Below are 115,343 nucleotides of genomic sequence, written 5' to 3'. Positions count from 1 at the left end.
AGCCCCCGCCCGCCCGCCCGGCTCGGGCCCGTCGCCCGGCTTCCGTGCCGCCGTACGGCCTCCCCTCTCCGCCCCCCCTTTTCGTCCCGTGCCCCGTGCCTCGCGCCCCGTGCCGCGCACGGCGGCGCCGGTGCCGTGTGCGGGCACCCGCCGGGGCCGCGTCCGCCGGGAGCCTCAGGGATGGACCAGGCGGGTGGGCCGGGTGCCGGTGATGAGCGTGGTCAGCGCGGTGTCGATGTGGTGGCCGAGGTACCAGTCGCCGCCGTGGTCCAGTCCGTAGACGCGGCCCTCGGTGTCGATCGCCAGCACGGACTGGCTGTCGGCCTCCTCGCCGAGCGGGGCGATCTCGGTGTCGAGCGAGCGGCCCAGGTCGGCGAAGGTGCGCGCGAGGTGGAGCCCGGCGAGCGGGTCGAAGCGGATCATGGCCGGGGCGATCTGGCGGCCGGGGCCCGGTGCGGTGATGTCCAGACCGCCGAATTCCGCCCAGGCCTCGACGGCGGAGGGGAAGACGCTGTGCCGGTGCCCGGCGGGGGAGACGTGGGCGCGCAGGGTGTCGGCCCACAGTTCGGCCTGCTTCATGTCCCAGCGGCCGGGCTGCCAGCCCGCTTCCCGCAGGGCGGCGTCGACGGCGACGGGGAAGCGGGTGGTGTCGAGATCGGGCATCGTCGTGCGGTCAGCCGTTCTGGGCGGTGGGGTCGACGGGGCGTACGCCGAAGTGGGCGAGGAGCGCCGCGCAGGAGCGGCAGGGCGGTGCGTAGCTGCCGTGCAGGGGGTCGCCGTCCTCGCGGATGCGGCGGGCGGTGATCTTGGCGTGTTTGAGGGAGCGGCGGGCCTCGCCCTGGGTGAGCGGTTTGCGCTGGGCCCGTTTGGAGCGGTTGGTCTCCGTCGCGGTGAGGTGGCGGGACAGCAGGATCGCTTCGGGGCAGCGCCCGGTGAAGCGCTCGCGCTGGCCGCTGGTGAGCCGGTCGAGGAAGTCCTGCACGAGAGGGTGCAGGACGGGTGCCTGATTGCCGCGGGCGGCGGTGCAGGTGAGGGTCTCACCGCGTACGGAGAGGGCCGCTCCCACGGTGGGCAGGATGCCGTCGCGGCGGTGTCGCAGTAAAGGGGCGTGGTCGCCGGTGGCGCTGTCGGTGCTCCAGCTGAGACGTGGGTCACCCGTGGCGGGTGCGGTCGTGCCTGGTCGTGCTGTGCGCATGGTGCGTTTCGTCCCCTCTGCAATCCCCCGAGTTGCGAGGAAACAGCCTGCCAAACGGGGGACGCGGGTGGGAAGCGGGGGCACGGAATCGTGGCATCCGTGTGACGGGTGATGGCCGGTGGGTCACCCGGGAGTGACGGCGGGTCACCGCCACGGCGGCCGGGTTCCGCCTGTCGCCCCACCGCTTAGGCTGTGCGGAACCAGCCAGCAGCAGCAGGGGGCATCCAACATGAGCACAGGTCGGTTCGGGCTGGGGGCACCTCCCGGCCCGCTGGGCCGGGCGAACGCCGCGCCACCGAACGCGGCCTACGCCGGGCAGGTCGTGCACTTCCCGGACCCGGTCCGTGCCGCCCGGCATCCCCGAGGGGTACGGGTGGACGGCAACGGCCGTCCGGACTTCTCCCCGTACGCGCGCGCGGCGGCGGAGATCGCCGAGCCGCCGGAGGGTTTCGGCGTCGACGAGCTGCGCCTGACGGACTACGTGTCCGCGAACGCCGCGCTCGCCGCGTCGGGGCACGAGCTGTGGGACACCGTCCCGGCGGTGGCCACGCCGCACGGCTGGACCTGGCACCACGTGGCCGGTACGCGGCGGATGGAGCTGGTGCCGGTCGAGGTGAAGGCGCTGCTGCGGCACCACGGCGGGCTGGCGACGGCCGCCGTGGACCAGGGCAAGCGCGGTACGCGGCCGTTGCAGGAGACCCGGCCGGCGCACTTCGGGCTGCCGAAGGGCTCGGTGTCGGTGTCCGAGGCGCAGGTGCAGGGCGTCGAGGAGGACCTGGGCTACCGGCTGCCGGGTGCCTACCGGTCGTTCCTCAAGGCGGCGGGCGGCTGCGCTCCGGTGGGCACGGCGCTGGACGCGGAGCTGGGGCTGCTGGTGGACCAGCCGTTCCTCACGGTGCGCGACGAGGCGGCGGCCAATGACCTGGTCTATGTGAACAAGTGCCTGCGGGACCACCTGACGAAGGACTACCTGGGCGTCGGCTTCGTCCAGGGCGGCCTGCTGGCGGTCAAGGTGCGGGGCGACGGTGTCGGTTCGGTGTGGTTCTGCCCGTACGACGACGCCCGCGACCAGGACGGATGGACGGTGCAGGAACGGGTCGAGCGGCTGCTGCTGCCGTGCGGCGGTGACTTCGACGAATTCCTCCAGCGGCTGGCGGGCAACCCGCCGGAACTGGAGACGGTGGCGAACCTGATGGTGGACGGCGGCTTCGCGCGAGCCGTCCCGGTCTCGGACGAGGGGTGACGGTCCGATGGTGACCTTCGCGCAGGCGCAGGAGCGCGCGGAAGAGTGGATCAACGGCGATGTGCCCGCCCACCAGCACCGCGAGGTGCGGGTACGGGAGTTCGAGCTGGGTTTCGTGGCGTGGGCGGAGGACCGCGACGGGGTCACCTCCCAGGCCGGAGGCCCAGGGGGAGGCGCGACGTCGGACGGCGGGCGCCAGCGGCTGGTGATCGCCCGGGACAGCGGTGAGGCGACGCTGTGGCCGGGGCTGCCGGTGGGTGAGGTGATCCGCCGGTACGAGGAGGAGTACGGGTCGCCGCCGGGCGCGGCGCCGGGGGAGGGGAGCGCCGGCCAGCCGGAGCGGATCGACCTCAACCAGACATCGTTCCTCCTGACCCCGCCGGAGTGGCTCCAGAACGCGGCGGACAAGCTGGGCGTTCCCGGGCGCGGCGAGCCGGCGGCCGCCGGTGGTGACGCGGGGGCGGAGCCTTCGGGCAGGTCCGGTGGCTCCGGCGATTCCGTTACCTCCGGCGCGTCCGGTGACTCGGGTGCGTCCGGCACGTCCGGTACCCCCGCCCCCTTCGTCACCTCCGGCTCCGGCATCCCGGGCCCCGGCCCGGGCACGGGCGGCTCCGCGCCCGGGGCGGGGGGCGGTGACGTGTGGTCCGCTCCGGCCGTGCCCGCCGACGGCGGGTCGCGGGGCGGTACCGCCTGGCCCAGCGCCGGCAGCGGTGCCGGCGCGCCCGGCGGTGACGGCGACGACGGGTCCGTGCCGCTGCCCGCGACGGTGTTCGCACCTCCGCTGTCCGGGGCCGACGACGAGGACACCCCACTGCCGGCGGTGGGCGCGGACGCGCCGACCGCGCTGATGTCGGGCGGCAGCCAACTGCCGCGCACCACGCTCGCACCCGCGCTGGACCCGGACGGTCCGCCCGGACCGGGTGGTCCGCAGGGGCCGACGGGCCCGGCGACGGGCGAGGCCGGTCCCGCGCCGGATGCCGCCCCCGGCAGGCCGGCGGGCGGTCCGGCGACTCCGCCGCCGCCCGGTGTGCCCGGCGCCCCGGGAGCCCTCCCGCCCGCGTCGGGCCCCGGTGTTCCCGGGACGCCGGCCGGAGGCTACGTGCCGACGCGGCTGGTGCCGCACCTGGGCGGCCCGGAAGGCCCGCAGCCGCCCGGCCCGCCCGGTGCGCCGCAGCCGCCCGGCCCGCCGGGTCCGCCGCCGCCCCCTGGTGCGACGCCGCCGCCGGGTGGGGGTGTGCACCATGCCGCGACGATGCTGGCGCAGCCGGGTCCCGGTGGTCCGGCTGGTCCCGGTGCGCCGCAGCCGCCCGGCCCGCCCGGTGCGCCGCAGCCGCCCGGTGCGCCGGGGATGCCCGGGGCTCCGGGCGCCGGGGCGCACCACGCAGAGACGATGCTGGCGCAGCCCGGCCCTGGCCGTCCCGTGCCCCCGCCGGCCCCCGCGCCGGCTCCGGCCGGTCCGCCGATGCCCGGCCCGCGGCCGCCCGCGTACGGCTATCCGCAGCAGCCGCCCACCGGTGTGCCGACCGTCGGCCCCGGCTACCAGGCCGTGCTGCGCTACCGCGCGCCCGACGGCTCAGAGGCCCAGCTGATCCGCCGCTCGGCGCCCGGCACGCCGCACCCCGAGTGGCAGATCCTGCACGAGCTGCGGGCCATGAACGTGCCGCCGCAGCAGGTGCTGGAGCTGCACACCGAGCTTGCCTCGTGCGAGCTGCCCGGTGGCTACTGCGCCCGGATGATCCGGGAGATCTGGCCGCAGGCGCGGATCACCTCGATCGCCCCGTACGGGCGTGACCACGCCAGCCGCCAGCAGGGCATGGCGCAGCTCCTCGCCCACCAGGGTGAGCTGCACCAGGTCGCGGACGGGCCGGCGCGCCCGGCGCCGGTGCGGGCACCGCTGCCGCCGGTGCAGCCCGCGCCGCCCATTCCGCCGGAGGGCATCGCCCAGGAGCTGGCCGGCGCGTTCGGGCCGCAGGGCATCTGCCGGTTCGATCAGCGGGCGGTGTCCCGGCAGGGCGTGCCGGAGCTGGTGGCGCGCACCCTGGTGTGGGCGGGGCTGCCGGCCGATTTCGGGCCGTTCTTCTGGGCGCAGCCGGCCCAGCCGGTGGTGCCGACGCTCGCCGAGCTGGCCGCTCAGCGGCAGGTCCAGCCGGCCGCCGACGCGGGCTCCTACCTGGTGGTCGGCTCGGACTTCGGGCGGGCGGTGTGCGTGCAGTACGGGACGGCCCACATCGTCGCCGTACCGGTGGAGGCGGGTCCGGGCGGTCAGCCGGTGGCGCCGCAGTTCGTCAACAGCGGGCTGCCGGAGTTCACCCGCTGCCTGGCGCTGCTGGGCCGGATGTGGCGGCTGCGGTTCGGGCTGACGCCCGAGCAGGCCGGCCGCTGGACCGTGGACTTCCAGGCGCAGCTGGCGATGCTGGACCCGGCCGCCCTGTCGTCGCCGGAGAGCTGGTGGTCGGTGTTGCTGGAACAGATGTGGGACGGCCTGCTCTGACTCCTTCGGCACGGAGCTGACCCCGGCTGGTGCATCCTGGAGCGTATGCACGGATTCACCGTCGTATGGGGCCGGGGTTACCGCACGGAGCAGGTCGACCGTTTCGTCGCCGAGGTCACGGCCGACACGGAGCTGGCAGCGGAGCGGGCGGAGCGGCTGGCCGCCCGCGCCGAGGAGCTGGCCGTGGAGGCCGCCCGGCTGCGTGAGGTGGCGGCGGCACTGCCACCGCAGCGGTACGAGTCCCTGGGCGGCCGGGCCCAGCGGATCCTCGCGCTGGCGGAGGAGGAGGCCGAGGCGCTTCGGGCGGAGGCGACGGCCGCCGCCCAGAGCGTGGCCGACGCCGCGCGGGAGGCCGGGCAGCGGGTGCGGGACGCGGCCCGGCAGACGGCGGACGAGGTACGGGCGGAGGCGCGGGACCGGGCGGACCGGACGGTACGGGCGGCGCAGGCCGAGGCCGAGGAGATCCGGTCGGCGGCGCGCGCCGAGGCGGACGGGCTGCGCGGCGAGGGGCTGTCCGCGCTGCGGGACGCCGAGCGCCGGGCCGGTGAACTGCTCGCCGGACTGGAGGCCGACCACGCGGCGCGGTGGGAGGCGGCCGAGCGCGAACTGGACGAGCGGGCGGCGCGGCTGGAGGAGCGGCACGCGGAGCTGCTGGGCGCCGCGCGGGAGCGGCTGGCGGACGCCGAGCGGGTGCACGCCGAGGCGCGGGAGCAGGCCGGGCGCCGTGAGGAGGAGTCGGCGGCGCGCGCGGCCGATCTGCTGGCCAGGGCACGGGTGCGCGAGGAGCGGGTGGAGCGGGAGACGGAACGGGTGCTGCGCGAGCACGAGGAGGCCCGGGAGGCGATCCGGGCCCACATGTCCCACATCCGCGCGAGCCTGGCCACCCTGACCGGCCGCGAGGCCTGAGGCCCGGCCGGCTCCCGCCGCCCGCGGACCGGCCGCGCTACCGGGCGTCCCGGTCCTCGCGGAGGACCGGGAAACGGCGGGGCGCCAGGGTGAGCAGGACCAGCAGGGCCAGGACGCCCGCCGCCGCCGCGCCGAGGAAGACGTACTCCACGGCCGCGTCCACCGCCGCCGGCGTCAGCGAGTCGATGTCGTCCAGCCCGCCCTCGCCCAGCCGGGCGCCCAGGGTGGCGTTGGCGACCGCGCCGAACAGCGCCGCGCCCAGGCTCTGGCCGACCTGCCGGCAGAAGAGGACGGACGCGGTGGTCGTGCCCCGCTCGGACCAGGGCACGGTGGACTGCACCCCCACGATCAGCGGGAGCTGGAAGAGGCCGAGTGCCCCGCCGAGCAGCAGCATCAGCAGCGCCGGCTGCCAGGCTTCGCCGGGGTAGGGCAGCAGGGGGAAGGCCAGCAGGACCAGGACGGCGAGCGCGATGCCGGTGACCGCCGTGAGCCGGAAGCCGACGCGGTTGTAGACCCGGTCGGACAGCGCCGCGCTGACCGGCCAGGACAGCGTCATCGCGGAGAGGACGAAGCCCGCCGCGATGGGCCCCAGGCCGAGGACCGACTGGGCGTAGGTGGGCAAGAACACGGTGGGGGCGACCATGAGCAGGCCGAGCGCGCCGAGGGAGAGGTTGACCGCCGCGATGGTGCGCCGGCGCCAGACCCAGCCCGGGATGACCGGGTTCTCGGCCCGGCGCTCGATCAGCACGGTGAGCGCCGCCAGGACCGCCGCGCCGCCCAGCAGGACGAGCGACGGGGCCGACAGCCAGGGCCAGGCGACGCCGCCCTGGACGAGGGCGGTGAGCAGCAGGGCGCCGGTGGCGAAGACGGCCAGGGCGCCCGGCCAGTCGACGCGTGCCGGGGCACGGGCCGGAGCGCCTTCCGGGGCGCGGGCGGGGGTGGGTTCCACCAGATTGCGGGCGACCAGCCAGAGGGCGACGGCACCGACCGGCAGGTTGACCAGGAAGATCCAGCGCCAGTCGGCGTACCCGGCGAGCAGTCCGCCGATGGCCGGTCCCGCGACGGCCGAGGTGGCCCACACGGTGGAGAGCCGGGCCTGGATCCTGGGGCGTTCCGCGAGCGGGTACAGGTCGGCGGCGATCGTCTGCACCGTGCCCTGGAGCGCGCCGCCGCCCAGCCCCTGGAGGATCCGGAAGGCGATCAGGGACGCCATGTTCCAGGCGGAGGCGCACAGCAGGGAGCCGATGAGGAAGAGCACGATGCCGGTGATCAGGACCGGTTTGCGGCCGAAGGTGTCGGAGAGCTTGCCGTACACCGGGAGGGTGACGGTCACGGTGAGCAGGTAGCCGGAGAACAGCCAGGAGAAGACGGACAGCCCGCCCAGGTCACCGACGATCTGCGGGACGGCAGTGGAGACGACGGTGCTGTCCAGCGCGACGAGGCCCATGCCGAGCATCAGGGCGGCGGCGACCGGGCCGCGTCCGCGCGGCGCGGTGACGGCCGGGGGGCGCCGCGGCTCCCGGGCGGCGCCGGAGTCCGCCGGGCCGCCCGAGTGTCCGGCGGTACCGCTCACGTTCCCCCCTGGCTGCCAGGACGCAGGCTCCGATCCTTGTAACCGGCATCATTTCCCGGCGGGGCGCCGGACCGGCCGGGTGCTCGCCGGAATGAGACGCAGGTCACGGCGGCCCGCGCCGCGGGACGGCGGACGGGTACCGCCCCGCGGCGCGGACGCCGGGCCGACCTCCCGGAGCCATTCCGCCCGGCTCCCCAGCGGGCCGGGCCGACTGGTCCCGGCCGGGGCCCGTACGACTCGTACGCGCCCGGGCCGGCGTGTTTCCCCGCCCGGCCCGCCCGCCCGCCCGCCGCGCCCCGGCCCGCCCGCCGCGCCCCGGCCCGCAGCCTCCCGGCCCCGGCGGCCCCGCGGTCACCCGCCGCCCCGCGCCGTCCTCCGGACGCGGGGGCCGCCGGGGCGGGCGTACGCTGGAATCCCCCGGCCCGTGCGACGTGTCGGGCGGTTCGCGTTGCCCACCCCCCGGATGGAAGCCTTCATGAGCCTGCACGGTCTGCTCGACGCCGTCGCCAAGGATCCCGCCCTCACCGAGGCGGTGAAGGCCGCCGCCGACGGCCACCGCCTCCACGTCGACCTGGTCGGCCCGCCGGCCGCGCGGCCCTTCGCGGTGGCCGCGCTGGCCCGGGACGCCGGGCGGCCGGTACTCGCGGTGACGGCGACCGGGCGAGAGGCGGAGGACCTGGCGGCGGCGCTGCGCACCCTGCTGGACCCGGACTCCGTCGCCGAGTACCCCTCCTGGGAGACCCTGCCGCACGAGCGCCTCTCACCCCGCTCGGACACGGTCGGCCGGCGCCTGGCGGTGCTCCGGCGCCTCGCGCACCCCTCGGCGGACGACCCGGCCACCGGCCCGGTGTCGGTGGTCGTCGCCCCCGTCCGCTCCGTACTGCAGCCGCAGGTCAAGGGCCTCGGGGAGCTGGAGCCGGTCAGTCTGCGGTCCGGGCAGAGCGTCGATCTGAACGACGTCGTGGCGGGCCTCGCCGCCGCCGCTTACGCGCGCGTGGAGCTGGTGGAGAAGCGCGGCGAGTTCGCGGTGCGCGGCGGCATCCTGGATGTCTTCCCGCCGACCGAGGAGCACCCGCTGCGGGTCGAGTTCTGGGGCGACGAGGTTGAGGAGATCCGGTACTTCAAGGTCGCCGACCAGCGGTCCCTGGAGGTCGCCGAGCACGGCCTGTGGGCACCCCCGTGCCGGGAACTGCTGCTGACCGAGGACGTACGGCGGCGGGCGGCGGCCCTCGCCGAGCGTCACCCGGAGCTGGGCGACCTGCTGGGCAGGATCGCGGAGGGCATCGCCGTCGAGGGCATGGAGTCCCTCGCGCCCGTGCTGGTGGACGAGATGGAGCTGCTGCTCGACGTACTGCCGGCCGGCGCCATGGCCGTGGTGTGCGACCCGGAGCGGGTGCGCACCCGCGCCGCCGACCTCGTGGCCACCTCGCAGGAGTTCCTCCAGGCGTCCTGGGCGGCGACGGCCGGCGGCGGCGAGGCGCCGATCGACGTCGGCGCGGCGTCCCTGTGGGGCATCGCTGACGTCCGGGACCGGGCGCGCGAGCTGGGCATGATGTGGTGGTCGGTGTCGCCGTTCGGGGCGGACGCCGCCGACCTGGACGACGACACCCTCACGCTCGGGATGCACGCCCCGGAGTCGTACCGGGGGGACACCGCCCGGGCGCTCGCCGACACCAAGGGCTGGCTGGCCGACGGCTGGCGCGCGGTCTACGTGACCGAGGCGCACGGCCCGGCGGCCCGCACCGCGGAGGTGCTGGGCGGCGAGGGCATCGCGGCCCGGCTGGTCTCCGACCTCACGGACATCGACCCGTCCGTGGTCCACGTGGCGTGCGGTTCGATCGACCACGGCTTCATCGATCCGGGCCTCAAGCTCGCCGTGCTGACCGAGACCGACCTGTCGGGCCAGAAGGCGGCCGGCAAGGACGGCCAGCGGATGCCCACCCGGCGCCGCAAGACGATCGACCCGCTCACCCTGGAGGCGGGCGACTACATCGTCCACGAGCAGCACGGCGTGGGCCGCTACATCGAGATGGTGCAGCGCACCGTACAGGGCGCCACCCGCGAGTACCTGCTGGTCGAGTACGCCCCGGCCAAGCGCGGCCAGCCCGGTGACCGCCTGTACATCCCCACCGACCAACTGGAGCAGGTCACCAAGTACGTCGGCGGCGAGGCGCCGACGCTGCACCGGCTCGGCGGGGCGGACTGGACCAAGACCAAGGCGCGCGCCAAGAAGGCGGTCAAGGAGATCGCCGCCGACCTGATCAAGCTGTACAGCGCCCGGATGGCCGCCCCCGGCCACGCCTTCGGCCCGGACACGCCCTGGCAGCGCGAGCTGGAGGACGCCTTCCCGTACGTGGAGACGCCCGATCAGCTGTCCACCATCGCCGAGGTGAAGGAGGACATGGAGAAGTCGATCCCCATGGACCGCCTCATCTGTGGCGACGTGGGCTACGGCAAGACCGAGATCGCGGTACGGGCGGCCTTCAAGGCGGTACAGGACGGCAAGCAGGTCGCCGTCCTGGTCCCCACCACCCTGCTCGTCCAGCAGCACTTCGGCACGTTCTCCGAGCGGTACTCGCAGTTCCCGGTCGTGGTGCGGGCGCTGTCCCGCTTCCAGTCCGAGACGGAGTCGAAGGCCACCCTGGAGGGGCTGCGGGACGGCTCGGTCGACATCGTGATCGGCACCCACCGCCTGTTCTCCTCCGAGACCAGGTTCAAGGACCTGGGCCTGGTCATCGTCGACGAGGAGCAGCGCTTCGGCGTCGAGCACAAGGAGCAGCTCAAGAAGCTGCGCGCCAACGTCGACGTCCTGACGATGTCGGCCACCCCCATCCCCCGGACACTGGAGATGGCCGTGACCGGCATCCGGGAGATGTCCACCATCACCACGCCCCCCGAGGAGCGCCACCCGGTCCTCACCTTCGTCGGCCCGTACGAGGAGAAGCAGATCGGCGCGGCCATCCGGCGCGAACTGCTGCGCGAGGGCCAGGTCTTCTACATCCACAACCGGGTGGAGTCCATCGACCGGGCCGCGGCCCGGCTGCGGGACATCGTCCCGGAGGCCCGGATCCAGATCGCCCACGGACAGATGGGCGAGGCGGCCCTGGAGCAGGTCGTGGTCGACTTCTGGGAGAAGAAGTTCGACGTGCTGGTCTCCACGACCATCGTGGAGTCGGGCATCGACATCTCCAACGCCAACACCCTGATCGTGGAGCGCGGCGACAACTTCGGCCTGTCCCAGCTCCACCAGTTGCGCGGCCGGGTCGGCCGGGGCCGTGACCGGGGGTACGCGTACTTCCTCTACCCGCCGGAGAAGCCGCTGACCGAGACCGCCCACGAGCGGCTCGCCACCATCGCCCAGCACACCGAGATGGGCGCCGGCATGTACGTCGCCATGAAGGACCTGGAGATCCGCGGCGCGGGCAACCTGCTGGGCGGCGAACAGTCCGGCCACATCGCGGGCGTCGGCTTCGACCTGTACGTCCGCATGGTGGGTGAGGCGGTCGCCGACTACCGGGCCTCCCTGGAGGGCGGGGTGGAGGAGGAGCCGCCGCTGGAGGTCAAGATCGAGCTCCCGGTCGACGCGCACGTCCCGCACGACTACGCCCCGGGTGAGCGGCTGCGCCTCCAGGCGTACCGGGCGATCGCCTCCGCCAACTCGGAGGAGGACATCAGGGCGGTGCGCGAGGAGCTCACCGACCGCTACGGCAAGCTGCCCGAGCCGGTGGAGAACCTGCTCCTGGTGGCCGGCCTGAGGATGCTGGCCCGCGCGTGCGGGGTCGGCGAGATCGTCCTCCAGGGCCCCAACATCCGCTTCGCGCCGGTGGAGCTGCGCGAGTCGCAGGAACTGCGCCTCAAGCGCCTCCACCCGCGCGCGGTCATCAAGGCCCCGGCCCACCAGATCCTGGTCCCCCGTCCGACGAGCGGCACGATCGGCGGCAAGCCGGTGGTGGGCCGGGAACTGCTGGCGTGGACGGGGGAGTTCCTGACCACGATCCTGGGTTCGTAGGGCCCGGCGCGGTGCGGGGCGGCCTCCTGGCGGGGGCCGCCCCCGGGTTCTGCGGGCTCCCTGGTCGCTCCGCCGGGGCCGTTCACCCTCCAGCGGCTGTTCGGCCGGGTCCGCGATGGCACCCGGGTGTGCCTCGTGCCGCGCGCAGCCACCGCGCCGCGGACGCCCGCCCGCCGCTCCCGACCCGAGGCGACCCGTCACCGTCGGGCCACCGGGCCCGGACACGTGAGGGACATCCACCGGGTGGGGACATCCACCGCGTCGTCGACCGCGACGTCGTCCACCGGGCACGGGCGGGCGCCTGGCCGGGCGCGCCGACTGCCTGGACCGGCCGCGCGCGGGGTGGGAGCGCGGGGAGCCGCGAGGCCCTGCTTCAGGTCCGGGCACGGACGGCACCGCCCGGCCGGCCGAACCGCTCGGTGACGTCCGGGGCGCGGTGCTGGGCTCGGGACTGCTGTCCGGCGGAAACACCCTGGGCATCGGCAAGGCGGCGCGGCGGGCCTACGATTCGGGCATGCGTACGCCACGGACCGCCCTGCCCGCCGCGGCACTGCTCGCCGCCGTGTCCCTCGTCGCCGGCTGCGACACCGTCGGCTCCGGTGACCCGGCGTCAGGCTCCGGGCCGGGTACGTCCGACGCCCGGTCCGTCGACCCGCTGGCCAACCCGGACGGCACGAAGCCGGGTCTGGCGCCCCTGGACTCCGGCCAGGACGAATCGGCGGCCCGGAACCTGATCAACAGGCTCGCCACCAAGGGGCGCGGCCCCAGGACCGGTTACGACCGGGACGAGTTCGGACATGCCTGGATGGACACCGCCGACGGCGTACCGCTGGCCCGCAACGGCTGCGACACCCGCAACGACCTGCTGCGCCGCGACGGCCGGGACCTGCGGTTCCGTTCCGGTTCCGACTGCGTGGTCGTGGCGATGACACTGCACGACCCGTACACCGGCAAGACCATCGCCTGGCGCAAGCAGGACGCGTCCGACGTGCAGATCGACCATGTGGTGCCCCTGTCGTACAGCTGGCAGATGGGGTCCTCCCGCTGGCCGGAGCGCAAGCGGCAGCGGCTGGCGAACGACGCGCTCAACCTGCTGCCGGTCGACGGCCGCACCAACTCGGCGAAGGGCGACTCGGGGCCGGCGTCGTGGCTGCCGCCGAACAGCGCCGTCCGGTGCGCCTACGCCGTGCGGTTCGCCCAGGTCGCCCTCAAGTACGAGTTGCCGGTGACCGCCCCGGACAAGCGGATGATGCTGGAGCAGTGCGGCGGCTGAGCGGCGGGACGGGCGGCCGACCGGCCCACTGAGGCGTCCCCCCGGGCGGCCGGGGGACGGTTCCGGCCGGTGCCGCCGCCGGGCGCCCCGGACGCGCCGCGCCGGGCGGAGCGGCGGGCCGCACCCCCGTGGCGGCCCGCCGCTCCGGCGCCCCGTCCTCGAGCGCGCCCCGCGGGCGGGCTACCGCTGCTGCGCCAGCTTGTCGAGGTCGACGATGTCCTTGGCGGCCGGCTTCTTCGCCGGTACCGGCTTGTTGTACGCGCTGAAGGAGATGGTGCCGGGCTCCTTGCCGCCCTTCTGCTCGACCTTCAGCAGGTAGGGCTCGCCCTCCGTGGCGACATAGATCTTGTACGTCGCGGCGCCGTCCTTCTCGGTGAGCGTCAGCGCCTTCCTGCCGCCGACGGTGGTCACCTCGCCGCGCTTGGCGGTGTTGATGCCGGTCCTGAGTTCGCCCAGCACCTGGTCGAGGTCGCACATCTCCATGCCCTCCTTGGCCTCCGGATCGGTCGCGTCCGCCTTGGTCCAGCGGCCCTTGAGGGTCTTCAGGACGGCCGAGGTCTCCTCCGCGGAGCTGCCCTTGCTCTGCTCGCGCAGCAGCGCCTCGTCGAAACGCATGTACGCGTCGCCGCCCGTCCTGATCAGCTCGACCGTGCCGGTGGAGCCGACGGAGAGCGTCCCCGCGCACTGGCCCTTGGTGTCCACGGCCATGAAGGCCTTCACCCGGCCCTCCGGCATCTGGAGATCCGCGTCGAAGGTGAGGGAGGAGGCGCTCTTGGTCGCCTTGACCGCCTTGTTGGCGATCTGCGCGCCCGAAAGGCCGGCGAACGGACCGGTCTCGGTCGCGTCCCCGCCGAAGGGGCCGCACGCCGTCAGGCCGAGCACGGCGGCGGTGCAGAGGGCGGCCAGTGCCGGGCGCTGGAACCGGTGAAGGGCGATGGCAGACATGGGTGTACTCCGAAAAGGCACGGGGACGGGGAAGCGTGGCCCGGGCCCTGCGACAAGCCCGTGTGGCGACGGGTCAATAAGAGCAGAGCTTGTGAACCGAGTCAACATCGGTATCTGGCCTTGGCCTGGATCACACTGTGAAGAGGGCGATCCGGTCGAACGCCGGTAGGATCTGGCCACAGCAGCCACAGCGGTGGCGGACGAGGGGAGCCAGCCACGTGCCGGAGAACGCGAACGAGGTGACCGCGGCGGGAATCGCCCGGCTCGCCGGGGTGGGACGGGCCGCCGTCAGCAACTGGCGGCGCCGGCACGCCGACTTCCCCAAGCCGGTCGGCGGCACCGAGACCAGCCCCTCGTTCGCGCTCGCCGACGTCGAGCGGTGGCTGCGGGCCCAGGGCAAACTCGCCGAGGTCCCGCTGCGTGAGCGCCTCTGGCAGCAGATCGCCGGGCATCCGGCCGGCCCGGTGACCGCCCTGGTCCACGCGGGCTGCGGGCTCCTCCTCGTACGGGACAGACCCGCCGGCTGGGTCACGCTGACGGCCGTGTCCGACGAGCGGATGGCGGAGTTGCTGCCCACCGCCCTGGAAGAGGTGCTGACCCTCCGCTTCGGCCTGCCGCGCGCCGTACCGACCCCGCCCCCGGGCGCCCTGGCCCCCTCCGTCCCGCTGCTGCGGGCCGCGAGCGACCTGGCCGCCGAGACGGGCGCCCGGCAGGCCTTCGAGTTCCTGCTCGGCCGCCACCTGGAGGCGAACCCGCGCCAGTACACCCTCACCCCGCCCGGGCCGGCCGCCCTCATGGCGGAGCTCGCCGGCCCCGCCGGGACCGTGCTCGACCCCGCGTCCGGCACCGGCACCCTGCTGCGCGCCGTCGCGCACCCCACCGCGCTGTACGCCCAGGACACCGACCCCGACCTGGCCGCGCTCACCGCCCTGCGGCTGGCCCTGCACTCCGGCGCCGACGTCCGCGCGCGGGCGGGCGACGCGCTGCGCGCCGACGCCTTCGGGCAGCTCGCCGCCGACGCGGTGCTCTGCCACCCGCCCTTCAACGAACGCAACTGGGGCCACGACGAACTCGCCTACGACCCGCGCTGGGAGTACGGCTTCCCGGCCCGTACCGAGTCCGAACTGGCCTGGGTCCAGCACGCCCTGGCCCGCCTGCGCCCGGGCGGCACCGCCGTCCTGCTGATGCCACCCGCCGCCGCCTCCCGCCGCTCCGGCCGCCGCATCCGGGCCGACCTGCTGCGCCGCGGCGCCCTGCGCGCCGTCGTCGCCCTCCCGGCCGGCGCCGCGCCCCCGTACGGCATCCCCCTCCACCTGTGGGTGCTGCGCAAGCCCGTCCCGGGCGCCGCCGCGTCCCCCGAACTGCTGCTGGTCGACACCGCGCGGTACGCCGTCGCCGGCCGGGACAGGCTCGACTGGCAGGCCGTCCACACCGCCGTACTGGAGGCGTGGCGGCCGTTCGACAAGCACGGCACCATCACCGAACAGCCGGGCGCCGGCCGCTCCGTACCGGTGATCGAGCTCCTCGACGACGACGTGGACCTGGCGCCGGCCCGCCACCTGCCGCTCCCGGCCTGCGGCGGCGGCGCGGCCGAACTGGCCGAGGTGCGCGACCGGCTGACCGCCGTACTGCGCCGCACCGGTGAGCTCACCCCCCCGCCCCCCGCCCCGCCCGCCGCACCGGCCGGGCCCGCCCGCCTGCCCCGCGTCGGCGTCGGCGAACTGGCCAGGACCGGCGCCCTGGAACTGCGCTCCGGCGGCGCGGGCGCGGGGCCCGCCGGCCACGGCGGCGGCGGTGTCCCCGTCCTCACCGAGCAGGACGTCCTCACCGGCCGGGCGCCCTCCGGAAGCCTGCCCGAGACAACCGACGAGGAGCCCGTCCTCGTCGCGGCCGGGGACGTGGTCGTGCCGGTGCTCGGCGGCGGGGCGATCGCCCGCGTGGTGGACGAGGCCACCGCCGGCGCCGCGCTCGGCCGCAACCTCCAGTTGCTGCGCCCCGATCCGGCGGCCCTCGACCCCTGGTTCCTGGCCGGCTTCCTGCGCGGCACCGCCAACAACCGGCAGGCCAGCAGCTACGCCTCGACCGCCGCCCGGCTCGATGTGCGCCGCCTCCAACTGCCCCGCCTCCCGCTCGCCGAGCAGCGGCGGTACGGCGAACGGTTCCGGGCGCTGGCCGAGTTCGAGGAGGCGCTCCGGCACGCCGGCCGACTGGGCGAGCGGCTGGTGCGGGGCATGTACGACGGGCTCACGGACGGCAGTGTGGAGGCCTGACGGACAGCGCCCGATCATTTCGGCAACGGTTGCGTACAACCCGTGAGCCGTTGTCGGAGTCGCTGTATACGCTCGTCCTCTCGTCCGACTCGTCGCGTCACCGCCCTTCCCCCAGGAGCCCCGTCATGCACGGCCACGGCTACGCACCACCCCCGCCGGGGCGCCCCGCGGACAGCACGTTGGTCGCGCTGCGGGTGATCCTCGTGGTGGTGACCGTGCTGAGCTGCGGTTTCCTGGCCTGGGTGCCGATGCTGAGGCTCGCGATCGTCACCCGCCGCGCCCTGCACCTGGCCCTGTTCTGCCTCGTCCTGGTGCTCAACATCGGCCTGCTCGTCTTCTTCGGCGAGACCGTGCCGGACGACCCGAAGCAGGAGATGACCGACGGGAACGCGATCATCGGGATGTCCTGGATGGGCGGCACCATCCTCGGCGTGACCGGGTACTACCTGTTCGCCGAGATGCGGTACTACGAGCGGCTCGCCGCGCTCCCCGCCACCGCCGCCTTCGTCCCCGCGGCGCCCCGGCCGCCCGCGTACGGCTACCCGCCGCTCGCGCCGCACACGCCGCCCCCGGCGCGTCCGCCCGTCCGGATGCCCCCGCCCGTCCGGATGTCCCCGCCGGTACAGCCGGCCCCGCCGGCACAGCCGCCCCTGCCCACCCCGCGGCCCGCCACGCGTCCCCAGGCCCCCGCCGACCAGCCCGCCCGGATCGACCAGCCCGCCCGGATCGACCAGGTGCGCGCCGAGCTGGACGAGCTCAGCGACCTGCTGCGCAACAAGGGCCAGGAGGGCCAGGACCGGTGAACGGACGGGTCATCGCCGACCGTTACGAGCTGTCCACCGTCATCGGCCAGGGCGGCATGGGCCAGGTCTGGACGGGCTACGACGGGCGCCTGGACCGGCGCGTGGCCGTCAAACTGCTGCGCCCCGACCGGATGGCCGCCGCCACCGCGGCCGAGGAGATGCGCCGCCGTTTCGTGCGCGAGTGCCGGGTCACCGCCCAGGTCACCCACCCCGGCCTGGTCACGGTGCACGACGCCGGCAGCGACGGCGACGACCTGTACCTGGTGATGCAGTACGTCGAGGGCGCCGACCTCGCCGACCACCTCGCCGAGCACGACCCGTACCCCTGGCCCTGGGCCGTCGGCGTGGCCGCCCAGCTGTGCGCGGTGCTGGCCGCCGTGCACGCCGTGCCGATCGTCCACCGCGACCTCAAGCCGCGCAACGTGATGGTGAAGCCCGACGGCACGGTCACCGTCCTCGACCTGGGCGTCGCCTCCGTCATCGACACCGACACCACCCGCCTGACCCACACCGGCTCGCCCATCGGCAGCCCCGCCTACATGGCCCCCGAGCAGGCCATGGGCGGCGCCGTCGGCCCGTACACCGACCTGTACGCCCTGGGCGTGCTCCTGCACGAGCTCCTCAGCGGCAACGTCCCCTTCGCCGGGTCCACCGCGCTCGGCGTGCTGCACCGCCACCTGTACGAGCCGCCGCTGCCGGTGCGCCAGTTGCGCCCCGAGATACCCGAGGCCCTGGAGGCCCTGGTGCTGCGGCTGCTCGCCAAGGACCCGCAGCACCGGCCCTCCGGCGCGCAGGAGGTGTACGAGGCGCTCGCCCCGCTGCTGCCCGCGCGCGGTGCCCCGGCCGGGCCGCTGGACCCGACGCGCCCGTTCCTGCGCCCGTACGCGCCCTGGCCCGAGCGGGCCGCCGCGCCCGCCCCCGCCCAGGTCCCCGCCACCACCCCCGACGCGGACCGCCCCGATGTGGCGGCGGCCGTGGACGAGGTCAAGCGACTGCTCGGCGAGGGCAGCATCACCCAGGCCGTGGACATCCTCGGCGGCATCCTCCCGGCAGCCGCGGCCGAGCACGGCGAGCACTCGCCGGTGGTGCGGATCCTGCGCAAGCAGTACGCGACGACGCTGATGGACGACGGCCAGTACCGGCGCGCCCTGCCGGAGCTGCGCCGACTCGCGGACGACCGGGCGGCCGAGGCCGGGCCGGGCGACCCGCAGACGCTCCAGTTCCGCTACGAGGCGGCGCTGTGCCTGGAGCAGTTGGGCGAGGCGGCCGCCGCGCTCGCCGAGTACCGCGCGGTCCTGCCGTACTACGACAGCGCCCGGCCCGCCGGCACCGAACCTGGCCGGGCCTTCGACATCCGGCAGCGCATCGGGCACCTGCTGCTCGCGCTGGGGGACCACACGGCGGCCTACCAGCAGCTCCAGAGCCTGCTGTACGACGCGGAACTGGCCTACGGCCCCTACCACCCGCTCGCCGCCGAGCTGCGCCGGGCGCTCGACCGCCAGCAGCGGATGCGCGGGCTGTGATCAGCCCACCCGGCAGTACACCGACTCGGCGACCCGCCCCAGCCCGGTGAACCCGGTGGTGCGCCGCTGGTCGCCCAGGACCACCACCGCGCCCGGCACCGCCAGCTCCCGTACCGCCGCCAGGTCGTGCTCGCCGTTCACCACGATCACGCCGTAGGCCCGGTCGGCGACCCGCTCGCGCACCCCGGGATCGGCGAACCCGCCCGGTACGACCCGCGCACCGGCCGCCGGACCGCCGCCGCACAGCGCCAGGTTGGACCGCACCGCGTCCGCGCGGGCCGGCGGGCCGTCCAGCGGATCCACGATCGTCAGCCGCGCCTCGACGCCGCCGCGCTGGAGCATCCGCCGCAGCGCCACCGCGAACAGCCCCTGCCCGGCCCCGATCTCCAGCACCTCACCGCCCGGCGGATCGAGCAGCGGTACCGTCGCCAGCCGCCCGCACACATCGGACAGGGAGCCGCCGAGGCCGCCCGTCCCGAGCGCCTCCAGCGCCACCAGGTGGCGGTAGGCGACCGTGATGTCGTGCCGGACCCGCTCGCCGTCCTCGCCGGTGACCGCGCGCACTTCGCGGACGAGCGCGTCGACCTGGGTGGCGGTGGGCATCCGGTGCCCCTCGCGCCCCGCCTGGTCGAGCAGCAGCCCGAGCCCGTAGCTGCGCCGCCGCAGATCGGCCACTTCGTGGTGCAGGGCGTCGAGGTCCGCCTGGAGCGCGCTGGTCGCGCGTTCCAGCCGCTGCTCGACCAGGGCGAAGGCCGGTCGAAGGACCCGCTTCGCCAACCGGTTGCTCAGAAGAGAGGGCATGCGCGGCAAGCTACGCCGCCCGGGCGGGCGGGCGGACGACGGTACGGTGCTGCCCGGATGAAGTCTTGGTGGCGCGCGACCGAACGCGCGGCCCGGCGGGCGAGGCGAGCATGCGGCCGGGGCCGCCCGGGTGGCCCCGGCCGAACGCGCGGACGCCCGTGGCGCGCGCCGGTCGACGCCGCCGGCACAGCGGATATGTCACCCTGCTGTGATGCCGGGCACCGTCGGGGAACATGTGGGCCGCATCCACGACGAGGCGGTCGCCCACCCGCACTCCCCGGCGAGGGCGGTGCCCCGCCCGTCCCGGACCGTCCCCCAGGGAGCTCGTACGCCGATGACCGTCCGCGGCCAGATCGTCAGGTTCGCCCTGGTGGGAGTGGTGAACACCGCCACCTACTACGGGTTCTACCTCTCCTTCCTGGCACTGCGCCTGCCCTACGTGGCCGCCCACGTGGTCGCCTTCCTGCTCGCCATGACGGGCTCCTTCTTCCTGAACTGCCGGTTCACCTACCGCACCCGTCCCACCTGGCGGAAGTTCCTGCTGTTCCCGCTCACCAACGCGGCGAACTTCGTGATCACCACGAGCGGGGTCTGGCTGCTGGTCGACGTGGTGGGCTTCTCCAGCCGGTACGCCCCGCTGCTCGCGGCAGTGGCGGCCATCCCGGTCACCTTCGTCGTCTCGCGGACGATCATGCTCAGACCCGAGACCCCCCGCACCCGTGACTCGTTGGGCGAAACAGTCGCGACCGTGCACCAGTGACGCGGAAGTAGTGGCCCAGGCCACTGAGACTGCCTACCATCGATCACCGCAAGGTCGTTCACACTGACGCACGACCCACGCCGGGAGGCTCCTTTGCACCGCCGCCGTCGCACTGCGCTCTCCGTCTCCGCCGCGCTGCTCGCCGCCGCGCCGCTCCTCACCGCCTGCGGCAGCGACGCCCACCCCGGCGCCGCGGCCGTGGTCGGCGGGGAACGCATCGAGGTGACCGCCCTCCAGGCGCAGGTGCGGGACGTCCGCAGTGCCCAGCAGGCGTCCCCGCAGGGGGCCGAGCTGATCAAGGCGACCGGTGACCTCAACCGCGAGAAGCTCAACGGGATGATCTTCGACCGGGTGGTGGACCGGGTCGCCGCCGACCACGGCGTCACCGTCAGCCGCAAGGAGATCCAGCGGATGCGGCAGACCGCCGCCGGGCAGAGCGGCGGCGAGGACCAGCTTGCCGCGATGCTGCTCCAGCAGCAGGGCGTCGCGCCCGGGGAGATCGACGGCGTCATCCGCCGCAACATCGTGATGAACAAGCTGGCCGCGAAGCTCGGCGCGGGCAACACCCCCGAGGGGCAGCGCAAGCTGACCCAGGTCTTCACCGCCGCCTCCAAGGAGCTGCGGATCGATGTGAACCCCCGGTACGGCACCTGGGACAACGCGCAGATCCAGCTCGGCCGCTACAGCGCGCCGTGGATCCGCCAGGTCACCAAGGAGGCCGCCGGCCCCCAGGCGGGCACCTGATCCGGGGAGGTAGGTTCGAGGGGTGAAGAACGACACCCCCGGCCGTATCGTCCTGCTCACCGCCAGCCACCGCGTCGCGCCCGGGCTGCTGTCCTGGCCCGCGTGGCGGGCGCTGCACGACGCCGACCGGGTGCTGTGCGCCGACGCCGGCAACCCCCAGCTCCCCTACCTGCGTGAGGCGGGCGTCGCCGTGGAGGTCACCGCGCCCAGCGCCGATGAGCTGGTCGACGTCTGCGCCGGAGGCGCCACGGCCGTGGTCCTGACGTCCGGCGAGGGCGACCGCGCCCTGACCGACGGGCTCGCCCGGCTGGCCGGGTCGGGCAGCGTGGCCATGCCCGACCTGGAGCTGCTGCCCGGCTCGTACGACCTGCCGGGCGCCCGGCTCCTGGACCTGGTCGAGGTCATGGACCGCATCCGGCGCGAGTGCCCGTGGTCGTCGCGCCAGACCCACAAGGGCCTGGCCAAGTACGGCATCGAAGAGGCGTACGAGCTGGTCGAGGCGATCGAGGACGGTGACCGGGAGGAACTGCGCGAGGAGCTCGGGGACGTCCTGCTCCAAGTGGTCTTCCACGCCCGGATCGCGCAGGAGCACGAGGAGGAGCCGTTCTCCGTCGACGACGTGGCGGGCACGATCGTCGACAAGCTCATCCACCGCCACCCGCATGTCTTCGGCGACGAGAGCGCCGAGACGCCCGAGGACGTCAAGGCGCACTGGGCGCGGACCAAGGCGATCGAGAAGCAGCGCTCGTCGGTGACGGACGGCGTCCCGCTCGGCCAGCCCGGCCTGGCGCTCGCCGCGAAGCTGGCGAGCCGGGTGCGCGGGGCCGGCCTCGACGTGCCGCTCCCCGCCGGAGAGGGGGTCGGCTACGAACTGCTGGCCCTGGCGGTACGGGCGGAGGCCGCCGGGGTCGACCCGGAAGCCGCGCTGCGGGCGGCCGCCCGCGCCTACCGCGACGCGATCCGCGCGGCCGAGGGGCCGGCTGCCGGGCCGGATACCGTCGAGGCGTGAACGCCCCGGACGACCCGACAGCACCTGACTCCCCGCACGACGTGCCTGCCTTGCACCAGCCGCCCACCCCGCACGACGCGCCCGCCTCTTACGAGCCGCCTGCCCCGCATCACGGGCCCACGCCGCACGACGTGCCCGCCCCGCACGAGCCGCCCGGCCCGCACGACGTGCCTGCCTCTCCCGACGCGCGGGCCCCGCGCCAGCCGCCCGCCCCGCACGACGCGCGGCCCCCGGCGTCCGCGACCGGCGCGGTCGCCGCCCCCGCCGGTTGCCCCGTCGCGCCGGCCGGCCGGCCCGCCGCGCCCGAGCTCTTCACCTGGGAGTTCGCCACCGACCCCTACCCCGCCTACGCCTGGCTGCGCGAGCACGCGCCCGTCCACCGGACCACGTTGCCCAGCGGGGTGGAGGCGTGGCTGGTGACCCGGTACGCCGACGCCAAGCAGGCGCTCGCCGACCAGCGGCTGTCGAAGAATCCGGCGCACCACGACGAGCCCGCGCACGCCAGGGGCCGGACCGGCATTCCGGGGGAGCGCAAGGCCGAGCTGATGACGCATCTGCTCAACATCGACCCGCCGGACCACACCCGGTTGCGCCGGCTCGTCTCCAAGGCGTTCACGCCGCGCCGGGTGGCCGCGTTCGCGCCCCGTGTGCAGGAGCTGACGGACCGGCTCATCGACAACTTCGCAACAAAAGGGGAGGCGGATCTGATCCATGAATTCGCCTTTCCGCTCCCCATTTACGCCATTTGCGACATGCTCGGGGTGCCGCGCGAGGACCAGGACGACTTCCGGGACTGGGCCGGAATGATGATCCGGCACGGGGGCGGTCCGCGCGGCGGGGTCGCCCGGTCGGTGAAGAGAATGCGGGGCTACCTCGCCGAGTTGATTCACCGTAAAAGGGAGGACCCGGGCGACGACCTCATCTCGGGGCTGATCCGGGCAAGTGACCACGGTGAGCACCTCACCGAGAACGAGGCCGCGGCCATGGCCTTCATCCTGTTGTTCGCCGGTTTCGAGACAACCGTGAACCTCATCGGCAACGGCGTCCACACGCTCCTCGGCCACCCCGGTGAGCGGGCCAGGCTCCAGGCGTCCCTGGCCGCCGGGGAGCGGGGGCTGCTGGAGAGCGGGGTGGAGGAACTGCTGCGCCACGACGGGCCGGTCGAGCTCGCGACCTGGCGGTTCGCCACCGAACCGCTCACCATCGGCGGCGAGCGCGTCGCGGCCGGCGACCCGGTCCTGGTCGTCCTGGCGGCGGCGGACCGCGACCCGGAGCGGTTCCCCGACCCGGACACGCTGGACCTGGCGCGGCGCGACAACCAGCACCTGGGGTACGGGCACGGCATCCACTACTGCCTGGGCGCGCCGCTCGCCCGGCTGGAGGGGCAGACCGCGCTCGCGACATTGCTGACCCGGTTGCCCGACCTGCGGCTCGCGGTCGATCCAGCCGATTTGCGGTGGCGCGGCGGGCTCATCATGCGCGGATTGCGCACGCTTCCGGTGGAGTTCACACCCGTCAAAAAATGACGGACCGTCAATTCTGTGATGTTCGCGTAATCTGCTCTGCATCGACTTGTGACTGGCGTTCGAATGCCGCTACGTTCACCGTCGTCTCAGCAGTCACGCGAAAGGCAACCGCATGCGTTCCGGAAACGGCCGACACCGGCGACCTCGTCAAGCACCCGCGATCGTTGTCGCGGCCGGGGTGACCGGTTCCGCCATCGCCCTGCCGCTGCTCGGCGCGGGATCGGCGTCCGCCGCCGACTCCGCCACGTGGGACCGGGTGGCCGAGTGCGAGTCCGGCGGCATGTGGAGCGCGGACCTCGGCAACGGTTTCTACGGCGGGCTGCAGTTCTCGCAGGAGACCTGGGAGGCGTACGGAGGCACGGCGTACGCGCCGCGGGCCGACCTCGCCAGCCGGGCGCAGCAGATAGCCGTGGCCGAGAAGGTCTACGCCGCCAAGGGCTCATCGGCGTGGGAGACGTGCGCCCCCATCGCGGGCCTGGCCGGCGGCGCGTCCGCCGGCAAGCCGGCGGCCCCCGGGAAGGCCGAGCCGTCCGGGACCCCCTCCGCCGACCCGTCCGGCACCGCGGCGCCCGCCGACCCCCTCGGTTCGGCGACGCCCACCGCGCCCGCGTCGCCCAGCGGCACGACCGCGCCCACCGCCCCGGCCTCGCCCTCCGCGCCGTCCGACACGACGGCCCCCTCGGCGCCCGCCGGGACGACCGACCCGGTCAGGCAGCCGGAGCCCGGCAGGGAGGCCGCTCCCGGGGCCGGCGCGGAAGCCGGCCCCCAGCCCGGCGCCGGCAGCGGCACGGGCAGCGAGTCCGGTGCCGGCGGCGGCAAGCACCGGGGTGAGCCCGCCAAGGACGAGACCGGGGCCACCGGCCCGGCCGGGGAGGTCACCATAGGGGGCGATACCGGCAATTCGGTCACCGAGCGCGAAACTGGGGCTCATGCCTCGCGAGGTGACGGAACGGCACGTGACCTCGAGGGCGTCCCGTCCGGCGAGTACACCGTGCGCGCCGGCGACACCCTCTGGGCCATCGCTCACGCGCATCAGCTGGAGGGTGGCTGGGCGGCGCTCTACGACGCCAACCGCGAGGCCCTGGGTGCCGATCCGGACCTCATCCTGCCCGGCCAGAGTCTCGATCTGGATGGCGAGCAGGGGTAGTTCGAAGGTGTATGTCCGCTTCTATGTAAGTGAGACATGAGTCTCTTTGCCCCAACTGATCCTGTGCGGCCATCTGCTCGCACCGGCCCGCCCCTCACCTGCGCAAATGTGCGTCAGTGGGGGGCGCGTCCGGGTGAATTGACCCCGATGTCCTTCTTTGAACTTCGGCAAGGTCTGTGTTTACGGTCGTAACCGCTCGCCACCGCGGGCACCCTCGACCGGAACGCCGAATCCTGCCGCCGGTCGACGGGAACAGTCGTCGCGTCATGCGCCGTAGGCAGGAGCGGGGGACCCAAGGTAAGCGCCGGTCCGGCCATTGAGAGATGGTCAGCCGGCTTGGGGTGAAGCCGCGCGCCAGTCGCGCGGCCGGGCCAACTCACTCGCCCGAACCCGACAGCTCACCTCGTAGGCGTCGGTGAGGAGAAGTTCCATGCTGCTTTCCAGCAAGGGCAAGCACCGTCGCCCGTCCAAGGCTGTCCGATTCGCCGCGTTCGCCGGTATCACCGGTGCCGCCGTCGCCGCCCCGCTGATGGGCGCCACGTCCGCCTCGGCCGCGACCGCCGCCGAGTGGGACCAGGTCGCCCAGTGCGAGTCCGGTGGCAACTGGTCCATCAACACCGGCAACGGCTACTACGGCGGTCTGCAGTTCTCGGCCTCCACCTGGGCCGCGTACGGCGGCAGCGCGTACGCCTCCACCGCCGACCAGGCCTCCAAGTCGCAGCAGATCCAGGTCGCCGAGAAGGTCCTGGCGAGCCAGGGCAAGGGCGCCTGGCCGCACTGCGGCGTGAACCTGTCCGGCGCCTCGTACGACTCCGGCAGCGCCGACTCCGGCACCACCCAGCAGAGCGCCCCGGCGGAGCAGAGCGCCCCGCAGCAGGAGCGCAAGGCCGAGCAGCCCACCACGCGCAGCGAGCAGCGCACGGCGCCGAAGACCGAGGCGCCGAAGGCCGCGTCGAAGCAGACCGTCACCACCCCGACCGGTCAGACGGTCAAGAAGGGCGACGGCGAGTACAAGGTCAAGGCCGGCGACACCCTCAGCACGATCGCCACGGCGAAGAACGTCGAGGGCGGCTGGAAGAAGCTCTTCGAGCTGAACAAGGACATCGTCGACAACGCCGACCTGATCTTCCCCGGCCAGCAGCTCCACCTGAGCTGACCCGCCGGTACCAGGCCGGCCCCGGCCCGGCGCGCTCTTCCCCCGTACGCGCCGGGCCGGGGCCTTCCCGTGCCGGGCCCGCTCCGCGCGCCTGCCGGCCGGCACCCGGGACCTGCCCGTGGCCGCCCGTGGCCCGCCCCACGGCCCGCCTTGTGGCTCGCCCGCTCACCGCGGCCGCCTCCCGGGAGCGCACCGGGCCGCCGCTGTCGGGCCCGACGGTTACCGCCAGGCATTGCGGCTGTTTGCCCCGTATCGCTCGCTCCTGGGTCCTTTTTCGTCCCAGGGGGCGGGCGTCGGCTGGTCACGCTCCCCGCGCCGGTTAGGCTCTTGCCGCAAGGCCAAAGAGACCTGCACTCCCAGCGTCACATCCCAGAAGGAGATGCTCGTGCCGTCCATCGACGTCGTCGTAGCCCGGGAAATCCTGGACTCCCGAGGCAATCCCACGGTCGAGGTCGAGGTCGGCCTCGACGACGGCAGCACCGGCCGTGCTGCCGTCCCGTCCGGTGCGTCCACCGGTGCGTTCGAGGCCCTCGAGCTCCGCGACGGTGACCAGAACCGCTACCTCGGCAAGGGTGTCGAGAAGGCCGTCCTCGCCGTCATCGAGCAGATCGGCCCGGAGCTCGTCGGCTACGACGCCACCGAGCAGCGGCTGATCGACCAGGCGATGTTCGACCTGGACGCCACCCCGGACAAGTCGTCGCTCGGCGCCAACGCCATCCTCGGCGTCTCCCTCGCCGTCGCGCACGCCGCCTCCGAGGCGTCCGACCTGCCGCTCTTCCGCTACCTGGGCGGCCCCAACGCGCACCTGCTCCCGGTGCCGATGATGAACATCCTCAACGGTGGGTCGCACGCCGACTCCAACGTGGACATCCAGGAATTCATGATCGCCCCCATCGGCGCGGAGTCCTTCTCCGAGGCCCTGCGCTGGGGCGCCGAGGTCTACCACACCCTGAAGAAGGTCCTCAAGGACAAGGGCCTGTCCACGGGTCTGGGCGACGAGGGCGGCTTCGCCCCGAACCTGGAGTCCAACCGCGCCGCGCTCGACCTCATCCTGGAGGCCGTCAAGCAGGCCGGCTACGTTCCGGGCAAGGACATCGCGCTGGCGCTCGACGTCGCCGCGTCCGAGTTCTACAAGGACGGCTCGTACGAGTTCGAGGGCAAGTCCCGCTCGGCCGCCGAGATGACCGAGTACTACGAGGAGCTCGTCGCCTCCTACCCGCTGGTCTCCATCGAGGACCCGCTGTTCGAGGACGACTGGGAGGGCTGGAAGATCATCACCGAGAAGCTCGGTGCCAAGGTCCAGCTCGTCGGTGACGACCTGTTCGTCACCAACCCCGAGCGCCTGGCCCGGGGCATCGAGGAGGGCGCCGCCAACGCCCTGCTGGTGAAGGTCAACCAGATCGGTTCGCTGACCGAGACGCTGGACGCCGTCGAGATGGCCCAGCGCAACGGCTTCAAGTGCATGATGTCCCACCGCTCCGGCGAGACCGAGGACGTCACCATCGCCGACCTGGCCGTCGCCACCAACTGCGGCCAGATCAAGACCGGCGCCCCGGCCCGCTCCGAGCGCGTCGCCAAGTACAACCAGCTGCTGCGCATCGAGGAGATCCTCGACGACGCCGCGGTGTACGCCGGCCGCAGCGCCTTCCCGCGCTTCCGGTTCGAAGGCTGACCGGAGCGGACTGACACCCCCTCGGTGACGTACGTCCCCGGCCACGGTCCCGTACCGTGTCCGGGGACGTCGTACGTACGTGACAGGGGAGGGGCAAGCGATGGCCCGGGACCGGTTCTCCACCGCGACCAGGCTGCGGCTGCTCGGTGAGCAGACCGCCGCCCGCGTCTACCGTTCCCAGACCCGCCGCCAGGCCCGCCGCTCCCGGCTCACCGGCCGCGCGGCCTTCCTCGCGCTGGTGGTCTGCTCGCTGGTGGTGGCGCTCGCCTACCCCATGCGCCAGTACGTCTCCCAGCGCGCCGAGATCGCCGAGCAGGAACGGCTGGCCGCCGAGGCGGCCCAGCGGGTGGAGCGGTTGCGCGACGAGAAGGCCAGGCTCCAGGACGACGCGTACGTCAGGCGGCTGGCCCGGGAGCACCTGCACTACGTGCTCCCGGGGGAGACCGGCTACACCGTCATCGACCCCGACGCGGTCGAACGGCGCCGCACCGACCAGGGCGCGGCCGACCGCCCGTGGTACTCCAATCTGTGGGACGGCGTGGACAGCGCCGACCGCCAGGACAAATAGCCCCACCAAGACCGAACCAAGGCAGGCATGGACACGCCCCCTCCGCAGACCGAACGCACCGAGCCGACCGAGGCCGACATCGCGGCCTTCGAGGAACAGCTCGGCCGCCCGCCGCGGGGCCTGCGCGCCATCGCGCACCGCTGCCCGTGCGGCAACCCGGACGTGGTCGAGACCGCGCCCCGGCTCCCGGACGGCACACCGTTCCCGACGACCTACTACCTCACCTGCCCGCGCGCGAACTCCGCGATCGGGACGCTGGAGGCGAACGGCGTCATGAAGGAGATGACCGAGCGGCTCCAGACCGACCCCGAGCTGGCCGCCGCCTACCGGGCCGCCCACGAGGACTACATCGCGCGCCGCGACGCCATCGAGGTGCTGGCGGGCTTCCCCAGCGCCGGCGGCATGCCCGACCGGGTGAAGTGCCTGCACGTCCTGGTCGCGCACTCGCTGGTCGCCGGCCCGGGAGTCAACCCGCTGGGCGACGAGGCGATCGCCATGCTGCCCCAGTGGTGGGCCAAGGGCCCGTGCGTGTCGCCCCGCGCCCCCGGGGAGAACGGACAGTGACCCGGGTCGCCGCCATCGACTGCGGTACGAACTCCATCCGCCTGCTGGTCGCCGACGCCGACCCGGCCGGCGGCGAACTGACCGACCTGGACCGGCGGATGACCATCGTCCGGCTCGGCCAGGACGTGGACCGGACCGGACGGCTGGCGCCCGAGGCGCTGGAGCGGACGTTCGCGGCCTGCCGCGAGTACGCCGCCGTCATCGAGGAGTACGGCGTCGAGAAGGTCCGGTTCGTGGCCACCTCCGCCTCGCGGGACGCCGAGAACCGCGACGACTTCGTCCGGGGCGTGCTGGACATCCTGGGCGTCGAGCCCGAGGTGATCACCGGTGACCAGGAGGCGGAGTTCTCCTTCACCGGGGCCACCCGGGAACTCACCGGCACCGACCGGTACCTGGTGGTGGACATCGGCGGCGGCTCCACGGAGTTCGTGGTCGGCGACACGCGCGTACGGGCCGCCCGGTCCGTCGACATCGGCTGCGTACGGCTGACCGAACGTCATGTGCGCCACGACCCGCCCACGCCGCGGGAGGTCGAGGCGATCCGCGCGGACATCACCGCCGCGCTGGACCTCGCCGAGCGGACTGTTCCGCTGCGCGACGCCCGCACGCTGGTGGGCCTGGCCGGCTCGGTGACCACGGTCGCCGCGATCGCGCTGGGGCTGCCGGAGTACGACTCCGCGGCGATCCACCGCTCCCGCATCCCCTACGACCAGGTCGCCTCCGTCGTCCGCCGGTTGCTCACCGCGGGCCACGACGAGCGGTCCGCGATCCCGGTGATGCACCCCGGCCGGGTCGACGTCATCGGCGCGGGAGCGCTGATCCTGCTGGAGATCATGGACCGGATCGGGGCGCGGGAAGTGGTCGTCAGCGAGCACGACATCCTCGACGGGATCGCCTGGTCCCTGGTGTCCGACCCGCGCTGAGGGCCGGCACCCGCCGCCGCTGGTCGGTGGCGCCCACTCGACACCGGCGGGCGTCCGGATCCGCCCGCCGGTATGGCGGCGGCGGTGCCTGGCGGGGCACCACGGGCCGCGGCAGTGCGCCCGCCGGGCACACGCGACGAGTGGAGCGGCGGCCCCGCGTCGATGGCCGGTCCGGGGCCTCCGGGCCGCCGGGCACCGGGTTCTCCCCGCTGCCGCGCGACCGCGGATCCGGGTGGCCGGAACCGCCTGATCCCTCTCCGGTCCGCGCCCGGCCGGAAAGTTCGTGAAGTTCTTCACAAGGAAAAGGCTTCAGGCGAGGCCCGTAGAGGGGCTTTGGCGCCTTCTCGACCCCTCCCGGCGCCCTTTCGAAGGTCGGAGCGGGAACCTGAGCCATGTTTCATCGGCGCGAACGGGGTGGGTGGTCCATGATGACGAATACCTCGCTCGCCCAGTTCACAAGGGGTGAACAACGTCCCGCACCCTTCCCGGGTTCCCTCGTGGCGCCATGACCTCGATCACGTGGGCGGCGGAGTGTAGCAGAGGTGTCCGGAATGCTTGTGAAGGGGCGCACGAGCAGTCCCCCGGACGGGGGTGGATACTCGATGGCATGAGCACCACGGAGCGTCCCAGGATCCTCGTAGTAGGCGGTGGGTACGTAGGCCTGTACGCAGCTCGTCGCATTCTGAAGAAGATGCGCTACGGCGAGGCGACCGTCACGGTCGTCGACCCGCGCTCGTACATGACGTACCAGCCCTTCCTCCCCGAAGCCGCCGCCGGCAGCATCTCGCCCCGGCACGTCGTCGTCCCGCTGCGACGCGTGCTGCCCAAGGCCGAGGTACTCACCGGCCGGGTCACCACCATCGACCAGGACCGCAAGGTCGCCACGGTCGCGCCGCTGGTCGGCGAGGCCTACGAGCTGCCCTTCGACTATCTGGTCATCGCCATGGGCGCGGTCTCCCGCACCTTCCCGATCCCCGGCCTCGCCGAGCAGGGCATCGGCATGAAGGGCATCGAGGAGGCCATCGGCCTGCGCAACCACGTCCTCGAGCAGCTCGACAAGGCCGACTCGACGACCGACGAGGAGGTCCGCCGCAAGGCGCTGACCTTCGTCTTCGTGGGCGGCGGCTTCGCCGGCGCGGAGACCATCGGCGAGGTCGAGGACCTGGCGCGCGACGCCGCGAAGTACTACAAGAACGTGAAGCGCGAGGACATGCGCTTCATCCTGGTCGACGCCGCCGACAAGATCCTTCCCGAGGTCGGGCCGAAGCTCGGCACGTACGGCAAGGAGCACCTGGAGGGCCGCGGGGTCGAGGTCTACCTCTCGACGTCGATGGACTCCTGCGTCGACGGCCACGTGGTGCTCAAGAACGGCCTGGAGGTCGACTCGAACACCATCGTGTGGACCGCCGGCGTCAAGCCCAACCCGGTGCTGGCCCGCTTCGGCCTCCCGCTCGGCCCGCGCGGCCACGTCGACACCGCCGCCACGCTCCAGGTGCAGGGCACCGACTACATCTGGGCCGCCGGCGACAACGCCCAGGTCCCCGACCTGGCCGCCCGCAAGGCCGGCAACGAGAACGCCTGGTGCCCGCCGAACGCCCAGCACGCGCTGCGCCAGGCGAAGGTCCTCGGTGACAACGTGATCTCCGGTATGCGGGGCTTCCCGCAGAAGGAGTACAGCCACGCCAACAAGGGTGCGGTCGCCGGGCTCGGCCTGCACAAGGGCGTCGCGATGATCGTCATGGGCAAGGTGAAGATCAAGCTCAAGGGCCGTCTCGCCTGGTACATGCACCGTGGCTACCACGGCATGGCGATGCCGACCTGGAACCGCAAGATCCGCGTCTTCGCCGACTGGACGCTCGCGATGTTCCTCAAGCGCGAGGTCGTCTCGCTCGGCGCGATCGAGTCGCCGCGCGAGGAGTTCTACGAGGCGGCCAAGCCGGCCCCGGCGGCCGCCGCGTCCGCCCCGGAGAAGGCCAAGGCCTCCTGACGCCCCACCCCGTTCGCCCGGCCGAGGGGCCGCCCGCCATCCGTGGTGCGGGCGGCCCCTCGGTGTTTCCCGGGGGCGCCCGGCGGGGATTTTGCCGGGACGTTGCGTAGTTCCGGGACTCCAAGGGGTGGTCGGCGCTGTTTACGTGGTGTCGAACATTTCTGGGGATTCACCCTCACGGAGGTGTGCACCATGGCCGACGCCGCGTCGCGGCTCACCACGATCGCCGAGGATCTGCTGGGCGTCCCGCTACCGGTCAGGATCCGCGCCTGGGACGGCAGTGAGGCCGGACCGCCCGGCGCGCCGGTGCTGGTGCTGCGGCACCGGCGGGCCCTGCGGCGGATGCTGTGGAAGCCGGGTGAGCTGGGCCTCGCCCGGGCCTGGGTGGCCGGGGAGCTCGATGTGGAGGGGGACCTGTACGAGGCCCTCGACCGGCTCGCCACCTTCATCTGGGCACGCGGCGGCGACGCCAAGGACGCCGTGCACCCGCTCCGCGACCCGGCCCTGCGCGCCGCCGCCCGGGAACTGGTCAGGATCGCCGGGCCGTGGCCGCCGCCCCCGGCGCCCGCCGAGGAGGTCAGACGCCGTACCGGCCCGCTGCACACCAAGCGGCGTGACAAGGACGCGATCAGCCACCACTACGACGTCGGCAACGACTTCTACGAGCTGGTCCTGGGGCCCTCGATGGTCTACTCGTGCGCCTACTGGACCGAGGACGGCACCCTCGAACAGGCCCAGGCCGACAAACTGGACCTGATCTGCCGCAAGCTCGCGCTGAAGGAGGGCGACCGGCTGCTGGACGTCGGCTGCGGCTGGGGTTCCATGGCCATCCACGCCGCCCGTGAGTACGGTGCCCGGGTCGTGGGCGTCACCCTCAGCACCGAGCAGGCCGCCTACGCCCGCAAGCGCATCGCCGACGAGGGCCTGACCGACCGGATCGAGATCCGCGTCCAGGACTACCGGGACGTCAGGGACGGGCCCTACGACGCCATCTCGTCCATCGGGATGGCCGAGCACGTCGGCCGGGTGCGGTACCGGGAGTACGCGGACGACCTGTACGCCCTGCTCAAGCCCGGCGGTCGGCTCCTCAATCACCAGATCGCCCGGCGCCCCGAGCCGGACGAGGACGCCTACCGGGTGGACGACTTCATCGACCGCTACGTCTTCCCCGACGGCGAGCTGGCGCCGATCGGCCGCACGGTCGCCACCCTGGAGGAGGCCGGCTTCGAGGTGCGGGACGTCGAGGCCATCCGCGAGCACTACGCCCTCACCCTGCGCCGCTGGGTGGCCAACCTGGAGGCCAACTGGGCCGAGGCCAAGCGCCTGACCTCCCCGGGCCGGGCCCGGGTGTGGCGGTTGTACATGGCCGCTTCCGCGGTCTCCTTCGAACGCAACAGGATCGGCGTCAACCAGGTCCTCGCCGTGCGGACTCCGGCGAGCGGTGCCTCGGGGACGGCGCTGCGGACCCGTGAGTGGCGGGAGACCGGCGCGCGCTGACCTGCTGACGGGCTGTTATGTTCACCTCCGGGCCCGGCTCGGCGGAGCCGCCGGGGAGCTGATCCCCGGCGGTTCCGCCGTCGCGCGTCACGCGCGGCCGTACTGCCCGAATTGTCATGCTCCCGCTATCGCTCCCGCATCGGAGGCCGGTGTGCACCGCCACCGCAGAACCCTGTTCCTGGGCCTGGCCGTCGCCCTCATGTCCGTCTTCGCCGTCCCCGCCCCGGCCACCGCCGCCACCGTGACCACCGGCACCGTGTTCAACGACCCGTCCAGCACCGTCGCCGACCAGGACCGGGTCCGCGACCACCTCGTCTCGCTGATCGACGGCGCCCCCGCCGGCAGCTCGATCAGCGTCTCCATGTACACCTTCACCGACGACCCGGTGCGCCAGGCCCTCATCGCGGCCAAGGGGCGCGGCGTGGCCGTCAAGGTGATCGTCGACCACAAGTCGTCCGAGACGGTGACCAAGGGCGGGGAGTACGAGAACCTGGCCGCCGGGCTCGGCACCGACCGCACCCAGCCGTCCTGGGCCCTGGACTGCGGGCAGGACCGGGGCTGTGTGGGCACCCGTGTCCTCGGCACCGCCACCGAACCGGACCCGGCGATCAACCACAACAAGTTCTTCCTCTTCTCCCGCACCGGAGGAGCGGACAACGTGGTGGTGCAGACCTCGGCCAACCTGTCGACCCTCCAGCGCGAGCGCCTCTTCAACAACGCGGTGACCATCGTCGACAAGGGCCTCTACGACAACTACCTGGCCTACTTCGCCGACCACGTGACCCACGCCGCCGGACCCGGCCTGGCCCACTACTACAAGACGCCCACCAGCGCGACCGACCCGGCGTACAAGGCGTACTTCTTCCCGCGCAAGGAGTCGGCCGGCACCACCTACAAGACCGACCCGTCCACCGACACGGTCAAGCTGATCCTGGACAAGGTGGACTGCGCGGCCGGCTCCGAGGTGCGGATGGCGGCCAACCTGTTCTACCGCGACCACATCGCCACCAAGATGGCCGACATGGCCAAGGCGGGCTGCTCCGTCATCCTGGCCGCCGACGCGGACCCGAACGGCGGCGGCGAGGGCAAGCCGTCGATGGGCCGGACCGTCGAGGACATCCTCTACGGCAAGCTGACCCAGCGCGTGGAGTGCTGGGAGGCCCCGCCCGCCGGGCGCACCGGGAACATCGGTCTGCACTCCAAGTACCTGCTGGTCAACGGCACGTACGACGGGGTCGCCGGCAAGAGGATCGTCTGGACGGGCAGCCACAACTACTCCTGGCAGGCCCTCCGGCAGAACGACGAGACCCTGCTGAAGATCGACAACGCGGCCCTCTACGAGCAGTACAAGGCCAACCACGTGAAGCTGATGAGCTACTGCGCGGGCGGCTGACCGTACCCAGCGGCACGAAAGGGCCGGGCCGTCCCCGAGGGGAGGGCCCGGCCCTTCGCCGTACGGCGGGCCTTCGCTACTCGGCCTTGATGGCGTTCAGCATGTTCAGCCTCGCCGCGCTGCGCGCCGGCCACATCGAGGCCAGCACGCCCACCAGTCCGGCCAGCACCAGGAAGACGCCGACCCGGTCCCACGGGACGACCGTCGCGTACCCGGGGACGGAGTCCTTCAGGGTGTGGCCGATGGCCCAGCCGAGGAAGGTACCCATGGCCACGCCCACCAGGGCGCCGAAGACCGAGATGACCACCGCTTCCAGCCGCACCATCCGCTTCACCCGGCGGCGGTCCAGGCCGATGGCCCGCAGCATGCCGATCTCCTGCTGCCGCTCGAACACCGACATGGCGAGGGTGTTCACCACTCCCAGCACCGCGATGATCAGCGCCATCGCCAGCAGGCCGTACATGATGTTCAGCATCATGTTGATCATTCCGCCGAACTCGTCACGGATGTCCTGCTTGTCCATGACCTTGATCGCCGGGTTCTGACCCAGGGCGTCCACCAGCGCCTGCTCGTTGGCCGGGCTCTCACCGCCCCGCATCTTCACGAAGATCTGCGGCATGTACGGCTTGGTCTCGTGCGGCTGGAGCACCGAGAGCGGGGCCAGGACGTCGTCGAGCAGGTCGTTCTTCTCGTACAGGGCGCCGATGGCGAGCTTCCCGGACTTGCCGTCCTCGAACTTCACCGGCAGCGTGTCGCCGGTCTTCCAGCCCTTCTTCGCGGCCATCTCCCGGTCGACCGCGATCCGGCCCTCACCCAGGGTGGCCAGCGTGCCGTCGGTGACCTTGATGTGCATGACCTGCTCGATGTCTCCGGGGACGACCCCGGAGACCGACGGGCTGGCCCCGCCCAGCTCGAAGTACGAGTACTGCTTCGGCGAGGCGGCGCTCACGCCCTTGGCCTGGCGCACCGCGGCGAGCGCGGACCGGTCCAGGTTCATGCCCTCGCCGGCCATCTGGACCATGTAGTCGGCCCTGACGTTGTCCGTGGTCGTCCGGTCCAGGGCCTGGCCGACCGAGATGCCCATCACGGACAGGCCGGTGACCAGGGTCAGGCCGATGGCGAGCGCGGAGGCGGTGGCGCCGGTGCGGCGCGGGTTGCGCACCGCGTTCTGCCCGGCGAGCTTGCCGGCCACCCCGAAGACCCGGACCAGCAGCGGCCGGATGAGCGCGATGACCGGGCGGGCCAGCATCGGGATCAGGACGATCAGGCCGATCAGCGCGAGGAACGCGCCACCCGCGATGATCTCCTTGCCCTCCTTGCCGATCGCGGCGCCCCAGAGGATCAGACCCGCGCCGAGGGCGGTGAGGGAGCCGCCGATGGAGTTGCGGACCACCAGCGACTTGCCGGTGGGGGCCGCGTGGACGCTGTTCATGGCGGCGACCGGCGGGATCTTCGCGGCGCGGCGGGCCGGCAGGTAGGCGGCGAGCACGGTGACGAAGACGCCGACGCCCAGCCCCGAGAGGATCGCCGTCGGCGAGACGACCAGCGGGCCGTCCGGGATCTTCAGGTCGAAGGCGTTCATTCCCGAGCGCAGGCCGATCGCCAGGGCCATGCCGATGGCCAGTCCGACGGCGGAGGCGAGGGCGCCGACCACCAGGGCCTCGCTGAGCACCGAGCGGGTGATCTGCCGGCGGGAGGCGCCGACCGCGCGCATCAGCGCCAGTTCCTTGGTGCGCTGGGCGACCAGCATGGTGAAGGTGTTGGAGATCAGGAAGACACCGACGAACAGCGCGATGCCCGCGAAGTAGAGGAGCATCTGGTTGAGGCCGCTCAGCTCCCGCTCGATCATGTCGGCCTCCTCGGCGGCGAGGGCCGCGCCGGTCTTGGCCTCGGCGTCCTTGGGCAGCAGCGGCTCGATCCGGTCGAGGATCTTCCCGTCGGAGGCCCCGGGGAGGGCGGTGACGGTGACGTTCTGGAAGAAGCCGGGTTCCAGGTAGAGCCTCTGGGCCACGGAGGTGTCGAACAGCACCAGGCTGCCGCCCGCGCTGACCTGCCCGTCATCGGTGGTGAACACGCCCGAGAGGGTGTACGTCTTCACCGGGCCGTTCGTCGCGACCCGCACGGTCTCGCCGACCTGGTACTCGCCCTTGGCGGCGGTGTCCCTGTCGAGCGCGATCTCGCCCGGCCGTGCCGGCCCCGAGCCGTCGGTGAACCGGTAGCGCGTGTCCTGGCCGTCCTTGCCGGGGGCGAAGTTGGAGCCCTTGTTGGACCAGCCGTTGCCGATCAGCTTGCCGTGCGGGTCGGCGACCCCGGCGAAGCCCTCGACGCGGCCGGCGGCGGACGCGACACCGTCGATCCGCCGGATCTTCTCGACGGTGGCCGCCGGTATGCCCGGGTCCTGCTTGCCCTCACCGGCCTCGGGCTTGGCGGGACCGTAGGAGGTGATGGCGACGGCGACCTTGTCGTAGCCCTTGGCGGACTGGTTGCGGAAGGCCTGGGAGAGGGTGTCGGTGAAGACCAGGGTGCCGGAGACGAAGGCGACGCCGAGCATGACGGCGAGCACGGTCATCAGCAGCCTGGCCTTGTGCGCGAGCACATTGCGCAAGGCGGTACGGAACATGAGGTGTGTGTCCTGGAGTGAAGTGGTTTCGGCGGGGTTCCGGTGGCGTGGCGCCGGACGGCGTCAGCTGGTGCGGCCCTTGGCGTCGAACTCCTTCATCCGGTCGAGCACGCCGTCCGCCGTCGGGCTGAGCATCTCGTCGACGATCCGGCCGTCCGCCAGGAAGATGACCCGGTCCGCGTAGGAGGCGGCCGTCGGGTCGTGGGTGACGATGACGACGGTCTGCCCGAGCTCCCGTACGGAGTTGCGCAGGAAGCCCAGCACCTCGGCGCCCGAGCGCGAGTCGAGGTTTCCGGTCGGCTCGTCGCCGAAGATGATCTCGGGGCGGGAGGCCAGCGCGCGGGCCACGGCCACGCGCTGCTGCTGGCCGCCGGAGAGCTGCGCGGGCCGGTGGCCGAGCCGCCCGGACAGACCGATCATGTCGATGACCGAGCGGACCCACTCCTTGTCGGGCTTGCGGCCCGCGATGTCCATGGGGAGCGTGATGTTCTCGGCCGCGGTCAGGGTCGGCAGCAGGTTGAACGCCTGGAAGATGAAGCCGATCTTGTCGCGGCGGAGCTGGGTCAGCTGCTTGTCCTTGAGCGAGCCGAGCTCGGTGTCACCGATGCGCACCGAGCCGCTGGAGAAGCTGTCCAGCCCGGCCACGCAGTGCATGAGCGTGGACTTGCCCGAACCGGACGGGCCCATGATCGCGGTGAACTCTCCCTGCCGGAAGTCCACGGAGACCCGGTCCAGGGCGACCACCTGGGTCTCGCCGTGTCCGTAGACCTTGGACAGATCCGTGGCGCGGGCGGCCACCGCGGTGGCGCGGCGAGCGGTGGGGGTGGTGGTCACGAGGGGGACTCCTGTCGCGGACGTACTTTCGAGGACCACTCCATCGTCTGCGCCGCCCGGCCGCCGGTCGTCCGTCCGCATGCCCGTTCCCGAGGCAGCCTGGAGTCGGACCGGGAGACCCGTACCTCCTCCTGAGGTATGACGGAGTCCCTGAGGGCCGGTCCGGGAGGGGGACGCCCGGGGCGGCCGGCGGGGCGGGTCCGGGAGGCGGCCGGGAGATGGCCCCGCGGACCGGCGCGGCGAGGGCGCGCAGACGGCCGGGAGGAGCTCGGCCAGGTGGTTCGCCGAGCGGTCGCCGAGCGGTCGGGAAGGGACCCGGGAAGGGGCCGGAAGCGGCCGGGAGGTGGTCCGCGGGAGGCCACGCACCGGGAGCGGACGGCGACTTTCCGTCATTCCTCCGGGTGATGCCGATCCGTCGACAGTGCCCGTGAGGGTGCGTCAGGGAGGCCGCCGCCGGTGCTGACACACCCTCAAGCGGCCATAAAATCAGACAAGATCGCGCCATCGTTCCGCTGTTCGGGGGACGCGTCCGGATAGGCTCATGAGCCAACGCGGAGCCGCGTGCCACGCCCGGATGGTGGAATGCAGACACGGCGAGCTTAAACCTCGCTGGCCTTCGGGCCGTGCCGGTTCGAGTCCGGCTCCGGGCACAGCCGTCGCTCCTCCGGGAGCGGTCCCAAGCCCGTCCCCGGCGGCTCCGGCCCCGACCGGTCGGCTCCCGTCCGGTCGGCTCCCGTCCCGGCCCCCGGCGGTGTCACCCGGCTCCCCTCGCGTGGTGGGCCGCGCACCCCGGGGGTGCGCCCCGGCGCACGCCGGGGGAAAGATCCTCCCCTGGCACTAGGGTGTTTCTTTTGCTAGCCCATTACTCTTGTCTCAAGGCCGCGCACGGCGGCCATGGAGGAGTGAGATGAGGAGCAGCAACCCGGTCTTCTCGCGACGGGGGTTCAGCCGCGACAACGGCTACGCGGGCTTCAACGCGCAGCAGCCGCAGGCCGGGGGCCCCGTCGCTGGAACCAACCCGTACGCGACGAACCCGTACGCCACCAACCCGTACGCCCCGCAGCAGGACACCCAGCTGGGTGCCCCGGCGCAGGCCCGTCCGGCGGCCATGACCATCGACGACGTGGTGGCCCGCACCGCCATCACGCTCGGCACGGTCTTCGTCACCGCGACCCTCGCCTGGTTCCTGCTGCCGGTCGACCCGGCGAACCTCGGCAAGTCGTACGGCATCGCGATCGGCGCGGGCCTCGTGGCCTTCGTCTGCGCGATCGTCCAGTCCTTCAAGCGCAAGGCGTCGCCCGCGCTGATCCTGGCGTACGCCGCCTTCGAGGGCGTCTTCCTGGGCGTGATCTCCAGCGCCGTGTCGACGTACGTCACGGCGGGCGCGGTCCCGCAGGCGGTACTCGGCACGATGGCGGTCTTCGCCGGTGTGCTCATCGCGTACAAGATGCGCTGGATCCGCGTCAACCGCCGCTTCTACGGCTTCGTGATGGCGGCCGCGATCGGCTTCGTGCTGCTGATGGCGGTCAACGCGCTGTTCGCCGTGTTCGGCGGCGGTGACGGTCTGGGCTTCCGCAGCGGTGGCCTCGGCATCATGTTCGGTGTCATCGGCATCATCCTCGGCGCGTGCTTCCTGGCCCTGGACTTCAAGCAGGTCGAGGACGGTGTCACGTACGGCGCGCCGCGCGAGGAGTCGTGGCTGGCGGCCTTCGGCCTCACCATGACGCTGGTGTGGATCTACATGGAGTTCCTGCGCCTGGTCTCCATCCTGCAGGGCGACGACTGACGGCCGTCCCGTCGCCGTGAGCACCTGGAACACAGGTGGGCGCGCACCAGGAAGGGCCTCGTCCGGCAGCCGCCGGACGGGGCCCTTCCCCGTTGGCCGAGGCCTCCTAGAGCAGCTTGCGGGCGGCCCGCCTCAGGTCGTACTCGTGGATGATCGCCTTGGCGTGCCCGTACGCGAGGTTGTGTTCGCTCCGGAGCCAGCTCACCTTCTCCTCGAAGCGGACGAGGGAGGGCCCTTCCTCAACGGCGCGGAGCCAGTCGGACACTTCACGACCGGTGCAGTGAGGGATGCGGGAGAGCAGATTTCGATGGGTCTCTTCGGAGAAGACTTGGGACATCGGCGCCTCCGGACGCTTCGCGCGTTGTGCTCCTTCCCGTCACCGTGCCTGAGCGCTCGCCCGTTGGCAACAGTGCCGTATGGGCACATAGGGTCGCCACGTGCTTGATACGAGTGAACTGACCGCCGCAGTGGAGCGGTTCGCCGACCGGCTGCGGGCCGCCCCGCAGAGCCGGCTCCAGCGGGGCGCGGCGGCCGAGGGGCTGGCCCTGGCCAGGGAGTTGTCGGCGCGCGCCCAGCGGATCGAGGCGCCCGGCGCTCCGCCCCGGACCATGCCGGACGCCGGGGTCTTCACCGTCGCCGACCAGGTCGAGGTGGCCGGGAACGATCTGGCGGAGGCCCTGCGGACGGCCCCGTCCGCCACCGCCGCGGAGCTGGAGGAGGCCGTGGGGGCGGTGCGGCGGGCCGCGGCTAGAGCGACGCTATGACGCGGTCGGCCAGGATGTAGACGCTGTCCTCGCCGCAGGAGAAGGTCAGGGCGTACGCGCCGGAGATCCCCGAGCCGCCCAGCAGTACCGGCGTCTCGCCGCCGCGCAGCGCCTGTACGAGCCGCTCGGCGGTCTCCCGGTGGCCGGGTGTCATGCACAGCGTGGTGCCGTCGGCGAACACGTACACGTCGAGGGTGCCCAGCGGGCCCGGGCGTACGTCGGTGAGCGCCGTACCGGACTCGGCGAGCTCCTCCAGGCGGGCCACCGTGCGCTCGTGGTCGGTGACGACGGGCGTCTGGACGGGCACGAAGTCCGGGTGCGAGGGGTGCCGGCGGCGCGCGGCGGCCAGCTCGGGCGAGTCCTCGGCGTACTCGGCGCACCCGGTGCCGTCGGGGAAGTCGGGCAGCTCGGCGAGGTCGTCGAGGATCTCCGCGAAGTCGGCGAAGTCGGCGTAGTCGTCGGCCTTGCCGAAGTCGCCGGCGGCGGCGTCGAGGTCCAACGCCTCCAGGCCCGTGAGGTCGGCCTGGCGCGGCACGAAGAACGGGGCGAAGGGGGAGTCGCCGGTGCCCGCCGGGCCGCCGAGCAGCGGCCCGGGCCCGTCGGAGGCGTCCCGCGCCTCCTGGGCGGCCCAGAAGGCCCGCGCCTCGGCCAGCTCGCGCTCCCGCTCCTCGGCGAGGGCCTCGGCCACGGCCGCGCGTATGTCCTCGGCGGCGCGGGCGTGCGGAACGGCCGGTTCGCGACCGGTGGCGTTCGCGGCGCTGTTCGCGGCGGCGAGCTCGGCGCGCAGGGCGGTGACCTGCCGGCGCAGCCCATGGACGGCGTGCAGGGCAGCGGCGCCCACGGCCGTGGCGGTGGCCGTGGTCAGCAGCAGGGCGAGAGACATGGCGCTCACTGACTTACTCCTGGTTTCAATCGATCCCCCGACTTCCTACCTCAGCTTGTCGTGGGCTCGCGCGCGGTGTCAGTGCATTACGTCACGAAATGGACAGGTAATTTGCCCCGGGGCTTTCTCCAGTCACTGGGTTGACCTGCACAAACGGATCTCCCCCGGGACGTAGGTCACATCCTGGGGGAGATTCGGTCACGGCTGGGACGCGGAGGGGTTGGCGGGCGCCGGCGCGGGTGGGCGTGCCGGCTCAGCCGCGAGGCGGAGCGGCCCGCCGGCGAGGCGGGGCGAGCCCGGTGCCGGCCTCGGGCGACCCCGGCCCGCGCGCCGGCCGGGGCCGGCCCGCCGAGCCGGGGCCAGGGCCGGCCAGGCCGGGTCCGGTCCCGCCGGGTTCAGCTCAGCCGCTCGATGACCATGGCCATGCCCTGGCCGCCGCCCACGCACATCGTCTCCAGGCCGAACTGCTTGTCGTGGAACTGCAGGCCGTTGATCAGCGTGCCGGTGATGCGGGCGCCGGTCATGCCGAAGGGGTGGCCGACGGCGATGGCGCCACCGTTGACGTTCAGCTTGTCGATGTCGATGCCCAGGTCCCGGTAGGACGGGATCACCTGGGCGGCGAACGCCTCGTTGATCTCCACCAGGTCGATGTCGTCGATGGTCAGCCCGGCGCGCCGGAGGGCCTGGCGGGACGCCTCGACCGGGCCGTACCCCATGATCTCGGGCGACAGGCCCGAGACGCCGGTCGAGACGATCCGCGCCAGCGGGGTCAGGCCGAGCTCCCGCGCCTTGGTGTCACTCATGATGACCAGCGCGGCGGCGCCGTCGTTGAGCGGGCAGCAGTTGCCGGCGGTGACCAGTCCGTCGGGCCGGAAGACCGGCTTGAGCCCCTGCACGCCCTCCAGGGTCACGCCCGCGCGAGGGCCGTCGTCCTTGCTGACCACGGTTCCGTCGGGCGTGGTGACCGGGGTGATCTCCCGCTCCCAGAAGCCGTTCTTGATGGCCTGCTCGGCGAGGTTCTGCGACCGTACGCCGAACTCGTCCATGTCCTGACGGGTGACGCCCTTGAGACGGGCCAGGTTCTCGGCGGTCTGGCCCATCGCGATGTACGGGTCGGGGAGCAGCCCGTCCTCACGCGGGTCGTGCCAGTCGGCGCCCTCCTGCTCGGCGCGGGCGGCGGTCCGGGCCTCGGCCTCGGCGAACAGCGGGTTGTGGGTGTCCGGCATCCCGTCGCTCGTCCCCTTGATGCTGCGGGACACCGTCTCGACGCCCGCGGAGATGAAGACGTCGCCCTCGCCGGCCTTGATGGCATGCATCGCCATACGGCTGGTCTGGAGCGAGGAGGAGCAGTAGCGGGTGATCGTGCAGCCGGGCAGGTGGTCCATGCCCATCTGCACGGCCACGACACGGCCCAGATTGTGCCCCTGCTCGCCGCCGGGCAGGCCGCAGCCGAGCATCAGGTCGTCGATGTCACGCGGGTCGAGCTCGGGCACCTTGGCGAGGGCGGCCTGGATGATCGTGGCGGTCAGGTCGTCCGGCCGCAGGTCCTTCAGCGAGCCCTTGAAGGCCCGGCCGATGGGGGAGCGGGCGGCTGAGACGATCACGGCTTCGGGCATCACGGCTCCATGGGGCGATGAGGGCAGGACTGAGAGGGAAGTTACCCGTACGTACTGCCGAGGTCATCGGCCCGGACGTGTGATGCGGGCCGCATTTCTAAGCGCTCGCTCAGTTCCCGGGCGCCGGCGCCCCGTGCCGGGGTGGCGGGGACGGGTGTTCCCTCCCCCGCGCCGCCCCTCCCCGAAACCGCCGGTGCCGCCCACGGGCGGGCGCGCCGGGCGGGCGCCCGCGCGGCGCGGGGCCCGCGGGCGTGGCCGGGACCCCGCGGGAGCCCCGTGGCGCCGCTCAGGGCAGGGGCGTGGGGTCGGTGACCGCCGGGAGGCGACGGCGACGGCGGTGCTTCAGCAGGGCCCAGGGCGCCCGCGCCCCGGTCACCTCCGTACCGGCCTCCTGGGCGGCCTCCGCGGCCGCCTGGGCGACCGGGAGCAGGCCCTCGCGGCGGTCCACGTCGGGGCGGTCCGCCTCCGGCCACACGCCCAGCACCGCGCACAGCGTGGGCAGCACCGCCATCGCCGCCGTGGCGTAGCCCTCGGCCGAGGGGTGGTAGTTGTCCGCGCCGAACATCTCGCGAGGGTTCGCCGCGAACTCGGGACCCAGCAGGTCGCCCAGCGACACCGTACGGCCGCCCTGCTCCACCACGACGATCGTCTGCGCCGCCGCGAGCTGGCGTGACACCCGGCGGGCCAGCCACCGCAGCGGCTGGTACACCGGCTCGATGGTGCCCAGGTCGGGGCAGGTGCCCACCACCACCTCGGTGCCCGCCGTGCGGAGCCGGCGCACCGCCTCCGCCAGATGGCGCACCGACTGGGTCGGCGGCATCCGGTGCGTCACGTCGTTCGCGCCGATCATGATCACGCACACGTCCGGGACCCGCCCCGGGTGCGCCAGCAGCAGGCTGACCTGCCGCTCAAGGTCGTCGGAGCGGGCGCCCGGCAGGGCGACGTTGTGCAGCTCGACCGGGCGCTCGGCCACCGCCGCCAGCCCCGACGCCAGCAGCGCGCCCGGTGTCTGGCCCGCCCGCCGCACCCCCTGCCCGGCCGCCGTAGAGTCGCCCAGGAGGGCGAGCCGGACGGCCTCGGCACCCTCGTAGCCCCGGCCGTACAGCCCGTCCGCGCACGGTGGCAGCGGCGCCACCCCGCCGCCCACCGACCGCTTCGCCAGCCTCATCTCCGCCAGCACCACCCCGAAGGCCGCCGCCCCGAGCAGGCCGATGCCCCCGCCCCCGTACGCCGCGCCCGCCGCGATCCGCCGTGCCACCCTCGCCCTCGACATAAGGGCAGCCACCTCCTCCAAGCCGTACAAGAGCTAACTGCCCCGTAACCGTGTACGACTACGCATACGCTGGCTTGACCACTACGGAGATCCCGGAGAACTACGGTGCAATTCCACGATTCGATGATCAGCCTCGTCGGCAACACCCCGCTGGTGAAGCTCAACAGTGTGACCGCGGGCATCCAGGCGACGGTCCTCGCCAAGGTCGAGTACTTCAATCCCGGCGGCTCGGTCAAGGACCGGATCGCCGTGCGCATGATCGAGGCCGCCGAGGAGAGCGGCGCCCTCAAGCCCGGCGGCACCATCGTCGAGCCCACGTCCGGCAACACGGGTGTCGGACTCGCCATCGTGGCCCAGCAGAAGGGCTACAAGTGCATCTTCGTCTGCCCGGACAAGGTTTCCACGGACAAGATCAACGTACTGCGCGCCTACGGCGCCGAGGTCGTCGTCTGCCCCACGGCGGTCGACCCGGAGCACCCCGACTCGTACTACAACGTCTCCGACCGCCTGGTCCGTGAGACCCCGGGGGCCTGGAAGCCCGACCAGTACTCCAACCCGAACAATCCCCGATCGCACTACGAGACCACCGGTCCCGAGCTGTGGGAGCAGACCGACGGGCGGATCACCCACTTCGTCACGGGTGTCGGCACCGGCGGCACCATCACCGGTACCGGCCGCTACCTGAAGGAGGTCAGCGGCGGCAAGGTCCGGGTCGTCGGCGCCGACCCGGAGGGCTCCGTCTACTCCGGCGGCTCCGGGCGCCCCTACCTGGTCGAGGGCGTGGGCGAGGACTTCTGGCCGACCGCCTACGACCGGACCGTGACCGACGAGATCGTCGCGGTGTCCGACAAGGACTCCTTCCAGATGACCCGCCGCCTCGCCAAGGAGGAGGGCCTCCTCGTCGGCGGCTCCTGCGGCATGGCCGTCGTCGCGGCGCTGCGCGTCGCCGAGGGGCTCGGCCCGGACGACGTGGTGGTCGTGCTGCTGCCCGACAGCGGCAAGGGGTACCTGTCGAAGATCTTCAACGACGAGTGGATGGCCGACTACGGCTTCCTGGAGGAGGCCGGGCCCTCGGCGAGCGTCGGCGACGTGCTCAAGGACAAGGAGGGTGGTATCCCGCACCTGGTCCACATGCACCCGGACGAGACGGTCGGTCAGGCCATCGAGGTCCTGCGCGAGTACGGCGTCTCCCAGATGCCGATCGTCAAGCCGGGCGCCGGCCACCCCGACGTGATGGCCGCCGAGGTCGTCGGATCGGTGGTCGAACGGGAACTGCTGGACGCCCTGTTCACCAAGCGGGCCTCGCTGGACGACCCGCTGGAGAAGCACATGAGCCCGCCGCTGCCGCAGGTCGGCTCCGGTGAGCCGGTCGCCGACCTGATGTCCGTCCTCGGCGGCACGGCGGACGCGGCGATCGTGCTGGTCGAGGGCAAGCCGACCGGTGTGGTGAGCCGTCAGGACCTGCTGACGTTCCTGGCCCGCGGCGACAAGTAGCCGCGACACGCGGCTTCGCGCGATCGGTACGAGCACGTCATGTACCGGCAGCACCCGCTTAACACGCGTCCGGCACGCTGGTGGTTGTCGGCGTCGAGGACTTCCGGAGCGGCTCCCGGACCTCCATGGACGCCGCGGACGCGGAGACCGGCCCTGACCCGGGCCCGTGTCCCCCGCGGGGACCGCCGTCGTCCCGCCCCCCGGCAACGGGGGTGCGGCGGTCCCCGCGCGAACTCCTCGAGCGCCGGACGGCCCTCCGGGCGCCCGGAGGGCCGTCCGGCGCCCGGCCGTCCCTTCGGCCCGGCCGCTGGGGCGGCGGGCGCGGGACCGGGCCACCGCGCTGGTCGGCCGCGGCGCGGACGATCACCCGCCCTGCATATAGTCATGCACAATTGTGATGGCTGAATGGCGAAGGGGGACGGCATGAGCGACAGCCCGGCCGCACGGCTTCAGGCTCTCTTCGAGGGGCACCGGCTGACACCCACGCAGCGCCGGATCGCCCACTCGATGGTGCGCCGTGCCGCCGATGTGCCGTTCCTGTCCAGTGTCGAGCTGGCCGAGCTGGCCGGGGTCAGCCAGCCGTCGGTGACCCGTTTCGCGGTGGCCCTCGGATTCGACGGCTATCCGGCGCTGCGCCGGCACCTGCGCGAGGTGGCGCCCGCCGGGCCGGCCGCCGGGGACTCCGAGTTCAACGAGTACCAGCAGGCCGTGCACGCCGAGATCGAGAACCTGCGGCACCTGGCGGAGCTGCTCGCCGATCCCGCGCCGGTGGAGCGGGCCGGACGGCTGCTCGCCTCCTCCCGCCCGCTGCCGGTGCTGGGGCTGCGGGCCGCGTCCTCCCAGGCGCGCGGCTTCGCCTACTTCGCCGCCAAGGTCCACCCGGACGTCCGGCTGCTGGACGAGGGCGGCACGATGCTCACCGACCGGATCGACGCGGCCGTGCGGGCGGGCGCCACGGTGCTGCTCTGCTTCGCGCTGCCCCGGCACCCCCGCGAGGTCGTGGCGGCCCTCTCGTACGCGCGCGAGGCCGGTCTGACGGTCGTGACGGTCGCCGACTCGGCGTTCGCCCCGGTGGCCAAGCACAGCGACGTGCTCATCCCGGCGGCGGTCGGCACGGCCCTGGTCTTCGACACGGCCTGCGCGCCGATGCTGCTGGGGCGTGTGCTGCTGGAGGCGATGTGCGACGGGCTGCCGGACGCCCAGGCCCGGCTGGAGCAGTTCGACGCCCAGGCGGCGGCGCGCGGGCTGTTCGTGGAGTGAGCGCGGCTCCCCGGCTTCTCATCGGATGTTGAGGAACGGGCGCTAGTCTCCCGCCGCACACACGCGGTGACGACGAGGGAGGCGGGACGTGGCGCGCGGAGGTCAGGCGCTGGCGCGGGTGGCCGTGATCGTACGGGCGGGGGCGGCGCCCCTGTGGTGGCTGGGGCTGCTCGCCGCCGGGACCGGGGCACTGCTGCCCGGTCTCACCGGGCGGCGTATCGGACTGTCGGCCGGAGCGGCGCTGTTCCTGGTGACCGCCGCCGTGGTGGCCCTGGCGCGGCGCGGGCGGTACACGCGACCGGCCGGGGCGGCCACCAGGGCCGCGCGGGGCGACTTCCTCCAGGACCGGGCCGTCACGCTGCGGGTCTGGCGGCGCGCCCGCCGCCGGCGGCTGCTGACGGCCTTCCTCGCCGCCGTCGGCTCGTCGTTCGCGCTGCCCGGGGCGGGCGGGCTGCTGCTGGCGGGCGCCGGGGCCGGGCTGTGGCTGAAGGCGGTGTGGCTGGGCCGCCGGGAACGCGACGCGGACACCCTGTGGTGGGTGCCCGCCGACCGGATCACCGGGGGCCCGGCCGGCGCGTCCGGCACGGCGTACCGGACGACGGGCATCGCGGCGGGTGACGCCGCGCCGGGCGGCGCACGGCGCCGGCGCTGAGCCTCAGACCTCCAGCTCGGCCTCGATCCTGCGCAACTGGTGGCGGGCCATCGCCAGGTTGGCACGGTCCTTGTCCAGCGCCAGGTACAGGAAGAGGCCGTTGGCACCGCGCCCCTTGAGCAGCCGGATCAGGTGGTACTGCGAGCCCAGGGTGATCAGGATGTCCTCGATCTCCTCGTGCAGGCCGAGCATCTCCATGGTGCGCACCTTGGCCCGTACGACATCGGTGTTGCCCGCGGCGGCGACCTGGAGGTCCAGGTCCTTGCCGCCGCCGATCGTGCCCAGGGCCATGCCGCTGGTGTAGTCGACGAGCGCGGCACCCAGGGCGCCGTCGATCACGGTCGTGGCTTCCTTGAGGGCGGCTTCGGTGTTGGCCATGGCGGTCGCACTTCCTTCTCGGGTTGGGGTTTGTCGAGGGCGCCGTCGACCAGCTCGGCTATGCGCGCGCTGGACCGCCGGGCCTCCAGGTGGAGCCGGCCCACGTTGATACGGGGATCGGCGAGCAGGGTGAGGACGGCGGAGCCGCCGGCGGCGTACGTGGCGACGTAGCCGTCCTCGCCGCGGATCAGCAGCTCGCGGAAGCCGCCCTGCCCGGTGGCCTCGGTGAGCCGCAGGGCCACGCCCAGCGCGGCCGCGGTGAGCGCCGCGACGCCCTCCGCCCCGTCGCCGGGCGTGTCCCTGGCCAGCACCAGGCCGTCCGCGCTGGCCGCGAGGGCCCCGGTCAACTGGGGCAGCCGGGCCCGCAGTCGTCGCAGTTCGCCGAGCACGTCGGCTTCGGCCGTCATCAGCTGTCTCCTCTCGGCACGCTGTCGCAGGGCGCGCCTCATGACGACGAAGGCAGGGCCCGGTGGAGGAGGGAACAGGTCGTCACAGGTGTGCCTCCAGTGCGTCACGGAGCCGGCGGAGCAGGGCGATGTCGGGGTCGGCGCCGATGTCCGCCACCCAGGGAGGCACCGGCGGCGGCGCGGGCGGCGCGGGCTCGGACGGGGTGCCGACGAGCCCGGCGGCGGCCAGCCGGCGCACTTCCAGCAGGGTGTGGAAGGCGGGGCGGCCCAGCGCCCGGGCCAGCTCCACCGGGGTCCGCACGCCGTCGGCCAGGGCCAGCAGGCCGCGCTGCCGGGCGGTGACCGTCTGGCCCGGGGCGGCCGGGCGGCGCACCACGGGCGCGGTGTCGACGGCAGGGTAGGGCCACACGCTGTCCAGCAGTTCCCGGCGGCGCAGGGTCTCCGCCGCCACGGTGGCCGCCGCCACCGGGCGCACCGGGCCGATCCAGTGCCCGACGCCGTACCGGAAGCGGGCGGGGCCACCGGCGGGGGCCAGCGCGAAGAACGCGGCGTCGAACAGGGCGCCCAGGTGGCAGATCTCCAGCTCGCCGCCGCCCATCAGCCCGCTGTCCACCAGGAACCGGCCGACCTCGCGGCGGGCTCCGGCCCGGTCGACGGCCCGCTCCCAGCCCTGGCGCGCCAGCCGGCCCCCGGCGGTCAGCAGGACGTCCAGCCCCGGGGCCACCGGGCTCTCGGCGTGGGTGACCCGGCCGTCGACGAGGTAGAGCGTGCCGTGGTCGCGCAGCAGCGCGCCGGTCGCCCGCTCGTCGGCCAGGCGCAGCAGCATCGGTGAGATGGCGGGCCGGGCGGCGTGCGTGCCGCTGCCGGTGGGGGCGCCGGTGCCGCTGCCGCCGGTGCCGCCGGTGCGGGCGCGGGCTCCGGCCGGCGTCCCCGTCCGCGTTCCCGCCCCTGGGCCGGTACCGGCGTCGAAGCCCGTCCCGGTGCCGGTGCCCGCGCCGGTTCCGGCGGTCATCCCAGCACCAGCCGCTGCGCCAGCTCCCGTGACCGCAGCCGGGCCAGGGCCAGGTTGCCGGTGGAGCGGTCCAGCCACAGGTGGAGGAAGACGCTGCTGTCGAACGTCGTCTCCACGAAGCGCAGGACGTGGTAGCCGGAGCGGGTGGTGACGATGACGTCCTCGACGGGCGGTCCCGCGCCGTCCGGCCCGGCGCCCGGGGCCGCCCCGCCACCCGGGTACGGGCCGGGCGGGCCCTGCCCGGCGGCGGGGCCGGGGTCCGGTGGGCCCGAGGGGGCGAACGACTCGTACTCGGCCGCCGCGCGCGCCAGCTCGGCCGTCTCGGCCGCCGTCGTGTCGTGGTCGCCGACCGGCGACTGGCCGGCCGTACCCAGGGCGAGGCCGCTGGTCCAGTCGACAAGACTCGCCCCGCGTACCCCCGGCAGGGCCATGGCTTCGCGCAGGCACTCGTCGATTCCGGGCACGCGGGCTCCCCTCCCAGTTCCCCGTTGCGCAGGATGCTGCTGTGACGACGAGACTACGCAACGTTCGCTCGCCCGGGGGGACTTCTGGCATTTTCCGGCGGAACATGCGCGGGGGCCGATAGGGTCGGCCCCCCGCGGTGGGCTACCCCTCGCCCCGCGCCCGCAGCACCGCCTTGTTGACCCCCCACAGGCCGATGCCGATCACCAGTAGCACCCCGGCCCGGACGTAGACGTCCGCCTCGCGGTCGGCGAGCGGGCTGGCCAGGAGCAGGGCGGTGAGCGCCCCCAGGACCGGCAGCGCCGTCGGCGTACGGAAATGGGCGTGCTCCACCCGGTCGCGGCGCAGCACCAGCACGGCGATGTTGACCACCGCGAAGACGCAGAGCAGCAGGAACGCCGTGGTGTCGCCCAGCCCTTCGATCCCTCCGGTGGTCACCAGCCCGACCGCCAGCAGCGACACGAACACGATGCCCACGACCGGGGTGCGGCGCCGGGGCAGGACCCGGCCCATGGCGCGCGGCAGGATCCGCTCGTTGGCCATGCCGTAGCAGAGCCGTGAGGCCATCATGATGTTGATCAGCGCCGAGTTGGTGACCGCGAACAGGGCGATCAGCGCGAACAGCCGGGGCGGGAAGTCCAGCCCGCCAGCCTTGACGACCTCCAGCAGCGGGCCGCTGGACCTCTCCAGGGTGCGGTGGTCGACCAGGAACGAGGACACCAGCGCCACCAGCACGTAGATGGTGCCGGTGACCGCGACGCCGGTGAAGATGGCCCGGGGGAAGGTGCGGACCGGGTCGTGGGTCTCCTCGGCCATGTTGACGGAGTCCTCGAACCCGACGAAGGCGAAGAAGCCCAGCGCGGTGGCGCCCAGGACGCTGGTGAGCAGGGCGTACGCGGTGCCGCCGGTCGCCTCGAACTCGCCCAGCCGCCCGGCGTCCCCGCCGCCGCCGAACACCGCCCACGCGCCGATCACCAGGATGACCAGCAGGCCGGTCAGCTCGACCAGGGTGAGGACCACGTTGGTCCTCACGGACTCCGACACGCCCCGCAGGGCGAGCGCCGCCAGGGCGAGGAGGAACAGGACCGCGATCAGCGTGGGCGGCACCGCGTCGGTGAACTCGGCGAGGTAGTCACCGCTGAACGCGCGGGCCGCGGCGCTCGCCGACGACAGGCCCGAGCACATCACCATGAAGGCGACGATGAAGGTCAGGAACGGGACGTTGAACGCCTTCTGGGTGTAGAGGGCCGCGCCGGCCGCCCTCGGGTACTTCCCGACCAGTTCGACGTACGACGCCGCCGTCAGCAGCGCGACGGCGAAACCGATCACGAACGGCAGCCACAGCGCACCGCCGACCTTCCCCGCCACCTTGCCGGTGGTCGCGTAGACGCCGGTGCCCAGGATGTCGCCGATGACGAAGAGGACCAGCAGCCTGGGCCCGATGGCCCGCTTGAGACCGGGCCCGGCCGGCTCGTGGGACGTGGGCTCGGTGGACGTGGTCACGGGAACCTCCCCCGGGGATCCGTTGCGTGGGACGAGGGGCTGACAGGGAGTCACTGCCCGGTGGGGGGCGCGGTGATGCCGCGGTCAGCCGTCGAGCAGTGCCTCCGGGTGACAACCGCCCGCCTCGGCGACGATGTCCTCGACCCGCTGCGGCGGGCGTACGGTCGCGAACCGCACCGGACCGCCCGGCCCGCCGGTGAAGCCGTACACGCCCGGCCGGGTGAGCGAGTTGTACGCGTAGTGGTGCGCGAAGTAGTACGCCCCGGTGTCCAGCGCGGCCACGATGTCACCCGGTTCGAGCGCCGGCAGGGGGCGCGCCACGGCCAGCAGGTCGCCGGCGAAGCAGGCGGGCCCCGCCACGTCCTGGTCGACGGCCGGACCGGCCTTGGGCCGCCCCAGCCCGTCGTACGCGGCGATGCGCAGCGGCCACGAGGCGGGGTCGTAGACGGTGCGGGTGGCCACCTGGACACCGGCGTGGGTGACGGCGATGGGCCGGGAGCCCGAGGTCTTGGTGTACTCGACCCGGGCCAGCACCGTGCCGTGCTTGGCCAGCAGCGACCGGCCGAACTCGGTGACCAGGGCATAGCTCCCGTCGAACAGCCCGGGCACCTCGGCCGCCAGCAGGCGGGCGTACTCGGCGTACGTCGGGGTCTCCTCGTCGGAGGCGAAGTTCACCGGCAGTCCGCCACCGATGTCGAGGGTGTCGACCTGACGGCGGCCGGCCGCCGCGTTGATCTCCTCGGCCAGGCCGTGGACCTCCCTGACGGCGGTGGCCATCAGCGGCAGCGGTACGCCCTGCGAGCCGGTGTGGGTGTGCAGCCGGGTCAGCCAGGGGCGCTCCAGGAAGGCCCGTACGACCCGGTCGCGGGCACCGGGGTCCCGCAGGGCCACACCGAACTTGGAGGTGGCGGTGGCGGTGGACAGGGCGTCGATGGCACCGCCGCCCACTTGCGGGTTGACCCGCAGGCCGATGGGGGAGGCGGTGGAGGAGACGGGTACCAGGGCGTCGAGCCGGGCCAGCTCCTGCGGGTTGTCGGCGTTGACGGCGATGTCCAGGGCCAGCGCCCGGCGCAGCTCGGCCCGGGTCTTGGCGGGGGAGTCCAGCACGATCCGGTCCGCCGTGACCCCGGCCGCGCGGGCCAGGGCCAGCTCGCCGGGGCTGGCGACCTCGGCGCCGAGCCCCTCCTCGTACAGCAGGCGCAGCACCGGGACGAGAGGGCACGCCTTGACGGCGAAGGCGTGCAGCACGGGCGCGTCGGTCAGCTCGGCGAAGGCGGCCCGCAGGGCGGCGGCGGAGGCGCGGACGCCATCGATGTCCAGGAGGGCGGCGACGGGCCGGTCCTCGGTGAGCAGACCGTGCTCGACTGCTGCCCGTACGGCTCGGTCACGTGGTGCGCGGCGGTCTGGGGCCATGTGCCCCAGCCAATCACCCGGCGCGGTGCCGCACAGCCGTTGACTACATCTATTCATCCAGTCAAGATGTGAATAACTCAATCTGCAACGCGGACTCCGGCAACGCGGACTCCGCGGCCGGTATCCGAGGAGGCACCCCCATGTCAGGACCCCGCCCCGTACGGGCCCCGCGCGGTACGGAACTCAGCGCCCTGGGGTGGCAGCAGGAGGCCGCGCTGCGGATGCTGCAGAACAACCTCGACCCCGAGGTCGCCGAGCACCCCGACAAGCTGGTCGTCTACGGCGGCACCGGCAAGGCCGCCCGCGACTGGCGCTCCTTCGACGCCATGGTCCGCACCCTGCGCACGCTCAAGCAGGACGAGACCATGCTGGTCCAGTCCGGCCGCCCGGTGGGCGTCATGCAGACCCACGAGTGGGCGCCGCGCGTCCTGATCGCCAACTCCAACCTGGTCGGCGACTGGGCCAACTGGGAGGAGTTCCGCCGCCTGGAGGCGCTGGGCCTGACCATGTACGGCCAGATGACGGCCGGCTCGTGGATCTACATCGGCACCCAGGGCATCCTCCAGGGCACCTACGAGACCTTCGCCGCCGTCGCCGCGAAGAAGTTCGGCGGCACCCTGGCCGGGACGATCACCCTGACCGCCGGCCTCGGCGGCATGGGCGGCGCCCAGCCCCTGGCCGTCACCATGAACGACGGCGTCGCGATCTGCGTCGACTGCGACCCGCGCGCCATCGAGCGCCGCATCGAGCACCGGTACCTCGACGTGCGCGCGGACTCGCTGGAACACGCCCTCCAGCTCGCCGTCGAGGCCCGCGACGCCCGCCGCCCGCTCTCCATCGGGCTGCTGGGCAACGCCGCCGAGCTGCTGCCGCGCATGCTCGCCGAGGGCGCCCCCGTCGACATCGTCACCGACCAGACCAGCGCCCACGACCCGCTCTCCTACCTGCCGCTCGGTGTCGACTTCGACGACATGGCCACCTACGCCGCCGAGAAGCCCGCCGACTTCACCCGGCGCGCCCGCGAGTCGATGGCCCGCCACGTCGAGGCCATGGTCGGCTTCATGGACGCCGGAGCCGAGGTCTTCGACTACGGCAACTCCATCCGGGGTGAGGCGCAACTGGCCGGCTACGACCGGGCCTTCGCCTTCCCCGGCTTCGTGCCCGCCTACATCCGCCCGCTGTTCTGCGAGGGCAAGGGCCCCTTCCGGTGGGCCGCCCTGTCCGGCGAGGCCTCCGACATCCACAAGACCGACCGGGCGATGCTCGACCTGTTCCCCGAGAACGAGTCGCTGGCCCGCTGGATCAGGATGGCCGGGGAACGCGTCCACTTCCAGGGCCTGCCCGCCCGCATCTGCTGGCTCGGGTACGGGGAGCGCGACCGCGCCGGCGAGCGCTTCAACGACATGGTCGCCTCCGGTGAACTGGCCGCCCCGCTCGCCATCGGCCGTGACCACCTCGACTGCGGCTCGGTGGCCTCCCCCTACCGCGAGACCGAAGCCATGCTGGACGGCTCCGACGCCATCGCCGACTGGCCGCTGCTCAACGCCATGGTGAACGTGGCCTCCGGTGCCTCCTGGGTCTCCATCCACCACGGCGGCGGCGTCGGCATGGGCCGCTCCCTGCACGCCGGCCAGGTGACCGTCGCCGACGGCACCAAGCTGGGCGGCGAGAAGATCCGCCGCGTCCTGACCAACGACCCGGGCATGGGCGTCATCCGGCACGTCGACGCCGGCTACGACATCGCCGAGCGGGTCGCCGACGACCAGGACGTCCGCGTCCCGATGCGCGAAGGTGACCCGGCATGACCTTCCACGAGATGTGGGCCCAGCTCGCGCCGATCGGCCGCCACCCGGGCTCGGGCGGCTACCGCCGCTACGCCTGGACCGGCGCCGACGCCGACTGCCGGACCTGGTTCCAGGAGCAGGCCGAGGCACGCGGGCTCAGCTACGAGACGGACCGCAACGGCAACCAGTGGGCCTGGCTCGGCGACCCGCTCGGCGAGGGCGCCGTCGTCACCGGCTCCCACCTGGACTCCGTCCCCGACGGAGGTGCCTTCGACGGCCCGCTCGGGGTGGTCTCCTCCTTCGCGGCCCTGGACGAACTGCGTGCCAGGGGCGTGGAGCCGCGCCGCCCGGTCGCCGTCACCAACTTCGGCGACGAGGAGGGCGCCCGGTTCGGCCTGGCCTGCGTCGGCTCCCGCCTCACCGCCGGCCGGCTCACCAAGCGGGACGCCCACGAGCTGCGCGACGGCGACGGGATCACCCTGCCGCGGGCCATGGAGGCGGCCGGGTACGACCCGGACGCCATCGGCCCCGACCCCGAGCGGCTCGCCCGCATCGGCGCCTTCGTGGAACTCCACGTGGAGCAGGGCCGGGCGCTGGACCTGACCGGCGACGCGGTCGGCATCGCCTCCGCCATCTGGCCGCACGGCCGCTGGCGGTACGACTTCCACGGCGAGGCCAACCACGCCGGCACCACCCGCCTGGTGGACCGGCGCGACCCGATGCTGACGTACGCCGAGACGGTCCTGACCGCCCGCCGGGAGGCGGAACTGGCGGGCGCGGTGGCCACCTTCGGCAAGGTGTCCGTCGAGCCCAACGGCGTCAACGCCATCCCCTCGCTGGTACGGGGCTGGCTGGACTCCCGCGCCGCCGACCAGGCCACCCTGGACGCGGTGACCGCCGCCATCGAGACGGCCGCCCGGGAGCGCGCCGAGCGGGACGGCGTCGACCTCACCGTCGTACGGGAGTCCTTCACCCCGGTCGTGGAGTTCGAACACGCCCTCCGTGACGAGCTCGGCAAGATCCTGGGCGGTGGCGTGCCGGTCCTGGGCACCGGCGCCGGACACGACGCGGGCATCCTCTCCGCCTCCGTCCCCACGGCCATGCTCTTCGTCCGCAACCCGACGGGCGTCTCGCACTCCCCGGCCGAGTTCGCCGCCGAGGACGACTGCGTGGCGGGCGTCCACGCGCTGGCCGACGTCCTGGAGGGCCTGGCATGCGGCTGACGTACTGGGCCGAACACGCCTGGCTCGGCACGAACGCCGGACCGGGCACGAACGCCGGGCCCGGTGCCGGACCGGGCGTCCAGCCGGGCGTCGCCCTGGACGTGGTGGACGGGCGCATCGCGGCGGTGACGACCGGTGTCGCCGGCCCGCCGCCGGGCGCGGTCGTCCTGCGCGGCCTCACCCTCCCGGGCCTGGCCAACGCCCACAGCCATGCCTTCCACCGGGCCCTGCGCGGCACGGTCCAGGTCGGCTCCGGCACCTTCTGGACGTGGCGCGAGGTGATGTACGAGGTCTCGCACAACCTCACCCCCGACAGCTACTTCGCCCTGGCCCGCGCGGTGTACGCCGAGATGGCCCTGGCCGGCGTCACCGCCGTGGGCGAGTTCCACTACCTGCACCACGCGCCCGGCGGCACCCGCTACGCCGACCCCAACGCCATGGGCCGGGCCCTGATCGCGGCGGCCGGCGAGGCGGGCATCCGGATCACGCTGCTGGACACCGCCTACCTCTCCTCCGGCTTCGGCGAGCCGCCCAACCGCCACCAGCTGCGCTTCTCCGACGGCACGGCGGACGCCTGGGCCGAGCGCGCCGCGCTGCTCCGGGACGGCGAGCACGCACGGATCGGCGCGGCGATCCACTCGGTGCGCGCCGTCCCGGCCGACCAGCTCGCCACGGTCGCCCAGTGGGCCGCCGAGCGCGACGCCCCGCTGCACGTCCACCTCTCCGAGCAGACGGCCGAGAACGACGCCTGCCTGGCCGCCCACGGCCGCACCCCCGCCCGGCTGCTCGCCGACCACGGCGTCCTGGGGCCGCGCACCACGGGCGTCCACAACACCCACCTCACCGGCGAGGACATCGCCCTGCTCGGCGGCGCCTCCACCGGAACCTGCATGTGCCCCACCACGGAACGGGACCTGGCCGACGGCATCGGCCCGGCCGTGGCCCTCCAGCGGGCCGGCAGCCCGCTGTCGCTGGGCAGCGACAGCCACGCGGTCATCGACCTCCTGGAGGAGGCGCGGGCCATGGAACTGGACGAGCGGCTGCGCACCCGCACCCGGGGCCACTGGACGGCCGCCGCGCTGCTGCGCGCCGCGACCGCCGACGGACACGCGGCCCTGGGCCGCCCCGACGCCGGCCGCCTGGAGGCCGGCGCGCTCGCCGACTTCACGACGATCGCGCTGGACACCGTCAGGACAGCGGGGCCACCACCGCGTCTGGCAGCTGAGACAGCGGTATTCGCCGCGTCGGCAGCGGACGTGCGGCACACGGTCGTGGGCGGCCGTCACGTCGTACGGGACGCGGTCCACACCCTGGTCCCCGACGTCCCCCGAGCCCTGGCGGACTCGATCGCCGCGCTGCACGGCTGAAGGAGCCATCTCGCATCATGAACAGCATGAACAGCGGCCCCGAGCACACGAACAACCCCCCGGCGACCACCGCCCCCGCGACGGCGAACAGCACCGTCGCGGCGGCGGCCACCGTCATCACCAACATCGCCAGGCTGGTCACCAACGACCCCTCCCTCGGTGACGGATCCCCCCTCGGCCTGATCCAGGACGCGGCCGTCGTCATCGACGGCGACCGCATCGCCTGGGTCGGTGAAACCAGCAAAGCACCCGCCACTGACAACCGGTTCGACGCCGCCGGCCGGGCCGCCGTCCCCGGCTTCGTCGACTCCCACTCCCACCTGGTCTTCGCGGGTGACCGCACCGCCGAGTTCAACGCCCGTATGTCCGGCCGGGCCTACCGGGCCGGCGGCATCCGCACCACCGTCGCCGCGACCCGGGCGGCCACAGACGAGGCCCTGGAGGCCAACCTCACCCGCTATCTGCGCGAGGCGCTGCGCCAGGGCACCACCACCTTCGAGACCAAGTCCGGCTACGGCCTCACCGTCCAGGACGAGGCCCGCGCGCTGCGCATCGCCGCCGCCCACACCGACGAGGTGACCTATCTCGGCGCGCACATCGTGTCCCCGGACTACGCCGACGACCCGGCCGGGTACGTCGAGCTGGTCACCGGCCCGATGCTGGAGGCCTGCGCCCCCTACGCCCGCTGGATCGACGTCTTCTGCGAGAAGGGCGCCTTCGACGGCGACCAGGCCCGCGCGATCCTCACGGCGGGCGCCGCGCGCGGCCTGCACCCGCGGATCCACGCCAACCAGCTCTCCCACGGCCCCGGAGTGCAGCTCGCGGTCGAGCTCGACGCGGCGTCCGCCGACCACTGCACGCACCTGACCGACGCCGACGTCGACGCCCTGGCGAGCGGGAACACCGTGGCCACCCTGCTGCCCGGCGCGGAGTTCTCCACCCGCGCCCAGTGGCCGGACGCCCGCCGCCTGCTGGACGCGGGCGCCACGGTGGCGCTGTCCACCGACTGCAACCCGGGCTCGTCGTTCACCTCGTCCATGCCGTTCTGCGTGGCACTCGCGGTGCGGGACATGGGGATGACGCCCGACGAGGCGGTCTGGTCGGCCACCGCGGGCGGCGCGGCGGCCCTGCGCCGCACCGACATCGGCCGCGTCACCCCCGGTGCCCGCGCCGACCTGGCCCTGCTCGACGCCCCCTCCCACGTCCACCTCGCCTACCGCCCGGGCGTGCCCCTGGTGGCGCAGGTCTGGCGGCGCGGTGAACGGGTGCGCTGAGCCGGGAGCCGCCGGGAGCGGGTCCGGTCCTCGGGCGGGGCGCGCTCCGAGGACGCGTCCGGAGCTTCCCCTCCCTCGGCCGACCGGCCTCTCGTAACGTGGCGAGCGCGAGCGCGAGTGCCGGCGCGAGCACGAGTGGGGCGTGGAACAACGCCCCCTGGCAGCGGAGAAGGCGGAGAAGCCCGGTGACGGAAGTGACGTACGTGCGGTTCCAGGGGACCACCCGCGGCCCGGGCGGCCACTTCCCCGGCGTCTTCGCCCTGGCCAACCGCCTCGCCCGGGAAGGGCGGCTGAGCCCCGAGCAGCACCGCTTCTGGCGGGCGGGCAACGACTGGTACGACGCCACCTACCCCAACCCGTCCGACACCGACCCGTCCGTCTACGACCAGGTCCTGAACCCCGGGGCCGTCGCCTGGTTCAAGAGCACCGCCGTCCACCTCATCGACCGCGTGGACGGTTACCTGCGGCTGCTGGAGGCGCATGGCGTGGAGTGCGCGCGCGTCGAGTCGGCGGACCCCGGCAGGATCGTCTACGAGGACGAGGTGCAGGTCGTCGCCGTACCGCGGCCACGGCCCGGCGCCGTCACGGCCACCGCCGCCGCCGAAAACCAAGTGCGGCGCTCCGGCCCGGCTCGTTAACCTGCGCCCATGTCGACGCCCCGGATCTCCTAGCTCAGGACACACGCTTCCACGCCACCCGTGTGTCCTCCCGCTTCTCCGGAGCGTCATCCCATGATCACCGTTAGTGCCGCCGACGTGCGCGTCGGCGCCCGGCTGCTGCTGGCCGGCATCTCCTTCCACATCGCCCCCGGCGACCGGGTCGGCCTGGTCGGCCGCAACGGGGCCGGCAAGTCCACCCTGATGAGGATCCTCGCCGGGTACGACCGGCCGGCCGCCGGCCAGGTCCGGCGCACCGGCTCCGTCGGCCACCTCGCCCAGGACCCCCGGGCCGCCGACCCGGCCATCACCGTCACCGACCGCATCCTCTCCGCCCGGGGCCTCGACCGGGCAGTACGGGAGCTGAGGGCCGCCGAGACCGCCATGGCCGGGGCCGCCGGGGCCGGCCTGGAACGGGCACTGGCCCGTTACGCCCGGGCCGAGGCCGACTTCCAGGCCCGGGGCGGGTACGCCGCCGAGGCCGAGGTGGCGCGGGTCGCCGCCGGGCTGGGGCTGCCCGGCCGGGTCCTCGACCAGCCGGTCGGCGAACTGTCCGGCGGGCAGCGCCGCCGCGTCGAGCTGGCCCGCGTCCTGTTCGCCGGACACGACACGCTGCTGCTCGACGAACCGACCAACCACCTGGACGCCGACTCGGTCGGCTGGCTGCGCGGCTTCCTGGCCGCACACCGGGGCGGACTGGTCCTGATCAGCCACGACACCGGGCTCCTCGACGCCACCGTCAACCGGGTCTTCCACCTCGACCCGCACCGCGCCGCCCTCGACGTGCACAACACCGGCTGGCGGGCCTACCTCGCCCAGCGCGCCGCCGACGACCGGCGCCGCGCCCGCGAGCGGGCCGCCGCCGAGCGCAAGGCGGCCGCCCTGCGCACTCAGGCCGACCGGATGCGCGCCCATGTCGCCACCGCCACCGCGGCCCGCAACATGGCCCGTCGGGCCGACCGGATGCTGGCGGAGCTGGACCCGGTACGGCGCACCGAGAAGGTGGCCAGGATCCGCCTGCCGGAACCGGCCCCCTGCGGCCGGACACCGCTCGGCGCGGTCGGTCTGACCAAGGCGTACGGGTCCCACCGGGTGCTCACCGGCGTTGACCTCGCGGTCGACCGGGGCAGCCGTCTGGTGGTCCTCGGCCTCAACGGCGCGGGCAAGAGCACCCTGCTCAAACTGCTGGCCGGCCGGGAACGTCCCGACGCGGGGCGGGTGGCGCGCGGGCCCGGGCTGCGGCTGGGCTACTTCGACCAGGAGCACGGCACGCTCGACCGCGCCCGCACCGTACGGGAGAACCTGGCCGTCGCGGCGCCGCACCTGACGGACGGTGAGGTGCGCCGGGTGCTGGGGGCGTTCCTGTTCGGCGGCGAGGACGCGGACAAACCGGCCGGGGTGCTCTCCGGTGGTGAGCGGACCCGCCTGGCCCTGGCCGGCCTGGTCCACTCCGGGGCGAACGTGCTGCTGCTGGACGAGCCCACCAACAACCTCGATCCGGCGTCGCGCGACGAGGTGCTGGCGGCGGTGGACGCCTATCCGGGCGCCGTCGTGATGGTCACCCATGACGAGGGCGCCGTCGCGGCGCTGCGCCCGGAGCGCGTCCTGCTGCTGCCGGACGGCGAGGAGGACCTGTGGAACGAGGAGTACGGGGAACTGATCGCCCTCGCCTGACGCGGGCCGGCCCCGCACCCGGACCGGCCCCGCTCCCGGCCCCCCGCCCGGGTGCGGGCCGGGGACCGGCCGCATGGCAGCCTGGGCCGATGAAGACCATCGGCCTGATCGGCGGCATGAGCTGGGAATCCAGCGCCCTGTACTACCGGCTCCTCAACGAGCTCGTACGCGAGCGGCTCGGCGGGCTGCACTCGGCCCGCTGCCTCCTGCACTCCGTCGACTTCGCCGACATCGAAAGGCTCCAGGCCACCGGTGAGTGGGAGCAGGCCGGCGAGGTCCTCGCCGAGGCGGCGCGAGGGCTCTCCGCCGCCGGGGCCGACCTGCTGCTGATCTGTACCAACACCATGCACAAGGTCGCCGACCAGGTGCAGGCCGCGGTGCCGGTGCCGCTGCTGCACCTGGCCGACGCGACCGCCGACGCCGTGCGCGCGGCGGGGCTGCGGACCGTCGGGCTGCTCGGCACCGCCTTCACCATGGAGCAGGACTTCTACCGGGACCGGCTCGCCGCCCGGCACGGGGTCACCGTGCTGACGCCCGACGCGGCCGGGCGGGCCGAGGTGCACCGCGTCATCTACGAGGAGCTGTGCCGCGGTGTCGTCCGGGACTCCTCCCGCGCGGCCTGCCGGCGGATCATCGACCAACTGGCCGCCGACGGCGCCGAGGGCGTCGTGCTGGGCTGCACCGAGATCGAGCTGCTGATCCAGCCGGAGCACAGCCCCGTGCCGGTCTTCCCCACCACCCGGCTGCACGCCGAGGCGGCCGTCACAGCGGCGCTGTCCCGCTGACCCACGGCGGCGCAGTCCCACGGAACCCGGGCGCTGGCCCGCCGCCAGGACGGCGAAGAGGACGCCAGGACGGCGAAGAGGACGGCGCCGTCGACGGGTGCCACCGGCACCCGGCCACCGGGCGGCACCAGCGGCACGCCGCCGGGTGCCGCCCGAGCCGGCCCGGTGGCACGTACCGGCACTCCCCGGCCGACGGGGCCGCGCGCCAGCCCTTCCGCAGCGGCGTACGCCATGTGACCGCCCCTGAGCGCCGGGCTGGGGGCGGTCCGGGCCGCACCGGGCCGTCGACGGGGCCCGTTCCGCGCCGGAACGGGCCCCTTCGGGAAGGCGGGGGAGCCGGGCCTACTCCTCCAGGGTCAGGCCCTTGCGGAGCTTGCCCAGGGTGCGGGAGAGCAGCCGGGACACGTGCATCTGGGAGATGTTGAGCTCCTCGCCGATCTCGGACTGGGTCAGCCCGGCGACGAAGCGCAGCGACAGGATCTTGCGGTCGCGCGCGGGCAGCGAGGCGATCAGCGGCTTCAGGGACTCGATGTACTCGATGCCCTCCAGCCCGTGGTCCTCGTAGCCGATGCGGTCGGCCAGCGCGCCCTCGCTGTCGTCCTCGTCGGGCTGGGCGTCGAGCGAGCTCGCGGTGTACGCGTTGCTCGCCGTCATGCCCTCGACGACCTCCTCCTTGGTGATGCCGAGCCGCTCGGCGAGCTCGGCCACCGTCGGGGACCGGTCGAGCTGCTGGGCCAGTTCGTCACCGGCCTTGGCGAGGTCCAGGCGGAGCTCCTGGAGGCGGCGGGGCACCCGCACCGACCAGGAGGTGTCGCGGAAGAAGCGCTTGATCTCCCCCACGATGGTTGGCATCGCGAATGTGGGGAACTCGACCCCTCGGCTGAGTTCGAAGCGGTCGATGGCCTTGATGAGACCGATGGTGCCGACCTGGATGATGTCCTCCATCGGCTCGCTTCGGGAGCGGAACCGGGAGGCGGCGAACTTGACCAGGGCGAGGTTGAGCTCGACCAGGGTGTTGCGGACGTACGCGTGCTCGTGCGTGCCCTCCTCAAGGGCTTCGAGCCGCGTGAAGAGCGTCTTGGACAGGGCCCGTGCGTCGAGCGCTCCCACCTCGTCGTACGGCGGGATCTCAAGGGATTCGAGTGCGACGGGCCGACCGGCCTGGTCGGCCGGGTCCGTCTGATCCGTCCGCTCCGTCGGATCGAACTCGAGGGGCACAGTTGCCGACGCCGCGTCCTGGGTACGCGTCTCGTCGAGCCGGGGTGACATGGTCTCCTCCATCGTTCTCGGCATATGGCCGCCGATGCCTCAAACACGTGAGCTGCGGTGTGCGGCGCCTCCGAAGCCGGCCGTGGTCGTCGTTGTCCTACTAGCCCTACCCGCTCTCCCGGGATCGTTGCAAGTGTCAATTGTTCCATAGGTCCGATTTAAGACGGAGTCCGACTACCGGCCGTCGGGCAGAAGGCGTAATGTTCTACCGACTCAACGGCATCGGCGAAGAGGGGCGGCATGGACCGCGGGACGGTCGGCAGTGCTAATCAGGGCCGACTCAAGGTCGGGGTCCGCACGGAGGGCCGGAGTGAGGTGGTCACTCCGGCGGGTGAGCTCGATCACCACACCGCGGAACTGTTGCGCGAGCCCTTGGACGCCGCGCTCGACCGCGGCTGCGCGCGACTGGTGATCGACTGCTCCCAGCTCGCCTTCTGTGACTCCACCGGGCTCAATGTGCTGCTCGGCGCACGGCTGAGGGCCGAGGCGGCGGGCGGAGGGGTCCATCTGGCAGGCATGCAGCCCGTGGTGGCCCGGGTCTTCGAGATCACCGGCGCGGAAGCGGTCTTCACCGTGCACGCGTCGGTGGAAGAGGCGCTCGCCGGCTGAGCGGCGTCGCCGGGCCCCTTGCCGGGGGCCGCCGCCCGCGCCACGCGCCGGGCGGACAAAGCGGGTGTCGTCCCGGTAGGGCCGGGCAGAAGAACCCCGCGGCACTGTATGGAGAGCCGGGAAGCGGGATCCCCCACTCTCTGTATCGATGTAATGGCGAATTGGTGAACGTGAACTGGTGAATCGGTGAGGTGAAGCGCTGATGGGCACCACCCAGCAGCATCCGCCGAGCGACCTCGGCCCCGAGTCGGGCGGGTCCGGCGTCGTCGGCGGTGGCTCCGTGTATGCCGCGCCACCGCCCACCGCGCCGGAGGCGTCGTCGAACACGGACGGGGGACGGCCAGGGATGCGCAGGCTCGCACTGGGCAGCGCCAGCGGGGTCGTCCCGCTCGCCCGCGACTTCACCCGCCAGGCCCTGTACGACTGGGGCTGGATGCCCGCCCCCACGGCCGACCGCCGCGCCGCCGCCGAGGACGTCCTGCTGGTCGTCTCCGAGCTGGTCACCAACGCCTGCCTGCACGCCGAGGGACCCGAGGAACTGCGCGTCTCACTGGACGCCAAGGTGCTGCGCCTGGAGGTCGAGGACCGGGGTCCGGGCCAGCCCGCCCCGCGCACCCCGCACCGAGCCGGACGCCCCGGCGGCCACGGCATGTTCATCGTCCAGCGCCTCTGTCTGGACTGGGGGGTCGTCCGTTCCCCCGACCGGCCGGGCAAGACGGTCTGGGCGGAGCTCGCCGCGCCCGCGTAGGCACCCGGGCGCCTGGGCGCCCGAAACCGTACACGCAGCACGCCGCGTCATGCTCACGGCGTGCTCTTCGTCGTTCCCTCGCCGCCGCCGCCTCCCGCTCCCGGCGTGCCCCGCCTCCCGGCGGGTCCCGGCGGCGCCGAGCGCCGTCCCGGGCGCCTCGGGCCGGCCAGGGGCACCACGCCCGTGGAGGCGGGCCGGTACGGCGAAGGCCGCCGCGCCGGCCGGGAGCCGGGGCGGCGGCCTTCACCACCGTACGGAGCGGGTGCTCAGTGCACACCGCCCATCAGCGGCTGCACCTTCTTGCGGTACATGTAGATCGCGACACCGGCGATCATGGCCAGCGCGCCCTGGCTGGCGAACCACCACTCGGTGTCGGTCGGCGCGCCCAGCAGCTGGAGCAGGGCGATGACCGAGTCGCCGGCGGTGACGGCCAGGAACCAGACGCCCATCATCTGCGACGCGTACTTGACCGGGGCCAGCTTCGTCGTCAGCGACAGGCCGACCGGGGAGAGCGTGAGCTCACCGACGGTCTGGATCAGGTAGACCGAGCACAGCCACAGCGGGGTGACCTGGACGCCACCGGCGGAGGCGGTCTGGGCCAGCATCATCACGAAGAACGAGGCGCCGATCAGCACCAGGCCCATCGTGAACTTCACCAGGGTGCTCGGCTCCTTGGAGCGGCGGGCCAGCGCCACCCACAGCCAGGCGAAGACCGGGGCCAGCGCCATGACGTAGAGCGGGTTCAGCGACTGGAACCAGCTGGCCGGGAACTCGAATCCGAACAGCGAGCCCGCGGTGTTGTTCTCGGCGAACAGGCTCAGCGTCGAGCCGGTCTGGTCGTAGATGCCCCAGAAGGCGGCGGCGGCCACGAAGAACCAGACGTACGCGGACATCCGCGAGCGCTCGACCGGCGCCAGGTCGGTGTCGCGCTTGATGCGCAGCAGGTACCAGGCGGGCAGGACCAGACCCAGGATGGTCAGCGGCCACAGCACCCAGTCGATGCTCAGCTTGCCGGTCACACCCACGACGCCGTACGCGACGGCCGCCACGGCCAGCCAGATCAGGGCCTTCTTGACGATGCCGGCGCGCTCGGCGTCCGACAGCGGGGCGGGCACCTGGCTGGACTCCGGCGCCAGGTTGCGGAAGCCCATGAAGAAGAAGGCCAGGCCCAGGGCCATGCCGACACCGGCCATGGCGAAGCCGTAGTGCCAGTTGATCTTCTGACCCACGTAACCGATGGTCAGCGGGGCGACGAAGGCACCGAGGTTGATGCCCATGTAGAAGATCGTGAAGCCACCGTCGCGGCGTGGGTCGTTCTTGTCCCGGTAGAGGTGGCCCACCATCGTGGAGATGTTGGCCTTGAGCAGACCGGAACCGGCGGCGATGAAGGCCAGACCGATGAAGAAGGAGATCTCCATCGGCAGGGCCAGCATGAAGTGGCCGATCATGATGATCGTGCCGGAGATCGCCACGGTCTTCCGGGCACCCCACACGCGGTCGCCGAACCAGCCGCCCGGCAGGGCGAGCAGGTAGACCATCGCGTTGTAGACGGAGTAGATGGCGACGGCGGTTGCCGTGTCGAAGCCGAGACCACCCTTGGCCACGGAGGCCGACAGGTAGAGCACGAGCAGGGCCCGCATGCCGTAGAAGCTGTAGCGCTCCCACATCTCGGTCATGAAGAGGTTGGCCAGGCCGCGGGGGTGGCCGAGGAAGGTCTTCTCGGTACCAGGGGTACTGGCCGAGTCCTTCGTCAGGCTGGACGCCATGGTCGATCCTTGTTTGCTCGGGACGCGCTGCTTCGTGAGCGGTCACGCGCCCGGTGGGGTGGCCGGCACCGGCGCGGGGTCCGGCCGACCCTCACGCCCACGAGGGTTCGCCCCCGTACTGGCGTACGGAGGCGAGGAACGGATCGCACCGGGATCCACGCCCCGGAGCGCGAGGTCGCGCGATGGGGCCCGGCCCAGGTCATTCACTGGTCAAGGCTGGCAGAGCCGGCCCCGCGCAGAAAAGAGACCCTCGGCGCTGAAATCAGGCCAAAGGTCCCCAGTAATGCATCAGGCGTCTCGCCACCATACGACACGACAGTGTGGCATATGGAAGGACTTGAGATATGGATCACATGCCCCACTGGAACCACGCGCCCCCGTTCCGCCGTGTCCGCCAGGATGTCGCCCTGTCCCACGGCCGCCTGACGGCCGGTCGGCGATCGCCCGGCGGCCGTCCGCCGGCGCGGACTACCATCACTGCATGACCCGTGTACTGCTCGCCGAGGACGACGCATCCATCTCGGAACCGCTGGCCCGCGCCCTGCGGCGGGAGGGTTACGAGGTCGAGGTGCGCGAGGACGGACCCACCGCGCTCGACACCGGACTCCAGGGCGGCGTGGACATGGTCGTACTGGACCTCGGGCTCCCCGGCATGGACGGGCTGGAAGTGGCCCGTCGGCTGCGGGCCGACGGGCACACGGTGCCGATCCTGGTGCTCACCGCCCGCGCCGACGAGGTGGACACCGTGGTCGGCCTGGACGCCGGCGCCGACGACTACGTCACCAAGCCGTTCCGGCTGGCCGAGTTGCTCGCCCGGGTACGGGCGCTGCTGCGGCGCGGTGCCAGCGAGCCGGCCCCCGCCCCCGCCACCCACGGCGTGCGCATCGACGTGGAGTCGCACCGCGCCTGGATGGGCGAGGAGGAGCTGCAGCTCACCGCGAAGGAGTTCGACCTGCTGCGGGTCCTGGTCCGGGACGCCGGCCGGGTCGTCACCCGCGACCAGCTGATGCGCGAGGTCTGGGACACCACCTGGTGGTCGTCCACCAAGACCCTGGACATGCACATCTCCTGGCTGCGCAAGAAGCTCGGTGACGACGCCGCCAACCCCCGCTACATCGCCACCGTCCGGGGCGTGGGCTTCCGCTTCGAGAAGAGCTAGGTTCCGCCCGTGCGCCGTCGGCTGATCAGCTCCACGCTCGCCGTGGTGCTCGTCGTCATCGCTGTCTTCGGGGTCTCCCTGGTCATCGTGGAGACCCGCACCATCAGCAGCAGCGCCCAGGAGAGCGTGGACTCCGAGGCGGTGCGCCTGATCAGCATCGTGGAGAGCCGGCTGGTCGGCGGCGAGCCGGTCAACCCGGACATCCTGGCCGAGCAGAGCGGCGCCAAGCGGTACGCGCTGATCGAGATCCCCGGCCGTGCCCCCATCGAGATCGGCGAGCGGCCCCGAGGCAGCGTCATCCGCGGTACCGCCCCCGGTGAGCGGGGCGAGAAGGTGACCGTCGAGGAGTCCCGCTCCACCGTCACCCGCGAGGTCGGCCGCACCTTGTTGATCATCGGCGCCGTGGCGCTGCTCGCCGTGGTGGCCGCCGTCCTGCTGGCCGTACGGCAGGCCAACAGGCTGGCGTCCCCGCTCACCGACCTCGCCGAGACCGCCGAGCGGCTGGGCTCCGGCGATCCCCGGCCGCGCCACAAGCGGTACGGGGTGCCGGAGCTGGACCGGGTCGCGGACGTCCTGGACGCCTCCGCCGAGCGGATCGCCCGGATGCTCACCGCCGAGCGGCGCCTGGCCGCCGACGCCTCGCACCAGCTCCGTACGCCCCTGACGGCGCTGTCCATGCGGCTGGAGGAGATCTCCGTCACCGACGAGCCGGGGACGGTCAAGGAGGAGGCGCACATCGCCCTCACCCAGGTCGAGCGGCTCACCGACGTGGTGGAGCGGCTGCTGACGAACTCCCGGGACCCCCGGACCGGTTCCGCGATCGCCTTCGACCTGGACGAGGTCGTCAAGCAGCAGATCGAGGAGTGGCGGCCGGCCTACCGCAGCGCGGGCCGGGCGATCGTGCGCTCCGGCAAGGTCGGCATGCGGGCCGTCGGCACCCCCGGCGCGGTCGCCCAGGTGCTGGCGGCGCTGATCGAGAACTCGCTCATGCACGGCGGCGGCACGGTCGCCCTGCGCACCCGCGTCACCGGCAACCAGGCCGTGGTGGAGGTCACCGACGAGGGCCCGGGCGTCCCGGCCGACCTGGGGGCGCGGATCTTCGAGCGGACCATCAGCGGGCGCAACTCCACCGGGATCGGCCTGGCCGTCGCCCGCGACCTGGCGGAGGCGGACGGCGGGCGCCTGGAGCTGCTCCAGCAGCAGCCGCCGGTCTTCGCGCTGTTCCTGAGCCGGGAGGTCCCGGGCCGCGACGACGGACCGGCCGCCGAAGAGCCGAAGACCGTCCGCTGACCGCCGCCCACCGACCGTGTCCGCCGCCCGTACGCCGCCCACTGACCGTGTCCCCCGGCCGCCGGTGCCGGCCGGGGGCCGCGCGAGGCTAGCGGCGGCCGGCCGGCTCGGTGGGCCGGTGCCGGCGCTGCTCCAGGATGGCCTCCGCCGCCACCGCCGGCGTCGCACCGACCGGCAGCGCGCGGAACACCCAGGTGCGGTACGACCAGAAGCGGAACAGCGTCGCCACCGCGATGCCGGAGAACTTGAAGAAGTTGCTCTCCAGGGGGCTGTCCCAGCCGAAGCCGTACGTCGCGGTGTAGAGCACGCCGTTCTCGATGACCAGCCCGACCAGGCTGAACAGCAGGAAGAGGGTCAGTTCCCTGGTGCGGCCGCTCTTGTCCCGGTCCCGGTAGGTGAAGTACCGGAAGCCCACGTAGTTGAAGACGATCGCGACCACGGTGGCCAGCAGGCTCGCCCGTACGACGGGGATGTCGGTGGTGTGGCGCACCAGGTTGAACACGGCCATGTTGACCAACAGGCCCAGACCGCCGATCAGACCGAACTTGGCGACCTCCCGGAGGAGCAGGTCCAGCCGCACGCGCAGTGAGCCTCGTTCACTCATGGTGATTCCTCAGCCCCGTCCGGTCGGTTCGGTCAACCAAACCATGCTAACCACCCCTCGCGGGTGACGCTCGGGAGTGGCCGCACCTCACCCCGGAGGGGTGCCGGGCCCGCACCGGCGCCGGATACCCTGAGAGGGTGACGTTTCCGGTAGTCGGCATGGTCGGCGGCGGTCAGCTCGCCCGTATGACCCACGAGGCGGGCATCCCCCTCGGCATCAGATTCAAGCTCCTCAGTGACACCCCGCAGGACTCCGCGGCCCAGGTGGTGAGCGATGTCGTCATCGGCGACTACCGCGACCTGGGCACGCTGCGTGACTTCGCGCGGGGGTGCGACGTGATCACCTTCGATCACGAGCACGTACCCACCGAGCACCTCAGGGCCCTGGAGGCGGAAGGCATTCCCGTCCGCCCGGGGCCCGACGCGTTGGTGCACGCCCAGGACAAGGGCGTGATGCGCGCGAAGCTCACCGCGATCGGCGCGCCGTGCCCCCGGCACCGCATCGTGACCGACCCGGCCGACGTGGCCGCCTTCGCCGAGGAGGCCGGGGGCTTCCCCGTCATCCTCAAGACGGTCCGCGGCGGGTACGACGGCAAGGGCGTGTGGGTCGTCCGGTCGCCGGAGGAGGCCCGTGACCCGTTCCTGGCCGGCGTGCCGGTCCTCGCCGAGGAGAAGGTGGACTTCGTCCGCGAGCTGGCGGCGAACATCGTCCGCTCCCCGCACGGCCAGGCCGTGGCCTATCCGGTGGTGGAGTCCCAGCAGGTCGACGGCGTGTGCGACACGGTGATCGCCCCCGCGCCCGGCCTGTCGGACGAGCTCGCCGGGCAGGCCCAGGAGCTGGCTCTGAACATCGCCCGGGAGCTGGACGTCGTCGGCCACCTCGCCGTCGAGCTGTTCGAGACGCGCGACGGCCGCATCCTCGTCAACGAGCTCGCCATGCGCCCGCACAACTCCGGGCACTGGAGCCAGGACGGCGCCGTCACCTCGCAGTTCGCCAACCATGTGCGCGCCGTGCTGGACCTGCCGCTCGGCGACCCGCGCCCCAGGGCGAAGTGGACGGTCATGTGCAACGTGCTGGGCGGCGACTACCCGGACATGTACCAGGCCTACCTGCACTGCATGGCCCGTGACCCCCAGCTCAAGATCCACATGTACGGCAAGGACGTGAAGCCCGGCCGCAAGGTGGGGCACGTCAACACCTACGGCGACGACCTGGACGACGTGCTGGAGCGCGCCCGTCACGCCGCCGGCTATCTGCGAGGAACGATCGTTGAGTAATCCCCTCTCGCCGCTCGTGGGCATCGTCATGGGCTCGGACTCGGACTGGCCGGTCATGGAGGCCGCCGCGCAGGCCCTCGACGAGTTCGAGATCCCGTACGAGGTCGACGTCGTCTCCGCGCACCGCATGCCGCGCGAAATGATCACCTACGGCGAGCAGGCCGCCGGCCGGGGCCTGAAGGCCGTCATCGCCGGCGCGGGCGGCGCCGCCCACCTGCCCGGCATGCTCGCCTCCGTCACCCCGCTGCCGGTGATCGGCGTGCCCGTCCCGCTGAAGTACCTGGACGGCATGGACTCCCTGCTGTCCATCGTCCAGATGCCGGCCGGCGTGCCGGTCGCCACCGTCTCGGTGGCCGGCGCGCGCAACGCCGGCCTGCTGGCCGCCCGCATCCTGGCCACCGCGGACGAGGAGCTGCGCAACCGGATGACGGAGTTCCAGCAGGAGCTGAACGACCAGGCGACGGAGAAGGGCAAGCGGCTGCGCACGAAGGTCGACGGCTCGGCCTCGTTCGGTTTCGCCAGGTGACGGCCGCCGACCGGCTGGCCGAGGCCCGCGCGCTGCTCGCCGAACACCCCGTGGTGGACGGCCACAACGACCTGCCCTGGGGTCTGCGCCAGCACGCCCGGTACGACCTGGACCGCCTCGACATCGCGGCGGACCAGACCGGCCGCCTCCACACCGACATCCCCCGGCTGCGGGCCGGCGGGGTCGGCGCCCAGTTCTGGTCGGTGTACGTCCGCAGCGACATGGCGGGCGACGACGCGGTCAGCGCGACGCTGGAGCAGATCGACTGCGTCGACCAGCTCCTCGCCCGCTACCCGCGGGACCTGGCGCCCGCGCTCACCGCCGACGACATGGAGGCGGCGCGGGCCTCGGGCCGCATCGCGTCCCTGAAGGGCGCCGAGGGCGGCCACTCCATCAACAACTCGCTGGCCACCCTGCGCGCCCTGTACGCCCTGGGCGTGCGCTACATGACGCTCACCCACAACGACAACGTGCCGTGGGCCGACTCGGCGACGGACGAGCCGGGCGTGGGCGGCCTGTCCGCCTTCGGCCGCGAAGTGGTCCGCGAGATGAACCGTCTCGGCATGCTGGTCGACCTCTCGCACGTGGCGGCCAGCACGATGCGCGACGCCCTCGCCACGTCCGAGGCGCCGGTGATCTTCTCCCACTCCTCCGCCCGGGCGGTTTGCGACCACCCGCGCAACGTCCCCGACGACGTCCTCGCCCTGCTCCCGGCCAACGGCGGCGTCGCCATGGCCACGTTCGTACCGAAGTTCATCCTCCCGGCGGCGGTGGAGTGGACCCGGCGGGCCGACGAGAACATGCGGGCGCACGGCTTCCACCCCCTGGACACCACCCCGGAGGCCATGCGGGTCCACCAGGCGTTCGAAGCCTCCCGCCCGCGCCCGGTGGCGACCGCCGCCACGGTGGCGGACCACCTCGACCACATGCGGGAGGTCGCCGGCATCGCCCACATCGGCATCGGCGGCGACTTCGACGGCACGGCCTTCACCCCGTCCGGCCTGGACGACGTGGCGGGCTACCCGAACCTGATCGCGGAGCTGCTGTCCCGGGGCTGGTCGCGCTCCGACATCGCCCGGCTCACCTGGCACAACCCGGTCCGCGCCCTGCGCGACGCCGAAGCGGTGTCCCGCTCCCTCCACTCCCGTCCGGTACCCAACGCGACCCTGGCCTCCCTGGACGCCCCGGCCTCCTGAGCGCCGCCGGCCCGGCCGGGCTGAGCCCGGTGCGCCCGTGCGCCCGTGCGTGCCCGTGCGCCGGTACGCCGGTGTGGCCGAGGACAGCGGCCGGCGGACGGCATCCCGCGGCCCCGCGGGATGCGTCCGCCGGGAGCGCCCACCCGCCGCGCGGAGCGCCCGCCCGCGTCGCTGGGCCCCGCCCGCCCGGCCGGCCGGGAGTCACCCGGACGCAGTACGCCGCCGCGACCCCCCGCCCCGCCCGTGCCACCGTGGCCCTATCGGCTCGCACCCGCCGCCCCCGAGCGGAGCTCCCGTCATGGCAGACCTGCACGACCACCCGTACGCCGCGCCCTTCGCGGTCGGTGAACCGGACGAACCACCGCGCACCGCCGAGGCCCCCGCCGCGGCCGAGGTGAATCTGGAGCGGGCCCGGGTGCTGCTGGCCGCCCACCCGGTGGTCGACGGGCACAACACACTGGCCCGGGAGCTCACCCGCACCCCCTGGCACGCGCTGGAGCACGGCGAGAGCTCCCTGGACACCGACATACCCCGTATTCGCGCCGGCGGCGTCGGCGCCCAGTTCTGGTCGCTGCACGTCGACCCGCCCGGCCCGGACACCCCCGGCGGCGACGGCAGCATCAGCGGCACCCTCGACCGGGCCGACGCGGTGCGCGCCCTCATCGAGTCCTGCCCCGAGGCGCTGCGCCTCGCCCTGACCGCCGCGGACATGACCGACGCCCGCAACGGTGCCCGCGTGGCCTCGCTGCTCGGCCCGGTCTCCGGGCCCGCCCTGGGCGACTCACTGGCGACCCTGCGGGCCTACCACGCGCTCGGGGTGCGCAGCGCGAGCGTGGCCGGCACCCGCTGGGCCGCCGGGGGGCTGACCCGCTTCGGGGAGGAGGTGGTCCGCGAGATGAACCGCCTGGGCGTCCTGGTCGACCTCTCGGGGGCCACCGCCGACACGACGCGTCACGTCCTCGCCGTCACCCGGGCGCCGGTCATCCTGTCGCGCTCGGCCGCCCGCGCCCTCACCGGACACCCGGCGAACGTCACCGACGAGGCCCTGCGCCGGCTGCGGGCCAACGCCGGGGTGTGCATGGTGAGCTTCGCGCCCGCCCAGGTCGCCCGCAGCACGGCCCCCGCCACGCTGCTGGACGTGGCCGACCACCTCGACCATGTGCGCGCCGTCGCCGGCCCGGGGTGCGTCGGCCTGGCCGGCTCGTACGGCACGGCGACGGACGCTCCGCACACGGTGGGCCTGGAGGACGCCTCCTGCTACCCGTACCTCATCGCCGAGCTGCTGCACCGGGGCTGGCCGGAAGCCGACATCGCGGCCCTGACCTGGGGCAACGCGGCCCGGGTGATGCGCGAGGCGGAGTACGCGGCACGCGCGGCGGCGCTGGACCGCGGCCCGTCCCGGGCCACGATCGAGGAACTGGACGGCCCGGGGCGCTGACGGCACCCGGGCACGGACGGGCGACCGAGCACCCGGGCACGGACGGGCGACCGGGGCGGGACGGGGGGCCGGAGCGGCCCGGTGCCTGAGCGGCCCGGCCCGGGGCCGGCGGCCGGCCGCTACTCCCTCACCAGGCAGAACGGGTGCCCGGCCGGATCGGCGTACACCCGGAAGTTCCGCTTGCCGCCGTCGTCGTCCACGTCCAGCGGCCGGGCGCCCAGCTCCAGCACCCGCTCGTGCGCCGTGTCGATGTCCACCACCGAGAGGTCGAGGTGGAGCTGCTGGGAATTGTCGTCGGCACGCGGCCAGTCCGGCGCGCGCAACCCCGGCGCCCGCTGGAAGGCCAGCCGCTGCCCGTCCGGCAGCCGCAGCTCCACCCAGTGGCCTTCCTCACCGGGGCCGTTCGTCACCTCGCCGCCCAGGACGGCGGCGTAGAACTCGGCGAGCCGGTACGGGTCGGGGCAGTCGATCGCGGTCAGGGTCAGGCTGGCGAACGCCATCGTTCGTCCTCCTCGGCGGTCACGGAGATGATCACGTAGACGCAACGAGTGCCCTCACCACGGCCGGGTGAACCGATGGAAACCGGCCAGTCGGCCGCCGTGGCCGGGCCCCCGGCGGCGACGCCCGGGTCAGGCCCGGGGGCGGCCCATCGCGCGGTAGGTCCAGCCCGCGCCGCGCCAGCGCGCCGGGTCCAGGGCGTTGCGGCCGTCCAGGATGAGGCGGTCGGCCACGACCTGGCCCAGCTCCTCCGGGTCCAGCTCCCCAAACTCGCGCCACTCGGTCAGGTGCAGCACCACGTCGGCGCCCCGCACCGCCTCCAGCGCACTCTCGGCGTACCCGAGGGTCGGGAACAGCCGGCGGGCGTTGTCCATGCCCTTCGGGTCGTACACCGTGACCTGGCCGCCCTGGAGGTGGATCTGACCGGCCACGTTCAACGCGGGCGAGTCGCGGACGTCGTCGGAGTCCGGCTTGAACGCCGCGCCGAGCACCGCCACCCGCTTGCCGAGGAAGGAGCCGTTGCCGAGCGCCTCCCGTGCCATGCCGACCATCTGGACGCGGCGGCGCATGTTGATGGAGTCGATCTCGCGCAGGAAGGTGAGGGCCTGGTCGGCGCCGAGCTCGCCCGCCCGCGCCATGAACGCCCGGATGTCCTTGGGCAGGCAGCCACCGCCGAAGCCGATGCCCGCCCGCAGGAACTTGGCGCCGATCCGCTCGTCGTATCCGATGGCCTCGGCCAGCCTGACGACGTCACCGCCCGCCGCCTCGCAGACCTCCGCCATGGCGTTGATGAAGGAGATCTTCGTCGCCAGGAAGGAGTTGGCGGCGGTCTTCACCAGCTCGGCCGTGGGGAAGTCCGTCACGACGAACGGCGACCCCTCCTCCACCGGAGTGGCGTACACCTCGCGCAGCAGCTTCTCGGCCGCCGCGCTCTCCACGCCCACCACGATCCGGTCGGGGCGCAGGGTGTCCTGGACGGCGAAGCCCTCCCGCAGGAACTCCGGGTTCCACGCCAGCTCGGCGTCCGCCCCGACCGGCGCCCGGTCCGCGAGGAGGCGGGCCAGCCGCTCGGCACTGCCGACCGGCACGGTCGACTTGCCGACCACCAGCGCGGGCCGCCTCAGGTGGGGCGCCAGCGAGGCGAAGGCGGAGTCCACGTAACTCATGTCGCACGCGTAGTCACCGTGCTTCTGCGGAGTGTTCACACAGACGAAGTGGACGTCACCGAACTCCCCGACCTCCTCCCACGAGGTCGTGAAGCGCAGCCGGCCCGTCGACCCCTCGATGCCCGCCACATGCTTGCGCAGCAGCTCCTCCAGGCCCGGCTCGTACATCGGCACCCGGCCGGCCGACAGCATCTCGATCTTCTCGGGCACGACGTCGAGGCCGAGCACCTCGAAGCCCAGCTCCGCCATGGCCGCCGCATGGGTGGCGCCGAGGTATCCGGTGCCGATCACGGTGATCTTGAGGGCCATACGGTGCTCCATTGACGTACGGGAGGGAGGGCGGGCCCGAGCATAGTCGCGGTCGGCTCCGGGCACCGTTCCCGCAGGGGCGGCGTTGTCGCCAAACTCACGTATGCCCGGTGGGCGCCGCCGACTAAAATTGGGTTACTTAACGGTAGTTAGCAGCAGTCCAGGGGAGTGAGAAATAGTGGCGGGAACGCCTGACTTCGATCTGTACCGCCCGTCCGAAGAGCACGACATGCTCCGGGACACCGTCCGCTCGCTCGCCGAGGCCAAGATCCTCCCGTTCGCCGCAGCCGTGGACGAGGAGGCGCGCTTCCCGCAGGAGGCGCTGGACGCCCTGGTCTCCTCCGACCTGCACGCGGTGCACGTCCCCGAGACGTACGGCGGCGCGGGCGCCGACGCGCTGGCGACCGTGATCGTCATCGAGGAGGTGGCCCGCGTCTGCGCGTCGTCCTCCCTGATCCCGGCCGTGAACAAGCTGGGCTCGCTGCCGGTGATCCTCTCCGGCTCCGAGGAGCTGAAGAAGAAGTACCTGGGCCCGCTCGCCAAGGGCGACGCGATGTTCTCGTACTGCCTCTCCGAGCCGGACGCCGGCTCGGACGCGGCCGGCATGAAGACCAAGGCCGTCCGCGACGGCGACTTCTGGGTCCTCAACGGCGTGAAGCGCTGGATCACCAACGCGGGTGTCTCCGACTTCTACACGGTGATGGCCGTCACCGACCCCACCAAGCGGTCCAAGGGCATCTCGGCGTTCGTCGTGGAGAAGTCCGACGAGGGTGTCTCCTTCGGCGCGCCGGAGAAGAAGCTCGGCATCAAGGGCTCGCCCACCCGCGAGGTCTACCTGGACAACGTACGCATCCCGGCCGACCGCATGATCGGCGAGGAGGGTACGGGCTTCGCCACCGCGATGAAGACCCTGGACCACACCCGCATCACCATCGCGGCCCAGGCCCTCGGCATCGCCCAGGGCGCCCTGGACTACGCCAAGGGCTACGTCCAGGAGCGCAAGCAGTTCGGCAAGCCGATCGCCGACTTCCAGGGCGTGCAGTTCATGCTCGCCGACATGGCGATGAAGCTGGAGGCCGCCCGCCAGCTCACCTACTCGGCCGCCGCCAAGTCCGAGCGCGTCGACGGCGACCTGACCTTCTTCGGCGCCGCCGCCAAGTGTTTCGCCTCGGACGTCGCCATGGAGATCACCACCGACGCGGTCCAGCTCCTCGGCGGCTACGGCTACACGCGCGACTACCCGGTCGAGCGCATGATGCGCGACGCCAAGATCACCCAGATCTACGAGGGCACCAACCAGGTCCAGCGCATCGTCATGGCCCGCAACCTGCCGTAGCCCTGGCCCGGCTCCGCACCGTGCCGGACCCGGTGGCCGGTGCTGCCTGCGGGCGTTCGGCCGCGCCCGAGGCACCGCCACGTGAGGGCGCTCGATCACCGCAACGCCCCGTCGCTGATGAAGGCGACGGGGCGTTGCGGTTGGGGGCGCGACCCGCGCTGAACTACGTGATGTCGAGGTCGATGACCTGGTAGAAGGCGTTGCCGGTATCGGCGACCTCCCACGCCGACAACAGCACGTGGTACCCCTGACGGTCACTGGGCAGCGTGACGCTGTGGATGGTCGGGTCCTCCGGCATGAGATCGGCTTCCCAGTACGGTTGGCCGTCGTTCTGGAAGGTGGCGATCGGTGCGGAGTCGAACTGTGCCCGTGTCAGCGGCGCTGCCGGATCCCAGCCGTTCCTGGTGAGGAAGTAGTTCCAGCGGCGCGTCTTGTGCCGGGCGTGGTAGCTCCAGGTGATGTCCAGTGTCCGGCCCGCGGGCACCGGGTGCTTGTCCCAGTTCTGCACCGAGTCGGGCTCGTCGAGCTTCACGGCGAAATCCTTGCCGGCGCTTGCGATCCGACCGTCCTGGGGCGGCTGGACGTTGGGCGTGTCGTCCGGTGCGTACGGGTCCTTGAGGCCGGCTTCCGTCGCCGGGAAGAACTTCCCCGACTCCAGGCCGGCGGCCTGCCACTCCGCGAGGTACTTCTGTGCCCTGGACGGGGGATTGACCACCGATCCGTGTCGCGCTTCCCGTGCTTGTGCCACAAACGCCTCCTAACTGCCACGCAGACCGTCCCATCGACGCTCTGTGTACACAGCGTATCCGTCTAATAACTATGCGTGCCCGCCATCCCTCCGGTTCAGCCTGCCGAGTTCCCGCGCGTATGGTGCCGGCCCTCGTCGGCAGCGAAAGGCGACGCGTCACCGGTGGGGTCCATGGGCGTCGTCCGAGCGCCGACCTCTCGGCCGCGCAGACGTATCGTCGATCTGGTTGAAACGCGCACCACGCGCCCCGCGACCCGGCATCATGAACACCTCTCTCATTCAGAGCGGCCATGGGGGGACCATGCGCACCCGCACGACCATCACCGCACTCGCGGCCACGGCATTTCTGCTGCTCACCGGCTGCGACGACACCACCAGCCCGACCGACCCGGCGCCGCCGAATAACACGCAGGGCACCGGCACCGGCGTCGGCTCGCCCGCACCCGCGCCCAACTCGAAGCCGAGCAGCGCACAGCTGCCCAGCTTCGTGGGCACGGGGTTGCAGTCCGCTCAGGACAGGGCCCAGGAACTGGGCTTCTACAGTCTCACCTCGCACGACGCGCTCGACCGGGGCCGAAATCAGGTCTCGGACCGGAACTGGAAGGTCTGCTCGCAGAATCCCCCGCCGGGCAAGCACTCCACCGACACGAGCATCGACTTCGGCACGGTGAAGCTGGAGGAGAACTGCCCGGCCAAGGACACCAGCGGCGGCGCCCCATCGGCCGGCGGCAAGATGCCGGACGCCACAGGCAAGTCCGTGAAGGCCGTGCGCCAAGCACTGGATGCCTCGACCAGTCTCACCGTGGAGGACGCGCTGCCCGAAGGGCGCATGATCCTGGTGGAGTCGAACTGGGAGGTCTGCGCCCAGGAGCCGGCGCCGGGGACCGTGCTCACCGGACAACCGGTCACGCTGACGGCCGTGAAGTTCGGTGAGACCTGCCCGTAGCGGCATTCCGGCCCAGCCGCCGCCACCGCTGCGGCTGGGTCTTCCGGCGTCGGAGTCGAACGGATGGGCATGGCCGTGTCCGGCGCGAGCCCCCAAGCGGCCATTGGGCCGAGGTGAGCAGGCGGGCGAGGCTGGCTATGGTTTCGGCCAGTTGAGAAACGTTGAGATTCAGGTGATGCCGACGGACCGGGAGGATCATGCTGGGATGGGCGGCCGATTCGAACTGTTGAAGTTCGAGGACGGTACTGCGATGGCACGCTGGGGCTCTGGTCTGCATGGAAAAGTGCTGGGAGAGACCTGACCGGCAACACCTTGGACGGGGCCGTGCCTTGCAGTGGTTCAAGAGTGGCTACAGCAGTCATGACGGCCCGGCATACGTCGCGGTGGCGTCCGCCGTTGGCACCGTCCACGTCCGCGACTCCAAGGACGTGCCCGGTCCCCAGCTCGGCTCCAAGGCGCAGGCATGGGCGGACTTCGTCGCGTACGCGGCCGGTGGCTGACCGACAGGCAAGGGCCCGCACCGCGCAGCCGGGGTGCGGGCCTTCGTCCTGGGGCCGTCAGTCGCCGGTGACCGTGACCTTCTCGTCGTTCTGGATCTGCTGGACCAGCTGCCGGATCTTCGCCTTGTCCCAGACCAGGTTGCCGCCCGTGCTGCCCTGGATCGGGATGTTCATCGACTTGCCGTCGCCCCCGCTGATGCCCTTCATCGCGAAGAACATCTCACCCAGGTCGAACAGGGACATGTCCTTGTCGACGATCAGGGTGTCCAGACCGGCGCCGAGGGTCGGGTAGAGCCGGAAGGGGTTCAGGAGCGTGCCGGGCGTGGCCGCCTGGTTCGCCAGCGTCGCCAGGAACTTCTGCTGGTTCTTCGTCCGGTCCAGGTCCGAGCCGGCGAACGCGTACCGGGTGCGGACGAAGGCGAGGGACTGCTCGCCGTTGAGGGTCTGCTTGCCGGCCTGGAAGTCGGCGCCGGACTTCTTGTCCTTGAAGGCCTTGGGGATGTCCATCTCGACGCCGCCCAGCGCGTCCACGATGTTCGCGAAGCCGGCGAAGCCGATCTCGGCGTAGTGGTCGATGCGCAGCCCGGTGTTGTGCTCGACGGTGCGCACCAGCAGCTCGGGGCCGTCCTCCGCGTACGCGGCGTTCAGCTTCACCCGGCGGCCCTGGGCCGGGAACTTCTTGCCGGACTCCGAGCCGACGAAGGACGGGATCTCCACGTCCGAGTCGCGGGGCAGCGAGATCATGGTGTTCCCGCTGCCGCAGGCGGCCAGGATCATCATCGAGTCGGTGCGCTTGCCCTCGGCGGAGCCGGTGTGCAGCTTCTTCTTCTCCTCGGCGGACATGCCCTCACGGCTGTCGGAGCCGACGATCAGGTAGGTGGTGCAGTCGCCCTCCGCGGGGCGCTCGATGACCTTGGCCAGGTCCACCTCGCGGCGCATCTTGCCGTCGGCCCAGAAGTACGTACCGATGGTGGTGCCCAGGATCGCCACCAGCGCGACGACCGAACCCACCTTCAGCCGCCGGCCCCAGTCCGGGGCGGCCTGCGGGGACGCGGTCGGTATGCGCGCGCCGCCCCGGCCGCCGCCCTGCGGGGAGCCGTAGACCTGGCCGGTGTTGTAACCGCTGTCGTACCCGGCGGCCCGGCCGTCCCGGCCGTAGCCGTCGTCGTAACCCTGGGTCTGCTGGGGCGGAACCGGGGGGACCGTGGGCCGCCGCACATGGCGCATCGCCCGAGCGCCCTCGGGTTGGGCGCCGGCGCTGCCGCGGCCGTACTGCCCCTCGCCGTCGTCGGTCCATCGATCAGGCCAGTCATTCATGCGGACCAGTGTGCAGGCCCCCTCCCGGCGCCCGACAGGGCGGGTGGGAGATCGGGCCGGGGCTGTAGCCAACCTGATGCAGAACGGACCCGGCGGACGGCCACGGGAGGCGGCCGGAGGACCGTGAAGACCGTGACGGACTCGGGCATAGGGTGGAGGGCATGACAGATCAGGCTCCCCGGCTGGAGGGAAAGCCGACCTCGGCGTCGCGCACCACTCTCAGCCACATCATGACCGGCAATGACACCAATCTCCTCGGTACGGTGCACGGTGGCGTGATCATGAAACTGGTGGACGACGCGGCGGGCGCCGTCGCCGGCCGTCACTCCGGCGGGCCCGCGGTCACCGCGTCCATGGACGAGATGGTCTTCCTGGAGCCGGTCAGGATCGGCGACCTCGTCCATGTGCACGCGCAGGTCAACTGGACCGGCCGGTCCTCCATGGAGGTCGGCGTACGGGTCATGGCCGAGCGCTGGAACGAGTCCACCCCGGCCCAGCAGGTCGGCACCGCCTACCTCGTCTTCGCCGCCGTCGACGCGGACGGCAAGCCCCGGGCGGTACCGCCGGTCGTCCCGGAGACCGAGCGGGACGAGCGCCGCTACCAGGAGGCGCAGATCCGGCGCACCCACCGGCTCGCCCGGCGCCGCGCCATCAAGGAACTGCGCGAGAAGCGCGCGGCGGAGGGCATCACCGACTGAGCCGGACGGGCCACGGGTCGCGCTCCGGACCACCGGACGGGCCACGGGTCGCGCTCCGGACCGCCGGACGGGCCACGGGGTCGCGCTCCGGACCGCCGGACGGGCATCCGGGCCGGCCGCCGGTGTCAGGAGCAGACCACCTGGTCGCCGGTGACGACGCCGAACTCTCCCTGGTAGGCGTCCTCGGCCCGTACCGGCAGGACACCCGCGAAGTTCCCGCCCACCGTCACCTTCAGCGTCGCGCCCTGCCCCTCGTTGGCCTTCAGCCGGCAGCCGGGCAGGGCCGTCGCCAGGGACCGGGCGGAACGGTCCCAGCGCGGATCGAACCAGACGATCGTCTGCCGCAGGTCCCGCCGGGGCCAGTTGTAGGGCGACCGGGTCGTGTTGAAGCCGGTCGAGCGCAGTGACGCGTCGACCTTCGCCCCCAGCCCGTGGACCATCGTCCCGTTGTACACCTGCACCCGGATCTGCTGCGGCGAGACCTCCACCAGCGTCTTGCGGCCGGCGCTCTTGGGCAGATACGGCGCCAGCGGCCTGTCCTCGCGCAGGGCCCGGAACAGCTTGCGCGCCTTGGGCATGTCCCACCGCACGGTCGAGCCGAGGCCGTCGACCGGGAAGCCGGTGTCCAGCACCGGTACGGAGGCGAACTCCGACGACGCCGCCGTGAAGCCGCGCATCGCCCTCGCCAGGGACAGCAGCTCCGGCGCCCCCAGCCCCTCGTCGGCCCGCACCGAGCCCATCATCGAGGTGACGACCTCCTGGAACCGCACCGGGTTCAGCATCATCCCGCTGCTGGTCGCCTGGTGGATCAGCGACGCCATGAACCGCTGCTGGCGCTGCATCCGGCCCAGGTCGGACGCCCCGTCCACATGGCGGGAGCGTACGTACTGCAGGGCCTGCCCGCCGTTCAGCCGGTGGGTGCCGACGGGCAGGTCCAGGCCGCTGTAGGCGTCCTTCATCGCCTTGGTGGTGCAGACCTCCACCCCGCCGACCGCGTCCACGGTCCGCATGAAGCTGGTGAAGTCGACCTCCAGGTAGTGGTCCACCTTGACGCCGGTCATGTGCTCCACGGTCCGTACGGTCAGGCTGGGCCCGCCCTCCGCGTACGCCGCGTTGAGCTTGACCGGATGGGCGTGGTGGCGCTTGCCGCTGGTGGTGTCGGTGTGCGGCGGGATCGTGGCGTACGAGTCGCGGGGCAGTGACACCGTGCTGGCGCGCTTACGGTCGGCGGAGATGTGCACCAGCATCATCGTGTCGGTGCACCGGCAGGGGTCGCCGCCCAGCCGGTACTTGACCTTCTCCGCCGGGGTGATCCGGTCCCGCCCGTCCGTCCCGACGACCAGGATGTTGGTGCCGTGGCCCGCCTCCGGGCGGTTCTTCATGTCCTTGAACGGGTCCACCCGGCCGATCCCCGTGTCCAGGCTGGTCACCAGGGCGTGCCCGATCCCGCCGGCCCCCAGGACCAGCACTGACAGGGCCGTGGCGAGGCGCGTCCCCCACCGGGCCCTGCGCGGTCTGCGCGGCCTCCGGGCCGCCCGCGACGCGGACGGCCGGGGGCGGGCGGGGCGGCGGGTCGGCATGGGCACGAAGGAACCTCCGCGGGCGACAGGGGGACCGGGAGCACAGTAGGCCCATACGATCTGCGGCCCCGCCCACCGCCCGGGCGGCGCGCACCGGTGTCCCCCGTTCGCGGTAACGTGGCGGGCGAACCGCCGTCTCCCGGGGCGGTCCCCGGGCCCCCGGGGCCGGCCTCCGGGGGAGCCGACCCCGTACCCCCGAGGAGCCATGCCCCACCCCCCGGTCTCCGTGATCATGCCGGTCCTCAACGAGGAGCGGCACCTGCGCGACTCGGTCCGCCACATCCTCCAGCAGGAGTACGACGGGGAGATGGAGGTGGTGATCGCGCTCGGCCCCTCCACGGACCGTACCGACGAGATCGCCGCCGAGCTGGTGCGGGAGGACCCCCGGGTCCACACCGTCCCCAACCCCACCGGACGCACCCCCGCGGCCCTCAACGCCGCGATCGAGGCCTCCCGCCACCCCATCGTGGTGCGGGTCGACGGCCACGGCATGCTGTCGCCGAACTACATCGCGACCGCCGTCCGCCTGCTGGAGGAGACCGGCGCGCAGAACGTCGGCGGGATCATGCACGCCGAGGGCGAGAACGCCTGGGAGGACGCGGTCGCCGCCGCGATGACCTCCCGCATAGGTGTCGGCAACGCGGCCTTCCACACCGGCGGCGAGGCCGGCCCGGCCGAGACCGTGTACCTGGGCGTCTTCCGCCGCGAGGCCCTGGAACAGCAGGGCGGTTACAACGAGGAGTTCATCCGCGCCCAGGACTGGGAGCTGAACTTCCGCATCCGCGAGGCGGGCGGCCTGATCTGGTTCTCGCCGGAGCTGAAGGTCCAGTACCGCCCGCGGCCGAGCGTGCGCGCGCTGGCGAAGCAGTACAAGGACTACGGCCGCTGGCGCCATGTCGTGGCCCGCTACCACCGGGGCTCCATCAACCTGCGCTACCTCGCGCCGCCGACCGCCGTCTGCGCCATCGCGGCGGGCCTCGTGGCCGGTGCCACGGTCACCCCGCTGGGCTTCGTGATCCCGGCCGGCTACCTGGCGGCGATCACCGCGGGCTCCGTCCCGGCGGGCAAGGGCCTGCCGCTGAAGGCACGGGTGCGGATCCCGGTGGCGCTGGCGACGATGCACATGGCGTGGGGCTACGGCTTCCTGACCAGCCCCCGGTCCCTGGCCAGGAAGGTCATCGCCAGCCGCCGCCCGGCGGTCCTCACCAACGACTGACCCGGCCCCCGGCAGTCCGCCCCGCGCCTGCGCGGGGCGCCCCCGTCCGCCCCGCGCCCACCGCGTGGGCCGGCCCCGTCGCGCGCCCGGGTGGGCGGCGTGACCGTCGTGTGCCGGGCGTCAGGCGCCGTTCCAGCGGTAGGGCGCGTACACGTCCATGCAGGACTTGTCCGTGGCGTTGAGGGCGTCGGCGTTCTCCGGCAGGTCGCCCGCCCGGGGCGTCTGTGCCTTGGGGTACGTGACGCCCTCGCGCCAGTCCGCGCCGACCGTGAGGGTCAGTCCCGCGACCTCGCCGGAGGCGCGGACCGAGGCGTTCGGCACACCGAGGACCTTGGCGACCGACAGCGCGTCCGCCTTGCTCCGGGCGCCACCGGCCTTCGGGTAGGCCAGGACGGTGTCCGTGGCCGGCGCGGCGGCCTGCGCGGCGGTGGCCCTGGTGAAGCCCCTGCTTTGGAGGAACTCCACGACGGCCGCCGCCCGGCCCTTGACGGAGCCCTCCCCGTTGCCGCCGGTGCCGTTGACGACCGTCACGATCAGGCTACCCGGCGCGGCGGCGGCCGGCCCGGTCGCCCTGGGGGCGGGCTTCCTCGCGGCGTCGGCGGGCTTGCCGTTGCTGTCGAAGGCGACGTCCTCGCGGAGCATCTTCCACAGCCTCGCCGCGTCCCGCTCGACCGGGACCAGGTGGTTCCGGTTCCCGGAGTACTCGTCCGTCGGCAGGGTCGTCATGGTGATGCGGTTGGTCGGGACGTCCTTCAGCTCCATGGCCAGGTCGAAGAGGTCCTTCACCGTGCCGAGTTCCGCCGAGACCTCCAGCGCCTTGGTGCCCGCCTCGGCCAGGTCCATGATCCGCCCGGTGTCGGTGAAGGCGTTCTGCTCCTTCAGCTTGCGCAGCAGCGAGTTCATGTACATGTGCTGGGCCCTGGCCCGGCCCTGGTCGTTCGCGAAGGCGTGCCGGGTGCGCAGCCACTTCAGGGCGTCCTCGCCGCGTACCTCGGTCGTGCCCGCCCTCAGCTTGAGTCCGGAGCCGCCCTTGACCATCGCCGTCGGCCGGTCCCAGACGCCCTGGTTCACACAGACCGGCACACCGCCCACCGCGTCGGCCATCTTCACCACACCGGCGAAGTCGACCATCATCCAGTGGTCGATGTAGACGCCGGTCAGGCTCTCCCAGGTGGTCAGGGTGCAGCCGGGTCCGCCACGGGCGAGGGTCTCGTTGATGATGATGGTGGTCGTCGAGCGGAACGTTTCCCCGGTCTTCGGATCCCGGCACTCCGGGATGGTCACCCGGGTGTCGCGGGGGATGCTGATGACGGAGGCGTTCCTGCGGTCGGCCGAGACGTGCAGCAGCATCTGCACGTCGGCCCGCGGCTTGCTGCCGACGCTGTCCCGGCTGCCGCCGAGTTCGAGGTTGGCGGCCGTGTTCCGGCTGTCGGAGCCGATCAGCAGAATGTTCAGCGGGGTGTTCCCGGCCGCGTTGGGCGCCGCCTTCCGGACGCCGCTGTCGCCGCCGCTGCGCTCACCGCTGCGTATGTTGCCGTTGAGGTGCTGGTAGTAGAGGTATCCGGCGCCGGCCGTCCCGAGTATCAGCAGCGACAGCACCGCGGCGCTCCAGCGCAGGACGCGCCGTCTGCCGCCCTTGGCGGCCCGCGGGGCCGGGCGGCGTCCGCCGGTGGCACCGGCCGGGGTGGAGCGGCGCCGCCGGCCGGGGCCTCCGCCCGCCCGCCCGGTCCCCGGACGGGCCTGCGCCCGGGCGGTGCCGGGCCGGGGGGCGGCGTCCGGGCCACCCGCCGCGCCGGCGTCGGAGGGACCACCGTCGCCGCTGCCGCCCTCGTCGTGCGGGCTGTCGTCCCGGCCGCGCTTCCGGGCGCGCGGAACGCGGTTCCGCGTTCCCTCCCCACGCACGCTGCTCTGTCCCACCCAGGTCCCCCTGTCCTTCAGGTCCGCGTCACTTGGCGCAGACCTGCTTGTCGGCCACTACCTTCTGCACGCCCTTCGGCGCCTGCGCCGGCCCGGTGATGGGCACACCCGCGCCCTTGAAATCCGCGCCGAGCGTCAGCGTCATGGCCTGGAGGCCCGCGGCGTCCGCCGTCCCCTGCTTCAGCGCCGCGGCGGAAAGCCCCATCATGTCCGCGAGCTTGCGGGCCTGGTCGACCTGGTTGGGTGCGAACTCCAGGGTGGTCCGGTCGAGTTTCCCCGGGGCGTTGCTCTTGTTGGTGGACTTGAGGACGCCCATGTCGTTCTGGAGCCAGTCGAGGGTCCGCTGCGCCGCGCCGGTCTGGCCGCTGCCGTTGTAGACGTCCACGCGTACGTCACCGGCCGCCGCCCGCGGCCCCTTCAGCAGCGCGGCCTGCGCCGTGCGGGCCTGCTTCTCCTTCTTCTTCACCTCGGTGAGCGAGACGTCGTGCTGCAGCATCGAGAACAGCGGCCCGGCCTTGGCCTGGTCGACCACGACCGTCGCCTTGACCTGCTCCGCCGGATTGTCGACCACCGGCAGGGTCGTGAAGGTGATGTTCTTCGGGTCCACCTTCGCCAGCTCGGTGCCCAGCTCCTTGAGTCTGTTGATGCTCCCTATCCCGCTGTCCACGGTGAGCGCCTTGGTCGCGGCCTCGGCCAGGTCCAGCAGCTTGGTGGGGCTGGTGAGCGTGTCGCTCGACTTCATCTTGCGGATCATCGAGCTGAGGAACTGCTGCTGCGTCTGGATGCGGTCGAGGTCGCTCTCGTTGCCGAAGCTGTGCCGGGTGCGGACGAAGGCGAGGGCTTGCTCGCCCTCCAGGACGTGCGTGCCCTTGGTCAGCTTCAGATGGGAGTCGGGGTCGTTGACGTCCTTGGCCACACAGACCTCGACCCCGCCGATCGCCGAGGTGAGCGTCTTCACCGCGTTGAAGTCGGCCATCATGAAGTGGTCGACGGTCAGCCCGGTCATCTCCTTGACCGTGCGCATGGTGCAGCCCGGGTCCCGCTCGGACTGGCCGAGGCTGGTGTTGAACCTGACGTTCCGCTGGCCCGGGATCACCTTCGTGCCCTCGGAAGTCCTGGTCTCGCAGTCCGGGATGTCGGTCATCAGGTCGCGCGGGATGGACATCGCGGTGGCGTTCGTCCGGTCCTTGGAGACGTGGAAGAGGATCGTGGTGTCGGCGTGGCCGGGGCTGTTCTTGTCGCCGTACCCCTCATTGCCGTCGCCGGTGCGCTTGTCCGTGCCGATGACCAGGATGTTGATCGCCTGGTCCTTCTTGAAGCCCCCGCTGCCCGCGCCCGCGACATCGACCGTGCTGATGTTGCCGTTCAGGTGCTCGTAGTAGGCGTACGCGGCGATCCCGGTGCCGACGACGACGAAGGCCGTCACACCACCCGTCCACATCAGCGCCTTCTTCTTGCGGGCCTGCTGCGGCTTGCGCTTGCGGCGACTCGCCGACGCCGCGGCCGGCCCGGTGCCCTTGCCTCCGGTACCGCCCTTGCCTCCGGTACCGCCCTTGCCTCCGGCACCGCCCTTCCCACCGGCACCGCCCTTCCCGCCGCCCCTGGCGCTGTCGCCGCGGCCGCCGCCCGTGCCGCCGTCCGCCGGACCGGCCCCCCGGCGCCTGCGCTGGCCCGGGACATCGGCGGTCCGGCGGCGGGACGACGGTGCTTGCGGTGACGTTCTGGGGGAAGGGGAGGAGGAGGCGCCGCGTCGGCCGGTGGGGGCGTTCGACTGCCCTGCGGAATGGTCCAGTCGCAATTCGTAATGACCGGTCTGCGGGTTGAGCACCCACTGGTCGGCGGGGTCGATATCGTCCGCCTGTCCACGGCTGTGCGCGTCCACGGTTGTTTGAGTCCTCCGTCGGTGCCACGCGAGGCGCCTCCCCCGTCAGGCGCTCGGTATTTCGATCCTTGAGTGCGCGACCTCGCGGCCGGAGCACTGGATCGCGTCACACTATCCGCCCAGTTCAGCGTGGGGCGACGCCCGTGACAAATTCCACGCCCCTTACAAGCGGGCAATCTGCCCAATCCGTGTAGACCGCCGCCTGCGGCCGGGCGTCGTCCTACTCACACCGCCCCACAGCGGCGTTGGTCCCGGCGAAGGTCGGGGTGGCGGAAGGGCTGGAAGTCGGGTCGCCGTCCTGCTTGCCTCTGCTCCGTTCCTCGTTGGCCTCCTTCGATCCCCGGTCCTTGTCCACGACGACGACCGGGGCGTCGTCGCGCAGTCGTTTGAAGAGACTGTTCGCCATGGGCTGCACCAGCTCGTCGCGGTTCGGGTCGCCGGCGTACGGCCTGCGCGGCACGGTCAGGAACTGCACCTTCTCCGTCGGCACGCTGCGCATGGCACGCGCCAGGTCGTACAGGTCCCTCAGCGAATCGAGGCCCGGGTCGGTGGTGAGGGACTTGGTCGCCGCGTCCAGCACCGGATAGAGCCGGGTGGGGTTCAGCAGGACCCCGTTGCTCTGCACCTTGTTGACCAGCGCGCCCAGGAACTGCTGCTGGCGGTCCATGCGTTCGGTGTCGCTGCCGTTGCCCAGGGACTTGCGGGCCCGCACATAGCCGAGGGCCTGCTCGCCGCGGAGCGTCTGCGCGCCGGCCCTGAGTCTGAGGTGCGCCTGCGGGTCGTCGATGGGATCCGTGACACAGACCCGCACCCCGCCGACCGCGTCCACCATGTCCTTGAAGCCCCGGAAGTCGATCACCATGTGGTGGTCGACGCGGATACCGGTCAGCTTCTCGACGGTACGGATGGTGCAGGCCGTACCGCCCTGCGCGAAGGCCCAGTTGAACTGGGCGACCTGCGCGACCGTACGGCTCCCGTCCCGTTTCCGGCAGCTCGGGACGCGCACCATCAGGTCGCGCGGCACCGATACGGCGGTCGCGCCGCGCCCGTTGGCCGCCAGGTGCACCAGGATCGTGGTGTCGGACCGCTCGGTGCCCCGGTCGCGGCCGTACGCGGCGTTGCCGCGCCCGGCACGGGTGTCGGAACCGATCAGCAGGATGTTCCGCGCGCCGCGCGCCACCGACGCGGGCCGCTCCTTCTCGTACCGCTCCAGCTCGGCGGCGGCACCGCTGTCGGTGGTGATGTTGCCGTCCAGCTTCTGGTAGAGCCACCAGCCGCCACCCGCGGCGGCCAGCACGACGACGGACGACGCCAGCGCGGTCCAGCGGGGCCACCGCCGCGTCCGGTGCCCGTCGCCCGGGGCGGCCTCCCCGTCACCGGGCCCGCCCGACCCGCCGGATCCGCCCGACCCGCCCCCGCCGTGGCCGCCCGGACCGCCACCCGGCCCGTCCGGTCCGCCGGGGCCGCCCGGCGTGCCGGTGCTCCCGCCCGCGGCGGCGGTACGGCGCCCGGTCCGCGGCCGGGCCGGGCCGGGCGCCGTGGCGGCGTCCGGTTTCGGCCGGGGCTTGCGCTTGCGCTTCTTCCTGCTCGACGTTCCGGCACCCGCACCCGCACCCGCACCGGCGGGGGCGGCGGCACCGGCGCGCGACGGCTCGTCCCCGGCCGGGGCGTCCGGTTCGGCGGGCGTGCCAGCGCTGTCCGTCACGTCTGAGTCCGTCCTTGCTGCCTGCGAGGGCGTCGGCGGCGCACCGGGCAGCCGACGCCGATCGCAGGGATGGACGGCCGAACCAGGCGCTTGGTTGTGCGAAAGCTGTGCCAATGGGGCGGTACGTAACGCCGATCATCCATCGGAGGCGGCGCCCACACCCTGGGGACTCGGCACGCCGTGCGCCGGACGGGTGGACTTCAGCGGCTTGTCACACCGCGGTGGCGGTGATCCGTTCGCTGTCGATCCGCTTCGCCAGCGACTCGGCCGGCAGCCGGTCGAGGTTCCGGCACAGTACGACGGAGGCGCCCGCCGCCAGTGGCGCGTACAGGCCCGCCGACAGGCCCTCCCAGGTGTCGTACCCGAGCCCCGACAGCAGCCGCGCGCCGCTTTCCAGCCGCAGCCGGTCGGCGTCGGCGCGGGCGAGCTCGACGAGCCGGGCGCCGGTCAGCTCCGTACCGCCGACGGCGAGCGCGGGGGAGTCGGGGTCCACCGGGGCGTACGGTGCGAACCGGTCACCCTGCGCCGGAACGACGACCGCGTAGTCGTCGTAACCCCCCGGCGGGGTGGCGAAGCGGCGGCCGAGCGGGGCCAGGGACAGCGCGAGCCGCTCACCCCGGCAGGCGAGACCGTCCTCGAACCGGCCCGGCCCGGCGACCACGAGGTCCGCGGCGGCCGGGTCGCCGTCCAGGTCGGCGACGACGCCCACCGAGGAGCAGGCGAGCAGCCAGACGGCGGTCTGCCAGTGGGCGGGCAGCAGCAGCGCGAGCCGGTCGCCGGGCTCGGCGGACAGGGCGTCCTGAAGGAGGTTGGCCGTCTTGGCCACCCAATTGGAGAAGGTGGCCACCGACAATTCGACGCGCTCACCGGTGGCGTCGTCGTAGTAGGTGACCAAGGGGCGTGCCGGGTCCGCGGCGAGCGCGGATCGCAGCAGGTCGGCGGGGGTGCGGTCGCTGGCGTTCACCCGGGCAAGGGTACGCGCGGGGCTCGCGCGGCAGCGTCCGTACCGGTGACGCCGTCCACCGGACGGACCGATGGGCCGTCAGTTTTCCAACAAGCGCGTTCAGTCCGGATTGTTCGAGTATCACCATATGCGTGCCTTCCTTGCTTCCTCGATCGGTGTCGCGTGCGCCGCGGCTCTCGTGCTTCCGCTCTCGCTCCCCGCTGCCGCCGCGGCGGACGACCTGTCGCTCTCCGGCTCCACCCAGTCCCTGCCCCTGCGGCCACTGTCCGCCGACCGGTCGACCGTCCGGACGGCGCAGGGGCTCCCGGAGCGCGACGTACGGCCGTTCTCGCTGGTCGGCGTCGTCTGGGACGATCCCGACGACGAACTGCACGGCACGGTCCAGGTCCGCACCCGCGCCACCGCCGGTGGCTGGTCCGGCTGGCAGGCCGTGGAGACCCACAACCACGATCACGCCCCGGACCCCGGGACGCCCGAGCGCGAGTCGGGCACGGTGCGCGGCTCCACCGCCCCGCTGTGGGTCGGCGCGTCGGACGGCATCGAGGTCCGCGTACGGGCCGAGGCGCCGCGCGCCGGCGCCGCCGTCGAACCGCTGCCCCAGGGCATGCGCGTCGAGCTGGTCGACCCCGGCGACGACCCGGCACCCGAGGACGACACCGCCGCGCACGGTCCGCAGCTCCCGGCCGCCACCGCCCCCGACACCGAACCCGGGGGCGAGGCCGGGACCGGGACGGAGGCCGGCGCCGGGGCCGGTGGCGGTGGCGAGACCGACCCCGAGGTCGAGACGGACCCCGACGCCGGGACCGGCACCGACGACGGGACCGACACGGACAACGGAACCGGTACGGACACCGGCACCGACGACGGGACCGATACGGACACCGGGACCGGCACCGACCCCGGCAGCGGAACCGACCCGGACGCCGATCCCGACCAGGGGACCGACACCGGCCAGACCACCAGCGCCGGGCTGACCCTGGAGGAGACGGCCGCCTCCGCGGTCAACGCCGACCTGGCCGAGCTGGGCGCCCTGGAGATCTCCGAACTCACCAAGGCCGAGACCGAGGCCGGCCTGGTGGGCTTCGCCAAGCCGTACATCGGCCCCCGGCCGCGCATCGTCACGCGCAAGGGCTGGGGCGCGGACGAGAAGCTGCGGGAGCGGAACTTCGTCTACACCAAGTCCGTGCAGGCCGCCTTCGTGCACCACAGCGCCACCGGCAACAACTACACCTGCAAGCAGGCGCCCTCCGTCCTCCGCAGTATTTACCGCTACCACGTCCAGAGCAGTGGCTGGCGCGACTTCGGCTACAACTTCGCCATCGACAAGTGCGGGAACATCTACGAAGGCCGGGCAGGAGGCGTGGCCAAGGCGGTGCTGGGCGCGCACACCCTGGGCTTCAACACCAACACCATGGGCATCGCCGTCCTGGGCACGTACAGTTCATCGACCCCGCCCGCCGCGGCCGTCACCGGTATCGCGAAGCTGACGGCGTGGAAGCTCGGGCTGTACGGCAAGAACCCCAAGGGCAAGAGCACCCTCGTCTCCGGCGGTGGAAACCGGTACAAGAAGGGCACCAAGGTCAAGCTCAACACCATCTCCGGGCACCGGGACGGGTTCGCCACCGAATGCCCGGGGGCCAAGCTCTACGGCAAGCTCGGCACGGCCCGCAGCGCGTCGGCCAAGTACCAGGGACGGACCTGACCTGGACGGCCGCACCACGCGGGCTGCATACACTGTCCGGTCAGATCGGTCATATGAACGGTCTCCATCGACCGGCCCCAGCAGGAAGCGAAGACGACAGGTGACAGAAGCGATCCTCCTGGTCGGCGGCAAAGGCACCCGGCTGCGGCCGATGACGGTCCACACGCCCAAGCCGATGGTCCCGGCGGCCGGCGTCCCGTTCCTGACGCACCAGCTGGCCAGGGCCCGGGCGGCCGGTGTCGAACACATCGTGCTGGCGACCTCGTACCTGGCCGAGGTGTTCGAACCGTACTTCGGCGACGGATCGTCGCTCGGCCTGCACATCGAGTACGTCACCGAACGCGAGCCGCTCGGCACCGGCGGAGCCATCCGCAACGTCGCCTCCCGCCTGTCGTCCGGCCCGGACGAACCGGTCCTCATCTTCAACGGGGACATCCTGACCGGTCTGGACATCGGGGCACTGGTGGACACCCACGAGTCCTCCGGCGCGGACGTCTCCCTCCACCTCACCCGGGTCGAGGACCCGCGGGCGTTCGGGCTCGTCCCCACCGACTCCACCGGGCGGGTCACCGCGTTCCTGGAGAAGCCGCAGACCCCCGAGGAGATCGTCACCGACCAGATCAACGCGGGCGCGTACGTCTTCCGGCGGTCCGTCATCGACACCATCCCCGCGGGCCGCCCGGTCTCGGTCGAGCGTGAGACCTTCCCCGGCCTGCTGGCGGACGGGGCGCACCTGCAGGGCATGGTCGACTCCACGTACTGGCTGGACCTCGGCACCCCGCAGGCGTTCGTACGCGGTTCCGCCGACCTGGTGCTGGGCCGCGCCCCGTCCCCGGCGGTACCCGGCCGCCGCGGCGACCGGCTGGTGCTGCCCGGCGCCACCGTCGCCGAGGACGCCAAACTCACCGGCGGGACGGTCATCGGCACCGGCGCCACGGTCGGCGAGGGCGCCCGGATCGACGGCAGCACCGTCCTGGACGGCGCGGTCGTGGAACCCGGCGCGGTGATCACCGACTCCCTGATCGGCGAGGGCGCCCGGGTGGGCGCCCGGACGGTGCTGCACGGCGCCGTCATCGGCGACGGCGCGCGGGTGGGCGCGGACAACGAGCTGCGCGACGGCGTACGGGTGTGGTGCGGGGCACGGCTGCCGGACGGGGCGGTCCGCTTCTCCTCGGACCAGTAGGCCGTCCGCGGGGGTCTACCCTCATAGGGAACCCGAACCGCAAGGACCCCGCCCGTGGCAGGCCGCTACGCCCCCCGCCCGACCCGCACCGCCGTGCGCGGCGGCCATGCCGTCGTACCCGCGCAGGCCACACCGCCCCGCACCAGGACCTGGACGCCCCCGTGGCCGGTCGACCTCGGACTGGCCCTGGGGCCCCTGCGGCGCGGCCCGGGCGACCCCACTTTCCGCACGGCGCCCGACGGCTCGGTGTGGCGGGCCAGCCGCACCCCCGCCGGCCCCGGCACACTGCGGGTCGCCGCACCCGGCGGGGTCGTCGAGGCGCAGGCGTGGGGGCCGGGCGCCGAATGGCTGCTCGACCACCTCCCCGACCTGCTCGGCGCGCGGGACGCCCCCGAGGCCTTCGTCCCCCGCCACCGGCTGCTGGCCGAGAGCCTCCGCCGCCGCCCCGGCCTGCGGCTGACCCGTACCGGACTGGTGCTGGAGTCGCTGATCCCCTCCGTCCTGGAGCAGAAGGTCACCACGGACGAGGCGTACCGGGCCTGGCGGCTGCTGGTACGCGGGTTCGGCGAGCCCGCGCCCGGCCCCGGCACCGGGATGTACGTGATGCCGGAGCCCCGGACCTGGGCGCTGATCCCGTCCTGGGAGTGGCACCGCGCGGGTGTGGACGCCAAGCGCTCCTCGACGGTCCTGCGCGCGGTCCGGGTGGCACGCCGTCTGGAGGAGGCCGCCGCCATGGAGCCCGACCGGGCCCAGCAGCGGCTGGAGCTCATCCCCGGCATCGGCCCCTGGACCTCCGCCGAGACGGTCCAGCGCAGCAACGGCGCCCCCGACGCGATCACCGTCGGCGACTACCACCTGCCCGGCATCGTCGGCCACGCGCTGGCCGGCCACCGGGACGCCGACGACGCCGAGATGCTGGAACTCCTGGCCCCCTACGCGGGCCAGCGCCACCGCGCGGCCCGTCTCATCCTGCTGAGCGGCCACAACCGGCCCCGCCGGGGCCCCCGCTTCACCCCGGGCGACATCGCCGCGCTCTGAACGCCGCCGGGCCCGGTCCACCCGCCCCGCGCCCCGACCGGCGTCCGGGGTCAGCGCACCTCGATGAAGGCGTCCGGCTCCCGCCCCGGCCGGGGCGGCGGCACCGCGGCCGCGTGGCCCACCGCCACCGCGCCCATCGGGTCCCAGTCCGCCGGCAGGTCCAGCGCGTCCCGCACGACATCGCGGCAGAACATGGTGGACGACACCCACGCCGAGCCCAGCCGCTCGCCCGCGAGGGCGACCAGGAAGTTCTGGACGCCCGCGCCCGCGGCGACGACGAACATCTCCCGCTCGGCCGTGTCACGGCGCGCGTCCCCGTAGCCGTGGGCACCGTCCATCACCAGGCACGGCACCACCAGGTACGGCGCGCGGCGCAGGACGTCACCGCGCCGGACGCGCCGGGCGACGGCCTCCTCGCCGAGACCGTCCCGGCGCAGATCGGCCACCCAGGCGTCGCGCATCGCGTCCAGCAGCCGCGTCCGGGCCGCCGGCGACTCCAGCAGCACGAACCGCCACGGCGTCGTGTGGTGCGGCGCGGGCGCCGTCACGGCCGCCGCGACCGCCCGCCGCACCGCGCCCGGGTCGACGGGTTCGCCGGTGAACTCCCGCACGGTGCGCCGCTGGGTGACCGCCGCCCGTACGGCCTCGGACGTACCGAGCCGGAACATGTCGTCCGCCGCGTCCCGCACCAGCGCCCGCGCGCCGTCCGGGTGCTCGCCCACCAGGTGCGCGAGGCCGCGCACCACGGCGACCGGAAGACCCGCCGTCTTGCCCTTGACCAGGTCACCCGCCGCGGCCAGCTCGTCGGCGCCGGCGACCACGGTGGCGACGAGCGGGTTGCCGTACGCGTCGGTGCCACCGCGCAGGTCGTCCAGCACCCGTACGCCCGCCGCGCCGATCGCGATGTCGGTGACCCCGCTGCGCCAGGGCCGCCCGGAGGTGTCCGTGACGACGACGCCCACGTCCACGCCCAGGGTGTCCCTCAGCCCGGTGCGGATCGCCCGTGCCGAAGCGTCGGGGTCCTCGGGCAGCAGCAGTACCGTCCCGGCGGGAGTGTTGGAGGCGTCGACCCCGGCCGCCGCCATGACCAGGCCCTGCCGGTTCTCGACGATCCGGAGCGGGCCGCGCCGCGCCACCACCCGTACCGTCTCCGCGTCGATGGCCGCCTCGCGGTCGCCGGCCGCGACGATCCGGCCCTCCGCCTTGCTGACGACCTTGGAGGTGACGAGCAGCACGTCACCGTCCACCAACCCCGGCTCGGTGGCCGCGATCAGCTTGGCGAGGTCGTCGCCCGGCCGCACCTCCGGCAGCCCGGGCAGCGCCCAGACGCGGTACGAGGTCACCCCCGCACCTCCTCGGCGAGGGCCAGCGCCTCCCGCGCCATCTGCGCCGCCGCCCCGGTGTCGGTCATCATCAGCGGCACCGCCCGGCAGCGGATGCCGTGCGCCTCGACCTCGCCGACCCGGCCGGCGTCGACGGTGTCGACCAGCCAGCCGTCCAGCAGGCCGGAACCGTAGTGCTGGGCGACGGCGGCGGCCGTGGACTCCACGCCCACGGCGGCGAGCACCTTGTCGGCCATGCCGCGCACCGGGGCGTCCCCGACGATGGGGGACAGGCCCACGACCGGGACGCCCGCCTCGGCGATGGCCTCACGGATGCCGGGCACGGCCAGGATCGTGCCGATGCTGACCACCGGGTTGGAGGGCGGGAAGAGCACCACGTCCGCCTCGGCGATCGCCTCCAGCACCCCGGGCGCGGGCTTGGCCTGCTCGGCGCCGACCGGCACGACGGCCTGCGCGTCCACCGAGGCGCGCAGCCTCACCCAGTACTCCTGGAAGTGCACCGCCCTGCGCTCGCCGTCGATCTCGACGGCGACGTGCGTCTCCACGCGGTCGTCGGACATCGGCAGCAGCCGTACGCCCGGCTGCCACCGCGCGCACAGTGCCTCGGTGACGGCGCTCAGCGGGTAGCCCGCGCCCAGCATCTGGGTGCGGACGATGTGGGTGGCGAAGTCCCGGTCGCCGAGCCCGAACCACTCGGGCCCCACGCCGTACGCCGCCAGCTCGCTCTTGACCTGGAACGTCTCCTCCGCGCGCCCCCAGCCCTGGTCCTCGTTGATGCCACCGCCCAGGGTGTACATCACCGTGTCCAGGTCGGGGCAGACCTTCAGCCCGAACAGATGGATGTCGTCACCGGTGTTGCCGATGACCGTGATGTCCGCGTCCGGCGCGGCCTGCTTGAGGCCGCGCAGAAACCGGGCACCGCCGATGCCGCCGGCCAGAACCACAATGCGCATGGGGACAGTCTGTCAGCCCGGCGGTGATCGTTCGGGGGGTGGTGGGCCGGCCGGCGCCGGGGCCGGTCAGCCGACGACGGCGTCCTGGGTGGCCGGCGCGCAGGTGGGGGCGGTGTGCATCGGCATGTCCGTCAGCCCGGGGAAGTAGACGTGCAGGCTGACGGCCGGCTCCAGCGAGTCGTTGACGACCTCGTGCACGTAGCCGGGCGCGAAGACGTGCTGCGCGCCGGTGCCGAGCGTCCGCACGCCCCCCTTCGCGTGCTCCGTCAGCTCTCCCTCCAGGACGGTCAGCAGGCCGGACGAGTGGCCGTGGCCGTGCAGGCCGGTGCCCTGGCCGGGCACCCAGGACAGCAGCCACACCTCGTAGCCGGGGCCGGTGCGCAGCCGGTGGTACCAGCGGGTGGTGGCGTCGTACCGGACGAGCGGGGCCCACCGGGCGCGGTCGGCGGCGACGGACCGGGCGAGCCCGGCGAACTCGGCCACCGTGGCCGGGTGCTCCCTGGGGGGCTGGAGGAGGTGCTGCACGGCGAGGATGTCGCCGGCGATCTGGAGGTCGCTGTCGCTGTTGCTGGCGCTGTTCATGGGTGCGGTGTTCCTCGGCGGAAGGAGTGCGGGTGTCGCGAGCGGTGAGGCGATGAGGCGAAGAAGCCGCGGGGTCCCGAGGACCGGCGTTCAGCGGGCCGGGATCAGGGAACCGAGCGGGAAACGCTGGGAACCGGGGCCGGACGGGCGGCGCTCGAGCGCGGGGCCGTCAACAGCCGCGACAGCGACAGAGACAGCGACAACGGGCCTGTACGAGGGCCTGGACAGCGCGGCGGAACCCACGGGTGCGGGTCGCGAAGGGCGCTGAGGTCGCTGGCATGACATCCAAGGTGGCTGGATCCGTATCGCTCTGTCAACCCAATGACCGGTTTGGGGGGCAATGCTTCACCTCATCCGGTTGCCCGATCCGGAGAAAGGTTTGTGCAACGGGGATGCGGGACACATGGCGCAGCAGCCACGCGCGCGAACGCGCCATGCCCTCGTGCGCCGACTGTGATCCGGATCGCTTCCCCGACCCGGCCGCAACAGGACCGGGGGCGGGGGCGTCCCTCTGGGGGAGGCGCCGAAAGGGGGGATGCGGGTGGGGCTGTGGCTTGTGTCGCGATTTTACTTATTTGAACACTTTCCGCATAGCTTTGGTTCCGCAGAGTGAATACCGGGCCCAATAGCAGATCTCGGCTTGACTGGCCCGGATCCACACACTTGTAATTTCACTCGTGTCGTTCGGTGAAATCGACTAACGGCGACACCACGGGGACGCGATGACAGACGAGGGGCGCACATGACCGAGTTGTTCCAGGAACTGCTGGTCGAGGACGCGGACGAGGAACTCGGCTGGCAGGAGCGCGCGTTGTGCGCCCAGACCGACCCCGAGTCCTTCTTCCCCGAGAAGGGCGGATCCACCCGGGAGGCCAAGAAGGTCTGCCTCGCGTGCGAGGTCCGTTCGGAGTGCCTCGAGTACGCCCTGGCCAACGACGAGAGATTCGGCATCTGGGGCGGCCTGTCCGAGCGTGAGCGCCGACGGCTGAAGAAGGCCGCCGTCTGACCGTCGGGTGACCGCCGACCGCCGACCGACCGCCGGCGATCGGCCGCCGTTCACCGCCGACCGGTGTTCACCGCCGACCGGTGCCGTCAGATGCCGGTCCGTCACCGCCCGCCGTGCCGCCGCCACCCGTGCGCCCGGTCCGGCGAACCGCCGCCCGGCGAACCGCCGCCCGGGCCACCCGTCCGGGGCACCGGGGCCGGGCCGCCCTCCGCACCTCCCCGCCCGGCCACCTCCCGCGGACCAACTCGTCCGGGCTCGTGCCGGACCACCACGCGGCCACGTTCCGGCCGCCGCGGACCGCCGACCGGCCAAACCGCACACACGCGTACGTAAGGAACGGTCCGCCGCCCGTGCTCCGTCCACGGGCGGCGGACCGCTGTTCCGCCAGCCGTTAGTGTGGGGCGTCGTCCGAGACGCTCCAACGCCCCCCGCGGGCGACCCCCGGCCGGAGGGCCCGTACCTCGATGTCCGCCACCACAGCCGCGTTTTCCCCCGCATCACCCACGCACCAGCCAGAGTTCCCGCGACATGTCGTCACGGCCGTGCTCGTCTCCCACGACGGGGCCCGCTGGCTGCCGGACGTCCTCGCCGGACTGCTCGGCCAGGAACGCCCCGTACAGAACGTCATCGCCGCCGACACCGGCAGCGCCGACGACTCCGCGCGGCTGGTCGGCGAGGCCGTCGGCGACGACCGCGTCCTGCACCTGGCCCGCCGGACCGGCTTCGGCGCCGCCGTCGAGGAGGCCGCCCGCACCGCCCCGGTGCTCGGCCCCGAGGAACTCCCCTACCTGCGGCGGCCCAGCGGCTGGGACCCCGTCAGCAGGACCTGGCAGGACGACGCCTACGACCTGCCCGAGCAGCCGCACGGCGAACCCGTCCAGTGGCTGTGGCTGCTCCACGACGACTGCGCACCCGAACCGGCCGCGCTGGCCGAGCTGCTGCGTGTCGCGGACGGCGACGAGTACGCCGCGATCGTCGGCCCCAAACTGCGCGGCTGGTACGACCGCAAACAACTCCTCGAAGTCGGCGTCTCCATCGCCAACAGCGGCCGCCGCTGGACCGGACTGGACCGACGCGAGCAGGACCAGGGACAGCACGACCAGATCCGCTCCGTCCTGTCCGTCTCCAGCGCCGGCATGCTGATCCGCCGTGACGTCTTCGAGCAGCTCGGCGGGTTCGACCGGCGCCTGCCGCTGATGCGCGACGACGTGGACCTGTGCTGGCGCGCCCACTCCGCAGGCCACCGGGTCCTCGTCGCCCCCGACGCGGTGCTGCGCCATGCCGAGGCCTCCGCGCGCGAGCGGCGCACCGTCGACTGCGCGGGCCGCTCGGTCGCCAGCCCCCACCGCGTCGACAAGGCCGGAGCCGTCTACACGCTGCTCGCCAACGCGCGCGGCGCCGCCGTCCCGTACGTCCTGCTCCGCCTGGTCGTCGGCACCCTCCTGCGCACCCTCGCCTACCTCGTGGGCAAGGCGCCTGGCCAGGCGGTGGACGAAGTGATGGGCCTGTTCGGCACCTTGCTGCGCCCCGAGCGGATCGTCGCCGCCCGCCGCGGGCGCGCCCGGCGGGCCGTCGCCCCGGCCGAGCTGCGTCCGCTCTTCCCGCCGCCCGGTGCCACCGTCCGCGCCACCGTCGAACAGGTCGCCTCCAACTTCGCCGGGACGGACGCCGATTCGGGCGGCTCCCGGCACGGTGCCGTCGAGTCGGGGCCCGGCGGGGACGACGCCGAGTACCTGGAGGTCGAGCAGTTCGCCCGGCTGAAGAAGGTCGCCCGCAGGCCCGGCCCGGTGCTCTTCGCGCTCCTGCTGCTCGTCTCGGTGGTCGCCTGCCGCGATCTGTTCGGCGGCGGTTCCCTGGCGGGCGGCGTGCTGCTGCCCGCGCCCGACGAGGTCGGAGAGCTGTGGGGGCGGTACGCGGACGCCTGGCATCCGCTGGGCACGGGCGGCACCCAGCAGGCGCCCCCCTACCTCGCGGTGCTCGCCGGCCTGTCCGCGCTGTTCCTCGGTTCCACCGGCTTCGCGCTCACCGTGCTGCTGGTGTGCTCGGTGCCGCTGGCCGGCTTCACCGCGTACTTCGCCTCCCGCCCGCTCGTGGAGTCACGGCTGCTGCGCGCCTGGGGCGCGATCGCGTACGCGTTCCTGCCGGCGACCACCGGCGCCCTGGCCACCGGCCGGCTCGGCACCGCCGTCCTCGCGATCCTGCTGCCGCTGATCGCCCGGGCCGCCGTCGCGGCCCACGGCCTGCGCGGCGGCGGCGCCGGCGCGCCCCGCGGCAGCTGGCGCGCCACCTGGGCGTACGCCTTCCTGCTCACCGTCACCATGGCGTTCACGCCGGTCGTCTGGCCGCTCGCCGCCGTGCTGGGCCTCGCCGTCCTGGCGCTGCGGCGCGGAGACCTCACCGCGTACGGACTGCGCTTCCTCGCCGCGCTCGGCACACCGCTGCTGATCCTCGCCCCCTGGTCGCTGACCCTGCTGACCGACCCGGCCGCCTTCTTCACGGAGGCCGGGATCCGGACCGGCGCGGGAACGGCGAGCGCGCTGGACCTGCTGGGCGCCGGCCCCGGCGGCCCCAAGGCGGTCGGCGGAGCGGTCCTCGCCGGCCTGGTCCTGGCGGCGCTGGCGGCCCTGCTGCGCGGGGAGCGGCAGTTCGCGATCCGTACCGCCTGGGTGGTGGCCGTGGCCGGCCTCGCCCTCGCCGTGCTCACCAACGCGTCCGCCTGGGCGGGACCCGCCACCCTGGTCTACGGCATCGCGCTGCTCGCCGCCGGCATGCTCGGCGCTGAAGGCGGCCGTACCCGGGTCGCCGCGCAGAGTTTCGGCTGGCGCCAGCCGGTCGCCGTCCTGATCGCCCTCGCCGCCGCGGCCGGTCCGGTCGTCTCCGCGGCCGGGTGGATGATCGGCGGCGCGGCCGGCCCGCTGGAGCGGCGCGACCCGGTCCAGGTGCCCGCGTTCGTCGCCGAGGAGAGCGGCACCCGCGACCAGCCGCGCACCCTCGTCCTCGCAGGCGCCTCGCCGGCCAAGGTCTCCTACACCCTGGTGCGCGGCTCGGGCGCCCGCCTCGGCGACGCCGAGCTGGTCGCGGCCGGCGGCGGTGACGCCCGGCTCGACAAGGTCGTCGCCCACCTCGTCGCCGGCTCCGGCGCCGACCAGACCGACCAGCTGAGCGGCTTCGCGATCCGCTACGTCCTGGTCCGCGACGGCGCGCCGCGCCAGATGAGCCGCGTCCTGGACGCCACACCGGGACTGAGCCGGCTCAGCCGGCTGGACGGCAGCGCGCTGTGGCGGGTCGACCGCCAGGTCGCGCGGGCCACCATCGTCCCGGGCGGTGGCGGGGGCGAGCCGCTGCCGGTCGCCTCAGGACCGGTCGAGGCCCACACCGAGATCCCGTCCGGTGGCTCCGGCCGGGTGCTGCGCCTGGCCGACCGCGCGGACGACGGCTGGCAGGCCACCCTCGACGGGCGGCCGCTGAAGAAGACGGTGGTCGACGGCTGGGCGCAGGGCTTCGAACTTCCCGCCGACGGCGGTCGCCTCGACCTGACGTACGAGGAGCCGCTCACCCACACCGCGTGGATCTGGGCCCAGTGCGCGCTCGCCGTCGTGCTCCTCGTGCTGGCCCTGCCGGGGCGGCGCCGGGACGTCGACGACGACCTGCCGGAGGAGACCGCCCCCGCCGCACCCACGCCGGACGACCTGGCGGGCGACGGGCGCCGGGCACGCCGGCTGCGGGCGGCTGCCGCGGCCGAGGCGGACGCGCGGGCCCCGGCGCCCCCCGAGCCGGCCCCGGCGCCCGCCGCCGCGCCGGTACCGGACGCCGATCCGTACGCACACCCGTCGGCGGAGGTGCCGGCGCAGCCGGCGTACGGCGAATGGGACGACCAGGCGTATCCGTACCAGCAGCCGTACGGGCAGCCCGAGCAGCGGCAGTCCTACGATCAGCAGTCCTACGAGCGGCAGCCGTACGAGCAGCAGCCGTACGGCGACCCGGCGTACCAGGCGGACCCGTACCAGCAGCAGTACCAGCCCTACCAGCAGCCGTACGGGCAGCCCGGGCAGCAGCAGCCCTACGAGCAGTACCCGGGGCAGTACCCCCAGGAGCAGGGCCAGGAGCAGGGCCAGGAGCAGGGCCGGGGCCCCTACGACCCGGACGACCCGTACACCCCGTACCACCCGTACGGCCAGGAGAACGAGCAGCGTCCCGACGGGAGCAGCAACCAGTGAAGCGCACCACCCTCTCCCTCCTCGCGGCCGTCACCGCCCTCGCCGCCGTCACCGGTTTCGCCGCGCTCACCGCGCCGGAGGGCGACGGCGCGGCGGGCACGCGGGCCGCCGCACCGGCACGGCTGCCGGTCGAGCGCTCCACCCTGCTGTGCCCGGCGCCCAGCACCTCCGAGGTCGCCGAGACGGAGTACTCCTCCTTCACCCCGGCGGGCGGCCCGGCGGCAGGGGGCGGGGCGGGCGGCCAGGCGGGCACGGCGGAGCTCAAGCCGTCCGCCACCGTCACGAACGACACCACGGCGGCCACCAAGAAGGACGAGAAGAAGACGCCGCCCGCCTCGGACAAGGCCGTGGTCACCCTCACCCAGCCCGGCAGGCCCGTCGCCGCCGAGGCCGACGACGGCGACGCGCCCGCCCTGATCGGCAGCGCCACCGGCCGCCTCGCGCCCGGCTGGACCACCCAGCAGACCACCACCGTCCCGGCGGGCGGCGCCCGCGGCCTGCTCGGCGTCGGCTGCACCGCGCCCGACACCGACTTCTGGTTCCCCGGCGCCTCGACCGCCAAGGAGCGCCAGGACTACGTCCACCTGACCAACCCCGACGACACGGCCGCCGTGGCGGACGTCGAGCTGTACGGCCCCGGGGGCGCCCTGAAGTCGCAGCTGAGCGAGGGCGTGCCGGTCCCCGCCCGGTCCAGCGTGCCGGTGCTGCTCTCCACGCTGACCGACGACCCGGCCGCCGCCGACGTCACCGTCCGCGTCACCACCCGCAGCGGGCGGATCGGCGCGGTGGTCCGCTCGGCGGAGGACCGCGCCGGCAGCGACTGGTTGTCCGCGTCGGCCGACCCGGCGGGCACGCTGGTGCTGCCCGGCATCCCGGCCGACGCCACCTCCGTACGCCTGGTGGCGTTCGCACCCGGTGAGAACGACGCCGACCTGAGGATCCGGCTGGCGGGCCCGACCGGCACGATCACCCCGGCCGGAGCGGAGACGCTGCACGTCAAGTCGGGCATGACCGCGTCGGCGGACCTCAAGGACGTCACCAAGGGCGAGGCCGGGTCGCTGATCCTGTTCCCGGCGCGGGCCGGACGCGCCACTCCGGTGGTCGCCGCACTGCGTGTCGTACGCGGCACCGGCGACAAGCGGGAGGTCGCGTTCATCCCGGCGACCGGGCCGGTGGGCGAGCGGGCGACCGTCGCCGGCAACCTCGCCAAGGGCACCACCCTGTCGCTGACCGCGCCGGGCGGCACCGCCCAGGTCAAGGTCACCGCGTCGGCGGGCACCGGGGCGGGCGCGCCCAGCAGCAGGACCTACACGGTCAAGGGCGGTACGACCCTGGCCCTCGCCCCGCCCGCCCCCACGGGCCTCGAGGGCTCGTACGCGCTGACGGTCGAGTCGGTCTCGGGCGCCCCGGTGCACGCGGCGCGCACCCTGGCGGTCCCCGACGACGGCATCCCGATGTTCACGGTGCAGACGTTCTCGGACGACCGGGGCACGGTCGAGGTCCCGGTGGCCGAGCAGGACCTGTCCGTACTGGAGGACTGACCCGGCCGCCCGGGCCGGCCGCCCGGGCCGGCCGCCCGGGGTACGCCGAGGGGTGGTGCCGCTCAGTCCTGGTCGTACCTCGGGTCGACCGACTCAGGGGCCAGGCCCAGCAGTTCGGCGACCTGCTCCACGACCACCTCGTGCACCAGCAGCGCGCGCTCGTCGCGGCTCTTGGCGCGCAGCTCGACCGGGCGCCGGTAGACGATGATCCGCGCCGGCCGGTCCCGGCCCGCCGGGACCGAGGTGCCGAGCGGTACGGACTCCTCCGGCGCCACCGGCACCTCCAGGACGTGGAAGTCGACGTCGGCCAGCTGCGGCCAGCGCCGCTCCAGCCGCTCCACGGAGTCCTGCACCAGGTCGCGGAAGGTGTCCGCGCGGCTGATGGAGAGCGGGACCTGGGGCGGCGCGACGGGGCCGCGCATGCCGCGGCCGTGCCGGTCGCGGCGGCGGGTTCGCGGCTCGGCCGGGCGGGGCGGTACGGGACTGTCCATCACTGACGCAGGGTAACTCCCGGGCGGCCCTTCCCGGCGGACGGCGGCCCCACTGCCGCGGCACCCGTCCGCCACCCCGGCGGCGTGTTAAAACTGCGTCGAATATTGAGCGTTTCAGGTTCTCTTGGGGTCGATTTGGCGCGTCGTCGCGATCGGTCGGGTCGCCTGGAATGAGCGGATTCGCCCCCTCGGCTGTTCGGCGCGGCGGCCCCACGGACCCCTGTTTCCGTCCTTTCGCGCAGGTCAGGAGAGTTGTCCGGGAGGGCGCTGTGCCCGACGTCACACCGCGACACGGGGGAGTGACCTGGCGGAGAGTCGTCGCGGCCCGCTCAAGAGTGCGGTACCGTCCAACGTCGTGAGCCCTGTACGTCGCTGTTCGCGCACCGCGTGCGGCCGCCCTGCCGTCGCGACACTGACGTACGTCTATGCCGACTCGACTGCGGTCCTCGGCCCGCTCGCCACCTACGCCGAGCCCCACTGCTACGACCTGTGCGCCGAGCACAGCGAGCGCCTGACCGCGCCGCGCGGCTGGGAGGTGGTCCGGCTCTCGGACGGCTCCGCCCCCGCCCGCCCCAGCGGCGACGACCTCGAAGCGCTCGCCAACGCCGTACGCGAAGCCGCCCGGCCACAGGAACGGGCGGCACAGGCCGGCGGCAAGAACGGCGGCCGCGGCGGCGACCCGGTGGAGGTCGGACGCCGAGGGCACCTGAGGGTGCTCCGCTCACCCGACTCCTGACGTTTGTCCCCAGCCCCTACGGTTAGCTTGTGTTCCGTTGTGTATTCCACACAGGGCTTGCAGGAGGGTAGGGCAGTGGCTGCTGATCTGTCGCAGATCGTGAAGGCGTACGACGTCCGCGGGGTGGTGCCGGATCAGTGGGACGAGGCACTGGCGGAACTGTTCGGCGCGGCGTTCGTCCAAGTGACGGAGGCGGCCGCGATCGTGGTCGGCCATGACATGCGCCCGTCGTCGCCCGGACTGTCCGCCGCGTTCGCCCGGGGCGCCGCGGCGAGGGGGGCCGACGTCACGCTCATCGGCCTGTGCTCGACCGACCAGCTCTACTACGCGTCCGGCGCGCTGGACCTCCCGGGAGCGATGTTCACCGCGTCGCACAACCCCGCCCAGTACAACGGCATCAAGATGTGCCGGGCCGGCGCCGCCCCGGTGGGCCAGGACACCGGCCTGGCCGACATCCGCAAGCTCGTCGAGACCTGGTCGTCCACCGGCGCCCCGGCCCCGGCCGCGACCCCCGGCGCGATCACCGGGCGCGACACCCTCACGGACTACGCGGCCCACCTGAAGTCGCTGGTCGACCTCGGTCCCATCCGCCCCCTGAAGGTCGTGGTGGACGCGGGCAACGGCATGGGCGGCCACACGGTCCCCACCGTCTTCGAGGGGCTGCCGCTCACGCTCGTCCCGATGTACTTCGAGCTGGACGGCACGTTCCCCAACCACGAGGCCAACCCGCTGGACCCGGCCAACATCGTGGACCTCCAGCAGCGGGTGCGCGAGGAGGGCGCCGACATCGGCCTCGCCTTCGACGGCGACGCCGACCGCTGCTTCGTGGTGGACGAGCGGGGAGAGCCGGTCCCGCCGTCGGTGATCACCGCGCTGGTCGCCGAGCGGGAGCTGGCCAAGCACCCCGGCGGCACCGTGATCCACAACCTGATCACCTCCTGGTCGGTCCCCGAGGTCGTCCGGGAGAACGGCGGCACCCCCGTGCGCACCCGGGTCGGGCACTCCTTCATCAAGGCGGAGATGGCCCGTACCGGCGCCGTCTTCGGCGGTGAGCACTCGGCCCACTACTACTTCCGCGACTTCTGGAACGCGGACACCGGCATGCTGGCCGCCCTCCACGTCCTGGCGGCCCTGGGCGGCCAGGACGGGACGCTCTCCGACCTGGTGGCCTCCTACGCCCGCTACACCGGCTCGGGCGAGATCAACTCCACGGTCGCCGACCAGGCGGCCAGCACGGCGGCGGTACGCCGGGCCTTCGCTCCCCGCGACGGCGTCACCATCGACGAGCTCGACGGCCTGACCGTGACGGCGGCGGACTGGTGGTTCAACCTCCGCCCCTCCAACACGGAACCGCTGCTCCGCCTGAACGTCGAGGCGCGGGACGAGGCGACGATGGCCGAGGTCCGCGACGAGGTCCTCGCCCTGGTCCGCACCTCCTGACCCCGAGGGTCCGCACCTCCTGACCCGAGCGGCCCGGGTACCGGCCGGGCCCCGGCGGCCCGACCGGGGGCGCCGCCCGCGCGACCGGCCGGCGGCCCGGCCGCCGCCCCGGACGCCCGGGAGCCGGCCGGCCCGGGAGCCGGACCGCCCGGAGGCCCGGCCGGCACCCGGCCACCGGGGCGCGCTCCGGCCGGCCCGTGCCGTGCGTGGACCGCACCGCCGGCCCCGTGTGCCCGCCGGGCGAACCGCCGGAGCCCGACCACCGCGGGGGCGGTGCGACCGCCGGCCGGGAGCCGTCACGTCCCCGCTTTCCGGGCCGGGGCCGGCGTGCGGCCCGGGGCGGACACCCCAGCGCCTGCGGACCCGGCCGGTACGGGTGACCACGGGTGACCGACGCGTGACGTGGGGCAGGCCGCGGTCAGGTACCGGGCGGGGCCGGGGAACCCGATCCACGCCGAGCCGCACCCGCCCATCCCCCGGCGGTAGGCTGACGTGGCCGAACCCCACCATCACCACCGCGTTCGAAGGGACCCACCCCATGCCGCTCGAAGCCGGCCTTCTGGAGATCCTCGCCTGCCCGGCCTGCCACGCGCCCCTCGAGGACCGCACCGCAGCCGAGGCCCCCGAGCTGATCTGCACCGGCGAGGACTGCGGCCTGGCCTACCCGGTACGCGACGGCATCCCGGTCCTCCTCGTGGACGAGGCCCGCCGCCCCGTCTGAGAACGGCCGCCCCCGGCGGCGCCCGCGCCGCCCGCACCCCACCCCGTACGGTGATCGGAGGCCCCACCCCATGCTCGACGAGTCGCTGCTCGACGACCCGGACGCCCTGGCCCGAGCCGACCGCCGCGGCCTCCTCCGCGGGGCCGCCGAAGCAGGCGCGCGCGTACGCACCGCCGCCCGGCACGCCATCGAGGCCGGCGTCACCGAGCTGAACCCCGAGGGCCGCCCCCGCGCCGTCCTCGTCGCCGGCCCCGGCACCGCTGCCGCCTGCGTGGCCGACCTGGTCGCCGCCCTCGCCGGTGCCGCCGCGCCGGTCGCCCGCCTGAGCCCCACCGGTGTGGCACCCGCCGCCGGGGCCCTGCGCTGGACGCTCCCGGGCTGGGCCGGCCCGGTGGACCTCCTCCTGATCACCACCACGGACGGCACCGAGCCGGGCCTCGCGCTCCTCGCCGAGCAGGCGTACCGCCGGGGCGTCACGGTCGTCGCCGTGGCACCCGCCCGCTCCCCGCTCACCGAGGCGGTCGACGGCAGCCACGGCATGGTCGTACCGCTGGCGGCCGCGCCCCAGGAACCGCACGACGAGGAGACACCGGCGGCGAGCCCCGGCGCCCTGTGGGCCCTGTTCACCCCGCTCCTCGTCCTCCTGGACCGCGTCGGCCTGCTCTCCGCCCCGGCCGACACCCTCCAGAAGGTGGCCGACCGCCTCGACCGCACGGCGGAACGCTGCGGACCGGCCGTCGTCACCTACAGCAACCCGGCCAAGATGCTCGCCGGGGAGCTCGCCGACACCCTCCCCCTCATCTGGACCGAGGGCACGGCCACCGCCCCGGTGGGCCGCCGGTTCGCCGCCGTACTGTCCGAGCTGGCCGGCCGTCCGGCGCTCGCCGCCGAGCTGCCCGAGGCACTGGCCGCGCACGCGGTGCTCCTCGCGGGCGACTACGCCTCCGGCGCGGACCTCGACGACTTCTTCCGCGACCGGGTCGAGGAGGCCCAGGCCCTGCGGGCGCGCGTGGTGCTGCTGCGCGACCGGCCGGCCGGCGGCCTGACCGCCGCCCCGGCCGCCCGCGAGCTGGCGCTCGGCCACGACACGGGTGTCAGTGAGCTGGAACCCGAGGAGGGCACCGACATCGAAGCCCTCGCCGAGCTGCTCGCGGTGACCGACTTCGCGGCCGTCTACCTGTCGCTGGGGACCGGAACGCACGTGTGACCGCCCGCCCACCGGCAAGAAGGACCCCCCCCGCCCATCAGCGAAAAGCACGAGGAACGCACGCCCATGGACCGCCTCTCCAACACCGTCCGCCCCTACGCCTGGGGCTCCACGACGGCCATCCCGGACCTGCTCGGCGTCGCCCCCACCGGTGAGCCGCAGGCCGAGATGTGGATGGGCGACCATCCCGGCGCGCCGTCCCGCGTGGTCCGGGCCGATGGCGAACAGCCACTCCCGGCCCTCATCGCAGCCGATCCGGAACGGATGCTCGGTCCGGCCGCCGTCGCCAGGTTCGGCCCCCGCCTGCCCTTCCTCCTCAAGCTGATCGCGGCCGGCTCGCCCCTCTCCCTCCAGGTCCACCCCGACCTCGCGCAGGCCAGGGAGGGTTACGCCGCCGAAGAGCGCGCCGGCGTCCCGGTCGACGCCCCCCACCGCAACTACAAGGACCCCAACCACAAGCCCGAACTCCTCTGCGCCCTCACCCCCTTCGAGGGCCTGTGCGGCTTCCGGACGCCCGACGAGACGGCCGACCTCCTCGCCGCCCTCGACGTCGACTCCCTCAAGCCGTACGTCGACCTCCTCCACGCCCACCCGCGCGAGGCCGCGCTGCGCGAGGTCCTGACGGCCGTTCTGACCGCCGACCCCGCCGACATGGCGGCCACCGTGCACGAGGCCGCCGCCGCCTGCACCCGCCTCGGCGGGGCGCACGCCCCGTACGCCGTCCTCGCCCACCACTTCCCCGGCGACCCCGGCGTCCTCGCCGCCATGCTGCTCAACCACGTCCGGCTCCAGCCCGGCGAGGCCATCCACCTCGGCGCCGGCGTCCCGCACGCCTACATCGGCGGCCTCGGCGTCGAGATCATGGCCAACTCCGACAACGTGCTGCGCTGCGGCCTCACCCCCAAGCACATCGACGTTCCCGAGCTCCTGCGGGTCGTCCGCTTCGAGGCCGACGACCCGACCGTGCTGCGGCCCGAGGCGTCCCCGTCCGGCGAGGAGCTCTACGAGACGCCGGCCGACGAGTTCCGCCTCTCCCGCTACGTGCGGCCGGAAGGAGCCGCCCCGGTGGACATCACCGCCACCACGCCGCAGATCCTGCTGGCCACGGCAGGCAGCCCCGTGGCGGACGGCATCCGCCTGGGGCCCGGCGAGTCGGTCTTCGTCCCGGCGGGCGAAAAGGTCGAACTGTCCGGATCCGGCACCGTCTTCCGCGCCACAGTGGTGGCCTGAAGCCGCGCCGGCCACCGCTGCTGCAACAATGTGCGGCCGTACGAACCACCCCCCCCAAGACCCTACGAAGGGACACCCGCACGCATGAGCGCGTCAGGCGGAACCAAGGCGATCGTGGCGGCGCTCGCCGCGAACCTCGCGATCGCGGCGAGCAAATTCGTGGCGTTCCTCTTCAGTGGTTCGTCGTCGATGCTCGCCGAGAGCGTGCACTCGCTCGCCGACTCCGGCAACCAGGGCCTGCTGCTCCTCGGCGGCAAGAAGGCCCAGCGCGAGGCCACCCCCCAACACCCGTTCGGATACGGGCGCGAGCGGTACATCTACGCGTTCCTCGTCTCCATCGTCCTGTTCTCGGTCGGTGGCATGTTCGCCATCTACGAGGGCTACGAGAAGATCAAGCACCCGCACGAGATCGAGGCCTGGTACTGGCCCGTCGGTGTCCTGACCTTCGCGATCATCGCCGAGAGCTTCTCCTTCCGGACGGCCATCAAGGAGTCCAACACCGTGCGCGGCAACCTCTCCTGGAAGGAGTTCGTCCGCCGCGCCAAGGCCCCCGAGCTGCCCGTCGTCCTGCTGGAGGACCTGGGCGCGCTGGTCGGCCTGGTACTGGCCCTCGTCGGCGTCAGCCTGGCGTTGGTCACCGGCAACGGCATCTGGGACGGCATCGGCACCCTCTGCATCGGCATCCTGCTGATCCTGATCGCCATCGTGCTGGCAGCCGAGACCAAGTCGCTCCTGCTCGGTGAGTCGGCGGGCATCGACGAGGTGAAGAAGATCGAGGCGTCGCTCGTCGACAACGACACCGTCACCGGCATCATCCACATGCGCACGCTCCACCTCGGCCCGGAGGAGCTGCTGGTCGCCGCGAAGATCGCGGTACGGCACAACGACACCGCCGCCCAGGTCGCGGCCGCCATCGACGCCGCCGAGCAGCGCATCCGCGTCGCCGTGCCCATCGCCCGGGTGATCTACCTGGAGCCGGACATCTACAGCGAGACCAAGGCCGGCTGACACAGCCGGACGTAAGGGCCCCGGACCCCGCGGTCCGGGGCCCTTACGCACTCCGTCCGCCGCCCGCCACCCGCCCGTCACCGGGCCCCGTGCCGAACCGGCGCGGGCACCCCGACACCCCGCTCCCGGCCCACCCGGCTCACGATCCGGCTGGAATCCGTCCCCGGACGGGCTGTGGGTCGCCGGACCGATCGGTGTAGATTCGTGACCAGAGCCAGACGTCGCTGCTGATGGCGGTCGGGCGGTCCCGACGGACCGGCCGAGGGAGAGAGGGCCTCCGACGACTGCACTGCGAGTGCCCCGGGCATTCTTGTGCCCCGCCACCGCAGAGCCTGCCGTACCCACCCTCGACCCCTACCACGAGGAGCACCTCCCGATGACGACTGTCGACAGCCGACAGGACTTCAAGGTCGCCGACCTCTCCCTCGCGGAGTTCGGCCGCAAGGAGATCAGCCTCGCCGAGCACGAGATGCCGGGCCTGATGGCGATCCGCAAGGAGTACGCCGAGGCCCAGCCCCTCGCCGGCGCACGTATCACCGGCTCCCTGCACATGACCGTGCAGACGGCCGTCCTCATCGAGACCCTGGTCGCCCTCGGCGCCAAGGTCCGCTGGGCCTCCTGCAACATCTTCTCCACCCAGGACCACGCCGCCGCCGCCATCGCCGCCGCCGGCATCCCCGTCTTCGCCTGGAAGGGCGAGACCCTGGAGGAGTACTGGTGGTGCACCGAGCAGGCCCTGACCTGGACGGACAGCCCCACCGGCGGTCCGAACATGATCCTGGACGACGGCGGCGACGCCACCCTCCTGGTGCACAAGGGCGTGGAGTTCGAGAAGGCCGGCGCGGTCCCGGACCCGTCCACCGCGGACAGCGAGGAGTACGGCCACATCCTGAGCCTCCTCACCCGCACCCTCGGTGAGAACCCGCAGAAGTGGACCCAGCTCGCCTCGGAGATCCGTGGCGTGACGGAGGAGACCACCACCGGCGTCCACCGCCTGTACGAGATGCACCGTGACGGCACGCTGCTGTTCCCGGCCATCAACGTCAACGACGCGGTGACCAAGTCCAAGTTCGACAACAAGTACGGCTGCCGCCACTCCCTGGTCGACGGCATCAACCGCGCCACCGACGTCCTCATCGGCGGCAAGGTCGCGGTCGTGTGCGGTTACGGCGACGTCGGCAAGGGCTGCGCGGAATCCCTGCGCGGCCAGGGCGCCCGCGTGATCGTCACCGAGATCGACCCGATCTGCGCGCTCCAGGCGGCGATGGACGGCTATCAGGTCACCACGCTGGACGAGGTGGTGGAGCAGGCGGACATCTTCATCACCACCACGGGCAACAAGGACATCATCATGGCCTCGGACATGGCCAAGATGAAGCACCAGGCCATCGTCGGCAACATCGGCCACTTCGACAACGAGATCGACATGGCCGGCCTGGCCAAGATCCCGGGCATCGTCAAGGACGAGGTGAAGCCGCAGGTCCACACCTGGACCTTCCCGGACGGCAAGAAGATCATCGTGCTGTCCGAGGGCCGCCTGCTGAACCTGGGCAACGCCACGGGCCACCCCTCGTTCGTGATGTCGAACAGCTTCGCGGACCAGACGCTGGCCCAGATCGAGCTGTTCACCAAGCCCGAGGAGTACCCGACCGACGTCTACGTGCTGCCCAAGCACCTCGACGAGAAGGTCGCCCGGCTCCACCTCGGCGCGCTCGGCGTGAAGCTGACCACGCTCCGCCCCGAGCAGGCCGCCTACATCGGCGTCGAGGTCGACGGCCCGTACAAGCCGGACCACTACCGCTACTGACGGCGCCCGTGCACTGACGCACGCCCGTAGCAGGCACCAGGCAGGCCCCCGCACCCCCGTGCCGGGGGCCTGCCCCGTTGCCCGGCCCCTACCGCCGATCCCGAGGACCCGAGGACCCATGCCCCGCGGCCGCTATTCGCTCCATGATCCGCACGATCACACCCCCCTCGGTGAAGAGCACTTCCACTGCGCGCCCGGCCCCTCCGGCTGGCGCTACGTCTCGCAGACCACCACCCCCTCCGGCGACCACGCCGGCTCCGTCGACCTCGCCCTCGACGACCTCGGCCGCCCCATCCGTCTCGAAATGCACGCCGCGAGCTGGCAGGTCCGCGGCGCGGCCCTCGACGGCGTCACCTGGGTCCGTACCGATCCCACCGGCACTCACGCCACCGAAGGCAATGTCCGCGCGCACGCCTTCACCGGCACGTCACCGGCCTTCCTCGTCGCCACGTCCCGGCTCCTGCGCCTCACCCCCGCTTCCCCCGCGACGCGCGTCCGCCTCGTCGCCTTCACCGACCCCGTCCTCGCCCCCCGCACGGTCGACCAGTCGTGGGCGCTGGTGAAGAGTGAAGCGCACGCCACTGACAACGGCCCCCTGACTGTGGACGAATACCAGGTCAGCGCCCTGGACACCGGGGAACGGCACACCGTCCACATCGCCGGCGACGTGGTCCTGGCGGCCCCGGGGATCGAGCTGGAAGACCTCGAATCACCGCCATCGGTCTTCCCCTGACCGCCCCCGGGCCCGGTGTCAGGCAGGCGGCGCGAAACCCGTGGCAGGCCGCTGCCGCTGTCCGGCACCGACCGCCCCCGTCCCGCCCCCGTGGCTCCCGGCCCCGGTGCCCGTCGCGGCTTCCGCCCCCGTACCCGCGCCCGAGACCTCACCCGGGCCCGGGTTCGCGACCGCGGCCCAGCCGCCACCGCCCGGCCCTCCCGCCCCACCCGCTGTTCGGGAGGTACCGGCCGGCTCAGGGTCCACCGGCGCCCCGCCCGCCCCATCGGCACCGCCCGCCCCGGGCATCACCTCGGAAGGGGCCGTCCCGCCCGGTCCTCCGCTGAACGCCCGCCGCGCCTCCCGGGCCTGCCGCTCGTTCACCACCCCGGCCAGGTACTCCGTGGCCGGCACCCCCGGCGGCGGGGGCGTCCCGGTCCGGGCGACCAGGTCGTCGGCCAGCCGCTCGGCGAGTCCGCGACCCACCTCGGGGTCCAGTTGCCGCATCCGCGTCAGGTACTGCCGTATCGCCAGCCACAGGTCGTCCGGCACGGCGGAGAGATCCAGCTGCGCGAACCGCCCCACGAGCCAGGGCGGCGGGGGCGGCACCACCGCCGTGCGCGCGGCCGGCACCCGCTCGCGTACCACCAGCGTGCCGGCGAACACGTCACCGATCCGCCGTCCACGCGCCGACACCAGCGAGGCGACGCACGCGATGGTCCCGAAGGACATCATGATCTCGACCATGCCGATCGCCCCACGCACCAGCGCGTGCCGGAACCGGATGGGCCCGCCGTCGTCGCGCACCACCCGCAGCCCGCACGCCAGCTTCCCGAGCGAACGCCCATGGCTCAGCGTCTCCACCGCGATCGGCGCGCCCACCGGCACGAGCAGGAAGGTCGCGATCGACACGGCCATGACAGCCGCTTCGTCCAGCGCGGCGGTCGCGATCGCCAGCCCCATCGATATGAGCAGATAGGCGGTCCACACGACCGCCAGATCGATGGCCAGGGCCAGCGCCCGGCTCGGCAGCCTGGCCGGCTGCAGCCCGAGTACGACGGCGTCCCCCGTCATAACCCCGCTCACGGCGCCACCCTTCTTCGGCCTTCCCCAACCCCGTCGAACGCCAGTCTGCCAAGCTGACCCACAGCGCGCCGCAGTAGTACGAGCAGTTGCACGAACCGTACGGACCCAGTGCCTGGAGCAGCAGCCGATCATGGACCTTGACGTCTACGTCACCGCCCACCGCGCCGAGTGGGAGCGCCTGGACCACCTGCTGCGCCGGGGCAGTCACCTCACCGGCGCCGAGGCCGATGAACTCGTCGCCCTCTACCAGCGCACCGCCACCCACCTCTCACTGATCCAGTCCAGTGCTCCCGACCCCATGCTCACGGCCCGGCTCACCCAGCTCGTCGCCCGGGCCCGCGCCACCGTCACCGGTACCCGCCGCGCCTCCTGGCGCGACGCCGCCCGCTTCCTGACCGCGGGCTTTCCGGCGGCGGTCTACCGCTCGCGCCACTGGTGGATCCCCACCGCTGTCCTGTCCACCGTCCTGGCCGCCGTCATCGGCTGGTGGATCGGCACCCACCCCGAGGTCCAGTCGGCCATCGCGGCCCCCGACGAGCTGCGCAGGCTGACCCGCCCCGGCGGCGACTACGAGACCTACTACTCCAGTCATCCCGCCGCCTCGTTCGCGGCCCAGGTCTGGACGAACAACGCCCAGGCCGCCGCCCTGTGCCTGGTCCTGGGCGCGTTCCTCTGCGTCCCGGTGCTCTGGATCCTCTTCCTCAACATGCTCAATCTCGGCGTCGGGATCGGCCTGATGTCCTCGGCCGGCCGCCTCGACACCTTCCTGGGGCTGGTCCTCCCGCACGGCCTGCTCGAACTCACCGCTGTCTTCGTCGCCGCCGGCACCGGGCTCCGCCTCGGCTGGACGCTGATCGACCCGGGCCCCCGGACCCGCCGCGCCGCCCTGGCCCAGCAGGGACGCGCCGCCGTCGGCATGGCAATCGGCCTCGCGCTGGTCCTGTTCGTATCCGGCGTGATCGAAGGCTTCGTCACCCCCTCCGGCCTGCCGACGTGGGCCCGCATCTCCATCGGCGTCGCCGCTGAGCTGGTCTTTCTCGGGTACGTGTACGTGCTCGGCGGCCGCGCCGCCAGGGCGGGCGACACGGGGGACGTGGAGTCCGTCGACCGCAGCGCCCAGTTGCCCACAGCGGCCTGATGTGCGTACGGCCCGTCTGGCCTGATAGTGTCCTCATCGCCCACAAAACCCGTTGACACGGTCTGCGTGGGGAGGTAGATTAGAGCAGTTGCCTCGGACTGGACACAGGCCGAGCGGGACTGTTAAAGTCTCCCTTGCTCCGGGCGGGAATTCGATTCCCGTGGAGCCCATCCGATTCTTTATCCGAATCACGAAGCCGATTAGGTCGGCGGAAAAGCTTCTGATAAAGTCGGGGCAGCCGAAAGGCAAAGGTCCTCCAGCGGCCACCGGATACGAAATCCAGACCGGAAACGGAACGGAAAAAGGATCTGGTAGAGTTGGAAACACGAAATACCGAAGGGAAGCCGCCCGGAGGAAAGCCCGAGAGGGTGAGTACAAAGGAAGCGTCCGTTCCTTGAGAACTCAACAGCGTGCCAAAAATCAACGCCAGATATGTTGAT

At 73.2% G+C, this 115,343-nt stretch carries 96 protein-coding genes, 1 tRNA gene, 1 pseudogene and 1 riboswitch (1 of these 99 running past the window's edge); of the genes and pseudogenes, 64 read left to right on the top strand and 34 right to left on the bottom strand.

Annotated elements, in window-relative coordinates; translation table 11 throughout:
- On the top strand, positions 1–2 hold a 2-nt sliver of the coding sequence (locus tag AB0H53_RS12330; protein WP_362110444.1) for a histidine kinase. Its footprint begins 1,360 nt before the window's first position; only 2 of the gene's 1,362 nt are visible here; its start codon lies off the left edge, out of view; only part of the stop codon is in view: it crosses the left edge, with 2 bases visible at positions 1–2.
- Between the two features lie 172 nt (positions 3–174).
- Here AB0H53_RS12330 and AB0H53_RS12325 read toward each other — a convergent pair whose 3' ends face one another.
- Positions 175–663 (bottom strand): SUKH-3 domain-containing protein, encoded by a 489-nt coding sequence (locus AB0H53_RS12325; RefSeq protein ID WP_362110441.1) that lies wholly within the window; start codon positions 661–663, stop codon positions 175–177.
- Between the two features lie 10 nt (positions 664–673).
- Positions 674–1,195 (bottom strand): YwqJ-related putative deaminase, encoded by a 522-nt coding sequence (locus AB0H53_RS12320; RefSeq protein ID WP_362110438.1) that lies wholly within the window; start codon positions 1,193–1,195, stop codon positions 674–676.
- A 229-nt stretch (positions 1,196–1,424) separates the two neighbouring features.
- Between AB0H53_RS12320 and AB0H53_RS12315 the strand changes: the two genes are divergently transcribed.
- The 3 genes from AB0H53_RS12315 to AB0H53_RS12305 are packed head-to-tail and all read left to right on the top strand — an operon-like array spanning position 1,425 to position 5,835.
- A complete protein-coding gene (locus tag AB0H53_RS12315; protein ID WP_362110435.1) occupies positions 1,425–2,438 on the top strand; it encodes an SMI1/KNR4 family protein in 1,014 nt (337 codons plus the stop codon).
- Between the two features lie 7 nt (positions 2,439–2,445).
- Positions 2,446–4,929: an SUKH-4 family immunity protein gene (locus AB0H53_RS12310; RefSeq protein WP_362110432.1), complete on the top strand. Its 2,484-nt coding sequence runs from the start codon at positions 2,446–2,448 to the stop codon at positions 4,927–4,929.
- Positions 4,930–4,974: 45 nt separating this feature from the next.
- Entirely contained in the window at positions 4,975–5,835 is an 861-nt protein-coding gene (locus AB0H53_RS12305; RefSeq protein WP_362110429.1) for a DivIVA domain-containing protein, read from the top strand.
- A gap of 37 nt (positions 5,836–5,872) precedes the next feature.
- Here the strand turns inward: AB0H53_RS12305 and AB0H53_RS12300 are convergent, their stop codons facing one another.
- On the bottom strand, positions 5,873–7,408 hold the full coding sequence (locus tag AB0H53_RS12300; RefSeq protein ID WP_362110426.1) for an MFS transporter: 1,536 nt from the start codon (positions 7,406–7,408) through the stop codon (positions 5,873–5,875).
- A gap of 475 nt (positions 7,409–7,883) precedes the next feature.
- On the opposite strand from AB0H53_RS12300, the gene mfd reads away from it, so the two are divergent.
- Positions 7,884–11,417 carry a transcription-repair coupling factor gene (gene mfd / locus AB0H53_RS12295; RefSeq protein WP_362110423.1) on the top strand — a complete coding sequence of 1,178 codons (3,534 nt, stop codon included), beginning with the start codon at positions 7,884–7,886 and terminating at the stop codon, positions 11,415–11,417.
- A 514-nt stretch (positions 11,418–11,931) separates the two neighbouring features.
- Complete coding sequence (locus AB0H53_RS12290; RefSeq protein ID WP_362110420.1) at positions 11,932–12,690, top strand: HNH endonuclease family protein; 759 nt, start codon at positions 11,932–11,934, stop codon at positions 12,688–12,690.
- Between the two features lie 180 nt (positions 12,691–12,870).
- Here AB0H53_RS12290 and AB0H53_RS12285 read toward each other — a convergent pair whose 3' ends face one another.
- Entirely contained in the window at positions 12,871–13,635 is a 765-nt protein-coding gene (locus AB0H53_RS12285) for a hypothetical protein (protein WP_362110417.1), read from the bottom strand.
- Between the two features lie 218 nt (positions 13,636–13,853).
- Here AB0H53_RS12285 and AB0H53_RS12280 point away from each other — a divergent pair, with 218 nt between their 5' ends.
- The 3 genes from AB0H53_RS12280 (at position 13,854) to AB0H53_RS12270 (ending at position 18,231) form a co-directional block, all read left to right on the top strand.
- Positions 13,854–15,905, top strand: a complete 2,052-nt coding sequence (locus AB0H53_RS12280) for an N-6 DNA methylase (protein WP_362110414.1) — start codon at positions 13,854–13,856, stop codon at positions 15,903–15,905.
- A 125-nt stretch (positions 15,906–16,030) separates the two neighbouring features.
- Entirely contained in the window at positions 16,031–16,708 is a 678-nt protein-coding gene (locus AB0H53_RS12275) for a hypothetical protein (protein ID WP_362110411.1), read from the top strand.
- Positions 16,705–18,231, top strand: coding sequence for a serine/threonine-protein kinase (locus tag AB0H53_RS12270; RefSeq protein ID WP_362110408.1), 1,527 nt, complete (start codon positions 16,705–16,707; stop codon positions 18,229–18,231). Before AB0H53_RS12275 ends, AB0H53_RS12270 begins: the two co-directional genes overlap by 4 nt.
- On the opposite strand, the gene AB0H53_RS12265 is transcribed toward AB0H53_RS12270, so the two are convergent.
- A complete protein-coding gene (locus AB0H53_RS12265; protein ID WP_362110405.1) occupies positions 18,232–19,032 on the bottom strand; it encodes a class I SAM-dependent methyltransferase in 801 nt (266 codons plus the stop codon).
- A 334-nt stretch (positions 19,033–19,366) separates the two neighbouring features.
- On the opposite strand from AB0H53_RS12265, the gene AB0H53_RS12260 reads away from it, so the two are divergent.
- From AB0H53_RS12260 to AB0H53_RS12200, 13 genes are all read left to right on the top strand, one after another.
- Positions 19,367–19,792: a GtrA family protein gene (locus AB0H53_RS12260; protein WP_362110658.1), complete on the top strand. Its 426-nt coding sequence runs from the start codon at positions 19,367–19,369 to the stop codon at positions 19,790–19,792.
- Positions 19,793–19,885: 93 nt separating this feature from the next.
- Complete coding sequence (locus tag AB0H53_RS12255; RefSeq protein WP_362110402.1) at positions 19,886–20,536, top strand: SurA N-terminal domain-containing protein; 651 nt, start codon at positions 19,886–19,888, stop codon at positions 20,534–20,536.
- A 22-nt stretch (positions 20,537–20,558) separates the two neighbouring features.
- On the top strand, positions 20,559–21,545 hold the full coding sequence (locus AB0H53_RS12250) for a nucleoside triphosphate pyrophosphohydrolase (RefSeq protein ID WP_362110399.1): 987 nt from the start codon (positions 20,559–20,561) through the stop codon (positions 21,543–21,545).
- Positions 21,546–21,676: 131 nt separating this feature from the next.
- On the top strand, positions 21,677–23,071 hold the full coding sequence (locus AB0H53_RS12245; RefSeq protein ID WP_362110396.1) for a cytochrome P450: 1,395 nt from the start codon (positions 21,677–21,679) through the stop codon (positions 23,069–23,071).
- Positions 23,072–23,249: 178 nt separating this feature from the next.
- Positions 23,250–24,218 carry a transglycosylase family protein gene (locus AB0H53_RS12240; protein WP_362110393.1) on the top strand — a complete coding sequence of 323 codons (969 nt, stop codon included), beginning with the start codon at positions 23,250–23,252 and terminating at the stop codon, positions 24,216–24,218.
- 259 nt (positions 24,219–24,477) lie between these two features.
- Positions 24,478–24,645, top strand: a riboswitch (cyclic di-AMP (ydaO/yuaA leader).
- Positions 24,646–24,648: 3 nt separating this feature from the next.
- Positions 24,649–25,374 (top strand): transglycosylase family protein, encoded by a 726-nt coding sequence (locus tag AB0H53_RS12235; protein ID WP_362110390.1) that lies wholly within the window; start codon positions 24,649–24,651, stop codon positions 25,372–25,374.
- Between the two features lie 379 nt (positions 25,375–25,753).
- Positions 25,754–27,046: a phosphopyruvate hydratase gene (gene eno, locus AB0H53_RS12230; protein ID WP_362110387.1), complete on the top strand. Its 1,293-nt coding sequence runs from the start codon at positions 25,754–25,756 to the stop codon at positions 27,044–27,046.
- A 100-nt stretch (positions 27,047–27,146) separates the two neighbouring features.
- Positions 27,147–27,614 carry a septum formation initiator family protein gene (locus AB0H53_RS12225; RefSeq protein WP_362110384.1) on the top strand — a complete coding sequence of 156 codons (468 nt, stop codon included), beginning with the start codon at positions 27,147–27,149 and terminating at the stop codon, positions 27,612–27,614.
- A gap of 27 nt (positions 27,615–27,641) precedes the next feature.
- Positions 27,642–28,178, top strand: a complete 537-nt coding sequence (locus AB0H53_RS12220; RefSeq protein WP_362110381.1) for a DUF501 domain-containing protein — start codon at positions 27,642–27,644, stop codon at positions 28,176–28,178.
- Positions 28,175–29,101 carry a Ppx/GppA phosphatase family protein gene (locus AB0H53_RS12215; RefSeq protein WP_362110378.1) on the top strand — a complete coding sequence of 309 codons (927 nt, stop codon included), beginning with the start codon at positions 28,175–28,177 and terminating at the stop codon, positions 29,099–29,101. Before AB0H53_RS12220 ends, AB0H53_RS12215 begins: the two co-directional genes overlap by 4 nt.
- A gap of 607 nt (positions 29,102–29,708) precedes the next feature.
- The gene (locus AB0H53_RS12210; RefSeq protein ID WP_362110375.1) at positions 29,709–31,088 is read left to right on the top strand and encodes an NAD(P)/FAD-dependent oxidoreductase; all 1,380 of its coding nucleotides are present in this window, start codon (positions 29,709–29,711) and stop codon (positions 31,086–31,088) included.
- 192 nt (positions 31,089–31,280) lie between these two features.
- Entirely contained in the window at positions 31,281–32,585 is a 1,305-nt protein-coding gene (locus AB0H53_RS12205; protein ID WP_362110372.1) for a cyclopropane-fatty-acyl-phospholipid synthase family protein, read from the top strand.
- A 151-nt stretch (positions 32,586–32,736) separates the two neighbouring features.
- On the top strand, positions 32,737–33,978 hold the full coding sequence (locus AB0H53_RS12200) for a phospholipase D-like domain-containing protein (protein ID WP_362110369.1): 1,242 nt from the start codon (positions 32,737–32,739) through the stop codon (positions 33,976–33,978).
- Positions 33,979–34,054: 76 nt separating this feature from the next.
- Here AB0H53_RS12200 and AB0H53_RS12195 read toward each other — a convergent pair whose 3' ends face one another.
- Both AB0H53_RS12195 and AB0H53_RS12190 read right to left on the bottom strand, forming a co-directional pair.
- The gene (locus tag AB0H53_RS12195) at positions 34,055–36,598 is read right to left on the bottom strand and encodes an ABC transporter permease (RefSeq protein WP_362110366.1); all 2,544 of its coding nucleotides are present in this window, start codon (positions 36,596–36,598) and stop codon (positions 34,055–34,057) included.
- A gap of 63 nt (positions 36,599–36,661) precedes the next feature.
- Positions 36,662–37,432 carry an ABC transporter ATP-binding protein gene (locus AB0H53_RS12190; RefSeq protein ID WP_362110363.1) on the bottom strand — a complete coding sequence of 257 codons (771 nt, stop codon included), beginning with the start codon at positions 37,430–37,432 and terminating at the stop codon, positions 36,662–36,664.
- Positions 37,433–38,000: 568 nt separating this feature from the next.
- On the opposite strand from AB0H53_RS12190, the gene AB0H53_RS12185 reads away from it, so the two are divergent.
- Positions 38,001–38,082 (top strand) — tRNA-Leu (locus AB0H53_RS12185).
- Positions 38,083–38,339: 257 nt separating this feature from the next.
- Complete coding sequence (locus AB0H53_RS12180; protein WP_362110360.1) at positions 38,340–39,218, top strand: Bax inhibitor-1/YccA family protein; 879 nt, start codon at positions 38,340–38,342, stop codon at positions 39,216–39,218.
- A gap of 106 nt (positions 39,219–39,324) precedes the next feature.
- Here AB0H53_RS12180 and AB0H53_RS12175 read toward each other — a convergent pair whose 3' ends face one another.
- Positions 39,325–39,555 carry a DUF4287 domain-containing protein gene (locus tag AB0H53_RS12175; RefSeq protein ID WP_362110357.1) on the bottom strand — a complete coding sequence of 77 codons (231 nt, stop codon included), beginning with the start codon at positions 39,553–39,555 and terminating at the stop codon, positions 39,325–39,327.
- Positions 39,556–39,655: 100 nt separating this feature from the next.
- Between AB0H53_RS12175 and AB0H53_RS12170 the strand changes: the two genes are divergently transcribed.
- Positions 39,656–39,982: a hypothetical protein gene (locus AB0H53_RS12170; RefSeq protein WP_362110354.1), complete on the top strand. Its 327-nt coding sequence runs from the start codon at positions 39,656–39,658 to the stop codon at positions 39,980–39,982.
- Here AB0H53_RS12170 and AB0H53_RS12165 read toward each other — a convergent pair.
- From AB0H53_RS12165 to AB0H53_RS12155, 3 genes are all read right to left on the bottom strand, one after another.
- A complete protein-coding gene (locus tag AB0H53_RS12165) occupies positions 39,966–40,874 on the bottom strand; it encodes a hypothetical protein (RefSeq protein ID WP_362110351.1) in 909 nt (302 codons plus the stop codon). The genes AB0H53_RS12170 and AB0H53_RS12165 overlap by 17 nt on opposite strands.
- Positions 40,875–41,260: 386 nt before the next feature.
- On the bottom strand, positions 41,261–42,481 hold the full coding sequence (locus tag AB0H53_RS12160) for an acetyl-CoA C-acetyltransferase (RefSeq protein WP_362110348.1): 1,221 nt from the start codon (positions 42,479–42,481) through the stop codon (positions 41,261–41,263).
- A gap of 286 nt (positions 42,482–42,767) precedes the next feature.
- Positions 42,768–43,754, bottom strand: coding sequence for an SGNH/GDSL hydrolase family protein (locus AB0H53_RS12155; RefSeq protein WP_362110345.1), 987 nt, complete (start codon positions 43,752–43,754; stop codon positions 42,768–42,770).
- Between the two features lie 105 nt (positions 43,755–43,859).
- Between AB0H53_RS12155 and AB0H53_RS12150 the strand changes: the two genes are divergently transcribed.
- The 3 genes from AB0H53_RS12150 (at position 43,860) to AB0H53_RS12140 (ending at position 47,160) form a co-directional block, all read left to right on the top strand.
- Positions 43,860–45,248: a cystathionine beta-synthase gene (locus tag AB0H53_RS12150; RefSeq protein WP_362110342.1), complete on the top strand. Its 1,389-nt coding sequence runs from the start codon at positions 43,860–43,862 to the stop codon at positions 45,246–45,248.
- A gap of 423 nt (positions 45,249–45,671) precedes the next feature.
- Positions 45,672–46,508, top strand: coding sequence for a MurR/RpiR family transcriptional regulator (locus tag AB0H53_RS12145; protein WP_362110339.1), 837 nt, complete (start codon positions 45,672–45,674; stop codon positions 46,506–46,508).
- Between the two features lie 88 nt (positions 46,509–46,596).
- Positions 46,597–47,160: a hypothetical protein gene (locus AB0H53_RS12140; RefSeq protein ID WP_362110337.1), complete on the top strand. Its 564-nt coding sequence runs from the start codon at positions 46,597–46,599 to the stop codon at positions 47,158–47,160.
- A 3-nt stretch (positions 47,161–47,163) separates the two neighbouring features.
- On the opposite strand, the gene AB0H53_RS12135 is transcribed toward AB0H53_RS12140, so the two are convergent.
- The 6 genes from AB0H53_RS12135 to AB0H53_RS12110 all read right to left on the bottom strand — a co-directional run bounded on the left by AB0H53_RS12135 (position 47,164) and on the right by AB0H53_RS12110 (position 52,335).
- On the bottom strand, positions 47,164–47,538 hold the full coding sequence (locus AB0H53_RS12135; protein ID WP_362110334.1) for a hypothetical protein: 375 nt from the start codon (positions 47,536–47,538) through the stop codon (positions 47,164–47,166).
- Positions 47,496–47,987: a roadblock/LC7 domain-containing protein gene (locus tag AB0H53_RS12130; RefSeq protein ID WP_362110331.1), complete on the bottom strand. Its 492-nt coding sequence runs from the start codon at positions 47,985–47,987 to the stop codon at positions 47,496–47,498. The genes AB0H53_RS12135 and AB0H53_RS12130 overlap by 43 nt, the downstream gene beginning before the upstream one ends.
- 40 nt (positions 47,988–48,027) lie before the next feature.
- A complete protein-coding gene (locus AB0H53_RS12125; protein WP_362110656.1) occupies positions 48,028–48,771 on the bottom strand; it encodes a transcriptional regulator in 744 nt (247 codons plus the stop codon).
- A 182-nt stretch (positions 48,772–48,953) separates the two neighbouring features.
- Complete coding sequence (locus tag AB0H53_RS12120) at positions 48,954–49,421, bottom strand: hypothetical protein (RefSeq protein ID WP_362110328.1); 468 nt, start codon at positions 49,419–49,421, stop codon at positions 48,954–48,956.
- A gap of 142 nt (positions 49,422–49,563) precedes the next feature.
- On the bottom strand, positions 49,564–50,922 hold the full coding sequence (locus tag AB0H53_RS12115) for an APC family permease (protein WP_362110325.1): 1,359 nt from the start codon (positions 50,920–50,922) through the stop codon (positions 49,564–49,566).
- A gap of 84 nt (positions 50,923–51,006) precedes the next feature.
- Positions 51,007–52,335 (bottom strand): diaminopimelate decarboxylase, encoded by a 1,329-nt coding sequence (locus AB0H53_RS12110; RefSeq protein ID WP_362110322.1) that lies wholly within the window; start codon positions 52,333–52,335, stop codon positions 51,007–51,009.
- A gap of 140 nt (positions 52,336–52,475) precedes the next feature.
- Between AB0H53_RS12110 and hutU the strand changes: the two genes are divergently transcribed.
- The 7 genes from hutU to AB0H53_RS12075 all read left to right on the top strand — a co-directional run bounded on the left by hutU (position 52,476) and on the right by AB0H53_RS12075 (position 61,098).
- Positions 52,476–54,140 (top strand): urocanate hydratase, encoded by a 1,665-nt coding sequence (gene hutU, locus AB0H53_RS12105; RefSeq protein ID WP_362110319.1) that lies wholly within the window; start codon positions 52,476–52,478, stop codon positions 54,138–54,140.
- Positions 54,137–55,342 carry an allantoate amidohydrolase gene (locus AB0H53_RS12100; protein ID WP_362110316.1) on the top strand — a complete coding sequence of 402 codons (1,206 nt, stop codon included), beginning with the start codon at positions 54,137–54,139 and terminating at the stop codon, positions 55,340–55,342. The genes hutU and AB0H53_RS12100 overlap by 4 nt, the downstream gene beginning before the upstream one ends.
- Positions 55,333–56,709 (top strand): formimidoylglutamate deiminase, encoded by a 1,377-nt coding sequence (locus tag AB0H53_RS12095; RefSeq protein ID WP_362110313.1) that lies wholly within the window; start codon positions 55,333–55,335, stop codon positions 56,707–56,709. Before AB0H53_RS12100 ends, AB0H53_RS12095 begins: the two co-directional genes overlap by 10 nt.
- Positions 56,710–56,735: 26 nt before the next feature.
- Positions 56,736–57,983, top strand: coding sequence for an imidazolonepropionase (gene hutI, locus AB0H53_RS12090; protein WP_362110653.1), 1,248 nt, complete (start codon positions 56,736–56,738; stop codon positions 57,981–57,983).
- Positions 57,984–58,168: 185 nt separating this feature from the next.
- On the top strand, positions 58,169–58,621 hold the full coding sequence (locus AB0H53_RS12085) for a hypothetical protein (protein ID WP_362110310.1): 453 nt from the start codon (positions 58,169–58,171) through the stop codon (positions 58,619–58,621).
- Between the two features lie 93 nt (positions 58,622–58,714).
- A complete protein-coding gene (locus tag AB0H53_RS12080) occupies positions 58,715–60,313 on the top strand; it encodes an ABC-F family ATP-binding cassette domain-containing protein (RefSeq protein ID WP_362110307.1) in 1,599 nt (532 codons plus the stop codon).
- An 89-nt stretch (positions 60,314–60,402) separates the two neighbouring features.
- Positions 60,403–61,098: an aspartate/glutamate racemase family protein gene (locus AB0H53_RS12075; RefSeq protein WP_362110304.1), complete on the top strand. Its 696-nt coding sequence runs from the start codon at positions 60,403–60,405 to the stop codon at positions 61,096–61,098.
- 342 nt (positions 61,099–61,440) lie between these two features.
- Here AB0H53_RS12075 and AB0H53_RS12070 read toward each other — a convergent pair whose 3' ends face one another.
- Positions 61,441–62,379, bottom strand: coding sequence for an RNA polymerase sigma factor SigF (locus AB0H53_RS12070; protein WP_362110301.1), 939 nt, complete (start codon positions 62,377–62,379; stop codon positions 61,441–61,443).
- A 228-nt stretch (positions 62,380–62,607) separates the two neighbouring features.
- On the opposite strand from AB0H53_RS12070, the gene AB0H53_RS12065 reads away from it, so the two are divergent.
- Both AB0H53_RS12065 and AB0H53_RS12060 read left to right on the top strand, forming a co-directional pair.
- Entirely contained in the window at positions 62,608–62,976 is a 369-nt protein-coding gene (locus tag AB0H53_RS12065; RefSeq protein ID WP_362110298.1) for an STAS domain-containing protein, read from the top strand.
- A 202-nt stretch (positions 62,977–63,178) separates the two neighbouring features.
- Positions 63,179–63,724 (top strand): ATP-binding protein, encoded by a 546-nt coding sequence (locus AB0H53_RS12060; RefSeq protein WP_362110295.1) that lies wholly within the window; start codon positions 63,179–63,181, stop codon positions 63,722–63,724.
- A 266-nt stretch (positions 63,725–63,990) separates the two neighbouring features.
- Here the strand turns inward: AB0H53_RS12060 and AB0H53_RS12055 are convergent, their stop codons facing one another.
- Entirely contained in the window at positions 63,991–65,490 is a 1,500-nt protein-coding gene (locus tag AB0H53_RS12055) for an oligopeptide:H+ symporter (protein WP_362110292.1), read from the bottom strand.
- Positions 65,491–65,971: 481 nt separating this feature from the next.
- On the opposite strand from AB0H53_RS12055, the gene AB0H53_RS12050 reads away from it, so the two are divergent.
- Together AB0H53_RS12050 and AB0H53_RS12045 are read left to right on the top strand one after the other, a co-directional pair.
- A complete protein-coding gene (locus tag AB0H53_RS12050) occupies positions 65,972–66,649 on the top strand; it encodes a response regulator transcription factor (RefSeq protein ID WP_362110289.1) in 678 nt (225 codons plus the stop codon).
- Positions 66,650–66,658: 9 nt separating this feature from the next.
- Positions 66,659–67,939 carry an ATP-binding protein gene (locus AB0H53_RS12045; protein WP_362110286.1) on the top strand — a complete coding sequence of 427 codons (1,281 nt, stop codon included), beginning with the start codon at positions 66,659–66,661 and terminating at the stop codon, positions 67,937–67,939.
- 88 nt (positions 67,940–68,027) lie between these two features.
- On the opposite strand, the gene AB0H53_RS12040 is transcribed toward AB0H53_RS12045, so the two are convergent.
- Positions 68,028–68,543 (bottom strand): GtrA family protein, encoded by a 516-nt coding sequence (locus AB0H53_RS12040; RefSeq protein ID WP_362110283.1) that lies wholly within the window; start codon positions 68,541–68,543, stop codon positions 68,028–68,030.
- A 137-nt stretch (positions 68,544–68,680) separates the two neighbouring features.
- Between AB0H53_RS12040 and AB0H53_RS12035 the strand changes: the two genes are divergently transcribed.
- The 4 genes from AB0H53_RS12035 (at position 68,681) to AB0H53_RS12020 (ending at position 72,980) form a co-directional block, all read left to right on the top strand.
- Positions 68,681–69,820 (top strand): 5-(carboxyamino)imidazole ribonucleotide synthase, encoded by a 1,140-nt coding sequence (locus tag AB0H53_RS12035; RefSeq protein ID WP_362110280.1) that lies wholly within the window; start codon positions 68,681–68,683, stop codon positions 69,818–69,820.
- Positions 69,821–69,848: 28 nt separating this feature from the next.
- On the top strand, positions 69,849–70,346 hold the full coding sequence (gene purE / locus AB0H53_RS12030; protein WP_362110651.1) for a 5-(carboxyamino)imidazole ribonucleotide mutase: 498 nt from the start codon (positions 69,849–69,851) through the stop codon (positions 70,344–70,346).
- A complete protein-coding gene (locus AB0H53_RS12025; RefSeq protein WP_362110277.1) occupies positions 70,343–71,542 on the top strand; it encodes a dipeptidase in 1,200 nt (399 codons plus the stop codon). The genes purE and AB0H53_RS12025 overlap by 4 nt, the downstream gene beginning before the upstream one ends.
- Before the next feature lie 298 nt (positions 71,543–71,840).
- On the top strand, positions 71,841–72,980 hold the full coding sequence (locus AB0H53_RS12020; RefSeq protein WP_362110274.1) for a dipeptidase: 1,140 nt from the start codon (positions 71,841–71,843) through the stop codon (positions 72,978–72,980).
- A gap of 119 nt (positions 72,981–73,099) precedes the next feature.
- Here the strand turns inward: AB0H53_RS12020 and AB0H53_RS12015 are convergent, their stop codons facing one another.
- The gene (locus AB0H53_RS12015) at positions 73,100–73,480 is read right to left on the bottom strand and encodes a VOC family protein (protein ID WP_362110271.1); all 381 of its coding nucleotides are present in this window, start codon (positions 73,478–73,480) and stop codon (positions 73,100–73,102) included.
- Positions 73,481–73,609: 129 nt separating this feature from the next.
- Positions 73,610–74,953 (bottom strand): UDP-glucose/GDP-mannose dehydrogenase family protein, encoded by a 1,344-nt coding sequence (locus AB0H53_RS12010; protein WP_362110268.1) that lies wholly within the window; start codon positions 74,951–74,953, stop codon positions 73,610–73,612.
- A gap of 178 nt (positions 74,954–75,131) precedes the next feature.
- On the opposite strand from AB0H53_RS12010, the gene AB0H53_RS12005 reads away from it, so the two are divergent.
- Complete coding sequence (locus AB0H53_RS12005; RefSeq protein WP_362110265.1) at positions 75,132–76,289, top strand: acyl-CoA dehydrogenase; 1,158 nt, start codon at positions 75,132–75,134, stop codon at positions 76,287–76,289.
- A 163-nt stretch (positions 76,290–76,452) separates the two neighbouring features.
- Here the strand turns inward: AB0H53_RS12005 and AB0H53_RS12000 are convergent, their stop codons facing one another.
- Positions 76,453–77,037: a lytic polysaccharide monooxygenase auxiliary activity family 9 protein gene (locus tag AB0H53_RS12000; protein ID WP_362110262.1), complete on the bottom strand. Its 585-nt coding sequence runs from the start codon at positions 77,035–77,037 to the stop codon at positions 76,453–76,455.
- A gap of 301 nt (positions 77,038–77,338) precedes the next feature.
- Here AB0H53_RS12000 and AB0H53_RS11995 point away from each other — a divergent pair, with 301 nt between their 5' ends.
- From AB0H53_RS11995 to AB0H53_RS11985, 3 genes and pseudogenes are all read left to right on the top strand, one after another.
- The gene (locus AB0H53_RS11995; protein ID WP_362110259.1) at positions 77,339–77,983 is read left to right on the top strand and encodes a hypothetical protein; all 645 of its coding nucleotides are present in this window, start codon (positions 77,339–77,341) and stop codon (positions 77,981–77,983) included.
- Positions 77,984–78,128: 145 nt separating this feature from the next.
- Positions 78,129–78,236 (top strand): annotated as a pseudogene (locus AB0H53_RS11990) (Scr1 family TA system antitoxin-like transcriptional regulator); the annotation flags it as partial.
- Between the two features lie 22 nt (positions 78,237–78,258).
- Positions 78,259–78,483 carry a DUF397 domain-containing protein gene (locus AB0H53_RS11985; protein ID WP_362110256.1) on the top strand — a complete coding sequence of 75 codons (225 nt, stop codon included), beginning with the start codon at positions 78,259–78,261 and terminating at the stop codon, positions 78,481–78,483.
- A 57-nt stretch (positions 78,484–78,540) separates the two neighbouring features.
- On the opposite strand, the gene AB0H53_RS11980 is transcribed toward AB0H53_RS11985, so the two are convergent.
- Positions 78,541–79,800, bottom strand: a complete 1,260-nt coding sequence (locus AB0H53_RS11980; protein ID WP_362110253.1) for an LCP family protein — start codon at positions 79,798–79,800, stop codon at positions 78,541–78,543.
- Between the two features lie 161 nt (positions 79,801–79,961).
- On the opposite strand from AB0H53_RS11980, the gene AB0H53_RS11975 reads away from it, so the two are divergent.
- On the top strand, positions 79,962–80,498 hold the full coding sequence (locus AB0H53_RS11975; RefSeq protein ID WP_362110250.1) for an acyl-CoA thioesterase: 537 nt from the start codon (positions 79,962–79,964) through the stop codon (positions 80,496–80,498).
- A gap of 125 nt (positions 80,499–80,623) precedes the next feature.
- Here the strand turns inward: AB0H53_RS11975 and AB0H53_RS11970 are convergent, their stop codons facing one another.
- The gene (locus tag AB0H53_RS11970) at positions 80,624–82,078 is read right to left on the bottom strand and encodes an LCP family protein (RefSeq protein ID WP_362110247.1); all 1,455 of its coding nucleotides are present in this window, start codon (positions 82,076–82,078) and stop codon (positions 80,624–80,626) included.
- Positions 82,079–82,283: 205 nt separating this feature from the next.
- Between AB0H53_RS11970 and AB0H53_RS11965 the strand changes: the two genes are divergently transcribed.
- Complete coding sequence (locus tag AB0H53_RS11965) at positions 82,284–83,294, top strand: glycosyltransferase family 2 protein (RefSeq protein ID WP_362110244.1); 1,011 nt, start codon at positions 82,284–82,286, stop codon at positions 83,292–83,294.
- A gap of 120 nt (positions 83,295–83,414) precedes the next feature.
- On the opposite strand, the gene AB0H53_RS11960 is transcribed toward AB0H53_RS11965, so the two are convergent.
- The 4 genes from AB0H53_RS11960 to AB0H53_RS11945 form a co-directional block, all read right to left on the bottom strand.
- Positions 83,415–85,211 (bottom strand): LCP family protein, encoded by a 1,797-nt coding sequence (locus tag AB0H53_RS11960; RefSeq protein ID WP_362110241.1) that lies wholly within the window; start codon positions 85,209–85,211, stop codon positions 83,415–83,417.
- Between the two features lie 28 nt (positions 85,212–85,239).
- Positions 85,240–87,093 carry an LCP family protein gene (locus tag AB0H53_RS11955; RefSeq protein WP_362110238.1) on the bottom strand — a complete coding sequence of 618 codons (1,854 nt, stop codon included), beginning with the start codon at positions 87,091–87,093 and terminating at the stop codon, positions 85,240–85,242.
- Between the two features lie 220 nt (positions 87,094–87,313).
- Positions 87,314–88,798, bottom strand: a complete 1,485-nt coding sequence (locus AB0H53_RS11950) for an LCP family protein (protein ID WP_362110235.1) — start codon at positions 88,796–88,798, stop codon at positions 87,314–87,316.
- A 211-nt stretch (positions 88,799–89,009) separates the two neighbouring features.
- Positions 89,010–89,762 (bottom strand): TIGR03089 family protein, encoded by a 753-nt coding sequence (locus AB0H53_RS11945; RefSeq protein WP_362110233.1) that lies wholly within the window; start codon positions 89,760–89,762, stop codon positions 89,010–89,012.
- A 127-nt stretch (positions 89,763–89,889) separates the two neighbouring features.
- Here AB0H53_RS11945 and AB0H53_RS11940 point away from each other — a divergent pair, with 127 nt between their 5' ends.
- The 3 genes from AB0H53_RS11940 to AB0H53_RS11930 all read left to right on the top strand — a co-directional run bounded on the left by AB0H53_RS11940 (position 89,890) and on the right by AB0H53_RS11930 (position 93,685).
- Positions 89,890–91,464: an N-acetylmuramoyl-L-alanine amidase gene (locus AB0H53_RS11940; protein WP_362110231.1), complete on the top strand. Its 1,575-nt coding sequence runs from the start codon at positions 89,890–89,892 to the stop codon at positions 91,462–91,464.
- Between the two features lie 100 nt (positions 91,465–91,564).
- Positions 91,565–92,647, top strand: coding sequence for an NDP-sugar synthase (locus AB0H53_RS11935; protein ID WP_362110229.1), 1,083 nt, complete (start codon positions 91,565–91,567; stop codon positions 92,645–92,647).
- 54 nt (positions 92,648–92,701) lie between these two features.
- Positions 92,702–93,685: a DNA-3-methyladenine glycosylase 2 family protein gene (locus tag AB0H53_RS11930; protein ID WP_362110227.1), complete on the top strand. Its 984-nt coding sequence runs from the start codon at positions 92,702–92,704 to the stop codon at positions 93,683–93,685.
- 50 nt (positions 93,686–93,735) lie between these two features.
- On the opposite strand, the gene AB0H53_RS11925 is transcribed toward AB0H53_RS11930, so the two are convergent.
- The 3 genes from AB0H53_RS11925 to AB0H53_RS11915 all read right to left on the bottom strand — a co-directional run bounded on the left by AB0H53_RS11925 (position 93,736) and on the right by AB0H53_RS11915 (position 96,563).
- On the bottom strand, positions 93,736–95,028 hold the full coding sequence (locus tag AB0H53_RS11925) for a coenzyme F420-0:L-glutamate ligase (protein WP_362110225.1): 1,293 nt from the start codon (positions 95,026–95,028) through the stop codon (positions 93,736–93,738).
- Positions 95,025–95,981, bottom strand: coding sequence for a 2-phospho-L-lactate transferase (gene cofD, locus AB0H53_RS11920; protein WP_362110223.1), 957 nt, complete (start codon positions 95,979–95,981; stop codon positions 95,025–95,027). Before cofD ends, AB0H53_RS11925 begins: the two co-directional genes overlap by 4 nt.
- 66 nt (positions 95,982–96,047) lie before the next feature.
- Positions 96,048–96,563, bottom strand: coding sequence for a cysteine dioxygenase family protein (locus AB0H53_RS11915; protein WP_362110221.1), 516 nt, complete (start codon positions 96,561–96,563; stop codon positions 96,048–96,050).
- Between the two features lie 742 nt (positions 96,564–97,305).
- On the opposite strand from AB0H53_RS11915, the gene AB0H53_RS11910 reads away from it, so the two are divergent.
- The 3 genes from AB0H53_RS11910 to AB0H53_RS11900 all read left to right on the top strand — a co-directional run bounded on the left by AB0H53_RS11910 (position 97,306) and on the right by AB0H53_RS11900 (position 103,327).
- A complete protein-coding gene (locus tag AB0H53_RS11910; protein ID WP_023588371.1) occupies positions 97,306–97,569 on the top strand; it encodes a WhiB family transcriptional regulator in 264 nt (87 codons plus the stop codon).
- A gap of 464 nt (positions 97,570–98,033) precedes the next feature.
- Positions 98,034–101,786: a glycosyltransferase family 2 protein gene (locus AB0H53_RS11905; protein ID WP_362110219.1), complete on the top strand. Its 3,753-nt coding sequence runs from the start codon at positions 98,034–98,036 to the stop codon at positions 101,784–101,786.
- On the top strand, positions 101,783–103,327 hold the full coding sequence (locus tag AB0H53_RS11900; protein ID WP_362110217.1) for a DUF5719 family protein: 1,545 nt from the start codon (positions 101,783–101,785) through the stop codon (positions 103,325–103,327). Before AB0H53_RS11905 ends, AB0H53_RS11900 begins: the two co-directional genes overlap by 4 nt.
- A 62-nt stretch (positions 103,328–103,389) precedes the next feature.
- On the opposite strand, the gene AB0H53_RS11895 is transcribed toward AB0H53_RS11900, so the two are convergent.
- A complete protein-coding gene (locus AB0H53_RS11895) occupies positions 103,390–103,818 on the bottom strand; it encodes a metallopeptidase family protein (RefSeq protein ID WP_362110215.1) in 429 nt (142 codons plus the stop codon).
- 304 nt (positions 103,819–104,122) lie between these two features.
- Between AB0H53_RS11895 and AB0H53_RS11890 the strand changes: the two genes are divergently transcribed.
- From AB0H53_RS11890 to AB0H53_RS11855, 8 genes are all read left to right on the top strand, one after another.
- Positions 104,123–104,554, top strand: coding sequence for a DUF3499 domain-containing protein (locus AB0H53_RS11890; RefSeq protein ID WP_362110648.1), 432 nt, complete (start codon positions 104,123–104,125; stop codon positions 104,552–104,554).
- A 75-nt stretch (positions 104,555–104,629) separates the two neighbouring features.
- The gene (locus AB0H53_RS11885) at positions 104,630–105,994 is read left to right on the top strand and encodes a phosphomannomutase/phosphoglucomutase (protein WP_362110213.1); all 1,365 of its coding nucleotides are present in this window, start codon (positions 104,630–104,632) and stop codon (positions 105,992–105,994) included.
- 538 nt (positions 105,995–106,532) lie between these two features.
- Entirely contained in the window at positions 106,533–106,715 is a 183-nt protein-coding gene (locus tag AB0H53_RS11880) for a Trm112 family protein (RefSeq protein ID WP_362110211.1), read from the top strand.
- 70 nt (positions 106,716–106,785) lie between these two features.
- Positions 106,786–107,922, top strand: a complete 1,137-nt coding sequence (locus AB0H53_RS11875) for an SIS domain-containing protein (RefSeq protein WP_362110209.1) — start codon at positions 106,786–106,788, stop codon at positions 107,920–107,922.
- Positions 107,923–107,988: 66 nt separating this feature from the next.
- Positions 107,989–109,152 carry a mannose-6-phosphate isomerase, class I gene (gene manA, locus AB0H53_RS11870; RefSeq protein ID WP_362110207.1) on the top strand — a complete coding sequence of 388 codons (1,164 nt, stop codon included), beginning with the start codon at positions 107,989–107,991 and terminating at the stop codon, positions 109,150–109,152.
- 84 nt (positions 109,153–109,236) lie between these two features.
- Entirely contained in the window at positions 109,237–110,160 is a 924-nt protein-coding gene (locus tag AB0H53_RS11865; protein WP_362110205.1) for a cation transporter, read from the top strand.
- Between the two features lie 376 nt (positions 110,161–110,536).
- Positions 110,537–111,967: an adenosylhomocysteinase gene (ahcY, locus tag AB0H53_RS11860; protein ID WP_362110203.1), complete on the top strand. Its 1,431-nt coding sequence runs from the start codon at positions 110,537–110,539 to the stop codon at positions 111,965–111,967.
- Between the two features lie 118 nt (positions 111,968–112,085).
- Positions 112,086–112,700 (top strand): hypothetical protein, encoded by a 615-nt coding sequence (locus AB0H53_RS11855; RefSeq protein ID WP_362110201.1) that lies wholly within the window; start codon positions 112,086–112,088, stop codon positions 112,698–112,700.
- Between the two features lie 18 nt (positions 112,701–112,718).
- On the opposite strand, the gene AB0H53_RS11850 is transcribed toward AB0H53_RS11855, so the two are convergent.
- Positions 112,719–113,753: an RDD family protein gene (locus AB0H53_RS11850; RefSeq protein ID WP_362110645.1), complete on the bottom strand. Its 1,035-nt coding sequence runs from the start codon at positions 113,751–113,753 to the stop codon at positions 112,719–112,721.
- Between the two features lie 142 nt (positions 113,754–113,895).
- Here AB0H53_RS11850 and AB0H53_RS11845 point away from each other — a divergent pair, with 142 nt between their 5' ends.
- Positions 113,896–114,903, top strand: a complete 1,008-nt coding sequence (locus tag AB0H53_RS11845; RefSeq protein WP_362110199.1) for a stage II sporulation protein M — start codon at positions 113,896–113,898, stop codon at positions 114,901–114,903.
- Positions 114,904–115,343 lie beyond the last annotated feature (440 nt).

Origin of the sequence: Streptomyces sp. NPDC050856, assembly GCF_040653855.1 — a bacterium.
Taxonomy (GTDB): Bacteria; Actinomycetota; Actinomycetes; order Streptomycetales; family Streptomycetaceae; genus Streptomyces.
The sequence above is the reverse complement of the archived record's forward strand: the minus strand, read 5'-3'. Positions and strand labels throughout refer to the sequence as shown.

Excerpts from the sequence above, each read along its gene's own strand:
- AB0H53_RS12325 (WP_362110441.1), bottom strand. The coding sequence starts at position 663 with ATGCCCGATCTCGACACCACCCGCTTCCCCGTCGCCGTCGACGCCGCC.
- AB0H53_RS12320 (WP_362110438.1), bottom strand. The coding sequence starts at position 1,195 with ATGCGCACAGCACGACCAGGCACGACCGCACCCGCCACGGGTGACCCA.
- AB0H53_RS12315 (WP_362110435.1), top strand. The coding sequence starts at position 1,425 with ATGAGCACAGGTCGGTTCGGGCTGGGGGCACCTCCCGGCCCGCTGGGC.
- AB0H53_RS12310 (WP_362110432.1), top strand. The coding sequence starts at position 2,446 with ATGGTGACCTTCGCGCAGGCGCAGGAGCGCGCGGAAGAGTGGATCAAC.
- AB0H53_RS12305 (WP_362110429.1), top strand. The coding sequence starts at position 4,975 with ATGCACGGATTCACCGTCGTATGGGGCCGGGGTTACCGCACGGAGCAG.
- mfd (WP_362110423.1), top strand. The coding sequence starts at position 7,884 with ATGAGCCTGCACGGTCTGCTCGACGCCGTCGCCAAGGATCCCGCCCTC.
- AB0H53_RS12290 (WP_362110420.1), top strand. The coding sequence starts at position 11,932 with ATGCGTACGCCACGGACCGCCCTGCCCGCCGCGGCACTGCTCGCCGCC.
- AB0H53_RS12285 (WP_362110417.1), bottom strand. The coding sequence starts at position 13,635 with ATGTCTGCCATCGCCCTTCACCGGTTCCAGCGCCCGGCACTGGCCGCC.
- AB0H53_RS12275 (WP_362110411.1), top strand. The coding sequence starts at position 16,031 with ATGCACGGCCACGGCTACGCACCACCCCCGCCGGGGCGCCCCGCGGAC.
- AB0H53_RS12265 (WP_362110405.1), bottom strand. The coding sequence starts at position 19,032 with ATGCCCTCTCTTCTGAGCAACCGGTTGGCGAAGCGGGTCCTTCGACCG.
- AB0H53_RS12260 (WP_362110658.1), top strand. The coding sequence starts at position 19,367 with ATGACCGTCCGCGGCCAGATCGTCAGGTTCGCCCTGGTGGGAGTGGTG.
- AB0H53_RS12235 (WP_362110390.1), top strand. The coding sequence starts at position 24,649 with ATGCTGCTTTCCAGCAAGGGCAAGCACCGTCGCCCGTCCAAGGCTGTC.
- eno (WP_362110387.1), top strand. The coding sequence starts at position 25,754 with ATGCTCGTGCCGTCCATCGACGTCGTCGTAGCCCGGGAAATCCTGGAC.
- AB0H53_RS12225 (WP_362110384.1), top strand. The coding sequence starts at position 27,147 with ATGGCCCGGGACCGGTTCTCCACCGCGACCAGGCTGCGGCTGCTCGGT.
- AB0H53_RS12220 (WP_362110381.1), top strand. The coding sequence starts at position 27,642 with ATGGACACGCCCCCTCCGCAGACCGAACGCACCGAGCCGACCGAGGCC.
- AB0H53_RS12210 (WP_362110375.1), top strand. The coding sequence starts at position 29,709 with ATGAGCACCACGGAGCGTCCCAGGATCCTCGTAGTAGGCGGTGGGTAC.
- AB0H53_RS12205 (WP_362110372.1), top strand. The coding sequence starts at position 31,281 with ATGGCCGACGCCGCGTCGCGGCTCACCACGATCGCCGAGGATCTGCTG.
- AB0H53_RS12195 (WP_362110366.1), bottom strand. The coding sequence starts at position 36,598 with ATGTTCCGTACCGCCTTGCGCAATGTGCTCGCGCACAAGGCCAGGCTG.
- AB0H53_RS12180 (WP_362110360.1), top strand. The coding sequence starts at position 38,340 with ATGAGGAGCAGCAACCCGGTCTTCTCGCGACGGGGGTTCAGCCGCGAC.
- AB0H53_RS12175 (WP_362110357.1), bottom strand. The coding sequence starts at position 39,555 with ATGTCCCAAGTCTTCTCCGAAGAGACCCATCGAAATCTGCTCTCCCGC.
- AB0H53_RS12160 (WP_362110348.1), bottom strand. The coding sequence starts at position 42,481 with ATGCCCGAAGCCGTGATCGTCTCAGCCGCCCGCTCCCCCATCGGCCGG.
- AB0H53_RS12155 (WP_362110345.1), bottom strand. The coding sequence starts at position 43,754 with ATGTCGAGGGCGAGGGTGGCACGGCGGATCGCGGCGGGCGCGGCGTAC.
- AB0H53_RS12145 (WP_362110339.1), top strand. The coding sequence starts at position 45,672 with ATGAGCGACAGCCCGGCCGCACGGCTTCAGGCTCTCTTCGAGGGGCAC.
- AB0H53_RS12135 (WP_362110334.1), bottom strand. The coding sequence starts at position 47,538 with ATGGCCAACACCGAAGCCGCCCTCAAGGAAGCCACGACCGTGATCGAC.
- AB0H53_RS12130 (WP_362110331.1), bottom strand. The coding sequence starts at position 47,987 with ATGAGGCGCGCCCTGCGACAGCGTGCCGAGAGGAGACAGCTGATGACG.
- AB0H53_RS12125 (WP_362110656.1), bottom strand. The coding sequence starts at position 48,771 with ATGCTGCTGCGCCTGGCCGACGAGCGGGCGACCGGCGCGCTGCTGCGC.
- AB0H53_RS12110 (WP_362110322.1), bottom strand. The coding sequence starts at position 52,335 with ATGGCCCCAGACCGCCGCGCACCACGTGACCGAGCCGTACGGGCAGCA.
- hutU (WP_362110319.1), top strand. The coding sequence starts at position 52,476 with ATGTCAGGACCCCGCCCCGTACGGGCCCCGCGCGGTACGGAACTCAGC.
- AB0H53_RS12100 (WP_362110316.1), top strand. The coding sequence starts at position 54,137 with ATGACCTTCCACGAGATGTGGGCCCAGCTCGCGCCGATCGGCCGCCAC.
- AB0H53_RS12095 (WP_362110313.1), top strand. The coding sequence starts at position 55,333 with ATGCGGCTGACGTACTGGGCCGAACACGCCTGGCTCGGCACGAACGCC.
- hutI (WP_362110653.1), top strand. The coding sequence starts at position 56,736 with ATGAACAGCGGCCCCGAGCACACGAACAACCCCCCGGCGACCACCGCC.
- AB0H53_RS12080 (WP_362110307.1), top strand. The coding sequence starts at position 58,715 with ATGATCACCGTTAGTGCCGCCGACGTGCGCGTCGGCGCCCGGCTGCTG.
- AB0H53_RS12075 (WP_362110304.1), top strand. The coding sequence starts at position 60,403 with ATGAAGACCATCGGCCTGATCGGCGGCATGAGCTGGGAATCCAGCGCC.
- AB0H53_RS12070 (WP_362110301.1), bottom strand. The coding sequence starts at position 62,379 with ATGGAGGAGACCATGTCACCCCGGCTCGACGAGACGCGTACCCAGGAC.
- AB0H53_RS12065 (WP_362110298.1), top strand. The coding sequence starts at position 62,608 with ATGGACCGCGGGACGGTCGGCAGTGCTAATCAGGGCCGACTCAAGGTC.
- AB0H53_RS12060 (WP_362110295.1), top strand. The coding sequence starts at position 63,179 with ATGGGCACCACCCAGCAGCATCCGCCGAGCGACCTCGGCCCCGAGTCG.
- AB0H53_RS12055 (WP_362110292.1), bottom strand. The coding sequence starts at position 65,490 with ATGGCGTCCAGCCTGACGAAGGACTCGGCCAGTACCCCTGGTACCGAG.
- AB0H53_RS12050 (WP_362110289.1), top strand. The coding sequence starts at position 65,972 with ATGACCCGTGTACTGCTCGCCGAGGACGACGCATCCATCTCGGAACCG.
- AB0H53_RS12040 (WP_362110283.1), bottom strand. The coding sequence starts at position 68,543 with ATGAGTGAACGAGGCTCACTGCGCGTGCGGCTGGACCTGCTCCTCCGG.
- purE (WP_362110651.1), top strand. The coding sequence starts at position 69,849 with ATGGGCTCGGACTCGGACTGGCCGGTCATGGAGGCCGCCGCGCAGGCC.
- AB0H53_RS12020 (WP_362110274.1), top strand. The coding sequence starts at position 71,841 with ATGGCAGACCTGCACGACCACCCGTACGCCGCGCCCTTCGCGGTCGGT.
- AB0H53_RS12015 (WP_362110271.1), bottom strand. The coding sequence starts at position 73,480 with ATGGCGTTCGCCAGCCTGACCCTGACCGCGATCGACTGCCCCGACCCG.
- AB0H53_RS12010 (WP_362110268.1), bottom strand. The coding sequence starts at position 74,953 with ATGGCCCTCAAGATCACCGTGATCGGCACCGGATACCTCGGCGCCACC.
- AB0H53_RS11995 (WP_362110259.1), top strand. The coding sequence starts at position 77,339 with ATGCGCACCCGCACGACCATCACCGCACTCGCGGCCACGGCATTTCTG.
- AB0H53_RS11985 (WP_362110256.1), top strand. The coding sequence starts at position 78,259 with ATGGAAAAGTGCTGGGAGAGACCTGACCGGCAACACCTTGGACGGGGC.
- AB0H53_RS11980 (WP_362110253.1), bottom strand. The coding sequence starts at position 79,800 with ATGAATGACTGGCCTGATCGATGGACCGACGACGGCGAGGGGCAGTAC.
- AB0H53_RS11975 (WP_362110250.1), top strand. The coding sequence starts at position 79,962 with ATGACAGATCAGGCTCCCCGGCTGGAGGGAAAGCCGACCTCGGCGTCG.
- AB0H53_RS11970 (WP_362110247.1), bottom strand. The coding sequence starts at position 82,078 with ATGCCGACCCGCCGCCCCGCCCGCCCCCGGCCGTCCGCGTCGCGGGCG.
- AB0H53_RS11965 (WP_362110244.1), top strand. The coding sequence starts at position 82,284 with ATGCCCCACCCCCCGGTCTCCGTGATCATGCCGGTCCTCAACGAGGAG.
- AB0H53_RS11940 (WP_362110231.1), top strand. The coding sequence starts at position 89,890 with ATGCGTGCCTTCCTTGCTTCCTCGATCGGTGTCGCGTGCGCCGCGGCT.
- cofD (WP_362110223.1), bottom strand. The coding sequence starts at position 95,981 with ATGCGCATTGTGGTTCTGGCCGGCGGCATCGGCGGTGCCCGGTTTCTG.
- AB0H53_RS11915 (WP_362110221.1), bottom strand. The coding sequence starts at position 96,563 with ATGAACAGCGCCAGCAACAGCGACAGCGACCTCCAGATCGCCGGCGAC.
- AB0H53_RS11910 (WP_023588371.1), top strand. The coding sequence starts at position 97,306 with ATGACCGAGTTGTTCCAGGAACTGCTGGTCGAGGACGCGGACGAGGAA.
- AB0H53_RS11905 (WP_362110219.1), top strand. The coding sequence starts at position 98,034 with ATGTCCGCCACCACAGCCGCGTTTTCCCCCGCATCACCCACGCACCAG.
- AB0H53_RS11895 (WP_362110215.1), bottom strand. The coding sequence starts at position 103,818 with ATGGACAGTCCCGTACCGCCCCGCCCGGCCGAGCCGCGAACCCGCCGC.
- AB0H53_RS11880 (WP_362110211.1), top strand. The coding sequence starts at position 106,533 with ATGCCGCTCGAAGCCGGCCTTCTGGAGATCCTCGCCTGCCCGGCCTGC.
- AB0H53_RS11875 (WP_362110209.1), top strand. The coding sequence starts at position 106,786 with ATGCTCGACGAGTCGCTGCTCGACGACCCGGACGCCCTGGCCCGAGCC.
- manA (WP_362110207.1), top strand. The coding sequence starts at position 107,989 with ATGGACCGCCTCTCCAACACCGTCCGCCCCTACGCCTGGGGCTCCACG.
- AB0H53_RS11865 (WP_362110205.1), top strand. The coding sequence starts at position 109,237 with ATGAGCGCGTCAGGCGGAACCAAGGCGATCGTGGCGGCGCTCGCCGCG.
- ahcY (WP_362110203.1), top strand. The coding sequence starts at position 110,537 with ATGACGACTGTCGACAGCCGACAGGACTTCAAGGTCGCCGACCTCTCC.
- AB0H53_RS11855 (WP_362110201.1), top strand. The coding sequence starts at position 112,086 with ATGCCCCGCGGCCGCTATTCGCTCCATGATCCGCACGATCACACCCCC.
- AB0H53_RS11850 (WP_362110645.1), bottom strand. The coding sequence starts at position 113,753 with ATGACGGGGGACGCCGTCGTACTCGGGCTGCAGCCGGCCAGGCTGCCG.
- AB0H53_RS11845 (WP_362110199.1), top strand. The coding sequence starts at position 113,896 with ATGGACCTTGACGTCTACGTCACCGCCCACCGCGCCGAGTGGGAGCGC.